This window comes from Rouxiella sp. Mn2063 (genome assembly GCF_049319665.1).
GTDB lineage: Bacteria > Pseudomonadota > Gammaproteobacteria > Enterobacterales > Enterobacteriaceae > JBMOUD01.
Genome location: NZ_JBMOUD010000015.1, coordinates 1 through 115,343, shown reverse-complemented (window position 1 = coordinate 115,343; position 115,343 = coordinate 1). Strand labels below are relative to the sequence as shown.

Annotated in this window: 90 protein-coding genes, 1 tRNA gene and 2 pseudogenes (1 of these 93 running past the window's edge); 35 read left to right on the top strand and 58 right to left on the bottom strand. The window is 47.9% G+C overall.

The features are described 5' to 3' along the window. The 4 genes from ACL9RG_RS18785 to ACL9RG_RS18770 form a co-directional block, all read right to left on the bottom strand. Positions 1–209, bottom strand: partial view of an Imm63 family immunity protein gene (locus tag ACL9RG_RS18785; protein ID WP_422794158.1) — the beginning only. It extends 214 nt beyond the left edge of the window; only the first 209 of its 423 coding nucleotides appear in the window; its start codon is at positions 207–209; its stop codon lies off the left edge, out of view. 60 nt (positions 210–269) lie between these two features. Beyond that, positions 270–1,256 carry a glycohydrolase toxin TNT-related protein gene (locus ACL9RG_RS18780; protein WP_422794157.1) on the bottom strand — a complete coding sequence of 329 codons (987 nt, stop codon included), beginning with the start codon at positions 1,254–1,256 and terminating at the stop codon, positions 270–272. Positions 1,257–1,710: 454 nt separating this feature from the next. After that, entirely contained in the window at positions 1,711–2,016 is a 306-nt protein-coding gene (locus ACL9RG_RS18775) for a hypothetical protein (protein WP_422794156.1), read from the bottom strand. 211 nt (positions 2,017–2,227) lie between these two features. Then, complete coding sequence (locus ACL9RG_RS18770; RefSeq protein ID WP_422794155.1) at positions 2,228–2,713, bottom strand: hypothetical protein; 486 nt, start codon at positions 2,711–2,713, stop codon at positions 2,228–2,230. Between ACL9RG_RS18770 and ACL9RG_RS18765 the strand changes: the two genes are divergently transcribed. Both ACL9RG_RS18765 and ACL9RG_RS18760 read left to right on the top strand, forming a co-directional pair. Next, positions 2,702–2,962, top strand: a complete 261-nt coding sequence (locus tag ACL9RG_RS18765) for a hypothetical protein (RefSeq protein ID WP_422794154.1) — start codon at positions 2,702–2,704, stop codon at positions 2,960–2,962. The genes ACL9RG_RS18770 and ACL9RG_RS18765 overlap by 12 nt on opposite strands. A gap of 73 nt (positions 2,963–3,035) precedes the next feature. Beyond that, positions 3,036–3,374, top strand: a complete 339-nt coding sequence (locus tag ACL9RG_RS18760) for a SymE family type I addiction module toxin (protein WP_422794153.1) — start codon at positions 3,036–3,038, stop codon at positions 3,372–3,374. Positions 3,375–3,426: 52 nt separating this feature from the next. On the opposite strand, the gene ACL9RG_RS18755 is transcribed toward ACL9RG_RS18760, so the two are convergent. From ACL9RG_RS18755 to ACL9RG_RS18745, 3 genes are read right to left on the bottom strand one after another with little or no spacing between them, the layout of a single operon-like run. Then, positions 3,427–3,801, bottom strand: a complete 375-nt coding sequence (locus tag ACL9RG_RS18755; RefSeq protein ID WP_422794152.1) for a hypothetical protein — start codon at positions 3,799–3,801, stop codon at positions 3,427–3,429. 5 nt (positions 3,802–3,806) lie between these two features. Next, positions 3,807–21,311: a hemagglutinin repeat-containing protein gene (locus ACL9RG_RS18750; RefSeq protein WP_422794151.1), complete on the bottom strand. Its 17,505-nt coding sequence runs from the start codon at positions 21,309–21,311 to the stop codon at positions 3,807–3,809. Positions 21,312–21,330: 19 nt separating this feature from the next. After that, positions 21,331–22,959, bottom strand: a complete 1,629-nt coding sequence (locus ACL9RG_RS18745; RefSeq protein ID WP_422794150.1) for a ShlB/FhaC/HecB family hemolysin secretion/activation protein — start codon at positions 22,957–22,959, stop codon at positions 21,331–21,333. Positions 22,960–23,549: 590 nt separating this feature from the next. Here ACL9RG_RS18745 and ACL9RG_RS18740 point away from each other — a divergent pair. From ACL9RG_RS18740 to ACL9RG_RS18730, 3 genes are all read left to right on the top strand, one after another. Further along, positions 23,550–25,307: an ABC-F family ATP-binding cassette domain-containing protein gene (locus tag ACL9RG_RS18740; RefSeq protein WP_422794149.1), complete on the top strand. Its 1,758-nt coding sequence runs from the start codon at positions 23,550–23,552 to the stop codon at positions 25,305–25,307. 158 nt (positions 25,308–25,465) lie between these two features. After that, complete coding sequence (locus ACL9RG_RS18735; protein WP_422794148.1) at positions 25,466–26,050, top strand: RBBP9/YdeN family alpha/beta hydrolase; 585 nt, start codon at positions 25,466–25,468, stop codon at positions 26,048–26,050. Between the two features lie 5 nt (positions 26,051–26,055). Further along, on the top strand, positions 26,056–26,784 hold the full coding sequence (locus tag ACL9RG_RS18730) for a 2-phosphosulfolactate phosphatase (RefSeq protein ID WP_422794147.1): 729 nt from the start codon (positions 26,056–26,058) through the stop codon (positions 26,782–26,784). On the opposite strand, the gene arsH is transcribed toward ACL9RG_RS18730, so the two are convergent. From arsH to ACL9RG_RS18705, 5 genes are all read right to left on the bottom strand, one after another. Then, a complete protein-coding gene (gene arsH / locus ACL9RG_RS18725; RefSeq protein WP_422794146.1) occupies positions 26,781–27,503 on the bottom strand; it encodes an arsenical resistance protein ArsH in 723 nt (240 codons plus the stop codon). The genes ACL9RG_RS18730 and arsH overlap by 4 nt on opposite strands. Continuing rightward, positions 27,504–27,947, bottom strand: coding sequence for an arsenate reductase (glutaredoxin) (gene arsC / locus ACL9RG_RS18720; RefSeq protein WP_422794145.1), 444 nt, complete (start codon positions 27,945–27,947; stop codon positions 27,504–27,506). A 25-nt stretch (positions 27,948–27,972) separates the two neighbouring features. After that, the gene (locus ACL9RG_RS18715) at positions 27,973–29,256 is read right to left on the bottom strand and encodes an arsenic transporter (protein WP_422794144.1); all 1,284 of its coding nucleotides are present in this window, start codon (positions 29,254–29,256) and stop codon (positions 27,973–27,975) included. A 52-nt stretch (positions 29,257–29,308) separates the two neighbouring features. Further along, the gene (locus ACL9RG_RS18710; RefSeq protein ID WP_422794143.1) at positions 29,309–29,662 is read right to left on the bottom strand and encodes a metalloregulator ArsR/SmtB family transcription factor; all 354 of its coding nucleotides are present in this window, start codon (positions 29,660–29,662) and stop codon (positions 29,309–29,311) included. A gap of 151 nt (positions 29,663–29,813) precedes the next feature. Then, positions 29,814–30,284, bottom strand: coding sequence for a GNAT family N-acetyltransferase (locus ACL9RG_RS18705; protein WP_422794178.1), 471 nt, complete (start codon positions 30,282–30,284; stop codon positions 29,814–29,816). On the opposite strand from ACL9RG_RS18705, the pseudogene ACL9RG_RS18700 reads away from it, so the two are divergent. Next, positions 30,273–30,525, top strand: a pseudogene (locus tag ACL9RG_RS18700) (IS1 family transposase); the annotation flags it as partial. The gene ACL9RG_RS18705 and the pseudogene ACL9RG_RS18700 overlap by 12 nt on opposite strands. A gap of 156 nt (positions 30,526–30,681) precedes the next feature. Here the strand turns inward: ACL9RG_RS18700 and ACL9RG_RS18695 are convergent. Next, on the bottom strand, positions 30,682–32,526 hold the full coding sequence (locus ACL9RG_RS18695) for a polyurethanase (RefSeq protein ID WP_422794142.1): 1,845 nt from the start codon (positions 32,524–32,526) through the stop codon (positions 30,682–30,684). A gap of 402 nt (positions 32,527–32,928) precedes the next feature. Here ACL9RG_RS18695 and ACL9RG_RS18690 point away from each other — a divergent pair. The 4 genes and pseudogenes from ACL9RG_RS18690 to ACL9RG_RS18675 all read left to right on the top strand — a co-directional run. Next, positions 32,929–33,042: pseudogene (locus tag ACL9RG_RS18690) on the top strand (IS1 family transposase); the annotation flags it as partial. A 508-nt stretch (positions 33,043–33,550) separates the two neighbouring features. Then, a complete protein-coding gene (locus ACL9RG_RS18685; RefSeq protein ID WP_422794141.1) occupies positions 33,551–34,267 on the top strand; it encodes a gluconate 2-dehydrogenase subunit 3 family protein in 717 nt (238 codons plus the stop codon). Then, a complete protein-coding gene (locus ACL9RG_RS18680; RefSeq protein ID WP_422794140.1) occupies positions 34,267–36,045 on the top strand; it encodes a GMC family oxidoreductase in 1,779 nt (592 codons plus the stop codon). Before ACL9RG_RS18685 ends, ACL9RG_RS18680 begins: the two co-directional genes overlap by 1 nt. A 66-nt stretch (positions 36,046–36,111) precedes the next feature. Beyond that, positions 36,112–37,413, top strand: coding sequence for a c-type cytochrome (locus ACL9RG_RS18675; RefSeq protein ID WP_422794177.1), 1,302 nt, complete (start codon positions 36,112–36,114; stop codon positions 37,411–37,413). Between the two features lie 122 nt (positions 37,414–37,535). Here the strand turns inward: ACL9RG_RS18675 and ACL9RG_RS18670 are convergent, their stop codons facing one another. From ACL9RG_RS18670 to prpB, 3 genes are all read right to left on the bottom strand, one after another. Beyond that, positions 37,536–38,990 carry a bifunctional 2-methylcitrate dehydratase/aconitate hydratase gene (locus ACL9RG_RS18670; RefSeq protein ID WP_422794139.1) on the bottom strand — a complete coding sequence of 485 codons (1,455 nt, stop codon included), beginning with the start codon at positions 38,988–38,990 and terminating at the stop codon, positions 37,536–37,538. Positions 38,991–39,065: 75 nt separating this feature from the next. Continuing rightward, a complete protein-coding gene (gene prpC / locus ACL9RG_RS18665; RefSeq protein ID WP_422794138.1) occupies positions 39,066–40,229 on the bottom strand; it encodes a bifunctional 2-methylcitrate synthase/citrate synthase in 1,164 nt (387 codons plus the stop codon). Positions 40,230–40,299: 70 nt separating this feature from the next. Next, the gene (gene prpB, locus ACL9RG_RS18660) at positions 40,300–41,184 is read right to left on the bottom strand and encodes a methylisocitrate lyase (RefSeq protein WP_422794137.1); all 885 of its coding nucleotides are present in this window, start codon (positions 41,182–41,184) and stop codon (positions 40,300–40,302) included. A 301-nt stretch (positions 41,185–41,485) separates the two neighbouring features. Here prpB and prpR point away from each other — a divergent pair, with 301 nt between their 5' ends. From prpR to ACL9RG_RS18645, 3 genes are all read left to right on the top strand, one after another. Then, positions 41,486–43,135: a propionate catabolism operon regulatory protein PrpR gene (prpR, locus tag ACL9RG_RS18655; protein ID WP_422794176.1), complete on the top strand. Its 1,650-nt coding sequence runs from the start codon at positions 41,486–41,488 to the stop codon at positions 43,133–43,135. A 128-nt stretch (positions 43,136–43,263) separates the two neighbouring features. After that, positions 43,264–44,334 carry a bifunctional transcriptional activator/DNA repair enzyme AdaA gene (locus ACL9RG_RS18650; protein WP_422794136.1) on the top strand — a complete coding sequence of 357 codons (1,071 nt, stop codon included), beginning with the start codon at positions 43,264–43,266 and terminating at the stop codon, positions 44,332–44,334. A 214-nt stretch (positions 44,335–44,548) separates the two neighbouring features. Continuing rightward, positions 44,549–45,145: a cytochrome b gene (locus ACL9RG_RS18645; protein ID WP_422794135.1), complete on the top strand. Its 597-nt coding sequence runs from the start codon at positions 44,549–44,551 to the stop codon at positions 45,143–45,145. 71 nt (positions 45,146–45,216) lie between these two features. On the opposite strand, the gene potE is transcribed toward ACL9RG_RS18645, so the two are convergent. After that, positions 45,217–46,545, bottom strand: coding sequence for a putrescine-ornithine antiporter (gene potE, locus ACL9RG_RS18640; protein ID WP_422794134.1), 1,329 nt, complete (start codon positions 46,543–46,545; stop codon positions 45,217–45,219). Positions 46,546–47,193: 648 nt separating this feature from the next. Here potE and adiA point away from each other — a divergent pair. The 5 genes from adiA to ACL9RG_RS18615 all read left to right on the top strand — a co-directional run bounded on the left by adiA (position 47,194) and on the right by ACL9RG_RS18615 (position 54,309). Beyond that, entirely contained in the window at positions 47,194–49,476 is a 2,283-nt protein-coding gene (adiA, locus tag ACL9RG_RS18635) for an arginine decarboxylase (RefSeq protein ID WP_422794133.1), read from the top strand. Between the two features lie 425 nt (positions 49,477–49,901). Then, positions 49,902–50,369 carry a transcriptional regulator ArgR gene (gene argR / locus ACL9RG_RS18630; RefSeq protein ID WP_422794132.1) on the top strand — a complete coding sequence of 156 codons (468 nt, stop codon included), beginning with the start codon at positions 49,902–49,904 and terminating at the stop codon, positions 50,367–50,369. A 106-nt stretch (positions 50,370–50,475) separates the two neighbouring features. Continuing rightward, positions 50,476–52,212, top strand: coding sequence for an arginine--tRNA ligase (gene argS / locus ACL9RG_RS18625; protein WP_422794131.1), 1,737 nt, complete (start codon positions 50,476–50,478; stop codon positions 52,210–52,212). Between the two features lie 170 nt (positions 52,213–52,382). Then, positions 52,383–53,321 carry a LysR family transcriptional regulator gene (locus ACL9RG_RS18620; protein ID WP_422794130.1) on the top strand — a complete coding sequence of 313 codons (939 nt, stop codon included), beginning with the start codon at positions 52,383–52,385 and terminating at the stop codon, positions 53,319–53,321. A gap of 145 nt (positions 53,322–53,466) precedes the next feature. Beyond that, positions 53,467–54,309 (top strand): oxidoreductase, encoded by an 843-nt coding sequence (locus tag ACL9RG_RS18615; RefSeq protein WP_422794129.1) that lies wholly within the window; start codon positions 53,467–53,469, stop codon positions 54,307–54,309. Between the two features lie 111 nt (positions 54,310–54,420). Here the strand turns inward: ACL9RG_RS18615 and ACL9RG_RS18610 are convergent, their stop codons facing one another. The 9 genes from ACL9RG_RS18610 to ACL9RG_RS18570 form a co-directional block, all read right to left on the bottom strand. Further along, positions 54,421–55,164, bottom strand: coding sequence for a hypothetical protein (locus ACL9RG_RS18610; RefSeq protein ID WP_422794128.1), 744 nt, complete (start codon positions 55,162–55,164; stop codon positions 54,421–54,423). A 1-nt stretch (position 55,165) separates the two neighbouring features. Continuing rightward, positions 55,166–55,714: a fimbrial protein gene (locus ACL9RG_RS18605; protein WP_422794127.1), complete on the bottom strand. Its 549-nt coding sequence runs from the start codon at positions 55,712–55,714 to the stop codon at positions 55,166–55,168. Further along, a complete protein-coding gene (locus ACL9RG_RS18600) occupies positions 55,711–56,196 on the bottom strand; it encodes a fimbrial protein (protein ID WP_422794126.1) in 486 nt (161 codons plus the stop codon). Before ACL9RG_RS18600 ends, ACL9RG_RS18605 begins: the two co-directional genes overlap by 4 nt. A gap of 13 nt (positions 56,197–56,209) precedes the next feature. Next, entirely contained in the window at positions 56,210–56,746 is a 537-nt protein-coding gene (locus tag ACL9RG_RS18595; RefSeq protein ID WP_422794125.1) for a fimbrial protein, read from the bottom strand. A 10-nt stretch (positions 56,747–56,756) separates the two neighbouring features. Further along, positions 56,757–57,338: a fimbrial protein gene (locus ACL9RG_RS18590; RefSeq protein WP_422794124.1), complete on the bottom strand. Its 582-nt coding sequence runs from the start codon at positions 57,336–57,338 to the stop codon at positions 56,757–56,759. A 96-nt stretch (positions 57,339–57,434) separates the two neighbouring features. Further along, positions 57,435–58,172: a fimbria/pilus periplasmic chaperone gene (locus ACL9RG_RS18585; RefSeq protein WP_422794123.1), complete on the bottom strand. Its 738-nt coding sequence runs from the start codon at positions 58,170–58,172 to the stop codon at positions 57,435–57,437. Between the two features lie 120 nt (positions 58,173–58,292). Continuing rightward, positions 58,293–60,866 carry an outer membrane usher protein gene (locus ACL9RG_RS18580; RefSeq protein ID WP_422794122.1) on the bottom strand — a complete coding sequence of 858 codons (2,574 nt, stop codon included), beginning with the start codon at positions 60,864–60,866 and terminating at the stop codon, positions 58,293–58,295. 134 nt (positions 60,867–61,000) lie between these two features. Further along, positions 61,001–61,540 (bottom strand): fimbrial protein, encoded by a 540-nt coding sequence (locus tag ACL9RG_RS18575; protein ID WP_422794121.1) that lies wholly within the window; start codon positions 61,538–61,540, stop codon positions 61,001–61,003. A 76-nt stretch (positions 61,541–61,616) separates the two neighbouring features. After that, positions 61,617–62,234, bottom strand: a complete 618-nt coding sequence (locus ACL9RG_RS18570) for a fimbrial protein (RefSeq protein ID WP_422794120.1) — start codon at positions 62,232–62,234, stop codon at positions 61,617–61,619. A 438-nt stretch (positions 62,235–62,672) separates the two neighbouring features. On the opposite strand from ACL9RG_RS18570, the gene ACL9RG_RS18565 reads away from it, so the two are divergent. The 3 genes from ACL9RG_RS18565 to ACL9RG_RS18555 all read left to right on the top strand — a co-directional run bounded on the left by ACL9RG_RS18565 (position 62,673) and on the right by ACL9RG_RS18555 (position 66,671). Then, positions 62,673–63,494 (top strand): winged helix-turn-helix domain-containing protein, encoded by an 822-nt coding sequence (locus tag ACL9RG_RS18565; RefSeq protein ID WP_422794119.1) that lies wholly within the window; start codon positions 62,673–62,675, stop codon positions 63,492–63,494. 460 nt (positions 63,495–63,954) lie between these two features. Then, positions 63,955–65,172, top strand: coding sequence for a ribokinase (gene rbsK, locus ACL9RG_RS18560; RefSeq protein WP_422794118.1), 1,218 nt, complete (start codon positions 63,955–63,957; stop codon positions 65,170–65,172). A 2-nt stretch (positions 65,173–65,174) separates the two neighbouring features. After that, on the top strand, positions 65,175–66,671 hold the full coding sequence (locus tag ACL9RG_RS18555; RefSeq protein ID WP_422794117.1) for a purine-cytosine permease family protein: 1,497 nt from the start codon (positions 65,175–65,177) through the stop codon (positions 66,669–66,671). Between the two features lie 178 nt (positions 66,672–66,849). On the opposite strand, the gene ACL9RG_RS18550 is transcribed toward ACL9RG_RS18555, so the two are convergent. The 5 genes from ACL9RG_RS18550 to cysI form a co-directional block, all read right to left on the bottom strand. Beyond that, positions 66,850–67,293 carry a hypothetical protein gene (locus ACL9RG_RS18550; protein WP_422794116.1) on the bottom strand — a complete coding sequence of 148 codons (444 nt, stop codon included), beginning with the start codon at positions 67,291–67,293 and terminating at the stop codon, positions 66,850–66,852. Continuing rightward, complete coding sequence (locus ACL9RG_RS18545) at positions 67,290–67,709, bottom strand: tlde1 domain-containing protein (protein ID WP_422794115.1); 420 nt, start codon at positions 67,707–67,709, stop codon at positions 67,290–67,292. The genes ACL9RG_RS18550 and ACL9RG_RS18545 overlap by 4 nt, the downstream gene beginning before the upstream one ends. 18 nt (positions 67,710–67,727) lie before the next feature. Next, a complete protein-coding gene (locus tag ACL9RG_RS18540) occupies positions 67,728–68,207 on the bottom strand; it encodes an Hcp family type VI secretion system effector (protein WP_422794114.1) in 480 nt (159 codons plus the stop codon). Positions 68,208–68,406: 199 nt separating this feature from the next. Then, positions 68,407–69,576 carry an MFS transporter gene (locus ACL9RG_RS18535; RefSeq protein ID WP_422794113.1) on the bottom strand — a complete coding sequence of 390 codons (1,170 nt, stop codon included), beginning with the start codon at positions 69,574–69,576 and terminating at the stop codon, positions 68,407–68,409. Between the two features lie 367 nt (positions 69,577–69,943). Continuing rightward, on the bottom strand, positions 69,944–71,650 hold the full coding sequence (gene cysI, locus ACL9RG_RS18530; RefSeq protein ID WP_422794112.1) for an assimilatory sulfite reductase (NADPH) hemoprotein subunit: 1,707 nt from the start codon (positions 71,648–71,650) through the stop codon (positions 69,944–69,946). Between the two features lie 795 nt (positions 71,651–72,445). On the opposite strand from cysI, the gene ACL9RG_RS18525 reads away from it, so the two are divergent. Together ACL9RG_RS18525 and ACL9RG_RS18520 are read left to right on the top strand one after the other, a co-directional pair. Continuing rightward, positions 72,446–72,895, top strand: coding sequence for a hypothetical protein (locus ACL9RG_RS18525; protein ID WP_422794111.1), 450 nt, complete (start codon positions 72,446–72,448; stop codon positions 72,893–72,895). A gap of 410 nt (positions 72,896–73,305) precedes the next feature. Continuing rightward, the gene (locus tag ACL9RG_RS18520) at positions 73,306–74,991 is read left to right on the top strand and encodes a methyl-accepting chemotaxis protein (RefSeq protein WP_422794110.1); all 1,686 of its coding nucleotides are present in this window, start codon (positions 73,306–73,308) and stop codon (positions 74,989–74,991) included. A 113-nt stretch (positions 74,992–75,104) separates the two neighbouring features. On the opposite strand, the gene ACL9RG_RS18515 is transcribed toward ACL9RG_RS18520, so the two are convergent. The 7 genes from ACL9RG_RS18515 to ivy all read right to left on the bottom strand — a co-directional run bounded on the left by ACL9RG_RS18515 (position 75,105) and on the right by ivy (position 81,593). Then, positions 75,105–76,127, bottom strand: coding sequence for a sensor domain-containing diguanylate cyclase (locus ACL9RG_RS18515; RefSeq protein ID WP_422794109.1), 1,023 nt, complete (start codon positions 76,125–76,127; stop codon positions 75,105–75,107). Between the two features lie 228 nt (positions 76,128–76,355). Next, positions 76,356–77,378: a porphobilinogen synthase gene (gene hemB, locus ACL9RG_RS18510; protein WP_422794108.1), complete on the bottom strand. Its 1,023-nt coding sequence runs from the start codon at positions 77,376–77,378 to the stop codon at positions 76,356–76,358. Between the two features lie 70 nt (positions 77,379–77,448). Continuing rightward, positions 77,449–78,792: a dihydroorotase gene (locus ACL9RG_RS18505; RefSeq protein ID WP_422794107.1), complete on the bottom strand. Its 1,344-nt coding sequence runs from the start codon at positions 78,790–78,792 to the stop codon at positions 77,449–77,451. A gap of 75 nt (positions 78,793–78,867) precedes the next feature. Further along, complete coding sequence (locus tag ACL9RG_RS18500) at positions 78,868–79,428, bottom strand: carbonate dehydratase (RefSeq protein ID WP_422794106.1); 561 nt, start codon at positions 79,426–79,428, stop codon at positions 78,868–78,870. Further along, a complete protein-coding gene (gene folE2, locus ACL9RG_RS18495; RefSeq protein ID WP_422794105.1) occupies positions 79,418–80,347 on the bottom strand; it encodes a GTP cyclohydrolase FolE2 in 930 nt (309 codons plus the stop codon). Before folE2 ends, ACL9RG_RS18500 begins: the two co-directional genes overlap by 11 nt. A gap of 153 nt (positions 80,348–80,500) precedes the next feature. Continuing rightward, positions 80,501–80,827, bottom strand: coding sequence for a cupin domain-containing protein (locus tag ACL9RG_RS18490; protein WP_422794104.1), 327 nt, complete (start codon positions 80,825–80,827; stop codon positions 80,501–80,503). A gap of 319 nt (positions 80,828–81,146) precedes the next feature. Continuing rightward, complete coding sequence (ivy, locus tag ACL9RG_RS18485) at positions 81,147–81,593, bottom strand: Ivy family C-type lysozyme inhibitor (RefSeq protein ID WP_422794103.1); 447 nt, start codon at positions 81,591–81,593, stop codon at positions 81,147–81,149. A 508-nt stretch (positions 81,594–82,101) separates the two neighbouring features. Here ivy and ACL9RG_RS18480 point away from each other — a divergent pair. The 6 genes from ACL9RG_RS18480 (at position 82,102) to ACL9RG_RS18455 (ending at position 90,172) form a co-directional block, all read left to right on the top strand. Beyond that, entirely contained in the window at positions 82,102–82,803 is a 702-nt protein-coding gene (locus tag ACL9RG_RS18480) for an HpcH/HpaI aldolase family protein (protein WP_422794102.1), read from the top strand. A 186-nt stretch (positions 82,804–82,989) separates the two neighbouring features. After that, positions 82,990–84,153 (top strand): siderophore biosynthesis protein PvsA, encoded by a 1,164-nt coding sequence (locus ACL9RG_RS18475; protein WP_422794101.1) that lies wholly within the window; start codon positions 82,990–82,992, stop codon positions 84,151–84,153. Continuing rightward, positions 84,153–85,862 carry an IucA/IucC family protein gene (locus ACL9RG_RS18470; protein ID WP_422794100.1) on the top strand — a complete coding sequence of 570 codons (1,710 nt, stop codon included), beginning with the start codon at positions 84,153–84,155 and terminating at the stop codon, positions 85,860–85,862. The genes ACL9RG_RS18475 and ACL9RG_RS18470 overlap by 1 nt, the downstream gene beginning before the upstream one ends. A 103-nt stretch (positions 85,863–85,965) precedes the next feature. After that, a complete protein-coding gene (locus ACL9RG_RS18465) occupies positions 85,966–87,741 on the top strand; it encodes an IucA/IucC family protein (protein WP_422794099.1) in 1,776 nt (591 codons plus the stop codon). Further along, on the top strand, positions 87,738–88,916 hold the full coding sequence (locus ACL9RG_RS18460; RefSeq protein WP_422794098.1) for a type III PLP-dependent enzyme: 1,179 nt from the start codon (positions 87,738–87,740) through the stop codon (positions 88,914–88,916). Before ACL9RG_RS18465 ends, ACL9RG_RS18460 begins: the two co-directional genes overlap by 4 nt. A 131-nt stretch (positions 88,917–89,047) precedes the next feature. Next, on the top strand, positions 89,048–90,172 hold the full coding sequence (locus ACL9RG_RS18455; protein ID WP_422794097.1) for an ABC transporter substrate-binding protein: 1,125 nt from the start codon (positions 89,048–89,050) through the stop codon (positions 90,170–90,172). 503 nt (positions 90,173–90,675) lie between these two features. Here ACL9RG_RS18455 and ACL9RG_RS18450 read toward each other — a convergent pair. The 11 genes from ACL9RG_RS18450 to ACL9RG_RS18400 all read right to left on the bottom strand — a co-directional run bounded on the left by ACL9RG_RS18450 (position 90,676) and on the right by ACL9RG_RS18400 (position 101,483). After that, on the bottom strand, positions 90,676–92,742 hold the full coding sequence (locus tag ACL9RG_RS18450) for a TonB-dependent receptor family protein (protein WP_422794096.1): 2,067 nt from the start codon (positions 92,740–92,742) through the stop codon (positions 90,676–90,678). Between the two features lie 359 nt (positions 92,743–93,101). Continuing rightward, entirely contained in the window at positions 93,102–93,668 is a 567-nt protein-coding gene (locus ACL9RG_RS18445; protein ID WP_422794095.1) for a hypothetical protein, read from the bottom strand. Positions 93,669–94,094: 426 nt separating this feature from the next. Continuing rightward, on the bottom strand, positions 94,095–94,424 hold the full coding sequence (locus ACL9RG_RS18440) for a hypothetical protein (RefSeq protein WP_422794175.1): 330 nt from the start codon (positions 94,422–94,424) through the stop codon (positions 94,095–94,097). 323 nt (positions 94,425–94,747) lie between these two features. Beyond that, positions 94,748–95,257, bottom strand: coding sequence for an HPP family protein (locus tag ACL9RG_RS18435; protein ID WP_422794094.1), 510 nt, complete (start codon positions 95,255–95,257; stop codon positions 94,748–94,750). A 184-nt stretch (positions 95,258–95,441) separates the two neighbouring features. Beyond that, entirely contained in the window at positions 95,442–96,602 is a 1,161-nt protein-coding gene (locus ACL9RG_RS18430; RefSeq protein WP_422794093.1) for an NAD-dependent formate dehydrogenase, read from the bottom strand. Positions 96,603–96,725: 123 nt separating this feature from the next. Then, entirely contained in the window at positions 96,726–97,652 is a 927-nt protein-coding gene (locus ACL9RG_RS18425) for a LysR substrate-binding domain-containing protein (RefSeq protein ID WP_422794092.1), read from the bottom strand. A gap of 165 nt (positions 97,653–97,817) precedes the next feature. After that, the gene (locus tag ACL9RG_RS18420; RefSeq protein WP_422794091.1) at positions 97,818–98,513 is read right to left on the bottom strand and encodes a glutathione S-transferase family protein; all 696 of its coding nucleotides are present in this window, start codon (positions 98,511–98,513) and stop codon (positions 97,818–97,820) included. Between the two features lie 114 nt (positions 98,514–98,627). After that, positions 98,628–99,089 (bottom strand): DUF417 family protein, encoded by a 462-nt coding sequence (locus ACL9RG_RS18415; protein ID WP_422794174.1) that lies wholly within the window; start codon positions 99,087–99,089, stop codon positions 98,628–98,630. Between the two features lie 131 nt (positions 99,090–99,220). Beyond that, a complete protein-coding gene (locus ACL9RG_RS18410; RefSeq protein WP_422794090.1) occupies positions 99,221–99,847 on the bottom strand; it encodes a TetR/AcrR family transcriptional regulator in 627 nt (208 codons plus the stop codon). 46 nt (positions 99,848–99,893) lie between these two features. After that, a complete protein-coding gene (locus tag ACL9RG_RS18405; protein ID WP_422794089.1) occupies positions 99,894–100,160 on the bottom strand; it encodes a YdgH/BhsA/McbA-like domain containing protein in 267 nt (88 codons plus the stop codon). Between the two features lie 186 nt (positions 100,161–100,346). Further along, a complete protein-coding gene (locus ACL9RG_RS18400; protein WP_422794088.1) occupies positions 100,347–101,483 on the bottom strand; it encodes an asparaginase in 1,137 nt (378 codons plus the stop codon). A gap of 488 nt (positions 101,484–101,971) precedes the next feature. Here ACL9RG_RS18400 and ACL9RG_RS18395 point away from each other — a divergent pair, with 488 nt between their 5' ends. Both ACL9RG_RS18395 and ACL9RG_RS18390 read left to right on the top strand, forming a co-directional pair. Then, a complete protein-coding gene (locus ACL9RG_RS18395) occupies positions 101,972–102,322 on the top strand; it encodes a DUF1304 domain-containing protein (protein ID WP_422794087.1) in 351 nt (116 codons plus the stop codon). A 310-nt stretch (positions 102,323–102,632) separates the two neighbouring features. Continuing rightward, on the top strand, positions 102,633–102,818 hold the full coding sequence (locus tag ACL9RG_RS18390) for a hypothetical protein (protein ID WP_422794086.1): 186 nt from the start codon (positions 102,633–102,635) through the stop codon (positions 102,816–102,818). A 41-nt stretch (positions 102,819–102,859) separates the two neighbouring features. Here ACL9RG_RS18390 and ACL9RG_RS18385 read toward each other — a convergent pair whose 3' ends face one another. Both ACL9RG_RS18385 and ACL9RG_RS18380 read right to left on the bottom strand, forming a co-directional pair. Then, positions 102,860–103,999 carry a hypothetical protein gene (locus tag ACL9RG_RS18385; protein ID WP_422794085.1) on the bottom strand — a complete coding sequence of 380 codons (1,140 nt, stop codon included), beginning with the start codon at positions 103,997–103,999 and terminating at the stop codon, positions 102,860–102,862. Between the two features lie 257 nt (positions 104,000–104,256). After that, positions 104,257–104,330, bottom strand: a tRNA-Gly gene (locus ACL9RG_RS18380). A gap of 335 nt (positions 104,331–104,665) precedes the next feature. Between ACL9RG_RS18380 and ACL9RG_RS18375 the strand changes: the two genes are divergently transcribed. Genes ACL9RG_RS18375 through ACL9RG_RS18365 form a run of 3 tightly spaced genes read left to right on the top strand, consistent with a single transcriptional unit; the run spans position 104,666 to position 106,953 of the window. Beyond that, positions 104,666–105,433, top strand: coding sequence for a basic amino acid ABC transporter substrate-binding protein (locus ACL9RG_RS18375; protein WP_422794084.1), 768 nt, complete (start codon positions 104,666–104,668; stop codon positions 105,431–105,433). Positions 105,434–105,479: 46 nt separating this feature from the next. After that, positions 105,480–106,244, top strand: coding sequence for an amino acid ABC transporter permease (locus ACL9RG_RS18370; RefSeq protein WP_422794083.1), 765 nt, complete (start codon positions 105,480–105,482; stop codon positions 106,242–106,244). Continuing rightward, positions 106,231–106,953: an amino acid ABC transporter ATP-binding protein gene (locus ACL9RG_RS18365; protein WP_422794173.1), complete on the top strand. Its 723-nt coding sequence runs from the start codon at positions 106,231–106,233 to the stop codon at positions 106,951–106,953. Before ACL9RG_RS18370 ends, ACL9RG_RS18365 begins: the two co-directional genes overlap by 14 nt. Before the next feature lie 99 nt (positions 106,954–107,052). Here the strand turns inward: ACL9RG_RS18365 and lysS are convergent, their stop codons facing one another. The 5 genes from lysS to xerD form a co-directional block, all read right to left on the bottom strand. Beyond that, on the bottom strand, positions 107,053–108,585 hold the full coding sequence (lysS, locus tag ACL9RG_RS18360; protein ID WP_422794082.1) for a lysine--tRNA ligase: 1,533 nt from the start codon (positions 108,583–108,585) through the stop codon (positions 107,053–107,055). 9 nt (positions 108,586–108,594) lie between these two features. Beyond that, positions 108,595–109,693, bottom strand: a protein-coding gene (gene prfB / locus ACL9RG_RS18355; protein WP_422794081.1) for a peptide chain release factor 2 whose coding sequence is annotated in 2 segments (ribosomal slippage) — positions 108,595–109,617 and positions 109,619–109,693 — 1,098 coding nt in all. Because the reading frame shifts where the segments join, the coding sequence is not laid out codon by codon here. Positions 109,694–109,929: 236 nt separating this feature from the next. Further along, a complete protein-coding gene (recJ, locus tag ACL9RG_RS18350) occupies positions 109,930–111,663 on the bottom strand; it encodes a single-stranded-DNA-specific exonuclease RecJ (RefSeq protein WP_422794080.1) in 1,734 nt (577 codons plus the stop codon). Between the two features lie 6 nt (positions 111,664–111,669). Then, entirely contained in the window at positions 111,670–112,389 is a 720-nt protein-coding gene (gene dsbC, locus ACL9RG_RS18345; protein WP_422794172.1) for a bifunctional protein-disulfide isomerase/oxidoreductase DsbC, read from the bottom strand. Between the two features lie 23 nt (positions 112,390–112,412). Continuing rightward, complete coding sequence (gene xerD / locus ACL9RG_RS18340) at positions 112,413–113,321, bottom strand: site-specific tyrosine recombinase XerD (protein WP_422794079.1); 909 nt, start codon at positions 113,319–113,321, stop codon at positions 112,413–112,415. 129 nt (positions 113,322–113,450) lie between these two features. Between xerD and fldB the strand changes: the two genes are divergently transcribed. Continuing rightward, on the top strand, positions 113,451–113,969 hold the full coding sequence (fldB, locus tag ACL9RG_RS18335) for a flavodoxin FldB (RefSeq protein ID WP_422794078.1): 519 nt from the start codon (positions 113,451–113,453) through the stop codon (positions 113,967–113,969). A 31-nt stretch (positions 113,970–114,000) separates the two neighbouring features. Here fldB and ACL9RG_RS18330 read toward each other — a convergent pair whose 3' ends face one another. Next, on the bottom strand, positions 114,001–114,468 hold the full coding sequence (locus ACL9RG_RS18330; protein ID WP_422794077.1) for a protein YgfX: 468 nt from the start codon (positions 114,466–114,468) through the stop codon (positions 114,001–114,003). Next, on the bottom strand, positions 114,449–114,730 hold the full coding sequence (gene sdhE, locus ACL9RG_RS18325; protein ID WP_422794076.1) for an FAD assembly factor SdhE: 282 nt from the start codon (positions 114,728–114,730) through the stop codon (positions 114,449–114,451). The genes ACL9RG_RS18330 and sdhE overlap by 20 nt, the downstream gene beginning before the upstream one ends. Positions 114,731–115,343 lie beyond the last annotated feature (613 nt).

The following is a 115,343-nucleotide window of genomic DNA, read 5'->3' as shown; positions in this document are numbered from 1 at the left end:
AGGAGTTCATCAATTGATTTTGTGATCTTTCTTGAGAATTCGTATCCTCTTTCCGAGGAAACATAGTTATACATTTCATTTTCAAACGAAATATAAGGAGTACCATCATTAGTCGGAGCGGAAAAAACATTTATAGAATGAGGTGGATAACCAATTTTTAAAACTAGCTTATCAACTTCTTTCTGAATTTCGTTAATGCTAAGCAACATATTAATGAACCTCTCGGATATATTCGTTTTTAATAAGCCAATCTACATTTACCCTTTCTTTCATATTGGGCAATATCTGAATACCCCCCCAGGCTCACCAAAAGCAGGGGCTATTTTTCCCTGCATCACAGGCAATGGCTTCAAAACTTCGTGTTCGTAATATTTCTCAGCTTTTGCACCTGGAGCCAGTACTCTTTCTCCATAAGGTGTTCCTTTGGGAGCCAAGAATGACCCACCAGGCTCACCATATCTATCCAAACGGGTTCCTACAGGAAGAATTGTCTTAATCGGCTCTTCCGCAAAACCTAATTTTTCCGGCCAGTTCCAATTGTATTGATCCTTACGATACTTATCGTATTGTGACCAGACTCCAGCCTCTTCATCACCAGCAAGATTTCCCGGTGCCGGTGCTGGTGATCTTCCAGATGTAGCAGATTCTTTAATTGCATCATTACCAACTGGTTTAGACGGTGCCGCGCCGGGTTCCTGAACCCCCTTCATCCCATAAACTGCACCACCAATCGCCGCAGCAGTATGTATTCCGGCCATTGTAGTATACAACTTGTCTGCCGTTTCCCGGCTTACTCCCCAGTTTTCTGCGAGCCTTGTGACGTTTGCTTCACGCTCCGCTTTCGCATCCGCTGTAGCATATTGCCACATCTGAGCATCAACCTGCTTTGCACCATCTTGATAGACACTGCGCATGTTACCAATATATTGACCGTCAAGCTGTTTTTCGTAGCTCTTCGCCATGGACGCCAGTTCCTGACGCATTCCATTGCATGCCGCAGATGACAGATTCTGGCAGGCTGCGCCCAGTGCAACATCAAACGCTCTGCTCTTCTCGTCTAGTTCAGCTACCAGTTTCTTTGCATCTTCTTTTTTCTTCCCTTCCAGGTACGGTAGAGACCACTTCGCATCCTGACGTTGTTTCTCGCCTTGAGAATTCAGCGCGTTATTCTCCACCGCCACCTTGCCAGCAACAACCCCTGAGCCAATAGCATTACTGGAGTTTCCGGCTACACCACCGGCCAAACCTACGGCCATGGTGCTGAGCGCACTGATATTGCCTTTTTGTTCGCTGGTTAACTCATCAATTTTTTTGCCGGGATAGAGTTCGGCGGCGATGATATTGGCGGCGGCTTCGCTTGCTGCCGCACACCGCTGGCACCGGCGATGGCAGAGCCAATTCGGCTAGTAAAGTGTCAGACATCCTCGTTTCCCTAAAAAGCGGCTGGCTTGAAGACCGAGGTTTGATACCGGTACGCCAGTTAACGTTCAGGTGCTGCAAGGCTGTTTGATTATCACCGTGCAAGAGACGAAACAGGAACCCGAGGTGATGCAGACACTGCTCAAGGTCTGCAAGCTTTCAACTCGCAAGCAGCGGTAGATCACCGAGTTTATATAGGTGGTGGCGACGCCGCAGAAGCGGGCTGAGAAGAAGGGATAACTGGCTGGTTACTAAAGTAAGATCCCGGCGAAGTTGCCGGGTTCTTTGTTATCAGAAAGGTGAAAATAATATGCTTTTATTGTTGCTTTCAGCATGAAAATTCAAATCAATCACCGATGATAAATAATCATAGATGCTTTGGTCTAATGACTGTTCTTCCATCAAGCTTTCAATTTCTCCACGGAGACTCGCTAGTTGTCTGTCACTAAAAAGCTCCATATCACAGTTAGATAACTCTGATAGTAATGGATATTTATAGCTATCACTTGTAATTAAAAAATTCTCATTCCCCGTAAAATCTTTTAATGAAGTAATGCTCTCGCCTCTATCTTTATCCCATAAATATATAATAAACATAAAGTTATCTCACCACAGTTTTACCAGGGTAATGTATTGACTAAGTTACCTTTTTTATCAGTAATAACTGTCATTATTGATGTTGAAGTATTGCTATTCATTGCATCAACACCGATATTTTTCCCCATATCTACAGTACGAATATAGTTACCTGTCGAAGGGGAATACTGTACAGATGTCTTAACAACAGTATCTGACTGTAAAATAGTTTTTAGTTCATCCTTAGTGACAGTAAAATGAGATTTATTAGATCCCACTCACCGCCATGTTTTTTCCAAGCATATTCCAGTCCAGTACCTGTTGACCCATCACCGTTTCTGAGATTAACCCTTGATTGAACGACTGAACCTTTCCAGACAGGATTACTAGCCGCCACAGACTCGGCCTTCGCAGCCGCCGCTTCTGCCGCTGTTTTACCAATACCTATCGCTCCTCCAGCTCCAACACCACCGGGTACGATAACTTCTGATGACTGGAGCCCAATATTATTGACACATACCGCTACGTTACCAGTACAAACGTTTAATCCTGCTTTCAGCATCGCCGCTATTTCTGGCGTCGCAGCAGCAAGAAAACCACCGCCAAGGCCTGCCGGTATCGTTACCGTTAACGCATCCTGCATCGCCTGACCATGATGACAAGACTCCGAATCAGGGTCCGTCGAGCAGGACAACACATCCTTACCATGCTCTTGCACAAATTTCGTCTGAGTATCTTCAGTTCCACCCAGAAGATTATTCTCCACGTCACCTCTGATTTTTTACTGTTTGAACCCGGAGAACGTGAACCGGAAGATGATATGAAGCTGCGTTTTGAGGCAGTGGCCGCCATGCCGGAAGAGGATCGCGAAGTCGCTAAAGCGGTACTAGATGCGATGATTGTCAAGAGTCAGGTCACGCAGGCTGTAGAGCAGGTCGGTAAAACGACAGCTAAAGAGAAGGGATAATTTATTTAACGCGGGGCTGAGGTGTTACGAGCATCCCAACCCCGCTAACCACAACCAACGCAAGGAGTTGATTATGGCTGAACACGATACTAAGCCAGAAGTTGTTACAACTGAAGCCCCGGCACTAAAAACCCGTCGCTACACCGTGGGATATATCCGCGACTGGAAGACCCATAACAAAGCCACCGCCATCACCCTGAAGGGCGGCTGGCTGAACGATGCGGGATTTGAGACCGGGGCGGCGCTGAAGGTGCGGGTGATGCCGGGCTGTCTGGTGCTGACCGCGCAGGAGCCAGAGCCGGAACTGATAGAGGCCCTGAAGAAGGTCTGTAAGCTCTCCACCCGCAAGCAGCGCCAGGTCACGGAGCTGATCGAGGTGATCAGTAAGCCGCAGAAGCAGAACGGTAACTGACTGGTATATAAAGTAAAATCCCGGCTCGACGGCCGAGATCTTACTTTTCAGTTTACTCGTATATTCCTACACGGAATATATCAGTAGGGAATAAAGGCTGCATTATCAACTTGTCATTAAAAATAAATATTTTTGGTGATAGGGCTGTAACATCATAAATATTCTCAACAATTAAGCTTAATTTTGACTTAAAAATTGGAATGCTTGCATCATCTGCAAAAACAAATACATAATCATTCCTCATTGTATTTATGCTCAATAGAGCATCGATATTCTCATAATCTAAATGCTTAATTTCTGACCAGGTAACACTCCCTTTCGTGAACGGATATTTATTTAAAATATCCATAGCTTCCTGTTTACTCTGTCCCTCAACTATATCAAAATCAGCACTCAGTGCTTCTCGACACTCATCGAACAAAGTCATTTTCTCTACCTGTTTAGCTGTTTTAATATCGTTTCAAAGGATTTCTCATTACCTTCAAAAGGTATAACTTGCTTAATTGCTTTCCCTGGGCCTTTTCCTTGAGAATAATCCCATATATTGATATGGGTACCCTTTTCAGGATCATAGTCAACGCGCCAACCAACTTTACCATCACCGGATTGTCGTCCTATTACTTTTCCATTTCCTGCACTCACCTCTAACCGGCCAATGACAGGCTTAGAATCAGCGCCCAAGTTACCCACAATATCTAATGCTTTATTTCTCGCACTTTCCCAATTTTTTTCAGGCTTAAGGGTTGTTTCAATACGATTTCCCGATTGTGTATAAGCCAAGTCATCCTTGCTCGGCCCGTCCGGGATCGGCGTTACCGTGCTATTTCCGCCTGTATCCGGCGCACTGCTGGTATTCCCGGTATGGCTGGCTCCATTCCGATCATGCTGATCCGGCGTCTCCAGCGTTGTTCCCTTGCTCTGATCATGAGCCGGAGTGACCAACTTACCACCCGTCAGATCTCTGTCCGGCTGCGGGAAGATGGTGATTAAACCTTTCTGATCCTGCCCTACCATATAGTCATAGGCAGCACGTTGCTCTGGTGTCAGTTTCTCTATCAGATCGGCCTTACCAGACATCGCCACACTAAAGACGTAATCCCGTTCAGTCGACGAGATATTATCCAGTGCCGTTTTCGCTGCTCCGATACCCAGCAGTGCACCCAGACCCTTCTCAACCAGTGCGTTACGGCAGGCGGCTACTTCAGCACAGCCCTGCACCGCCAGCCTCCCACCCTGAACAATGGCATTCAGCGCATTATTCTCAACCGCAACCTTGCCAGCAACAGCTCCTGAGCCAATAGCATTACTGGAGTTTCCGGCTACACCACCGGCCAGTGCGCCAGCCAGCGTGCTGAGTGCGCTGATATTGGCTTTTTGCTCGCTGGTCAGGCTATCTACGGTGCTGTTTGGATAAAGCTCGGCCATGATAGCGTGAGCGGCCAGCTCACCGCCAGCAGCTCCTACTGCGCCTCCGGCAACTGAACCGCCTTGCAGATAGGCAACCACGGCTCCCGCCAATGCATGACCTGCGATATTGGCTGGCATGTTGACATTATTATTTTCGTCAGTCGTGGCTTTTTTCACCGCCAGCGCAAGGTATGGCGCTAATCCACCGGCTAACATTTGACTTGTGTTGCCACCAGCCAGTCCAGCTAAAGCACCGGAGATTGCTGTGCCCGCCGTCCAGAATGGGCTGCCGATAGCGAATGATTTTTGTGCCTTGATATAATCAGGATCGGCATTAATCATTCTTGCCTGTTCCTCCGCCGAGGCCTTGAGGAATTGCTCATTTCCAGCAAGTTTATTGTAGGCATCTTCCCGGGCATTGAGCTGCATCTGTTGACCAATGTTATTGATCGTCTGTATCGCAGCATCGCCAAGCGCCTGAGAAAATGCCTGATCTTGTTCTATTTTATCCTTGTCGAAAATTTTACTGATATGACCATTAGCATTCTCGGTATCGTGACTTAATGTACTGATGTCCTGAGCCTGCTGTTCTTGATTACGTACGGTCAACGTACCATCAGCAATCGCTGAATACGTGGTACCCGATGCACTGCCACTGCGGTTAATCGAGACGGGTAACGCGCCTCCAGCATGAGTTGCCTCTTTGTTATCGTCCTGCCCTTTAGCGTAACCGCCGCTTATGCCGACTGTGTTGGATTTATAATCCGCTTTATTTTCAATATCACGCCAGCCCAGCGTGCCGGTCGACAAGCTATTGTTGGCCGCCTCCGCCGTTGAGGCGATCACCGCGCCGTTAAGCTGGGTGTGGTTGCCTACATTGATGTCAAAGCCCTGATTACCGGCGAACAAGCCGCTTTGGTCGCCGACGCTGGCGTATTCACTGCTGGCTTTCGATTTACTGACGCTAAGCGATGCCGAGCCGGTCATTGAACCAATGGTCAGGCTGGCTCCGCCGCTGGCACTCATCTGCTGGCTCTTATAGTTGTCGAGATCCTGCAGGCTAGTGATGGTCAGGTCATGCCCAACATTGGCGACAATTTTATCGCCGATGGCCTGAGCGCCAGACAGCACGGTGTCGTTGCCACTGTTGAGGGTCAGAAGGTCTTTGCCGTTAATACGCGAGTTCACGTAATCGGTAGTATTACCGTCTGACGAACCTTTCGACAGATAACCGCTGGCTTGTACACCGAAACCAGTGTCTTTCCCAACCGAGAAATGTACGCCGCCGCTCCAGCCGCTGGCGCTATTACTTGAATGTTGAGAACTGTTATTAGCAGCAGCCTGCAACAGCAGATCGTTTTGTGCGGCTAAAGTAACGCTATTACCGGTGATACCGCTGCCAGTCACGGTAATATCACCGCTCTGGCCGTTATTGCCGGTCGCAACGATAGCGACATTGTGCCCGCCACTTAGCGTGCTGCCGGTCACCTGATTTTGGGTCAGTTCTGAAGTGGAAGTACTCTTGCTCGATCCGAGGTTAATCTGCACCTGCACTAAATTAGCATCGGCTTTACCTTGTAGCAGTTGCCCTGCCTGAGTCGCAGTGCCATTCATCGAAAACATCCACGCCAGGTTAGCGACTTGCACCCCAGCCAAGGCTTTCATGCGATCATCGCCCGTTTGTGAGGCTTGTTGAGCGATATCATTTAGCGCAACTAATGCATCAGTTACCGGGCTGGAAATGGATACGGTCAACCCGCTCTTTTTCTGCTCGTAGATCTGCTTACGCGTCAGCATATCGTTGCCCGGATCAATGGTGACGGCACCACCGACAACATTCAGATCGTTTTTGGCGATAGTATCGGAACCACCAATATGGAGCTTATCGCCGGCAATCAGGTTAACGTTGCCACCGGTACTGCCCACGGTGCTGGCACTCTGGCTTTGTGTGGTGCCATCTTGATTAATCTGCTGGCGTGATGAGGTACTGCCAATGGTGATACCCAAGCCACCGCCGCTGAACATGCCGGATTTTTTCTTTTCATCCAGACGATAGCTAGACTGCTCCTCGGTTGCCGCCGTAATGTCGAGGTTGCCCCCTGCTTTCAGCGTGACATTGCCATCGCCAACAACGGACGAGCCTTTGACCGCGATATCCTGACCGGCAACCATCGACACATTGTCACCGCTAAGCTGCGTGCCTTTCTCGGTGGTCGCATAGTCCTCTTTCACCGTATGCGTGGTGGTTTTAGACAAGAAGCCTTTTTTGGTTTTGGTCTCTTCGTCGTAACTATATTGGCTCTCTTGAGCCGTGGTAAGGTTGATATCATGACCGGCGTTTAATGCCAGATCGCCTTTGGCTTCAACCTGCGCGGCCTGAGCAGTGATATCTCGCCCCGCCACAATACTGGTGCTGCCGCCGCTGGCGATATCAGTGCCTTGCTGGCCGATATTTTCACGGATACTGACGCTGTTATTGCCGTGGTTTTCGCTGTACGTGCTGCTCTGCTGCGCAGCCAGATTGACGTCGCGCCCCGCGCCGAGTGACATATTAAGATCTGAGGTCAACTGCGCGGCTAACGAATTAAGATCGCGCCCGGCATTAATCGTCAGGTTGCCGCCGCTGCTTACCGCGCTGCGAGTCGCATTGTTATCATCAGTGCGGTTATTACCGTTACTTTGATGGCTGCTCTTGTCCATCGTCGTAAAGTTGATGTCGTTGATAGCGGCAAGCATCGCGTCGCCTTTTGCGGCGATGGCGCTGCCAGCAACATTGAGATCATGTCCGGCGTTAGCCTTCAGCGCACCGCCCGCACTGACATCACTAGTCTGGCTGGCAATGCTCTGCCAACTGCTATTTCGGGTCGTTTTGTCGTCGGTAAGAACATTGCCTTTGATATTGATATCGTTAAGCGCCACCAATTGCAGGTCGCCACCTGCCGCCAGTTTGGCACCGATGTTATTAATGTCGTTATTGGCGGTCAGCGACAGCCCTTTGCTGGCCGAAATACTCGCCACATCACCAAGCAACGTGGAGCTAAAGGTCAGTTGCGTATTGTTACCCAAGCCAATACCCGGCGCAGCCGTCCACTGCTGTGCCTGAGTCAGGTTATTGATGCTGCCGCCAATCGAGGTCAATGCCACCGTTTGGCCGCTAATCGACGAGCCAATATTGTTGATATCGCCCAGCGCGCTCAGTTGCAGGTTGCCGTTAGAGGAGATCAAACCGGCATTCAGGTTATCCAATGTGCTGCGGCTGTTAGCGGTCAACAGGGTTTCAGCCTGGATAGTGCTGCCTGCGTTGAGGATATGTCCGGCATCCAGATTCACCGTGCTGCCGGAGATCACGCTACCGGTAACTGCATGAGTATCGTTAGCAGAAAGATAGAGCTTTGGCGCAAGCACCGTCTGGCCGTTGATATCGGTTTTTTCCCACCAGACGATACTTTTGGTCAATGCTGCAACTTGTTCCGGCGTCAGGCTAACGCCCAATTGCAGACCCAACCCGGCCTGTTGCGCCGCAGCGTTGTCGATTAAGTACTGCATCTGTTGCAGGTCAGATCCCGTGCCGCCGACATAACGCTGGCCGGTGCGGTTAAGCACCGCATTGCTGACATAGCGAGTATCAAAAGCCGCATCGCCAAGGAATTTATAGTCGTAGTCCGGTTTAAGGTTCAAGCGGTCCATAAAGTAGGCCGAACCGATAAATTTACTCTCATCGGTATACACTGCCGCCGTTTCAATCCGTGGGCTAGGCGGTGTGCCCGGCTGTACCACCGGATTGACCACCAAGCCCTGTGCAGGAACGGTGCTGGCAGCGGGGATAGCAGTAACAGTCTGGTTCTGCGCCTGAGTGGTTACTGAAACCAAGGTTGGCAGTGAACCATGGTCTGGAGAGACAGGCAGCGTTGGATGTGAACCACTATCTGGTGATGCAGGTAATACTGCTTGCGATCCCGTGTTTGCCGATGCCGGTAATGTTGGCGGTGAACCTGTATTTGATGATGTTGGCAATACGGGTTGCGCCGCTACGGTTACTGGTGCAGGTAATGTTGGCAACGCCTCCTCAGTTGAGGCGACTGGCTGTGTAGCAAGAATAGGTGTAGAAGGTAAGACCGGTGTCGTCCCTGCATTTGGTGACGAAGGCGACGCTCGCTGTACATCAAGAGCAGGGGCTGCCGACCACGTTGGCTGCGCACCTGAGGTGATTGCTGATGACAGCGTTGGCAACGAATCAAGGTGAGAGGCTGAGGCAGAAGTCGATAACATATCCAGCGCCGTTGCCGACGTCAGCGTTGGCAGTGCGCCAATACCTGGCGCTGAAGACCACGCAGGTAATGAACCAAGGCTAGGTGCACTGGATAAACCGGGCAGCGAGCCTTGGGTTGGGATATTGACAAAGTTCGGGCCGCCGCGATTCTGTGTTGCCTGTTGATTAATACCTGAAACAGCTGCCGCTGGACGTGAAAGGAAATCATTTAGTCCATTAAACAGCGAAGCGTCAGTTTTTCCGATTTCACCCAACTGCGGGTTGGTAGTGATCAGATACGGACTGGACGGATCTTTGCTGGCAACAAACAGACCATTATTACCGGTAGGTAACGGGTAATCGGTCAGCGATGCGCCCTGATTACCGATTTGTTTTAACGCATTGTTGATCGAATCATTCCACTGCACCGATCCAACTTGCAGATTTTTACCGCCTGCCAGCTGCTGGTTCTGCGTTCCGCTAACCGGTTGCAGGCCTATCGTGCCGTTTAGCGATGGAGCGCTAATAGCATGAGAGAGACCGCCTGCATTGGCCGTCGTATTGGTATTACTGATGTTATTGCTAAAGCTGGCGTTAACGGCACCGCCCGCTTGGATGACGGAGCGAAGGCCATCGCCAGTACTGATATTTTCGTAAGTTGGCGCACCAACCAACTTATAAGTGAGTTTTGAGTCTAAATCTGTATAAAAATTGCGTGCCCAAACATGGCTTTTTCTTAATCCAGAAACAAAATTAGGATCTTTATCTAATACTCCCGTAACTCCAGTGTATTGATAAGTGAGATATTCATTCTGAACGCTATTTTCATAAGACTGATTATTAAGGCTTGAGCCAGAAAGGACAATGTTACTTCCGGCAAGCAGCGTACTTGCAATATTATCCAACGTACCGCTAGATACGACGAGATTACGATTCGCTACAATACGACCAGCCCCTCCGCTTGCGTTTGCGGTAACTGTTGATGTCCCAATTAAAAATTGTCTTTGTGAAGCGGTTTTTGTTGGAGCTAGTCCCGTAACCTGAATATCGGTACTTCCGCCATTACCTTTGCCGCGGCTTCCACCTGTTTGTTTCGTGATTGTCGTAGTGTAAAGGCCAATTTCATCGTCATTTAAATCACCTAACAGAACCTGAATTGAAGTTGCACCACTCGAAGCCGCACTATTCGCCGCCTGATACGAACTCGAAGTACTCAACCCATCGCGCTGATTCAACAAATGGCCGGTATTAATGGTGATATCACCATTGGTGGTTTCAATATTGCCGGAAGTATTAACAACCTGGCTATTGGCCGCCCCGCTGCCGTCACGCATCATCCACAGGCTGTTGCCTGCCAGAATATCGCCGCGATTATTCATGATGCTGTCGGCGAACAATTGCAGGTTGTTACCGGCGTACAGCAACGCGCTGTTAGCCAGTTGACCAGCCGCCGACAACAAGACATTGCCCGCCCCGCCGACAAAGCCGCTGTTGTTGATCAACCCACGGCTAATGAGATTGATATTCCCGCCGGACTGTACGCTGCCGTTGCCATTAAGCGTGATATTGCCAGCATTAACGCCCACCGTTGCGCCACCGCCGCGCAATTGGCCGTTATTGACAAAGTTACCGGCGGCATTCAGTTGGATACCCTGGCCTTGGATCGTGCCCTGCACATTCAGGTCGCCCTGAGTACTCAGATTAAGGTTTTGCCCTGCCGCCAGCGTGCCGGTCTGGGTGAAGCCCGAGCCGAGTTGCAGGTTCATATCGCCGAGCGCCAGCAGGCTCCCCGCCTGATTAAGCCACGGCGTGGACAGCGTCAGATTACCGGCGCTGTAAAGTTTACCGCCCGCCTGATTATCGGCGCTTTGTACATTCAGCCCGAGTGTCTGGCCGCCAAATACCATGCCGCTGTTATGCAACGCACTGCCGTTGAGTTGTAGCCTGTCGCCCTGGAGTTGTCCCCAGTTAGTAACCTGATCGACATTCAGCGTGCTGTCGCCTTGTCCGGTTAAGGTTCCGCCATTGTTAAGAGCCGAGCCGCTCAATGTTAAGCCCTGTGCTTGCAGCACGCCGCTGTTGGCAACAGTCGGTGCTGAGAGCGTTAATCGGCCGCCGGTCAGCAATGCGCCTTGGTTATTCAGGCTATTTGATAGCGTCAGAGAACTGACGCCATCGCCTTGTAGGTAGCCTTGGTTAAGTAAAGTTTGAGCAGCAAGATCTAATCCACCTTGGCTACGCAAGGTCGCGCCGCTGAGGTTAGTGATATCGTTCTGAACCCGGCCTTGCAGACTTTGTTGGCCTTGCAACTGCCCGCCATTGGCAAGCGAGTTAGTTTTGAGAATCAGGTTATTGGCCTGAATACTACCGCTGTTAGCAATAGTGCCAGCATTAAGCGTACTGGTGCCGCCGCTAAGCAGTGAACCGCCCTGCTGGACTTGTAGTTGACCGCCAAGAGCGGTCGCTAATTGAGTGACGCCGCTAACCGTACCGCTGTTAGCAAGATTGCCGCCCTGTAAGGTCAGGTTAGATGCCAGCCAGTTACCCTGATTATTCAGGCTAGCGGCTTGAAGTACTGCCAGCCCAGAAGAGACGACTTTGCCCCGTGCCTGAGTGTTCAGCGCACCGCTCAGGTTAAGGTTGGCGCGAGAAGCGCTTTGGATAGCCCCGTTAAGATCTAATTGATTAGCATGTAAATCAGTGCTGTCAGCCTGCCAGTTACCGTTGTTGGTGACATGAGCCGCGGTGACTGCCAATGCGCCTTGCGTCAGCAGATTACCGGAAGTCGCATTGTTCAAGTCCTGTTGCAACTGCACTGTCAGTTGCTTAAGGCCAATCAGGTTGCCGCCGTTATCTGCGCTGTTGGCATTCACGGCCAGCGTATTGCCTTGAATTTGCCCCTGATTATTAAGATAAGTTGCCTTGATTGCGGCATCTTGGCCGCTGAGCAACTGGCCGCTGTTCGCCAGCGTGGCGGCATTTATCGTCGCCGCCCCTTGCGTTAGCATATCGCCGCTATTGTTCAGGCCAGCCGTTATCTGTGCGTTCAAGCCATTGCTGCCCAGTAGCGTGCCGTTGTTGGTCAGGCTGTTACCCGCCAGGCTCAGGCTGCTCCCTTGCAAACGCCCCTGATTTTGGGTGTCGCCAAGATGTAAATCGAGCACGCCACCCGAGAGCACGCGCCCTTGCGTGCCGTTAGCTAAGGAATCTGCGGTCAGCGTGGCGCTAGCATTACCCTGTACGACGCCATTGTTGCTGATGCGACTTGCGGTAAGCCCAAAGATTTTTGCCGCCAGCGTGCCATCGTTGGCTAATGTTGGCGCGCTAATATTCAAGCCGTTAGCCGCGGCAATCACCCCAGATGCTTGGTTAGACAGGCTGGTGCTGGCGTTAATGCCGACATCACCTGCACTGATCCTCCCCTGATTGACGAGTGTTTTACCCGCTACGCTCAACTGATTTTGTGCCGTAATACTGCCTAGTTGCTGCAAGGCATCGGCCTGCAGATAAAGGCTGTCATTGGCCACAATCGCCCCGCCGTTAGCCAAGGTTGTGGCGTTGATAGCCACCGTGTTAGCGCCCAGCGCAGCGATGTTATTCAAGGTAGCAGCCTGAATATTTAGCGCACCCAGCGTGACCAGTTTCCCGGCTAAATCAGCTTGTGTAGACGCACCGATCCCCAGCGCATTTTTACCCTGAGTTTGTGAGCCCGCGCCAGTAGCCAGTTGCTGAGTCGCCAGCGCCAGATTACCGTCGGCAGAGAGGAAGCCGTTAAGCTTTGCGGTATCGGCATTCAGGCTGATATTACCCTGACTGGTTTGCACCGATCCCGCACGGCTGGTTAGCGTGCTGGCGTTAAGATCCGCGCCCTGCTTGCCGGTCAGCGTACCGCCCAAATCCGCCTGAGCAGCGCGCAACGTTAGCTGGCCACTGGATAACAGTGTACTGGTATCGCCAGTAGTCAAGCCGCCTAGTACATTCAGCGCTAAATCGCCAACCGCGCCGGTAATGCCCTGATTATTAAATTGGTTCAGAGCCAGGCTCTGGCTGCTGCCAGATTGTGAAGTGCCGACGTTATTGAACGTGTCGCCGGTCAGATTTTGCGCAGCCAATGATTGCAATAACCCGTAGTTGCTCAATGTCTTGAATGTAAACTGTCCGTTGCGATTCGCCGCCAGCGTGCCGCCATTGACGACATCACCCGCCGTCAGGCTCAGGTCTCTACCGGCTATTAAGCTGCCGAGCCACTGTTGACTAGCGCCAATTTTGGCCTGCACATCATTCTGAGCAGAGATTTTGCCGCTAGCGGCCGCATTTAAGCTATCAGCATTGATGTTCAGGTTGCTGCCAGCACCGATCGTGCCATCAAGCTGCTGTCCGGCGGCAGATAACAACATATCGCCCTGAGAGGTAAGCGTGCCACCGCCAACGACCTGAAGCTGACCGCCGCTCACGGCCAGCGTCTGTCCATCCAACGAGCCGGCAAGCACGGCGCTGTTGTTAGCGGCAATCGATAAGGCTTTATCGCTGTGAAGATAACCCGGTGTACCGACGGCAAGATTATTGGCGCTTAGTCCTACGTTACCCGCGGTAGAAAGCTGACCGTTCAGCGTCTGTTGTGCGGCATTCAGCGTAATATCGCCAAGGCTGGTCAGCAGAGAAGTCTGGCCGGTACTTAACGCCCCGACGTTCAACGTCACCCCATTCTTACCGGTCAGCACGCCATCAAAGGCCATCTGCCCGCCGCCAATATTGAGCATATCTCCGGCAAACAGCGAGGCGTGTTCACTGAGCGTTGCTTTGGTAGCAACTTGCAGCCCCAACGCCTGTTGCGAGCCGATCAATCCCTGATTATCAAGAATATCGGCGTTGATCTGCTGCGCGCTACCAGACTGTAACTTGCCGCTATTACTCAGTTGGGCAGTCGTGAAGGTTTGTTTGCCCTGCGCCTGAATCAATCCGGCATTAAGCAATTTTTGGATAACAATCAGCGTATCGCCAGCGGCGGCCAACGTGCCGTTATTAGTCATATTGTTGGCGTTTAAGCCCAGCTTGCCACCTGCGGCCAGGCTGCCATTCCACTGGCTATTATCCCCGGCATTGGCCTGAATATTGCCTACGGCGAAGAGCTGAGCTTGGTTGCCAGAACTCAGTGAACCGCTAGCCAGTTGTAGATTAAGACCTGCTCGTAATTTGCCGTTGAGCATCGCGCTGTCGCGTGCCTGGATATCACTATCGGCACCCGACTGGATTTGCGAGTCTTCTGTAGTAGCCAGTTGACTGAAGCGTCCGGTAAGCTGCTTATCAGTAGAAAGCAAACCCGCAAGCTGTGCGTTATCGGCATTGAGCGTCAAGTCGCCAACGCTGCTGATAGTGGAGTGACTTGCCGTAGTGAGCGAGCCAAAACTTAATTTGCTGCCCTGTTGTCCGCTAATATCTCCAGCAAGCTGGGCCTGCCCCGCGGTAATATCGAGCGCAGCATTAGCATCGATGCTGCCGTTTTCACTCTGATTCAGCGTCTGTGCTGCGCTAAGTTGTAATGCGCCTTGTGCGCTTATTTCGCCATTATTATTTAGGCTATCGGCCTTGATACCTTGCGCACCTTTAGCCTGTATTTTTCCACTATTGTCTAAGGCTGCCACCTGTAGGGCCTGATCCCCCTGCGCCTGTAAGATCCCCGTATTACTCAGGTGCTGAGCGGTCAAATGCAGAGAACCGTTGCCTGCCAGCAACCCGGCGAGGCTAATATCGCCGCCGGTAAATTGAATATCGCCCAGACTGGAGATTTGTGAATTCAGCCCGGCGTTTACTGTGCCACCGTTTAGCGTCAATCCGTTATGGCCGCTTAATACACCGTTGAGAATCTGTCGATTAGCGTCAATATTTAATAGATTGCCAGCAAACAAGGTGCCTTTATCACCGAGTGTCAGCGTGTCGGCAATGTTGACATCCATCGACTGTTGCGACCCCATCATTCCCTGATTATCCAGCACATCGGCCTGAATATGTTGCGCCCCGCCAGACTGGAGTTTTCCGCTGTTATCCAGCGCCTTGAGTTTCAGCGTCTGCTCGCCCTGTGCCTGCAACGTGCCGATATTATTCAGATGCTGAGCCGTCAGTTGGACATTGCCAGTCGTGGTCAGCAAACCGGTATGTTTAATATCATCGCCGGTCACTTGAATATCGCCAACGCTGGAGATTAACGAATTATCACCGGTGCTGACCGTACTACCGTTTAGCGTCACGCCATTTTGGCCGCTCAACACGCCATCCAGCGTCAGTTGGTTGCCGTCAATATTCAGCCGGTCGCCCGCAAACAAGGTGCCTTGTTCACCAAGGTTTAGGGTATTGGCGCTCTTCACGTCTATTGACTGTTGTGAGCCGATGGTTCCCTGGTTATCGAGCGCATCAGCCTGAATATGTTGCGCACCAGCAGACTGAAGTTTTCCGCTATTTTCCAGTGCCTTGACCTGTAGCGTTTGCACTCCCTGCGCTTGCAAAGTACCGGTATTAGATAAATGCTGCGCCGTCAGGGAAATATCCCCTTTGGCCGTCATCAAACCAGCAGAGTGAATATCACCGCCGGTAAATTGAATATCACCGAGGCTGGAGAGCAGCGAGTTCTTGCCGCTATCGACCGTACCCGCATTCAGCATGAGGCCATTTTGGCCGCTTAGCACACCGTTTAAGGTTAACTGATTACCGTCAATATTCAGCCGATCGCCGGCAAACAGCGTACCCTGTTCGCCAATATTCATCGTATCAACAGTCTTCAATGTCAGTGACTGTTGTGAACCGATCGCCCCCTGATTATCGAGCGAATCAGCTTGAATATGTTGCACGCCGCCGGACTGTAATTTTCCGCTGTTATCCAATTCAGTGGCGACCAGCGTTTGTTGTCCCTGTGCTTGAATCACTCCGCCGTTGTTCAGTTTTTGCGTCGTGAGTTGAGTATCACCTTCAGCGGCCAGCGTGCCGTTATTAGTAATATCGCCAGCATTGAGTTCCAGATTGCCGCCTGCCGTCAGGCTGCCATTCCATAGGCTGTTATCACCCGCATTTGCCAGGATATCGCCAACGGCATAAATCTGAGCGCCACTGGCTGTGCTCAGCGAGCCGCTGCCCAATTGCAAGTTTTGGCCAGCACGTAAATTACCGCCCAATATGGCGCTATCGCCTGCTTGAATATCGGCATTCAGACCAGACTGAATTTTTGACCCCGCCAGCGTCGCCAGTTGCCCAAAACGTCCTTTTAGCTGCTTATCGCCGGCTATCAGACCGCCAAGCCGGGCGTTGTCAGCTTCTAGAGATAAATCACCGAGGCTGATAAGCGTTGCATCGGCGCTGGTAGTCAGGGAACCGACATTGAGTTGAGTATTCTGTTGGCCGTTAATTTTCCCGGCCAGTTGCGCTTGGGCGGCCGAAAGACCAAGTACACCATTCGCGGTGATACTGCCTTTCGCACTCTGGTTAAGCGTCTGTTTTACTGCGAGTTGTAACGCATCTTCTGTGCTTATCACGCCATTATTATTCAAGCTATCAGCCTGAATAGACTGCACGCCTTTGGCCTGTAGTTTTCCGTTGTTGATAAGATCGGACGCCGCCAATACTTGTTGGCCTTGCGCCAGGATCACCCCGCCGTTGGTCAGTTTTTGCAAGGCAATCTGCGCGTCGCCCGCGGTAGCTAACGTGCCGTCATTGGTCATATTGTCGGCATTCAATTGCAGATTACCGACCGCATAAACCAGCGCACCACTGGCCGTATTTAGGTAATCACTGCGCAATTGCAAGTTTTGTCCGGCGCGCAGGTTGCCGCCCAAGGCTGCGCTATCGCGCGCCTGAATATCAGCATCCAGACCAGACTGGATTTGTGAACCCGCCAGCGTAGCCAGTTGCCCGAAATGTCCTTTCAGCTGCTTGCCACTAGAAAGCAGGCCGCCAAGCTGCGCGCTATCAGCCTCAACAGACAAGTCACCAAGGCTAGCCAACATAGAATCAGCCGTCGTATTCAGCGTGCCAATATTGAGTTGTGCGCCTTGTAACCCGCTGACATGACCGGCAAGTTGCGCCTCGGCAGAGGTGATATCCAGCGTATCATTGGCCGTTATCGTGCCGTTCTCGCCTTGCTTAATGGTCTGTTTTATCGCCAGTTGCAGGCCATTTTCGCTGATTATTGCGCCATTATTATTCAGGCTATCAGCCTGCAGAGACTGGCTACCTTTGGCCTGCAGTTTTCCACTGTTATCAAGCTCAGTGGCAGCAATCGTTTGTTGGCCCTGTGCCTGAAGTATTCCACCGTTAGTCAGTTTTTGTGCGGTGAATTGCGTATCGCCACCGGCAGCCAACGTGCCGTTGTTAGTGATATTGGCAACGTTCATCCATAGAGTAGCGACAGCATAAACCTGTGCATCATTAGCAGCATTCAGTGAACGACTGTTTACATGAAGGTCTTGTCCAGCGCGTAAATTACCGCCCAATAGCGTGCTACCGCTGACCTGAATATCCGCATTTATACCCGACTGGGTTTGTGAACCCGCCAGCGTGGTCAGTTGCCCGAAATGCCCACTCAATTGCTTATCGGTAGAAAGCAAGCCGCCGAGTTGTGCGCTGTCGGTAGCAATAGATAAATCGCCCAGGCTGGTCAGCTCAGAATCCGCGGTGGTACTCAGGTTAACGATGTTGAATTGCGTGTCCTGTTGACCGGTGATTTTACCGGCCAGTTGAGCCTGAGCGGCAGTAATAGCCAATGCACCATTAGCGAGAATGCTGCCGTTCGCCCCCTGACTCAGCGTCTTTTTAACACCAAGTTGTAACGCGTCTTCTGTATTTATTGCGCCATTATTATTCAGACTATCGGCCTGAATAGATTGCGCCCCTTTAGCCAACAGTTTTCCGCTATTGGTCAGCTCAGTGGAGGTTAAGGTTTGTTTACCCTGGGTTAGGATCACCCCGCCGTTAGCCAGCGTCTGCGAGGTAAATTGCGTATCACCCGAGGCGGCTAACGTCCCGTTATTAGTGATATTGGCAACATTCAGCCATAGATTATCCACGCTATAGACCAGCGCACCCTGCGCCGTATTCAGTGAGCCACCGCGCAATTGCAGATTTTGTCCGGCACGCAGGCTACCGCCCAAAGATGCGTTACCGCTCGCCTGAATATCAGCGTCTGCCCCAGACTGGGTTTGCGATCCGCCCAGCGTGGTCAGTTGCCCAAAATGTCCGCTCAGATGCTTGTCAGTAGAAAGCAGGCCGCCAAGCTGTGCGCTGTCAGCGTCGATAGATAAGTCACCGGCACTGCCAAGCACCGAATTACCCGATGTGCTCAAAGAACCCACGCTGAGAGTCGTGTTCTGCAGCCCGCTAATCTTACCGGCTAGCTGGGCCACGGCGGCGGCGATACTCAATACGCCATTAGCAATAACGCTGCCGCTTTCACCCTGCTTAAGGGCCTGTTTTACGCCAAGTTGTAACGTACTTTCTGTACTGATTGCACCATTATTATTGAGAGTATTAGCCTGAATAGACTGCGCACCAACGGACTGTAATTTCCCGTTGTTAGTCAAGTCTGTGGCGCTAAAGGCCTGTTTGCCTTGTGCCTGAATCACCCCGCCGTTGCTGAGCTTTTGCGTGGTGAATTGCGCGTCGCCATTGGCGGCCAATGTGCCGTTATTGCTGATGTCAGCGGCATTCAGTTGCAGGTTACCGCCCGCCGTCAGGCTGCCGTTCCACAGCCCGTTGTTGCCTGCATTGGCTAAAATATTGCCCACGGCATAGACCTGCGCACCGTTAGCAGAATTGAGCGAGCCGCTGCTTAATTGCAGGTTTTGCCCGGCACGCAGATTGCCGCCAAGCTGTGCGTTATCACGCGCCTGAATGTCGGTATCTAAACCAGACTGAATTTGTGAACCGGCCAGGGTCGAGAGTTGTGCGAAGCGTCCGGTTAGTTGCTTATTGCTGGAAAGCAGGCCGCCGAGCTGCGCGCTGTTGGCATCAACGGATAAATCGCCAATGCTGGCAAGTACTGAATCGCCGCTCGTACTCAGCGAGCCAAAATGAAGTTGTGTACCCTGCTGGCCGGTAATTTTACCGCCCAACTGAGCCTGTGCGGCGGTAATACCGAGCATACCGTTGGCAGTTATCGTGCCGTTTGCTCCCTGATTCAATGCCTGCGCCGTCGTAAGTTGCAGGACGTTTTCCGTGCTTATCGCACCGCTGTTATTTAGGGTAGTCGCTTGAATATTCTGGGCATCTTTGGCATGCAAACTTCCGCCATTATTCAGCGTGGTGATAGCCAACACTTGCTTACCCTGCGCCTGAACAAGCCCGAGGTTTGTGAGCTGCTGCGCTATTAGCTGCATATCTCCATTAGCAGCAAAAGTGCCATTATTGGTAATATTAGTCGCATTTAGCGCCATATTACCGCCAGCGGCCAGACTGCCGTTCCACATCCCATTATTGCCCGCATTGGCCAGAATGTTGCCAACAGCATAGACCTGCGCACCGTTTGCAGCGTTCAGCGAGCCGCTGCTCAGTTGCAGATGTTGCCCAATAAACAGATTACCGCCCAACGAGGCATAATCACGAGCCTGAATATCGCTATCCAGTCCGGATTGAGTCAGTGAACCTGCTAATGTGTTGAGTTGCCCAAAACGTCCCGTCAACAACGTATCGCCGACCACTTTGCCGCCCAGCTGCGCTCTTTCGGCAGTAAGCGATAAATTACCGTGGCTGGTCAGAGTCGAATCTACGATTGTATTCAATGAGCCAAAATTGAGTTGCGTGGCTTGTTGCCCGGTAATTTTACCTGCCAACTGCGCCTGAGCGGCCGAGATAGCCAATGTGCCGTTAGCGTTAATCGTGCCGTTTACGCCTTGGTTAAGCGCTTGGTTGGCTGCCAGTTGCAACGCACCTTCAGCGCTGAGCGTTCCATTATTATTTACGCTGTCAGCCTGAATACGTTGGGTTCCTTTCGCCTGTAGTTTGCCGCTGTTATTTAACGCGGCGGCCTGAATGTTTTGCTCACCTTGCGCCTGCACGCTACCGGCGTTAGTCAGGTTTCGAGTCGTCAGGTTGGCATTGCCGCTGGTGGCAATTTGCCCGCTGTTAGTAAAATCGCCTGCGTTGAGTTGGAGATTTTTTCCAGCAGTCAGGCTGCCCTGCCATTGTCCGCCGCTGCTAGCAGTAGCGTTGATGTTCCCTGCAGAAGATACCTGCGCCGGGCTTTCTGATGTTAATTGATTGGCAACTAAGGCCACATCACCACCACTGGTGACATGGCTGCTCTGTACCGCCAGTTTTCCTTGGCTATTGAGCGTCATGTCACTGCCAGACTGCTGCGTTCCCTGCAAAGCAATTTCCTGCGCGTTGGCGTTGAGTTTTCCGCTGGCCGTCACATCGCTTAAGGTTAATTTGCCGCTGGCATCAATTTGCATATCGCCAACGGAGGTTCTCAAATTGCCGAGGTTAACCCCAACGCCTTTATCGCTAGAGACCAAATGTATGCGGTTGGCGTACATCCCACCGAGGGCACCGGTATCAATCGCGATAGAAGGAGCAGAACCTGTCCCGGAAATAGGCGTGGCATTTCCCTGAGCATCAACATGATTGGCGCCGATAGTCACATTAAGATCTTTGGCATACAGCCCGGCGTTAATCTGTGCAGCACGAGAAATCAATGAGAAGGAATCACTCTGGCGCGCATCCAGTCCCTGCCCTTGCAGAGTAATAGCGCCTTGGGTCACATCCAGAGATTGCAGCGAGCCGTCAGCCCCGAGCACCGGTTTACCGGTGGTCAGCGTCGCATTGGGGGTATTGAGGAAACCGCAGCCATTACAGGTTATGCCATACGGGTTAGCAACGATAACATTCGCCGCTTTACCGGCAACTTCCATGTAGCCATTCAGTTGCGAAGGATTCGCTGACACCACTTCATTGATGATGCCCCGCGCTTCCTTACCGGCCGTCAGGTTGGGGTTGTTTTGAACTAAACCGCCCAACTGGGTTTGTGTCAGTTGTCCGGTGGCATTGTTGAGGATCAGCCCTTGCTGCCCAACGTTAAAATCATTGTATTTGTTATGAGAAATCCCCGCCTGATTCGGCGTAGCAATATTCACTACCGGGACGCCGTTTCCGGCCTGATCGACTCGAGCACCGTTACCATCCGCCACGGTGATACCGGCAGCAAAAGCGGGCATCACAGGTTGCCACATGACCCAGCCCATTAGCGCGTAGCTAAGAACTTTGCGCCATAGTGCAATAGGCTGATTGTCGAGAGATTTCATCCCTGAATTCCTTATTAAATTACAATGCAAAGCTAATGCGGTAATAGACTGTGATGTGGTCTGGTGACAGTGAATCTGGGTATTTCAGCGGCCAACCCACGGTAAACTGACTGGAAAGATGGCTATTGGCGCTGGTAAGCCCGATTGCGCTACCCCATAGCGTGCCAGAAGCGTTGATGTCCTGGTTACCGTGTTGCAGATAGCCGCCATCTAAGGCCACAACGCTGCTGATTTGCCCCAGCCCCGGCAACGTGAACAACTGGGTATCTAATTCATTACGCCAATAACCGCCGTTATCACCAGAGAGGTATTGTTCTTTAAAACCGCGCACCGAGCTTTCCCCGCCAATCGTCAGTCGTTCGCTGCCGTAGAGACGGTCATTGGTCCACTGTCCGTAAGCACTGGTTAGCCAGGTAGTTTTCGCCGTAATCGGGCGGTAATAACTGGTGGACAGCACCCACTTGGAAAACTCAGCACGAGGTGCATCAGGCGCTTTATCTCGATCGTTTTCGCCACCTAACCAAGGTACGCCGCGGCTCAATGCCGGGTTAAAGGTGGCGTAGCCGCCCCATAATTTTTGGCTGTAATTAATACCGGCAGTCCAACTGGTCAGGCTACGGATACCGCTTTCGAGCGGCGCATCGTTGAGGTAATTGCGGTTGAAGCGATGGGTGACGCCGAAGGTAGCGGCGGTTTTCATGTCGCCATTGCGCAATAACACCCGAGAGATGTTGAAGCGATGCGCCTGACTATCACCGCTGGATCGCCATTGATAGCCTTGGGACAAGATAGTGCTGAGATAATCGCTGTAGCTATAGTTGTAATCAAACAACCAGTAACCGTAAGGCAGGCTCACGCCCGCCTGCACGCTTTGTGCATCCCGACTGTTAGAAAACGCGCTGCTGCGCGCCCCGCTGACAAACCATTGGTCCGCCAGGCCAAATAAGTTATTCGCCGTCAGAGAACTATTTATCTGCCCTACTCCAGTACTTCTTTGCCCGCTATTATCAAAGCCAAGGCCAAGAGTAATAGGAAACTCTGGTTTCTCGGTTAAATTAACAATGGAATATCCCGGTTGACTGCCTGGTTGAATTTCAATCTGTACCGGTGTTTTACGCAGGCGATTAATTTGTTCCATACCTTGCTCAATATCCCGCAGATTGAGGATATTGCCGGTAAGCCGGGGAAAGGTCATCGCTAAGGTGCGAGCAGGAATATTGTCGATTTTAATTGCTTCGAGCTTGCCTTCCATCACCACTAAATTGAGGGTGCCGGTTGAGAGGTCTTGCTCGGTGAGAAATGCGCGGCTGGTAATATAGCCTTTAGCGATATACCAATCCGAGACTTGTTTGACCAAGGAATTAATCTGATTAATACCTAAACACTGTTGCAAATAAGGTTGGGTCAGTTGACGCTGAACTCGAGCATTAAGCAGAGTGGCACCAGTGAAGGTAATAGAATGGATATCAAAACAGGGGCCTTGAGAGGCAGAAGTAGGCTGCATCGGTACAATGTCTGGCCGCTGACTGCGCTGTAACTCTTCACGCTGCTGTTGGTTTTGTTGCAATAATTGGCGTTGCTGTTGCTCAATACTATCGCGATCGGCCGGACTAAGCGGGGCCGCAAGGGAAATAATCGGCAAGAGCATTATCAAGGCCAATATATATCGGCCTAAAATGGCAGAAAATTGACCCCACGACGCTTTCTTCCACGCACTGAACTTTATTGTTCTATTCACTCGTATCGAACTTATGCTTTCCATCTATCAGGCACGCTCTTAACGTGCTGATGAGTCAACACATCAAATTAAAATTAATAAATTGAATTAGGATTTTATTTACACAAATTGACATATCGGCAAGGAAACATGAAAGTTTAGTGTTTTTGAAGAAAAAAATTTGGCTTAAAACCCCTCATATATAGGGGATATGTTTATGAACTTCACAAAACGCTCAATATTGAGTAGCACTTTCAAAAAAGCCGTCTAAAATCTTTGCCACCGATTCACCAACTGACTAAAAATAAGGAGGCCTACCATGATGTTTTGTGAAATTGAAATTATTAATTTTTCACATTCCTTTGGTGATGGTCGTTGCTCAAGCGTTGCCGGTATCGTGCTGCGATAACCCTGCTTGAGCGAAGCTTACTGAATAAAATCCTCTTCTCTCGGGCTTACCGGGTTGTCGTCAGCGTTTATTGACGACGGGCATTTCTATGCCTGTAAATCTGGACAAAGCAATGAGCATATCTTTTAGTTCACAAACATTACTTTCTGCACAATCCGTTTCCATTGATACGTCTTTCGGTCCGCTGCTGACTGATATCTCCTTTAATTTAAAAAAGGGCGATCGCATCGGCTTAATCGGTCATAACGGCTGTGGCAAATCAACCTTACTAAAAATCCTGAGTGGCGATATTGAGGCCTCAAGCGGCACCATTACCGCGGCTAATCAGTGTTTAATGGCCAGAATCGAGCAGCAGGTGCCGGAATCTCTCAGTGAGGTGACGTTACTTGACGCAGTGATTGCCAGATTGCCAGAGGCAGAACGTGTCGACCAAGCCTGGCAGGCGGAAATCCTGCTCAATAATTTGGGTTTTACCACCGAGCAATGGTCGTTAAACGTTGCTGCACTCAGCGGCGGTCAGCATACGCGACTGCTGTTGGCACGCGCGCTGATTCTGCAACCTGATTTATTGCTGCTTGACGAGCCGAGCAACCATTTGGATTTACCAACGTTGCTGTGGCTGGAAAACTTTCTGAAAAACTGGCGAGGCAGTTTCGTGCTGGTATCGCACGACCGCTATTTGCTCGATGCCGTGACTAACTGCACCTGGATTTTACGCGATAAAACGCTGCAATTTTTCCAACTGCCGTGTTCGCAGGCCAAGCTGGCGTTGGAGGAGAAAGACCTCGCTGATGCCCATCGCCATCGCGCTGAACAAAAGGAGATTGATCGGGTAGAGAAGAGTGCCAAACGCTTAGCCGTATGGGGCAAAGTGTATGATAACGAAGACCTGGCTCGCAAAGCCAAACAGATGGAGAAACGCGTCGATAATTTGAAGGAGGAGCAGACGCAACTGGCGGCAGCCAGCGCGTGGCGGCTAACATTACGCGGTGAAAAGCTTGATGCAGACCGGCTTTTAGCGCTCTCCAATTGCCATCTTCGCCCGGCACCACAGGCACCAGTTTTATTCCATCTGCTGGCGCAACAGGTAAAAAGCGGCGATCGCATCGCCATTATGGGCCGCAATGGCTGCGGAAAATCTTCGCTATTACGACATTTATGGCAGAATTTTCAGCAGGCAGAGAATCTGGCCGACGGCGTGGTTTTCCATCCTCGATTACACGCAGGTTACTATGATCAGAGCTTGCAGCAGCTTGATGATGACGATTCTCTCAGCGAGAGTTTATGTCATTTTGCGGCGCTGACCGAAGATCAGCGCAAAATGGCGTTAATCGGCGCAGGGTTTGCTTTCGTTCGCCATCAGCAGAAAGTCAGCAGCCTCAGTGGCGGTGAACGTTCGCGTTTACTGTTTGTTGGGCTAACCTTGGCTAGGTACTCGCTGTTGCTATTAGACGAACCTACTAACCATTTAGATATGGAAGGGAAAGAAGAACTGGCGCAAACTCTGCAACAGTTTGCAGGAGCCGTGATGTTAGTCAGTCACGACAGGATGCTAATTGAACAAAGTTGTAACAGATTCTGGTTGATTAATCAGGAAAAACTGGAAGAGTGGAACACTCTGGAACAGGTTTACGCTATTTTGGGTGATAAACCGGCTAACGAACAGACGTTAAGTACCGCAATCACTAGGAAACCCGAGGCGTTATCGCCGCTTCCTAGCGATGAAGAACGGTTACTGGCGCGGTTAGTTGAATTAGAAACGCAGTTGGAAGCAGAGTTGGCACGCAAGGCTAAGCATCAAAAGCCGGTGATTCAACAACAAATACGTCAGGAAATCGCGCTAATTAGTGATCGGTTATTCTTAGATTAACCCGACAGGCCGTCTGCGGACGGCCTGATTTATACCCACGTGACTTAAGGATATGTACCCAAGAAACGTCGAGAGCAGTCAACACCTCTGCAACTTGAAGTATGTTGGGTATCGGTAGGCGGGGTATATCGGATGATATGGTCAAAAAGGGTCAATACATGGCAGCAAAACACCGTCTTTTCATTGTTCATGGTTATCTGGCAGGTCCACATTTTCATTGGTTTAACAGTGTTAAGACACAGGCGGAAGCGTTAGGGATGGAAGTTGTGGTTCCAGCAATGCCAACGCCAACAAAACCCGAGCCGAACGCCTGGCTCAAGACATTAGAACACGCCGTCGGTCAGGTTGATGCACATACCTATTTTGTTGGTCATAGCCTCGGTGGCCTGACGTTATTGCAATATCTGAGCCAACAAAAAGTAACAACATGTGTGGCTGGCGCGATTCTGGTAGCAAGTTTTGATGAACCTCTGCACACCTTACCGCAGTTAGATGCCTTTAGCGCATCGCCGCTGGATCACAGCAAATTGCAGAAAACCATTCCGCGCTGCGCGGTGATCACTTCGCTCAACGATCAGATTGTGCCGCCAGAATACAGCTTGCGTTTAAGCCAGAATTTGAATGCTACTCTGCACGGTCTGCCGAATGCCGGGCATTTCCTGGAAAGCGATGGATTTAGCGAATTACCGCTGATTACAGAATTCCTCGAAGCTTTTATTGCTGACGTTGAAGCCTGTGCCTAACGCAGATGAGCTACTTCTCCCAGCAGGATTGTGACGTTCGTCTGGAATGGGGCCCCAACGCCATTGCGCAGTTAGGGCCTGAGGCAGATTGCATCATTATTATTGATGTGATGTCGTTTTCAACCTGTGTCAGTATCGCCTGCGATCGCCAGGCGGTGATTTATCCCTTTCAATGGAAAGATCACCGGGCGCTCGAATACGCGGCATCGATAGGCGTTGAAAGCGCTAATATCGACCGCCGTTTTACCGGTCAAGGCTTCTCGTTATCACCGGTATCGATATCTTCGCTGCCTACAGGGCATCGACTCGTGTTGCCCTCCCCCAACGGTTCAGCGCTGACATTTCAAGCCAAAGCGTTATCGGCTAAGGTGTTTAGCGCCAACTTGCGAAATCTGCACGCCACGGCGAAAGCCTGTGAGAATTTTCAGCGCATTTTACTGGTGCCCGCCGGGGAGAAATGGCCAGATGGCTCGCTACGCCCTGCCATTGAGGATTTGATTGCCGCCGGTGGCATTATTTCTCACTGGCAGCACAAACGCCTGTCCCCAGAAGCGCAAATAGCCCTCGCGAGCTACCAGCAATCGGCACAGCGCCAGCACCAACCGCTACGCGAATGCAGCTCAGCGGTTGAACTTATCGAACGGGGGTTCGCTGAAGATGTCCAACTGTGCTGCGAGCAAGATATTAGCTCGCTGGCCTGTTATTTACAGGGAGATTGCTTTGTTGGCATTTAAATCTTTACCTGGTTAACTCTGGCCGATAACTCAGCGGCACTCTCTTTTCTTTCACTGTATCGGTCAACGAGATAGGCTGAATTTCCACGTGTGAGTAAGGTAAATTTCATCAACTCCTCCATCACATCGACAATACGGTCGTAATAAGCCGAAGGCTTCATTCGGCCAGCATCATCAAATTCCTGCCAGGCTTTAGCAATGGAGGATTGGTTAGGGATAGTGATCATCCGCATCCAACGCCCGAGAATACGCATCTGATTAACGGCGTTAAAAGATTGCGAGCCGCCGCTCACCTGCATGATAGCTAAGGTTTTTCCTTGAGATGGCCGCACCGCACCTTCGGACAGAGGTATCCAGTCAATTTGTGTTTTCATAATGCCAGTCATTGCGCCGTGTCGTTCCGGCGAACACCACACCATTCCCTCAGACCAGCGGACTAGCTCTCTCAATTCGGCAACTTTGGGATGCGTATCAGGCGCATCGTCAGGGAGCGGTAAACCGGAAGGATTAAAGATACGCACATCGGCTCCCATCGCCGTCAGTAATCGTGCCGCCTCTTCCGTTGCCAAGCGGCTAAAAGAACGTTCACGCAGTGATCCATAAAGCATGAGTATTCTTGGCTGATGGCGAGCAGGCTCAAGATTAAAGCGTTCAATGCTGAGATTAGGTTCGAATAACGTCGTATCAACATTGGTAAGATCTTCTACAGTCGTTTTCATTTACTTATCTCCATTCCATGCAGAAACACGCTGTAAATCTGCGCCAATCACCCACTCTCCATCCTCTTTCACAAAAGGTTTTTGCGGAGGATTAGGCAGAATATCGAGCACGGCTTCCGAAGGGCGGCAAAGTTTGGTTCCCAGCGGCGTAACAACAATCGGGCGGTTAATCAGGATCGGATGAGCAAGCATGGCATCGATTAACTGCTCATCGCTAAAATGGTCTTCGGCCAGCTGTAGCTGCGCATAAGGCTCGACATTTTTGCGCAGCAATTCCCGCGCGCTAATGCCCATTTGCGTCAGCAGTGCTATCAGCTTTTCACGCGACGGTGGCGTGGCAAGATAGAGAATAATCTCTGGTTCAACACCACTATTGCGGATCAATGCCAATGTGTTGCGCGATGTACCACAGGCTGGATTGTGGTAAATGGTAATATCAGTCATGGTGATTATCTCCTGGGATTTCAGGCTAAATAGACAGTCGGATAGCCAAGGCGGCTAGCGTGACGAACAGTACCGGCACGGTCATCACAATGCCGACGCGGAAATAGTATCCCCACGAGATTTTGATATTTTTCTGCGCCAGTACATGCAACCAAAGCAAGGTCGCCAGACTGCCGATTGGCGTGATTTTGGGCCCAAGATCGCAACCGATAATATTGGCGTAGATCATCGCCTCTTTTAATAATCCCGTTGCTGAGCTGCCCTCAATCGATAAAGCACCGATCAGTACCGTTGGTAGATTGTTCATCACTGACGATAAAAATGCGGTCAGGAAACCGGTTCCCAGCGTAGTTATCCATAATCCGTGCTGGGTAAGTTGGTTAAGAATCGAGGAAAGGAAATCGGTCAACCCGGCATTGCGCAGACCATAAACCACCAGATACATCCCCAGCGAGAAGATCACTATCTGCCACGGCGCACCGCGCAGGACTTTGCCAGTATTGATGATGTTGCCTTTGCGAGCCACCACATAAAGGAGTAATGCGGCAACGGCAGAGATCAAGCTAACCGGCACGCCCAGCGGTTCTAAACCAAAGAAACCAACCAGCAATAATGCCAGCACAATCCAACCCGTTTTAAAGGTGGCCGCATCGCGAATCGCCAAGCGAGGTTGTTTAAGTTTGGCCAGATCGTAAGTGACAGGAATTTCTTTGCGGAAAAATAGATGCAGCATGACCAAGGTCGCCACAATCGCTGCGATATTGACCGGCACCATGACCGAGGCGTAATCGTTAAAGCTCAGCTTGAAGAAGTCTGCCGAGACGATATTCACCAAATTAGAAACCAGCAAAGGCAGGCTTGAAGTATCAGCAATAAATCCCGCCGCCATCACAAAAGCGAGCGTAGCGCCACGACTAAAGCCTAACGCCAGCAGCATGGCAATGACAATCGGCGTCAGAATTAAGGCTGCCCCATCGTTGGCGAATAACGCGGCAACCATCGCGCCAAGCAGCACAATCCAGGTCAAAAGCCGTTTACCCTTGCCCTGTCCCCAACGGGCAACGTGTAAGGCAGCCCATTCAAAGAAGCCCGACTCATCAAGCAATAAACTGATAATAATGATGGCAATAAACGTGGCGGTCGCATTCCAGACGATTTGCCAGACGATGGGAATATCGCCCAGATGTACAACCCCGGTCGCCAGCGCCACCAGCGCCCCAAAGACGGCGCTCCACCCTATTCCCAGTTTTTTAGGCTGCCAAATAACCAGCGCCAGCGTAGCAATAAAAATGACAACGGCAAGTAACATGATGACACCTCAAATACATATGAAAAATCATATATATTAATGTTTTTTTAAATTAAGAACATGTTGAACGAACAGCAGAGGACACTGAACTGTTGTGGATCTTTTTACTTAATTGCCTGATGTCATCGAGCTGACATTGATAGGCCTGTTCAAGAATATTGGCGATCCACACCGGGATTTGTGGAGAAAGACGATAATACACCCACTTGCCTTCTCGTCTATCGGCAAGCAACCCGCTGTTTCTGAGCATTGCGAGATGACGGGAGGTTTTAGGCTGTGACTCATCCAGCACGGCCGTGATATCACAAACACACAGCTCACCACTGTGTTTTAGCAATAGCATAATGGTCAGTCGTGTTTCATCCGACAGGTATTTGAAAAGCTGTAGTGGCGTAATTGGCAACATTCTTTCTCAGTCTTAGACGACCTAACATTGCCAGCAGTATAATCCATACATATGAAAAAACAAATATGATCTATTTTCATACGCTAAAAAGTATTTACACACCACAAAGTATTTACAGACCATAAAGTAGCGCCAATTAATGCACAGGGAGCTAAGTACGTAAATCAGGAGCCACTGCCGACCAATCACGCTGACTGAGCGTGAACAACAAGCTTGCGGGTGCCCCTGCTACGTCGTTAATTTTACCGGTCAGCTTCAGTCCTGATTTAATCAGTACATTTTGCGATGGCAGGTGATTCTCACGTACGCGAGCAGAAAGCTCACTTAAACCCAGCTTCTCAAATGCAACGGCAACTAAAGATATCGAAAACTCAGTCGCATAGCCTTTGCCCCAGGCCTGGGTTGCAAAACGATAGCCGAGGTTGTTAATCGCCTCACCTTCGAACGAGACAACGCTAATACCACCAAAACCTATCACCTGCTGCGGCTCACTCAGCTCAGAAATGGCTAGCATGCCAAAACCATATTTATCCCAATGCTCCAACCATCCAGCTAACACTTTTTGCGCGTGCTGCAAATTAGGATAAGGCCCGGCTGGATTGAAGGTATTGGTCGCCGAAATGCTCTGACATTAAAATATCTTTTGGTTTTGTTGAGTCAGTTTAATATCGCCTTCTACATGAGCGATACGTGGCCGATATACCGGACTTTGCAGGCCTAAACCAGCCATGTTGCCAGTAAAAATATCCCCGCGGATAGAGCAACATAATCTTAAATTACGACCCCATCTTAAGCGAGTTGTCCGTAAGACCATCTGTTTCCCAAAGTCAGAAGAAATTCACGATAAAATCATCGGATGGTAACTGACGATCAATCACTACCACTAAATTTGCGTCACGATCGGTTTTCAATACTACGTCTGTGATAGCGCGCCAAATTTAAATTTTCCTTATTTTTTCATGATGATAAATAATTAAACACAGATAACGGGCAGCAATCCCTGCTGCCCCCCGACTTCCTTATGCCAGCACTACCTGATCGCAGCCACATCCCTCCAGCGATACGCCCACAAGCGTGACCTGATTTTCGCCAAAGGTCAGCACCAGATCGCCATTCTGTTGCGATGCGTAGTCATGGAAATCGCCGCTGGCCCCCCCGGTGCCCATAAATACCAGCTTGTCCGTAGCCTCAAAGCCGTACAGCACGTCCTGGCCAAAGTCACCGCTGAACAGGAACGTGTTATTGCCTCCGGCGCTCTGCAGGATATCGTCACCGCTGCCACCGACATAGGTGAGATTACCGCTGTCGCGGCCAATGAGGATGTCGTTCCCGGCATTACCGAAAAGCCAGGCATCATTGACACCTGCCTGCAAAACGTCATCCGCCGCGCTACCGTTGACAGACGACGCCCAGGCCTGGAGACCGCTATCAGATTTCAGCCCTTCATCGGTGACCTGATGATCGACCTCTTTATGGAAGATGATCCACGAGGACTCCTTGCTGCGCACCGTGTCGATATTCTCTGCCAGAGTGATACCACCATGAGCATCACGTAGATAGAGCGTATCGCCGTCCCGTGCGATTTCGGTGTTTTTCAGTGCCTGGCGGGTATCGAAAGTATTGTGGCCTTCACCGCCCAGAATCACGTTGTAGCCGCCGTCGTCACGGAAAATGTCATCCCCGCTGCGTCCCTCCAGGTAGTCGTTCCCTGATCCGCCTTTAATCAGGTCGTTACCGTCGCTGCCGATGATAAACGTCGGGCCGCTGTGGGGCTCTGCGTTACGGTTCAGATCCTGGACCCAGGTATCGCTCCGGGCGGGATTTGAAAGATTCGACACGATGATGGTCGAGTTTCTGTCAGTGAGGGAGTAAAAATCAGAGTCCAGCACACGGCTCAGGCCGTCCTGATAAGGGGTTGGCAGATGCGACACCCAAGTAGGAAGATTAAGAATCGAGTAAGGGAGCAGGTTCCATCCCCCTGAAGCATAGTGGTCGTTGAAGTTAACAATGTTATTGGTTGCAGACGCGTGCGGCGCATCGTGTATCCCCAGCGAGTGCAACGTCAGCGATGTGCCATCGAGAGCTCGGAAAACCGGATCGTTTTCATAACCCACGTTGATCACTTTGTCGTCAGCCTCATACTGCGTCGGAGAAGCAAAGGCGACATAGCTGGCGTCCGTGTAAAAACCGTCCCACAGCGCGTCACTCTGTGAGGCCATGCTATTCACGGCCAGGCCACCCAGGCTATGGCCACTGACCAGAATGTCCTTACCGCTCAGGCCGTTTGCCTGTGCAAAGGCCGCTACGTCACTCAACAGGTTACCGAAGGCGTTCGGGACATACCCCTCGGAGTAGCCTCCAGGGCCGAACCCGGCCAGCAGATCGTTAATCACATCGCCGATGGTGTCGGTAATCAGAGATTCCCGTGGTCCGCTGGTACCGCGAAAGGCAATGCCAATGGCGGTGAGATTGCCTTCATCGTCATATTTACCCAACACTTCGGCCTGGGCAGAGGTGTAACCTGCATTTTCACCGAAGTAAGTACCGCGGCCGTCTGTTTTCCCCTGATAGCCAATCGCATCGGCGCCAATGACTGACCAGCCGGCCTGGTTTACCGCCTCGAGTGCCGCCTGTTCTGAATCAGGGTTCCACGGCACGCCCGGCAGAATGCCCTGTGAGTTGGTATTACCTAGGAGAGCGGTGACCAACGTCAGCGGCAGGCCGAGACCGAAACCGTTGTTGGCGTAACCCTCTGCGAATCCGTTATCAATGTTGTGGTAAGAGTAGGTTGAGATAGCTAATGCGTCGGCGAAGCGAGCCTTTGCGGTGCTTTCATCGAGATCACGATAGTTAAAGATGCTCATATCCGTTCCTTATCAGTGTGCCAATGGCCCAGCGATGGATAGTGCAGGGTGCATGCGGCGGAAAAAGAGGAAAGTGATGCAACCCGAACGACAGCTGGTCGGATGACTAGCTTCGGAAACATAATTATTGGCTATGATGGGAAATAATGCGAACAATTAGGAATGGAACATGTCGGGGAAAACGGCTAAACGTCTGCTAACGTCAGAGAAATTTAGCCAGTCCTTTACTTATCGCTTGCGGGTGCCACTCACTTCGAGCCGTGTCTCACCGCCTTAACGCCCAATAACTCCACTATCCACTTTGGTAATAACCACCGTAGAAGATCGTGGGCGTCCCTCCGCTTTTTGATCCGGCCAGTTGGAAACCGCGCGGGGATTGGCCGGATCGGTAATGTCATCACAGCCTTCTACATGACTGATGCCTGGCCGGTATAACGGGCTTTGCTGGCCTCAACTAGCCATGTTGTCAGTAAAAAATATACCCAGCGGATAGAGCGCAAAAATTTTATCACGCGAGCTGATTAGCTAGCTCTTCTGAAGTGTAGGGAGTAAGCAGATTCTTATCCGTTGTTCAACCCACAGATTGGTGAGCAGTATCACAATCATCACAAAATGAGAGAGGACCCGACACTACATATATAACGTAACAACTTCCCGATTAAAAAATAACTAACTCATATCATTAATAAAAATATATCAGAGAGTTAAGTGCAAGGCTAAAAATTCATAAACCTTACAAAAGTTTACATAGGTAAAAAATTCGTATGGGTTTTGAAAAATGTACTACATTTCAAATATACAAAAAAAGAATAAATGTAACTTAATGAAAATAACAATTAAATGAAATAACCAAGATTGAAAATTAAATAATCATTAAAAAACAATTAGTTAAATTTCAATTAAAGCACTCAATCATAAATTATTGAGAAAGAAAGTATGTTATGAGATCGTATAGCACTGAGTTTTTTTAATTATTTTATTAATAATAATTTATTAATTTTTTGTCATTTAGGAACAAGAGAGCATGTCAAAAAATACTGGAAATAACAGAAGAGATTTCATCAGAAATGTCTTTGTTGCGGCTCCAGCTATCGCCCTATTTGGTAGCCAGCCCTCTCATGTATTAGCCGCTGAAGGCAGCGCACCTCAACCAACAATGGCTGACTATACGCCCCTCTATTTTAAGAAAGAGGAGTGGGCATTTATCAGCGCAGCGGTGGATTGTTTAATTCCTCACGATGAACATGGCCCCGGCGCACTGGAAACACAAGTTCCAGTATTTATTGACCGGCAGATGTTTGGCTATTTTGGCCATGCCGCGACCTGGTATATGGAAGGGCCATTTGATCCTTCTGCCGGTGCGGATCGTGGTTATCAGTTGCCTTTAACCCCGCAGCAGCTTTATCGCATTGGTATTGCAGAAACCGATAAATATTGCCTGGATAAGTATAAAAAGGTATTTGCCGAACTGACTAACGAGCAAAAAGTCGCGGTACTTGAAGGGTTGGAAAAACACGAAATTACCTCGCCACGTTTGCCTTTAGATACCTTCTTTTCCTTCTTGTTAGACAATACCAAAGAGGGATATTTCGCCGATCCAATTCACGGCGGCAACAAAGATATGCAGTCCTGGAAGATGATCGGTTATCCGGGGGCTCGTGCGTCCTACTATGAGTGGGTCGATAAATACAATGTCCACTACCCTGTTGGACCGGTTAGCCTGAAAGGGGTAGAACTGTAATGTCCAAAATCGTTAATAAAAAAGTGGATGTGGTGCTTGTCGGTCTCGGCTGGACCAGCTCAGTAATGGCGATGGAGTTGGCTGAAACCGGGCTAGAAATGCTGGCGCTGGAACGTGGTGAAGACCGCGATACCGTGCCAGATTTCGCCTATCCAAAAATGGCCGATGAACTCAGCTACGCCGTGCGCCTGCAACTGATGCAAAATCTTTCCAGCGGTACGGTGACAGTACGCCGTAATGAGCAAGAGACCGCGCTGCCTTATCGCTCGATGGGGGCATTCCTGCCGGGTACTGGTGTAGGCGGCTCGGGGATTCACTGGGGAGCTTATACCTTCCGCCCCTTGCCCGAAGAGTTGAGATTATACAGCTACGTCAAAGAAAAATTTGGCGCGGAGACGATGCCTGCCGACATGACGATTCAGGATTATCCGGTCAGTTATGAAGAGCTGGAGCCCTATATTACTCGTTTCGAGCAGATCGTCGGGATCTCCGGTATTGCGGGCAACGTTAACGGTAAAAAAGTCGCTGGCGGTAACCCGTTTGAAGGCTACCGCTCTGCGCCTTTGCCACTGCCACCACTAAAGAAAACCTACAACGTCAGTATGTTCGAGCAAACCGTGCAGTCGATGGGTTATCATCCTTACCCAACGCCAGCCGGGATTGCTTCACAAGCTTATACCAACCCTTATGGTATGCAGCTTGGTCCCTGTAACTTCTGCGGTTTCTGCGACCATTACGGCTGCCTTAACTACTCCAAAGCCTCGCCGCAAACCTGTGTGATGGATGCCTTAAAACGCTATAAGAACTTCAAGTACAAAACCGGCTGTGAAGTGACTCGCGTTAACATGGACAGCAGCGGCAAAAAAGCTACTGGCGTTACTTATGTTGATACGCAAGGTAACGAAGTCGAGCAGCCTGCTGATTTGGTTATTCTGGGTGCCTTCCCGTTCAGCAACGTCCGCTTGTTGCTGCTCTCCGGCATTGGTAAACCTTATGAACCTGCGAAAAACAGCGGTGTAGTAGGTCGTAACTTTGCCTACCAGAGTACCGGCGGCGCGACCCTGACCTTCCCAGATAAAGCCTTCAATACCTTTATTGGCGCTGGTGCTAACTCGGTAGGGATCGATGATTTTGCCACCAGCCAAATCGACTTCAAAAAAGAAGGCTTTATTGGCGGTGCGATCATCAAAACTTCGCAGAGCGGCAGCGGCCCGATCAAAGGTACGCCGGTTCCAGCGGGTACCCCAAAATGGGGCTCGGCCTGGAAGAAAGCCGTTAAAGAGAATTATGGACATACCATGAGCATTGAAGTGCATGGAAGCAATATGTCTTATAAAAATAACTATCTGGATTTAGACCCGACCTATAAAGATCGCTGGGGCAATCCGTTATTGCGCATGAATTTTAACTGGCATGATAACGACATGAAGATGCTGGCGTTTATGAAGGCTCGCGTTGAAGAAATTGCCAAGAAAATGAACCCGGCTAGCTTCACCACCTCCTTTAAGAAAGTCGGTGAGCAATTTGACGTCAGGCCTTACCAGACCACACACGTGGTCGGCGGCGCGGTGATGGGCGATCATCCGTCAAACAGCGTAGTAAACAAGTATATGCAGAGCTGGGATGTACCTAACCTGTTTGTTATCGGCGCCAGCGCGTTCCCGCAAAACATCCAGTACAACCCAACCGGTCTGGTGGGTGCACTTGTGCTCTATTCGGCGAAGGCTATTCGTGAGCAATACCTTAAATCCCCGGCTCCGCTTGTTGAATTAGGTTGAGATGACGTCATGAAGAAAATCACCGCCCCACTCTTTTTCGCACTGGCGTCTTGTGCGGCAAGCCATATGGCTTTTGCTGATACCACGCCTGATGACAGCGCCCTGATAAAACAAGGGGAATACATTGCCAGAACCGGCGACTGTATGGCCTGCCACACCGTGGGCAATAACAAACCTTACAGCGGCGGCCTCGGCATTAAGAGCCCGTTTGGGATTATCTATTCCACCAATATTTCTCCCGACCCTAAATTCGGCATCGGCGATTACACCGAGAAAGAGTTTGCCGATGCGGTACGCAAAGGCGTGCGCAAAGATGGCTCTTACTTGTATCCAGCAATGCCTTACCCGTCTTATGCCAAGATGACGGATCAGGATATTCACGCGCTGTATGTCTATTTCATGCATGGTGTGCAGCCGGTAGCAGAACAGGCCAAACAGACCGACCTGAGTTTCCCGTTCAACCAGCGCTGGGGCATCATGTTCTGGGATAAATTATTCACCGACGACGGTGCGTTTAAACCGACCGCCAGCCGCAGTGACGAAATCAATCGCGGGGCTTATCTGGTGCAGGCAGCAGGACACTGTGGCAGTTGCCACACGCCTCGCGCTATCTCGATGCAGGAAAAAGCCTACGACGACAGCAGCGACCAATATCTGGCAGGCACCGAGCTTAACGGTTGGAATGTGCCGAGTCTGCGCGCCGGTGGCGATGGCAGCAAAGGTATTGATGGCTGGAGCGTGCAGGATATCGTTGATTATCTACAAACGGGTCGTAACGTTCATGCTGCCGTTGGCGGTGAGATGACCGCGGTTATCCAACACAGCACCAGTCATATGACTGATGCTGACGTGAAAGCTATCGCAGAATATTTGAAGACCTTGCCACAGCAGTATGCGGCCGGTGACAGCAAATCATTCTCTGAAGATGCGCGTAAGAAAACCGAGGATCAGTTAACCCAGGCCACTAATCTGACCGCCGGACAGCGCGTGTATCTGGATAACTGTGCCGCCTGCCACTTTGTTAGCGGCAAAGGCGCGCCAAATGTGTTCCCACCGCTGGCGGGTACCGCGTTAGCCAACTCCGCCAACCCGACAGGATTAGTGTCTATTATCCTCAACGGTTCGCGTCTGCCAACGACACCGAAAGCGCCGACTCAGTTGGCCATGCCAGACTTCGGATGGCGTCTTAACGACCAGCAAGTTGCAGATTTGGCGACCTTTATCCGCAGCGGCTGGGGGAATAGCCAAACGGCAGTGAGCGCCGCTGATGTGAAAAAAATCAGAGCGCAACTTCCACCACCGGCAGTCACCTCTAAACCGGGTGATTTGGATGGTGTCGAGCACTATTCCTCGCAAAAGTCACAATAAAGCGATAGTCAGTCGCTCACGCGCCCTATTTTACGGGGCGCGTTTTTTACATGCTCATCTCGGTCAAGGCAGTAAGCAAGCCCAACCAGCACAAAAGCAACGTCAAGTATGGCGGGGATCCTTTAAATCACATATAAATCCAGATATTCATTGACCGGCATTTGCACGAGTTTCTCCAGATCCAATGAAGCATCGAGGATCCGCTGCTGCTGTTTTTCTGGGAATTGGCGCGCCAGGTTGGTTTTGAATTTCTTCACTAGCAATGGGATCCCGTCCTGACGACGGCGAGCGTGGCCAATCGGGTATTCCACCAGCACTTCCTCAAATGTGCTGCCGTCGTTAAATTCCACGCTGATGCCATTGCCGATCGCCCGTTTTTGCGGGTCATGATAATCCTGAGTCAACATAGGGTCTTCAACACAGGTAATTTTCTCCCGCAGCGCATCAATGCGCTGATCGGCGGCGATGCCATCTTCATAATCTCCGGCGGTTAAGCGGCCAAATATCAGCGGGATCGCCACCATATATTGAATACAGTGATCGCGGTCGGCCGGGTTATTCAGCGGACCATGTTTATCAATGATACGGATGCAGGCTTGGTGAGTACGAATAGTAATACGCTTAATATCCTCAGCGCGTTTACCCGTCTGCTGCAATTGTTGATGGACTGTCATCGCGGCTTCAACCGCCGTCTGCGCATGGAACTCTGCCGGGAAAGAGATTTTGAACAGCACATTTTCCATCACATAGTTGCCATAAGGCCGCTGGAATTTAAAAGGTTTGCCGTTAAACAGCACATCATAGAACCCCCAGGTTTTAGCGGTGAGCGCAGAGGGATAGCCCATCTCGCCCGTTTTGGCTATCAACGCCAGGCGTACCGCCCGCGAGGTAGCATCGCCCGCCGCCCATGATTTACGTGAACCGGCGTTAGGCGCATGGCGATAGGTACGCAGCGATTGTCCGTCTATCCAGGCGTTAGATACCGCGCTTAAGATTTCGTCACGCGATAGCCCAAGCATCTCGGCAACAACGGCGGTAGAGGCTACTTTCACTAACAGTACATGGTCCAGGCCAACCTGATTAAAGGAGTTTTCCAGCGCTAAACAGCCTTGAATTTCATGGGCTTTGATCATCGCAGTCAATACATGGTGCAAAGTTAACGGTGTTTTGCCTGCCGCCACCGCCGTGCGCGATAGCCAGTCGGCTGTAGCCAGAATACCGCCGAGGTTATCAGAGGGATGGCCCCACTCTGCCGCTAACCAGGTATCATTAAAATCCAGCCAGCGGATCATCGCACCGATATTAAATGCCGCCTGTATTGGGTCGAGCTGGAATTGCGTACCGGGCACCCGCGCGCCTTGGGGTACAACGGTTCCCGGTACAATCGGTCCCATTAACTTTTTACACGCCGGGTATTCCAGCGCTTCAAGCCCGCAACCGAGCGTATCCAGCAGGCAATAATGCGCGGTTTCAAACGCCACCTTGGAAGTAATATCGTACTGCATAACATAATCGACAATATCTACCAGCACGGCATCATAGTCTGCACGAGTGGAAATATTGAGTGATGAAGACATGGGGATTCCTTAATGCCTCAATTTAATGAGGCATAATATGAGTGTTAACGTTTTAAATAATGAGCGCTTATGTAATTAACGCTTATCCAACGGAATAAAGGGCAAATCGTCGGGTCCGATATAATTGGCCGCCGGGCGGATAATTTTATTATCCTTACGCTGTTCAATGATGTGTGCCGCCCAACCGCAGGTGCGGGCCATCACAAACAGCGGTGTAAACATCACTGTAGGAACACTCAAACGGTGATAAGCCACCGCAGAGAACCAGTCGAGATTCGGGAACATCTGTTTCTCATCCCACATCACCGTTTCCAGTCGATCGGCAATATCAAATATTTTGCTATCGCCAGCCTGCTCAGATAATTCACGTGCAACCTGTTTGATCAAGCTATGGCGCGGGTCGGCAATGGTATAAACCGGGTGACCGAAACCAATCACCACCTCTTTATTGGCGAGTCGCAGTTTGATGTCGTTTTCCGCTTCATCCGGCGTGGCGTAACGTTGCTGGATCTCCAGCGCCACTTCGTTAGCTCCGCCGTGTTTTTTCCCGCGCAATGCGCCAATAGCGCCGGTAATCGCCGAATAGATATCGGAGCCGGTGCCGGCAATCACCCGAGAGGTAAAGGTCGAAGCATTAAATTCATGCTCGGCGTATAAGATTAGCGAGGTGTGCATCGCCCTGATCGCTTGCGCGTCCGGCTTTTCACCATGCAGCAGATGCAGGAAATGCCCACCGATTGATTCATCGTCGGTTTCTACCTGAATACGGTTGCCGTGATGGCTAAAGTGATACCAATACAGCAGCATCGACCCAAGCGACGCTAGCAAGCTGTCGGCAATATCGCGCGCACCGGCAACGGAGTGATCTTCTTTTTCTGGCAGAGTACAACCGAGCGCCGATACGCCGGTTCGCATGACATCCATCGGGTGTGAGGCCGCGGGTAAAGCTTCTAATACGGCTTTGACTGAAGCGGGCAATCCGCGGCGTGAGCGTAACTTTTGCTTATAGGCCGCTAATTCTGCACTGGTCGGCAACGCGCCGTAGATTAGCAGATACGCCACTTCTTCAAATTTACAATATTGTGCTAAATCAACAATATCGTAACCAAGATAATGCAGATCGTTGCCGCTGCGTCCCACGGTACATAAAGCGGTATTCCCCGCAACAACGCCGGACAGGGCAACAGATTTTTTAGGTGTGAAGGTGGTAGGTTGTGAGTCGATATTCTCTTTGCTCATAATCATTCCCTCGTTCTGTAACGATATAAATAGTCAGAGATGGATGACGCCTTTTCTGTAAGGCAAGCCGTTAAACTTTTTTAGCAAATAACCGATCGAGCTTTTGTTCGTATTCGTAGTAGTTAATACATTGATAAAGTTCTGCGCGAGTTTGCATGGTATCGACCAGATGCTTTTGGGTACCCGCCTGACGTAACCCACGATAGAGATTTTCTGCCGCTTTATTCATCGCGCGGAAGGCTGAAAGCGGGTAAAGCGCCATGGCGACTCCCACCGTTCTTAGCTCATCTAAGGTAAACAGCGGCGTGACGCCAAATTCGGTGAGGTTAGCTAAAATAGGTGCGCCAGAGGTTTTCGCAAATACCGAATACATATTTAGCTCAGTGACCGCTTCCGGGAATACCATATCGGCACCGGCCTCAACATAGGCGTGAACGCGTGCCAGCGCGGCTTCAAGGCCTTCTGCCGCCAGCGCATCGGTACGCGCCATGATGACAAAGTTCTCATCGGTGCGAGCATCGACCGCCGCTTTGATGCGGTCGACCATCTCTTGTGTGCTGACGATCTCTTTATTAGGGCGGTGCCCACAGCGTTTAGCGCCTATCTGATCCTCGATATGCAGTGCTGCCGCCCCTGCTTTACCTAGCGATTTTACGGTGCGAGCGATATTGAAAGCCGAGGAGCCAAACCCTGTATCAGCATCGACCAATAACGGTAAATCGCACACGTCGGTAATGCGGCGAACATCAGTCAATACATCATCGAGCGTAGAAATACCTAAATCTGGCAAGCCAAGAGACCCCGCCGCTACCCCGCCGCCGGACAGATAAATAGCCTGATAGCCCGCCTGTTTAGCCAGCAAAGCATGATTAGCATTGATGGTACCTACAATCTGTAATGGCGATTCTTGAGTCAGGGCAGCGCGAAATACGCTACCAGGTGAAGATAAAGTCATAATTACCTGCCTGTTAATCTGCTGTTGAATGCGTTATTCGCTTTCTTTATTCACGCCCTCTATTAAACATAGCAAGGGGGGTGCCAACTGCTATGCACCGACCTCTCAATTCACAAACAAAAATAAATAACACCAATTTATCAAACAGTTATAAAAATAATGAGATTAAACAAAGACATTGGGCTGCTGATATTGTTATCTACTACGTTTCAAGTTATGTTCCATTTTTCGTTTCATTTTTTCTTAATGAAACAATAAAGAAACAAGTATGAAATCAGAACAGCGTTCAACGAGGAACAAGATGGCGAACTCTTCACTATTTAGCAGCGAAGCCGGAGATAAACCGGTGATCTGGACAGTATCTATTTCGCGATTGGCAGATCTTTTCCGCGATATCAGTCTGGAGTTCGATGACCGCGCGACTATCACGCCGATCCCGCACGGTTTTGAAAAAGCCGTGCAATTCATCAGAAAAAAACTGGCAACTGAACGCTGTGATGTGATTATTTCTTCCGGCTCAAACGGCGCTTACCTAAAAAGCCGTGTTTCGGTACCGGTGATTACCGCCAGAGCCAGCGGTTTTGATGTGATGCAAGCGTTGGCTAAAGCGCGAAAAATTAGTGAGAAAATCGGCATCATTACTTATCAGCAAACCCTGCCCCAGTTGGCCGAGTTTCAGCAGGCGTTTGATTTACCGATTGAACAACGCAGCTACGCCACGGAAGAAGACGCCCGTGCACAGATAAATGAGCTGAAAGCCAAAGGGACTGAGGTGATTATTGGGCAGGGAATGGTCACTGATTTAACGATGGAAGCCGGGCTGACTGGCATTTTTGTCTATTCTGCCAATTCGGTACGTCAGGCATTTAATGACGCGATAGATTTGTCTCGTTTAACCCGTGCCGGTGTCAATCAGAACCACACCTATGCTTCACCTAACGCATTACGTCCACGCCATAATATCAGTGATTTACAGGGTGAATCTCCGGCGATGGAACAAGTTCGCCAATCTATTTTGCTTTATGCCCGTTCCCCCGCCGCCGTATTGATCCAAGGCGAAACTGGCACCGGTAAAGAACTGGTGGCACAAGCGCTGCATCGTGAATATGTGGCCAGGCAGCCCAATCGCCATGATAAGAAAAGTGCACCTTTTGTCGCGCTAAATTGTGGCGCAATCACCGAGTCACTACTCGAAGCTGAATTATTTGGTTATGAGGATGGCGCATTTACCGGTTCTCGCCGCGGTGGACGAGCGGGATTATTTGAAGCGGCAAACGGCGGGACGCTATTTCTCGATGAGATAGGCGAGATGCCATTGTCGATGCAAACTCGCTTATTACGGGTATTGGAGGAACGCAGCGTGGTGCGAGTCGGCGGCCATCGCCCTATTAACGTCAATGTGCGGATCATCAGTGCTACCCATTGTGATCTTGATAGCTGGCAGCAACAAGGACGCTTTCGTGCCGATCTTTTCTATCGCCTGAGCGTATTGCGTTTACAGTTGCCCGCACTACGGGAACGCCAGCAAGATGTGCTGACGTTAGCACAGTGGTATTTACGCCAGTCATTGACCGCGCTGAATGCCCCACCACCAGAGAATATGCTTAACGCTTTTGATCATTGCCGCGAGCTGTTGCTCAACTATCGCTGGCCGGGAAATATTCGTGAGTTGCGTAACCTAATGGAGCGCGTTGCGCTGTTTCTCAGCGCCGAGCCGCAGCGGCCTTTGGATGCTACTTTTATCCTAAGGCTGTTACCTGAGTTAGCACACTCAGAACTCAATGCATCCGACTCATTTCAAAACACAGAAACATTTTCGACACCGCCTCCCCCGGTACTTTCAGCACAACAAGCGTTGGAGAAATTTGCCGGTAATCATCAGGCAACGGCTGACTATTTAGGGATTAGCCGCACCACACTATGGCGCAGGCTGCGCCAGGAACGCGGATAAATCAGAGAGAGAATAAAAATGGTCGTCCGGTTTTCGGTTGTGAGTCTTCCCTGCTGGCGGATAATCTGGCGCTATCACAGCAAGGATGTTATCAGCGTCCGGCGGCTTAACTCTGAGGATATTTCAGCATGCAAATTACAGATGCCAGACAAATCGACCGTTATTATCAAGCGTTGTTAGCCCGCGAATCAGAGTATGTCGGTATTTTCTTTGTCGGGGTAAAAACCACCGGCGTGTTTTGCATCGCCACCTGCCGGGCGCGTAAACCAAAGTTTGAAAATGTCGATTTTTATTCAGATTTTAAAGATGCGCTGGATGCAGGATTTCGACCTTGTAAGATATGTCGTCCGACAGAAAATGCTCATGCGGCGCCTGAATCTGTGATGCAAGCCATCGAGTTAGTACGTAAAAATCCTAAAGAACGGATCAGCGACTGGCAGCTAAAACAGCACAATATTAGCCCTGAAACGACCCGCCGCTGGTTTATTAAACATTACGGTATGACCTTCCAAGCTTTTCAGCGCATGTTACGAATAAATACCGCGTTACAAGAGCTTCAAGGCGGAAGGCGCACCACCGATGTCGCACTAGATAGTGGCTATGATTCGCTGAGTGGCTTTGGTTATATCTGTAAGAAACTCACGGGTAATGCGCCATCAGAAGCAACACGCGTTATTCAATTGCATCGCTTTACGACACCAATCGGCCCGATGTTTGTTTGCGCTACCGATCGAGGTGTTTGCCTACTAGAATTTGTCGACCGGAGAATGTTAGAAACCGAATTCGAGGATCTACAACGTCGTCTTAAAGCCCGTATCATCAGCGGAGAGAATGACCATACTCGGCAAGCAGAACGAGAAATTGGTGAATATTTTGCCGGCCAGCGCCAACAGTTTGACGTTAAACTGGATGCGCCAGGCAGTGAATTTCAGCGCTCGGTCTGGTCTGCGTTGCAAAGTATTACTTACGGCAGCACGGCAAGTTATCAGCATCAGGCTGAAATCATCGGTAATCCTCATGCCGTTCGTGCCGTTGCTTCTGCTAACGGCGCTAATCGCATTGCCATTATTATTCCTTGTCATCGCGTGATTGGTAAAAACGGGGCATTAGTCGGATACGGCGGTGGCTTGGCAAGAAAACAGTGGTTAATAGAACATGAGCAACGGCATAGTGAAAATAAAGTCAAAAATAAGAAATAGCTTAGATTTATGTCTTATTTAAATTATAAATAAGACGTATTATCAACTATTATCGCTATTGATAAATTAGTGTTCAAAAATTAAAGATAACCTGTAAAAAAATTTACATATCTTGCACTTTATTTTCCATTTTTCATGCAGGTTGCTTATCTACTCTTTTATATAGTCATGCTATAACGTTTGAATCATTTATCATTTTATTAGGTGATTCATTGTGAGCCCATCCTCTAAAACCGCTCCTCGTGAGAGCTATACTCCCGTTGCTAAACTGCTTCATTGGGTAATGGCTATTATCTGGCTAACTGCCTGGGTTCTCGGTTATCTGGCAGTAAATTGGAGTGATTTACTTAATCCAAATTTTGATATCGTTGATGCTCATAAAGCACTAGCCAGTACGATTATATTCCTTGTTGTTATCCGCGTTTTTTGGCGGTTAAGTCACCCCGCCCCAGCCCTACCCAACAGCATCAGTCCATTGCTGCAACGTGTTGCACATTGGGGGCATTTTATTCTTTATGCATTTGCACTGATTGCCTTACCGCTTTCTGGTTGGATGTGGAGTTCTATTGTCGGCAGACCAATTATGATGCTGTGGATTTTCCATCTGCCGCCTTTGGTTGCGCCGCATCCTGAATATGCGCATTTAGCAAAAACTGTGCATCTCACTATTGCCTGGAGCATGGGAGCGTTAGTGCTTGTGCATATTTTGGCGGCATTAAAACACTATTTCATCGATCGGGATGGCGTCCTGGAAAGCATGGTTCCGCATGGACATTCGCGAGCATTGAAGAACACCGAAAAAAAATCGTGATAAAAGATAAGTAAAATAAAAAACCGCCAGCTCACAAGTTGGCGGTTTTTTTATTCTGAAGAGAAATCCGTTTAGTTCAGCTGTTTCTTCATAGAAAGATCGGTATCTCGTCCCGCCAGGAAACCGTAGAAGATATAGCCGACCAAAGTAATAATAGAACCGCCGAATACGGCGTCCACACCGCAGGCATAGACGCCATAAATACTATAGATAACTGCCGCAGTACCGACTGTTGATGAAATATAGTATTGCGATTTAGAAACATGGTTCTTACGCAACATAACTTGCAAGCCGGTCATCGATAGAACGTATGGCACCATATTAATAAAGACAGCCAGATTCAGCAGAGTATTGAACTGCTTGAGCAAGTTTGGCGAAATTGTCATACAGGCCAGCAATAGCTCCAGAGCCAGCATAATTAACATACCGGCAATCGGTGCATCATCTTTGCTTATTTTGCTAAAAATAGCCGGGAATAGACGATCGTCCGCTGCCGCTTTTGATACCTGAGCATTGGTAAACTGCCAGCCTAACAATGAACCGATACAGGCAATAACGGCAAGTGCAGTCACAATTTTCCCGACCATCGGCGTAAACATCATTGAGAATACTAACCCAAATGGCGCATCAGAAGTCACTAATTGGTCATTTGGAATAATACCTTGAATCACCGATGTTGACGCAATGTAGACGATAGCGGCAAAGCCGGTACCGAACAAACAAGCCAGCGGAACATTACGTTCAGGGTTTTCTACCGCATCAGAGTTTGCCCCTGCGGATTCAACACCAAGGAAGGCCCACAAAGTTAGAGAGATACCAGAAGAAATAGCCCCGCCCGTTGACATATCATGGGGGTTCCAAGACGCGGCGAACAATGCCGGGTCGAACCAGAACCAGCCGATGATCGCTAAGCCCGCGACAGGAATAATAATCCCCCAGATGGTGACGCTGGAAATGCGTTCAGTGATCTTAGGCCCTTTGAAGTTCGCGACCATCGTTAGCACTAAAATGGCGATAACCGTCAGAAAGGTATGAATTGGGGACGTTTTTATCCAAGGTAAGAATGGTGCCAGATAGCCCGCAGCAGAAACGGCTATTGCCACACAGCTGATAACCAGACAAACATAGTAAGTGTATGAAGCAATAAAGAACGATGATTTACCATGTGCTTCGGCGGCATATGCCGACATCCCGCCAGATCGCTTACAGAATGCTCCGCATTTAGCGAAGGTATAGGCAATACACATGGCCCCCGCAATGGTGACTAACCATGACAATATCGAGATTGAGCCAGTTTCAGCCAGGCTAGCTGGCAGCATAATAATTCCCGATCCCATCATATTCACTGCGACTAATATGGTTAGGCCAACAACCCCCATTTTCTTAGATTTTGTAGCCATTTACATTCTCCTGCTTATGGTTTTCATATGACAATCCCTTTATTTAACCTGGATTTAAATTCACTAATTCTCAATATAAATACCAATTATTTAACTGCGTAATTTTCAAAACGAAGTTATTTCCCAATAAAATATATTTATCTTATATTTTCGGATGATTATTCACATCAAGAATAAATCTTGAGGCAATATTATTTCTACTAAATATAAAGTCAAACAATTAACAACCAAAACATATCCTCGATCAATTTAATGCATAAACGAATTTAAAATAAAAAACAAAAGACAAAAGACAAAAGACAAAAGACAAAAGACAAAAGACAAAAGACAAAAGACAAAAGACAAAAGACAAAAGACAAAATAATTCAAACAAAAACAAAAAGATACGCGAGAGATTCGACAACAAAAAATAAGAATTCATTATTTATAAATTATTATCTTTTCATTTATTTTTTAAATTTAATTATAGAAAATTATTTCTTTTTAGTTTATCGTTTTTCCAACTTGAATCGAGCAGCAAAAGCTAACAAGGCAATTTATTTTTATTCAAAATAAAAATACGTCCCGTTAGCAAGCAATGCCATTAAAAAAATTCAATATCTAATGAATATTAAAAACTATTCAAAATAGCGCCATTGCGAGGTCATTATGTGTGATAAGAAGTATTTAGTCGTTGTTGATAAAGCAATAAGTAAAAACGCATCGCTAACACCCGTTGAAGAAACTATCGATCATATTGCAACGTCATTAGTGGCTAAAGGCGAGCATATAAAATTTGCGCCGAGCTACTCTGAGGCAGCCGCTTATGTAAGCTCAACCGCACCGGTTGATTGTGTGATGGTCGAATGGGTTCCCGAGCAAAAAGAGTGCATTATCAGCTTCTTGAAACAGCTTCGACTGCGCCACGAAAAAGCACCGGTCTTCCTGCTGGTAAATTCACATGCCGACAATAGCAGCGTGACGCCAGAAGTGATGGGGGAAGTAACTGAAACCTTCTTGTTGCTTGATGATACGACTGACTTTATCGTCGGGCGCTTGCAGGCCGCTGTTGCCCGTTACGAGAAAGCCATTATGCCTCCTCTGATGGCAGCAATGATGAAATACGCCAAAGAGAAAGAATACTCCTGGTCCGCACCGGGACACCAAGGCGGTATTGGTTTTTGCAAAACACCGGTGGGTCGTAAATTCTTTGATTTTTATGGTGAAAATATTTTCCGTACCGATATGGGGATTGAGCGTGCCTGCCTAGGTTCAATGCTCGATCACACCGGTGCATTTGGCGAAAGTGAAAAATATATCGCCGGCGTTTTTGGTGCAGACCGCTCTTATTCTTTGGTTGTCGGAACCTCCGGTGCCAACAGAACCATTATGCAAGCCTGCTGTACTGACAATGATATTGCTATCTGCGATCGCAATAGCCATAAATCCATTGAACAGGGGTTGATGTTAACAGGGGTGAGTCCGGTCTACATGACACCAACCCGCAACGCTTATGGCATCATCGGCCCAATTCCTAAAAATCAGATGAAGCCAGAGGCCATTAAGGCCAAGATCAAAGAAAGTCATTTTGCCAGCGAAGCCAGCAACCAACGCCCGGTTTATAGTGTCGTCACTAACTGTACTTACGATGGTTTGATTTATAACGGCGATACGATTCAAGAGTTGTTAGGTCAAAGCTGCGACCGTATTCACTATGATGAAGCCTGGTTCGGTTATTCACGTTTCAACCCGATTTATAAGAGCTTCCACGCAATGCGTGGCGATAAGTCAGCGCATACAAAAGACCAACCGACTATTTTCGCCACCCACTCAACACACAAGTTGCTGAATGCATTGTCCCAAGCCTCTTATATTCATATTCGCGAAGGTAAAGGCAATATCAAAGAGGCCCAATTCAGCCAAGCTTATATGATGCATGCGACAACCTCGCCACTGTATTCTATCGCCGCTTCAAACGATGTGGCAGCGGCAATGATGGATGGCAAACAAGGGATTAATTTAACCACTGAAGTGATTGAAGAGGCCGTTGAGTTCCGCCAGGCAGTCGCTAATGCGTTCCATGAAGCGCAAAAAAACAACGACTGGTTCTTCAAACCATGGAATGCCGAGGTGGTCACTGACCCGGCGACAGGTAAAAGTTATCCATTTAAAGACGCGCCATTATCCGTGTTGACGACTGAACAGTCTTGCTGGAAATTGCAGCCTAGTGATGAATGGCACGGCTTCAAAGATTTAGATGAAGATTGGGTGATGCTTGATCCTGTGAAGGTAAGCCTGTTAACACCAGGACTAAATCAGGATGGATCGTTGCAGGCCAAAGGCGTGCCAGCGGCATTAGTCACCGCTTATCTGTCTAATTTGGGGATTGTGCCCACCCGCACTACCGATTTCCAGGTGATGTTCCTGTTCTCCATGGGCGTGACTAAAGGTAAATGGGCAACGCTGATGAATAGCCTGATGTCCTTTAAGAAGCATTATGATGCAGACGCATCGTTATCCGAAGTCCTACCACATCTGGTAGAGACCGCACCGGAATTGTATGGCGATATGACCATGCAGCAACTGGGTAACATGATGATCGACTTCTTGAAAACACATAATCCGAGTGAGCAATTGAACAAGGCTTATTCTAGCTTGCCGCAAATCGATATGTTGCCGCGCGCCGCCTATACGCAACTGGTTTATGACAATGTTGAGCTAGTTTCAATCTTTGAATTGGCAGGGCGAACAGCGGCAAACTCCGTTATCCCTTACCCACCAGGCATTCCTATGTTGATGTCAGGTGAAAACTTTGGTGACCAAGCCAGCCCGCAAATTGCTTATCTACAGGCCCTGCAAGCATGGGATGAAACCTTCCCAGGTTTCGAGCATGAAACTGAAGGCGCTGAGATGGAAAATGGGGTTTACCACGTAATGTGTATTAAGCAATAATAGGAAGAGTAAGCCCACCGTTTAAGCGGTGGGTTTACATTTTGAAGGATTTTTATTATTTACTCGTAATAATCCTAATCCTTTGATTGAAAAACAGACTATAATTGAAAAACTAACCCACCTTGATGTAAATACATATTTACGCTTACATTTACACTTCGAGAAAATTACCGCCCTTGACAATAAACATTACAATTAATATTTAATTTTAATAAATAAAAATTCAAATCATCGATATATTTTAAAATTAACAACAAAAAACCAGCAAGAAAATGCACATCACAAAAGACTATTATATGACGCAGATCAACACTAATTAAATAAGCAACGCCAGAAAGAGAATTAACGCCAATATACCTAGCTCACTTGTTTGACCTCTGTTGTGATGCATAATTAGGCCACATTTAAATTGATGCGAATAAAATATGACAAGTAAAAAAAACCAAGCAGAGTTAGAAAATATATTTAAAGATATGCTGAAAAACGAGAGCATTGGCTCACAATCAGAAATCGTTGATTTTTTGCTAAGTAAAGGTTTTAAAAACATTAATCAATCAAAAGTTTCTCGGATATTAGCAAACTGTGGTGCAGTACGTACGCGTAATGCCAAAATGGAGATGGTTTATTGCCTTCCAGCAGAACAAGGCGTTCCAACAGCCAAGACTACGCTAAAAGGATCAATCATTGATATTGAATCTAACGATAATATGGTAGTAACTCACACCGTTCCAGGTGCGGCGCCATTAATTGCCAGATTACTTGACTCTTGTGGTAAATCAGAAGGAATTTTAGGTACCGTTGCCGGTGATGACACAATATTTATCGTGCCGATTGCCGGTGTTACATCTGAACAACTCCACCATTCTGTTTTAGACATTCTTGACGCAGATTAATATAAGGTTATTTACCTCCAGACCAACACCAGAATGTGCTAATTCGAAAAAACAATCATAATCAATCCAATATAATATGTTTTGTATTTAAAGAGGAATTAACCATATGGACATAAGAAAGGTATTAATAGAAAAGGTAAAAAACGCACTTAATGCGCTAGACATAAATACAACACAACCTATCTCAGTCCGTCCATCAAGCAGACCTCAATTTGGTGACTATCAAGTTAATAGCATCATGAGTATGGCGAAAGAATTAGGTAAACCACCGTTAGCCATCGCCCAACGTGTTGCCCAACAACTAGAAGCTTCAGAAAACAAAGATAAATTAATCGATAAGCTTGATGTTGTTGCCCCTGGTTTTATCAATATCTCTCTCAACACGCATTGGCTCTCTAATCAGTTAGAAAACGTCTCGCATGATGATGCTCTGGGTCTTACAAAAACGACGCCACAAACTATTGTCATTGATTATTCATCACCTAACATTGCCAAAGAGATGCATGTAGGTCATTTGCGTTCGACGATTATTGGTGATGCCTCCGTCCGTACCTTAGAATTGTTAGGACACCATGTCATCCGCGTTAACCATGTCGGAGACTGGGGTACGCAATTTGGCATGCTGATTGCGTATTTAGAAAAAGTACAAAACGATAATCATATTGCACTTTCAGACCTTGAAACCTTCTATCGCTCGGCCAAGAAGCGCTATGACGAAGATGAAGAGTTTGCGAAGAACGCCAGAAATTATGTGGTGAAACTGCAAAGCGGCGATGAATACTGCCGAGATATGTGGCGCAAACTGGTCGATATCTCGATGAAACAGAACCAAAAGAATTACGACCGCCTTAACGTCACCTTAAATCCCAGCCACATCATGGGCGAAAGCCGTTATAACGATATGCTACCCACCATCATTGATGACCTACTTTCCCGTGGCATTGCCACCAGAGAGGACGAAACGGTGATGGTTTATCTGGATAAGTACGAGAATAAAAAAGGCGAACCTATGGGCGTCATTATCCAGAAAGGTGATGGTGGTTATTTATATACCACCACAGATATCGCCTGTGCCAAGTATCGTTATGAACAGCTTCATGCCGACCGTGTGCTTTATTATATTGATGCCCGCCAGCACCAACATTTAATGATGGCATGGGAAATTGTGCATAAAGCGGGTTACGTTCCGTCATCAGTTAGCCTTGAGCATCATATGTTCGGCATGATGCTCGATAAGGAAGGTAAACCTTTCAAAACCCGCGAAGGCGGTACAGTGAGGCTCTCGGAATTACTCGATGAAGCAGTCATCCGTGCACGTGCGCTAATCAGTGAAAAATCGCCCGATTTGCCTCACGACGAGCTCGATGAACTGGCGGAAGTTATCGGTATCGGCGCAGTCAAATATGCCGACTTGTCGAAACACCGTATTACCGACTATGTCTTTGACTGGGATAGCATGCTGAGCTTTGAAGGTAATACAGCCCCTTATATTCAATATGCCTATGCGCGTATTGCTTCGATTTTCCGTCGTTCGGGTATTAATGAGCAGCAATTGCAGGGAGAAATTACGCTAAACAGCCCAGCAGAAAAAAATCTGGCAGTTCGCTTGCTACAATTTGAGGAATATTTGTTGGTGGTCGCCCGAGATGGCACGCCACATGTCATGTGCTCATATCTGTATGATCTAGCGGGTCTGTTCTCTACCTTCTATGCCTCTTGCCCGATTCTTAATAGCGAGGATCCTGCTCAGCAAGCGAGTCGCCTAAAATTGGCCGCCTTAACCGCGCGTACGCTAAAAACAGGTCTGGATACGCTGGGGATCAAAACGGTAGAAAAAATGTAGTCACCGTCTTAAGTAGCGTTTCCTTTACTGAATTGGGAAACGCTATATCCAACTATATTCCCTCCATATTGCCCGCTACCTGTGCCACTACAACCCAACGTTTTAATGCCAGCTTGTGTATAGTGCAATCTAGGTCGTAAGCATCTGGGCAAGAGTATGGAAGAGAAATCATGCGACAAAATCAGTTAGACGGAATAGTTACTTTTATTGTTGTGGCGGAGGAGCGTAGTTTCTCGGCCGCAGCGGTTCGTCTTGGGATCTCCCCTTCTGCTGTCAGCCAATCAGTACGCACACTAGAGCAACGTTTAGGTGTAACGTTATTCAGCAGGACAACTCGCAGTGTCTCACTGACCGAAGCGGGTACACAGTTTATGGAACGAACCTTACCTTGTGTTCAGGAACTAATATCGGCCAGTGAAGAAGCAGGACAAGATGGCGATACCCCAACAGGACTACTACGTATCAATATTCCACGTAGCGCACATTTGATCTTATTGCAGCCACTTTTACGCCATTTTCTTGATGCCTGGCCGGGTATAACGCTGGAAGTCATGGTCGACAATGCGTTAGTCGATATCGTCGGGCGCGCATTTGACGCCGGAATTCGCTTCGGAGAAATGATTGATAAAGACATGGTGTCAGTACCACTTAGTCCCCCGGTAAATACCTATCTTGTCGCCTCCCCTGATTATGTCGAGCGCCACGGTATTCCTCTGCATCCAACAGAATTGTTGCATCACGATTGCATCGTATTTCGCCATAATAGTAGCGGACAACGAGAACGTTGGAATCTGAGTAAGGACGGCGAGAACATCGTTTTACCCGTCACCGGACGGTTTATTATCAATGACTCACTGGCAATGATGCAGGCTGCTCTCGATGGCGTGGGTATTACCTGGATGATCGGTGGCTATGTAGAAAAGTTGATTGAAGAAGGAAGGCTACTATCAATTTTGCCAGAATGGTGTCCGCAGGTACCTGGATATTGCTTGTATTATCCCGACCGCCGTCAGGTATCACTTAAATTGCGAGTATTCATCGACTTCTTGAAACAACAGTTAGAAAACGGGATTACGCCCGATATCAAAGATACTTTCTCCTATCAGTGAAAACTTAGATTATTAAGTTTTACTTCATAACTCGACAACTAATATGCATATTATCAGCGCACTGCTGCTGCGTTAATTTATCTGTCGCTACCGTCCTCCCGCTGTCCGGGAGTCATGGTTCATCTCGCAGATAAAAGGTCGCACAATGGCACATTCATATTCTACAAAAAATATTCTGATCACCGGTGTATCCAGCGGTTTTGGGCGAGCGCTGGCAGAAGAAGCATTACAAGCAGGTCATCGTGTTATCGGTACGGTGCGTAATGAGCAAGATAAACAAGCCTTTGATGCGCTGTCATCAGGCCATTCCTTTGGTTATGTGCTTGATGTGACGCACAGTAATGAAATTCCGACCACCATTGCAGCAATTGAAGCTGATGTTGGTGCAATTGATGTATTAGTCAATAATGCGGGATATGGCTTGGAAGGCATCGTTGAGGAAGTTTCACTGGAACAAATTCGCCAGCAGTTTGAGGTCAATGTGTTCGGTGCAATCTCGATGATCCAAGGCGTATTACCGTTTATGCGCCAACGTCGTGCTGGCCATATCCTGAATATTACCTCTATGGGCGGCATCATTACGATGGCAGGTCTTGGGATTTACCACGGCAGTAAATTTGCACTGGAAGGTATTTCAGAAAGCCTGGCAAAAGAGGTTAAAGGCTTAGGTATTCACGTTACAGCGGTTGAACCCGGTGGATTCCGTACCGATTGGGCTGGACGCTCAATGACTCGTGCTGAACGCCGCATCGGAGATTACGACGAAGTATTTGAGCCGCTACGTAAACGCCGCCAAGAAGCCAGTGGCAAACAGCTTGGCGATCCAATAAAAGCAGCACAGGCAATGTTAAAACTGATCGCTTGCGATAATCCCCCAATGCATCTGCTATTGGGCAGTGACGCCATTAAATTAGTCAGCGATAAATTGGCTTTGTTGCGACAAGAGTTTTCTGAGTGGGATGACGTTTCTCGTTCGACGGATTTTTGATTAATATTACGTCATATTAAAACTCATGGCCCCTGTAATAGCCGGGGTCATGAAAATATAATCAAAACAACATGTAACCAATTCCATGTAAGCGCTCAATTTATTATCTCGTTATGGAATTTCAGACACCAACAATACATAACCTTTTTTAACTCCAGGGGTATTGCCTGTATCAGTCAAAGTAAAAGTCAAATTGGCCGTAGAGACTTTCCCTTCTTCTATATCATAATCTTTTGTCTGAGTATCACCGTCAACACCAAGTTTTATCACAGTATCAGACAGAGTCAGTAAATTTGTTTTATTATCACCTTCTAAAGTCAGCCTCACTTTTGTTTCTTTATCACATTTAATAGTAACCTGTTTCTCGATAACCTTATTATTATCATCAATCGTCACCGTTCCGAAATTTATGTCTAAAGGCGCATTAACTTGACACGAAGGCGAGTTTGGCGCTATTGGCTTTCCGATATAGCTATTGAATTTCCATCTAGTCCCTTCGTCAATTGCACATGTAATCATGATGGTTTTATCTTTATTGTTTGAGAAGTTTTTATATAACATCACAGCAAATGATAATTCTTTATTTATCAATTGTGTAGCAAGATCAATATTACGTGGGCATGTTACATTAAAATTAATATAGGTCGCAGCCCTGTCCCACTCAGGAGAATTATACCAAATAAAAACCCCCGGCCAAGGCCTAACACCAGTTTCCAATACTATATCTGTTTTATTAAGGCTTCCTCTAATAATATAAGAATTAGCATCTTGCTTTACCACACTCATAAAAAAAGCATAAGACGAATTCATAGAAGCAAAAAAAAATAAAAAACAAATAACTACAAACTTAAACATATCATTCATATTCCAGGCTAAATCTTGCAACCGCATTGAATGGGCCACGCTCTATAGTATGGTTTTTTATAGCGTCTGGCTCGCCTTGTAAATAAGCAGCCATATTGATGGCATTACTTCCATTTTCGAGCACATACTTTTCGCTGAGTTTGTTAATAGGTAATAGTTTTCCTTTTTCACTTTCTATCCCGATGGCAATACCTGAAGCTTGACTGCTGGGATCTATTGCTAGCAATCCCTCTATTTTTGTATTTTCCACGCCATTGAACATTATCTTTACGGTTTTCCCGATACTGAGATCACATTCGCTAAGATGTACAGTAAAAGGTAACCCGTTTGTGCGAGTATTATTGTAGAGTTCTTTATCTATTACCGTACCAAAGTCCAAGGGTATGATGGCATCCTGAGCCGAAATCATACACGGCTCATCAACTAAAGTACCATGAAAGTACATATTATCTTCAGCATGAATGGCAAGGCTTAATGTCAAAAAAATAATGCCAGATATTATTGCGTAATAATATTGGCAGTACAGAAAGTTGCTTTTCATTGGTACACCGCCAATAATGTAGCTGTTGCGCTAAATGGTTTCGGTTCCAGATTAAATCCAGGTTTCTTAACTGGCACCGCTTTCAAGATGACCGGCTTATCTGCGCTAATAGAAATCGGCTTATTCAATTCAAACGGTTTATCATTCTCTAAAATACGAATACCTAAATAAGTGACATCGGTCTTAATCGCGGCTACATCATAATCTGTTGCAGTAGCGATAATTTCTAATGTCATATCCCAAGTCGTACTCGCATTCGATTCACAGTGTAATTCATAATCGATAGTCATTAGATTATTCACACCATCGACTTTTCTGATACCCATCGTCTTAAAATCCACATCAATTTTGTTGCCATGGTTAATTGTGCAAATAGGTGGTTCAATTAATGTTCCAGAAAACTTCATATTATCTGCCGCATGGCTCTGGATAAATGGCATAGCCGTAGACAGAGCAAAAAGGAATCCTTGGAAGCGCGTCATATTTACATTCCTTTTATTGATACTCTACTTTCATGGTTGCACTAGCCGAAAAAATCATGCCAACCAACGTAGAGCCTTGCCGTTTTATCGGGGCAGCAAAAAGTTTAGGTGTGTTTGGATAGGTAAATTTCAGAGGGGTATTAATTGGAAAAATTTGCCCATCTTCCTTCATTATTTTTATCGCGAGATGTTTATTATCTGTTTTTAGCAGTTGCCCATCGAATATCGGCGCATCGCCAGAAATTGTCATTTTTAGAGCAGACGAACCCTTACAGCCTGTAATTGTATAATTGATGGGGATCTTTTTATAAGGAGCAGCAACACTGCTCACATCCACCTTAGTGGTCATCACATCATTACCAAAATCTATAGATATGATCTGGCCATCATTAATTTTGCAGGGCTTGGCAACGATGGTGACTGAGACAGCAATTTTATTACCTTGAACGGCATAGAGTTGTTGGGGGACTAAGCCAATAGCGACAGAAACAAAAACAGTCACCCAAGTGCATATTTTTGAGCGTGTTGGACAGAGTAAATTATTTGCCATATTACATATCTTATTCATAATTCAGCCTAAAATTCACTAAGGCAGAATAAGTACCGGCACGTAATGGTGCACGAGTACGCTCTGGAATAATATGATAAGTCAGTGCATCCTGCCCAGGAATCAACAGTAACGGCTCTCCACGGCTTCCCAAACGCACATCTCGACCGTATTTATCCGTGAGACGTAGTGCTAAACCAGAACTCCCCTTAACCTGTATCAATTGGGGATTATCGACATCTGCTACCGCGGTAAAACTCACCGATACGGCCGGCTGATAAGCCGCCCACACGAAGTTACCAGTACGTTCATCGTACTGGCCCCCGGTACGCTGGCAATCGCGCAAATAGAGTTGCACAACAACAGGATAACCTTGATCGCCAATATGTGCTAAGCGCGCCGTTCCGATCTCACCAAGGTTAATATCCTGCCATTCTGAAGCCATGTTTAAACGGCAAGCGCTTTCCATTAATGCGCCATGAACATGTAATACGCCACTATTGCTATCATCTTCAATATGATTAGCCGCATAGGAACAAGGGAATATGCTATAAATAGTGCAAATCAACGCTGCTATTATTGGCCTACAAACCATGAAAAGCTTCCGCCAATGTCTATTAGCACGGAGACTAATGTTATTTTCTCCGCTATTTTTCAGTTGCATATCCCACTCCCTTCCTTATCACAGATATCAATTTGCTTTAATTGGTGTGGCCTTACAGTTCGAGCCATTGCAGGTAAACTGCAACTGTGGACGACCACCAAAGTCATTGATATAGGTAAGCACTGGTGCTGTTCCCAAAACGCTGGCCCCTTCATTTAATAATTTACTGCCTTTCGGAGAAATCATAATGGGTTCGAAGTGATTATCTCCAGCCCGATCTTTTTTGCTACTAGCATCAATAATTGTCACATAATAACCAGTTGGGTTATTAACTTGGTATTTCTCACCTATTTTTGACAATGTAATCTGCTCTTGAAAAGGTTTCATATCACTCGTCACCACTAATGCTTTCGGGCGGAAGAACAGCTTAATGCGAGTTTGTAAGGCTAATTGCAATGTATTTGGCTTATTGCTCTTCGGTGGAATTTCACGCAGATTAAAATAAAATAGCGTCTCGTGATCCTGAGGCAATGTATCTACCTGAGGAGAGCTTTGAATCTTGACCTGACTTTTACTTCCGGCCTCCAAACGCTGTAATGGTGGAACAACCATCAGAGGGCTGGTCACTTTATTACCCTGTTCATCTTCGAGCCATCCCTGGGCAAGATAAGGCAATGATTTATTTTCATTACTTACATTTAAGCTCACAGACTTTTCCGCTCCATTAAATACGACCCTGGTACGATCTAATGCAATCGCTGCTTGAGCCTGCTGCACAGAAAAGACAGATAGCAACAGGCTGCCTAACAATGTAAATAGTTTCATTTTTATTACCTTCATCATATACCGTTAATTATCTTGAATATGTCTAAATTAAAAATTAGAAATACGAAGCCACTGATTTTCAGCAAAAATAAAATATTGTTATCTCTCATCTAAGAAAACTTACTCACTCGCCCCTTCTTTTGATGACAAGCGGCAAGGTAGCAATAAGTTAGTTGTACTGCTTTTAGGTATTTTCTCCGGTAATGTCAAAGTACATTGCACTCTATTAGCCCAATGTACTTCCATTATCTCTTTTGGGTTAATTCCGGTCAGATAGGTACTCCCGTCGTCCCCCACCAGGCCTACACTCTGTTTCTTCATATTAAATACTGTGGCGCCGAAAGGTGGAGAACTCCCATCGGCCAACTTAATCACCGCCATCGCCTTTTCGCCAGCAATAACAGAAAATTTACGATAACCGATTGCACCTTCAGTCAGTGTTGCCTGTACTACTGATTTAACCGCTTCCGCATCATCAGGTAACTTATTAACATCAATACTTATTTTGTTTCGATAGTAATTGCTAACATCCGTTAATATTGCCTTACCAAAGTAATTACTATGAATCGACGTTCCATAGCCAGCAATAGGTACATTAGCAACGCCATCAGTATCTAATAGCATCCTGGTACCGCCGATTATTCCTCCCCGGTGTAATGCCGCACCTTGCATTGTTGCCGTTGCCCCGCCGCGTAACGTTATGCCAAGAGAAGAGTAACGCCCATCCTCGTAGCTAGCATCCGCATCCACCTGAGCAATATCGCCCTCATGGGTATAATAACCGCTGGTCATGGCACCACTCCGCGTTACCCCTGTACTCACACGATAGCTATCGCCATTTTCCAATCGGTTGTAATAGCCTACTTTCTGGCTATTATCGTCACGGCTATAACTACCGTCATAGGTGAGTGACCCGTTATTTCCCCAAGGCACGGATAAGGACATATACATACCGTCATCATTGGTTTCGTCATATTTATTTCGATACGCCGTTAGCGACAAGCTTAAATTACGGAAACGCCACAAATCGAAATTACGCGATATCGTCAAGCTGTACCTATTACTGGTTGGACGATTCCAGTAAGTCTGATGGCTATAGTTGAGATAGGCGCTGATCCCTAAATCAGTAAACTGCTGGTTGAAGGTCAAGGTATACATCTCCTTGCTACTTCCACTGCGTTCACCACCGGAACGAGACTCGAGATACTCATTCATCGACATATAATCTTTCTCAAAGAAACGGTAGCCAGCAAAGGTGACCTGGCTATCTGTCTCATCAAAACGCTTAGAGTAACTCAAGCGATATGACGTCCCGGACAAGGTGCCTTCCTGCGGTAAACGCGCCCTCGATTCAGTAATATCAAATGACAATGCCCCCAACACCATCAAATCACGCCCGACACCAATAGCTAGCGAGTTATAATCGCCGCCACCAATCCCACCGCCGTACAGCGACCACCCGTTATTTACCCCCCATGAAAACTCCCCAGTGGCAAAAAAATCGCCATTGGTATGGTGCTTCCAATCTGATGGACGCCCCATGGCAACTTTGTAGCGAATTTGTCCAGGCCTGGTCAGATAAGGGATGCTTGCAGTATCCATTTTAAATGTCTGAACCGTGCCATCCTGCTCTTCAACGCGAACATCTAATTGGCCTGAAACCGCATCATTGATGTCCTGGATGCGAAATGGACCTGCGGCGACCTGAGTTTCATACAACACTCGCCCTTGCTGGCTAATCACTACCTTGGCATTGGTACGAGCAACGCCTGTCACCTCTGGCGCATAACCCCGCAAATTTGGCGGTAGCATATTGTCATCGCTGATCAGGCTCAAACCCGTAAAACGCACGCTGTCAAAAATATCTGAATAAAGCGAGTTTTCACCAACGCTTAATTTTGCGCCCCATTTTGGAATAGCGCGATAAGCGTAATAGCGGCTCCAATCCCAACTCGTTGTCGTTTCTTGACCATTACCTTGGTGATCAACTCGAGTTTGCCAATCCGCACGCAATCGCCATGCCCCTAAATTGGCTCCTGCAGTACCATTACCGCTTACATTGTAACTTTGCGTTCCACGCTGCTGTTCATGCTGAGTCGTCGCATTAAAATAGTAATCCAGCAAGAGGCCTGGTATGCCATTTTCCCAGCGTGATGGTGGATCCCAATTATCCGCAGAATATTCAAGATAAGCCTGTGGAACGCTTACCGTTAAACTCGCACTCCCTAAATCTGGGCGCGCGGTTGCCCCCGGTAAACTTCCTAGCATTAGACAATGCCCTTGGTGCCACCAAGACAGCTTTTTAGTCATGGCTTCTTTAAGAGCAAATTTCTTCACCATATCCGGTGAGATGCAGGCTTCACTGCCTTTCGGATCATTGTCAGGGGCATAAAACGAAACAGATTGCTCGGGCAACTCTTGTTTATTAATTCGTATTAGCATCATATAATCCCCTGGCATAATGTAACCGCCACGAGAGAACTGCTCCAAATCAATATTCCCCCTATCTTTAACATCTAAAACATCAATGTTAAACTCAACATCGACTGGGGAATTATTTTGCATGTCATTGTCATCAGAATTAGATTGCATTTCTTCAGCACTGGCGTAACAAGTGATACTTCCTAACGCGCAGGCCAAACACACCGCTAATAATCGCGGCCGAAATGATGGTAAAATCCAATCCGGAGTCATAGTGCAATCAATCCTTTCATGCAAACCGCATCAATGCGAACTAATCACTCATCTTAATTCCCATCCAAGAAAAAAAGAGAGAGCAAGATATTATTCATTTTATGATTTATAAATAATTTATTTTAGAATATTAGTTAGTAATAATTCATTTTAAAACGAATCGTCGAATTATAATGCCCCGGACGTATCGTTTGCTGGTTTCCAACTAAACGCAGCGAATAATCCAATTTTCTATTTCCCTGCATCATAGCGATACTCGGCAAAGGGTTCCCTGGTATTGCGACATTCCCTTCAGCGTCAGCTATCTGCAAGGCTATACCGCGTGCCTGGCCATCCACGCCAAAAAAACCATGATCTTCAAGACCATCAAATGTTATTTGGAACCGTTGCCAATCGGGTAAATTAGGATTAACTCTTCCAAGCACACAATTTATTAAGTTAATACTGAACAGTTTGTGGCTACTCGCTTCACTTTGTAGCAACGAATTGATGGGAAAAATAGACATCTCAATCGTCTGATCGCGGCTTGAAGTATCAATCGCACAAGCAGCCTCAGTTACCGCACCTTGCATTTTGACCCGTCCAGAACCTGCATCTGTTGCACAAACACTCTCAATAGAGAATAAAAAAAACATCAGAAAAAAAAACAAATACCTAACTGAATTAATATTCATCTCTATCGGTTCTTCCTTTCTATCTAGAATGCATGCGAGTTTTCCTCGCATGCACGGTACCCGATAATAATAAAGATTAATTATAACTCAGGGTAAAGTTTGCGGTGCTATTGAAGCTACCAGGGACGATATCAACGCCCTTATCAGTATCTTTACCCTCTGCATCCTTACCCATATCACCTTTCAGGTAAGCACTGAACACCAAATCAGCGCTTTGTGCACCAGCACTTAATTGTTGGCCCGCAGTCGGTTTACCCAGTTCAATGATATTACTGTTACCATCGGTAAGCACAATGCTGGCACCTTTAGCGGTACCGGTCATGCCCAAATTACCGCTAGCACTCTTCGCGCCATCGAAAGTTGTTTTAACAGTTTTAGCCGTCTTTATGCTGCAGTTTTCTAAAGAGATAGTAAATTGCTGTGGAGCCGAAGTACCACCATTTTCCAACGACGCGTTAGAGATAGAACCGAGGTCAACAGTCTGCACTCCATCTTTATCCCCGACCGGTTTAATAGAACAAGGCGCATCAATAATAGAACCGGTAAAGTTGATTTTACCGTGACCTTGGTCTGCCAAGCCTGCACCTGGTGTAGCTGGCACTTCAGGTGTTGAGCCTTCTTCACCGTCAGCATAAGCCGTTGAAACTGCGCTACATGACAAAGCTAATACCAGCAAAATTTTATTCATTTTCATTCGACAAATTCCTTTAGTGTAATAAATCCTATCGTTCTCTCGTATTGGTACGAGTTACTGCTTTCTATAGCCCCACACATATAGATAAATACGCCAAGCAACATAATATGGCGTCCTAAACATGCTATCCGGCAACGGGAGAAAGAATACCTTCGCAAAACAAAACCAGCAAATTAATCTGCAAAATCAACAAAAATTAGACTTTTATAAAAAATTAAGCAAAATATTAGAATTTAAACCCATAAAATGAATTTTCATTATAACAGCGGAGAACAGTACACTAATTAAATATCAGTTTAATCCTAATCAAAAAAAAGAGTAAACTTGCTCAATTGACATAAAATGAGATGTCAAATCAGATTTTAATAAGGAATGGTAAAATTCTATTGAAGAATAGAATTAAACACCTAATATAAATACCAGGAAGGTAACTAAAATATGAAATATATTATTAATTTCACCGTTGTTTTTGATTCAAAAAATCGCACCTTAGCTTTAGCAAATGAAAAACAAACAGAAATAGAATTAACGAAACCCGCAACAAGAGTTTTTAACGAGTTAATAAAAAGTAATGGCGATAACCTCCCGCGCGATGTAATTTTGAAAAAGGCTTGGGAGGATTTAGGATATCCGGCATCCAACCCTAGTCTTAACAATTGCATCAGTGAACTAAGGAAATCATTCGAGCTTTTAGGCTTAGATAAAAAACTTATTGTTACAATACCGAGGATTGGATTTAAAATTGAAGCCAATATTCAATCATACCCAATCATTGTTCATAACGATGTGGAAGAGAGTGAAACGACTAACGATATCATGTTATCAGAAGATAGCCATTTAGTGGAAATTGGAAGTAAATCCATTTCATTAATTACATCAATAAACAAACCAAAAAAAATCATAAAAAAAATAAAAATTGTGTATTTTCTTTTGTCAATTTCGATTCTTACTATTATCTACCTTCTCTTTAACCGTGGACAATCGTCGTTACCAAAAGAATCCGCCCCTCAACTGATTGGCATTTATAAAAACTGCACGATTTACACACTTCATAGAATGCCAGCAACACCAAATTTAATGTCAAAGGCGACTAAAATGCTGGAGTCTGAAAATGTAGATTGTAACCAAGGAAAGCAGGATATTTTTTACTATGAGGAAAAAATAAGTAATGAACCTATGAAAGTTACATTTTTCGCCTCTTGTAAGAAAACAGAAACAGGAGACAATAAATTTTGTATAAAATACAAAACAATAGAATAAAAAATTAAAATCATAGCGTTAAAAAAATAGTATTAAAACCATCGTTAGCAATTATAACCCCTCACCTTTAACCCATAAATATAGATATATCGACGGAATCAATTAACTCTCTAAAAAATAATATCAGCTGATGATTTTTGATGAAAAATATCAGCTGATATTATCCTGCGGTCAGATACGGTCTTGTAGCTTCCACCGATTCTACAATCAAAGCATGGCCACATCGCTTGTTACACTTGTTTTTATCGATGCTTATCGCCACGTATTTTTTACCTTTCCATTAAAACAACCTTCCCCCCGCAAAATCCAACCATATGATAAACAAATAAAATAGTTGTTTTTCTTTTGTTTACTTCCGTTTGCTTGTTGAATTTGTGAAAGCTATCAATATTTATCCTTTATTTATCATTTATAACATTATCGCAATTCTGGCGTTACAGTTGAGAATAAAAGGTAGAGCATGTTTACAGAAAAACGCAGGCGCTTGATCTTAGAGCTGCTGTATAAAAATGAGAGTGTGTATGTAAACGATTTAGCTCCACTTTTTAACGTTAGCAAGGAAACTATTAGGAACGATTTGAATTTCCTGACACAAAAAGGGGTGATTAAGCGTTGTCACGGCGGTGCCATGATAGAAAATAAGACCCTTAACGCCGAAGCGATAAATAAATTTGACGCTACAATTATCGATTTTTTTAAAAAGATAAAAACCTACAAAGAAAATACCCCCGAAAAGAAACGCAAAAAAATGAGCGGAAAAGTCTGCATTTTAGGCTCATTTAACGTTGATATTATTGCCAATGTTGGTCGTTTCCCGAAAGGCGGCGAATCCATATTATCGACCGATAGTATCATCGGTCCCGGCGGAAAAGGCGCTAACCAAGCACTCGCTGCCAGCAAATCATTAGCCGATGTTCATTTTGTCGCCAAGGTAGGTAAAGATCAGTTTAGCCAGTTTGCCTATGACCATCTTTCCTCTTCTTGCATCAAAAGCATGACGCTGTACCAACATGAAGAAGCTAAAACCGGCAGCGCACTGATCTATGTTTCTCAACAAGATGGAGAGAACATGATCGCTATCTACCCAGGTGCCAACCAGTGCATCACTGATGAAGAAGTTTTTGCTATTACCCCTGAGCTAGCCAACGCTGATATCTTTTTGACTCAACTGGAAAATAATTTTTCTGCCACGCTAAACGCGATAACTATCGCGCATAAATTGGGAGTCAACGTCATTCTTAATCCGGCTCCCTACTCTCCTGATGCCCTGCAATGCCTGCATATGGTGGATTTTATTACGCCTAATGAAACAGAAGCATCATTACTTTCTGGCATCGAAGTTAACAATCTGGAGAGTGCGAAACGGGCCGCCGAGTGTATTAAAGAACAGGGAGCAGGGTGCGTCATTATTACAATGGGTTCCAAAGGCGCACTGATTTTTGATGGTAAAAAACATGAATATATCCAAGCATTTAAAGCAATGAGTGTCGATACCACGGGTGCGGGAGATGCCTTTAACGGCGCTTTCGCCGCGGCGATTGCCAAAGGAGAATCTGTCGTACAAGCGGCTCGATTTGCCTCGGCGTTTGCTTCCCTTGCGGTAGAGAAAATCGGCGCTTCTAACATGCCGGATCATGACAGCGCACTATCCCGCCTTTCCCAATACAACGGAAAATAATAATGAGTGAAAAAAACAATTTTAGCGAACCAGCAGGCAACACCGGGAAGATTGAAACCAATGGCGTTAATCCAGTCACCGAGCAAGAACGCTATGGCACACCGGCCGGATTGTTCCCTATTTGGTTTTCATGGAACGTCTCCATCCTAGGAATTACTTATGGCATTTATGTTTACTCTTTGGGGTTAAATGCCTGGCAATCGATTACCTCAGGGATTTTAGGCTATATCGTCTCGAGTTTATTGGTGGGTATTTTAGCCACTGGCGGGCCGAAAACCGGACTACCGACACTCACGCAAACTCGTTTCGCTTTTGGTTATCACGGCAACAAAATACCGACCCTATTTGCCTATATATCTAACATGGGCTGGAAAATCACCATCATCACACTCTCCGCCACTACCGGGGCTGCGCTGTTTGCCAAACTTTGGCCATCAATTTTTGCCAATGCCAGCGGCAGTGCCACTTTAGCCTGCACTTTGGGTTGGTTTATCGTGACCTTATTTGCCACCATGTCGATTGCTATCTACGGACATCAGTTGATTATGAAAGTGGAAAAGCTTATCGCCTGGCTTACCGGCGGTATGAGCATCATATTCATCATCATGATCCTGCCGCACATCCATTGGGCTCAGGTCGGCCATGAACCTGCTGGCAATCTGATTACCTATTTTGGCGGTGTCGTACTGGCAATGACTATGGTCGGACTAGGTTTTCTGAACTATGGCGGCGACTTTGCTCGCTATTTACCGAAAACAGCATCTGCTAAAAAAGTGATCTTCTGGACAACGGGCGGCATCTCATTCCCCGTCGTAGTATTGCTAGTACTCGGCGTGCTGCTGGCCAGCAGCAACCCAGAACTGAGTAAAGCCGCTTCCTCACAGCCGATCGCCGCGTTAACCGATCTGTTGCCGTTCTGGTTCTACGTTCCTTTCTCTATCGTGATTATTATTTCACTGCTCTCCGCAGCGATTACTGGCGTCTACAGTTCTGGATTAGCATTATTAGCAATGGGTGTGCCAGCCAGCCGCGCCACTACCACCGCTTTTAACGCCCTGTTGATCGCCTTCGGCGCGTTTTATCTGCTGTTTATCTCCAGCTCATTCTTAGCAACCTTCCAGTCATTCCTGGCATCAATTTCAGTAGTACTGGGATCTATGGGCGCAATCCAGCTGATTGACTTTATCCGTCAACGTCGCTTGGGCTGGAATGTTGATATGGCACAACCGGCAGGTCTTGGTGGTCGCAATGGTCGCTGGACCGCACTCGTCTCATTGCTATTAGCCACCATTGTCGGTGCAGGAACTATTACCTCATCAGATCCTTATATTGCGCATCTGGTCGGTTTTTTACTGACCGATGAGACCAAGCATAGCGTTTTCGCTACGGCCAATATCGGCGTTATTGTTGCCATGATACTGGGCGCGGCTTGCTACGCGTTCCTGACTTTTGTGTGCAAGCTGGACGTACCACCGATTTATTCCAAACAGCGTAAGTAATTCACAATATTATTGGTGGCCGATCGGAAGGAGCGTTATGAATCATGATGCACTAAGAAGACGCCATCTGCTTTAAAAGTAAGATCCCCCGCCAACCCGGTGACAAGATGTCTTTCATTGCCGGGTTGGTGCGGTTGTCTCCAGAGATGTAAAAAAATTATTACCACTGGGAATAGTGCTAAAATTCGCGTTTAATTATAATGTAACCGTTAAATCTAATAGAACATTCATCGTCGTTAACAATAGATGAAGCTAGAAATATATTGTGTTTTCTTTCTTTATTCTCATAGCTGACTTTGACAATCAGATTCCTAGGGTTTCCCTCACGATAAATTCCTCTATATTCCTCTAATGAAACAAAATTATCTGTGTCTTTAACTTTATCCTCTTTCGCCATAAAATCAGAGAAAGCACTATCAACCTTGACATTATCGATAAGCTCCATTTTTGTTTTATTTTCAACAATTGTAGATCGGGAGATCTTAAAGTCATTAAGCATTGCATCGGTCATACTAATACCAACGGATGATGCTGGAATGGCACACGGATTTTTCTCAACTGCTTCGACGATTGTTGATAGAAAAATGTGGAAGAAAAAAAATAATCTAATGATAGTATTCATTTTACTATAAGCTCCTTATCGTTGCTCTCATAAATGCGGTGTCTAAATCTTGGGTCCAGAACAATACAACCATTTGAGGCAGTGCCAGGATGTTGAATACTATCACCATGAATTAAAAAACCATCTCGGCCAAACATATTATTAGAAGGGTACTGACTTAATCTCAAGGTATACCTGCCAGCACGACGATGCGTAAATGGTACACCTACAATTTTATATCTACCGCGAGGTAATGGTCCTTTATCTTGCAGGCTCTCAAATTGAGGATCGTTTTTATATCCAATAGCACCTGCGTACCTAGCAGTAAACTCTAATTTACCATTGTGAGTGAAGGTTCTTTTTCTTACATCATAAACCCATGTCATCGCCTTTCTCCTTGAAACTCTCTCCATGCGATATGGCGTATCACGCGCCATATCAACTCCTACACGCCTTTATGCCTTTTCCCTCCACGTATCACTATGCTGAATATTCCCATCACAGTATTTCCACGTAATACGCTCATAACGCAAACATACTGATTCCAAATGATTCATATTCTCAACCGATTTAATGTTGTGCATTATTGGATTTACACCGACAAGCTTTACGTTTTCGAGTAACATATTAAAGTATTCTTGTTCCTGCCCCGCATCATTAATTTTGTACCATTTCAATTCTGCTGATTTTAATGTTTGCCCCGTTGAGACAGCTTTGTAGAGATAAGGACTCGAAGAATCGAACTCTTTTTCAATTTCCATCGCACTATGAATACGGGTTCCGGTTAATTTTCCCGTGTGATCGTCGGTAGGAATATTAAGGCCATGCATAAAGCTGACAACTTCAATACTGCCTTCTCTACCCTGTACATCTACCGAACCTTTAATATCTGCGCCACCATCATCTTTTAACCATAAATAGGCAGGAATAGCCATCGTGTCATCTCCTTTGATTAACACCTGCTTAATAGCATATCATCCATAATTAATTGTTAATTAATTAACACTCGATAAAAGTAAAATATAACGAAATGGACTTTACGGTGATTATTTAAATTTAACTGGGTGGCTAATCACATAACATAAAATAACCTTCCCCATACAGAGAAGGTTAATATGCTCACTACTAATATAATTACGCTTCCTCACTAAACCGTCGCGTTTCAACACGACGCGTTTGTGCCAGCACTAACAGCAATCCGGCCAGCGCAATAACTGCGCCCATTGCAGGGACGTAGCTGTAGCCTAAACCGGACGAGATCACTGCGCCACCCGCTCCCGCACCGATAGCATTCCCCAGATTAAAAGCACCAATATTAACCGAAGAGGCCAGGCCTGGTGCTTCACTGGCGACGCGCATCACCTTCATTTGTAGCGGCGGAACCACGGCAAAGGTGGCGGTGCCCCAGATAACCATACTGACAGCAGCGCCGATGCCGGTTGTGGCAGTGAAAGGGATCGCTAGCATAATGAGGATTAACAGTAACAAGAAACCTTTCAGCGCGCCGTTAACCGAATAGTCAGCAAAACGCCCACCTAAGTAGTTACCCAGCGTAAAGCCCAAGCCAATCAGTACTAACATCGCGGTAATAAAAGCAGGCGTTGCCGACGTGATGCTGCTTAATACCGGCGCAATATAGGTATAGAGAGTAAACATTGCCCCGGCCCCGAGCGCGGTAGTCAACAAAGCGGTTAATACCTGTGGACGAATCAATACCGACAGCTCCTGACGCACATTAGGGCGGCGCCCCGCTTCCCCTTTCGGCAGCGAAAGTAACAGACTTAACATCGCTAGCAACCCCAACCCGGCAGTAGAAAGGAAGGCCATCCGCCAGCCAATCACTTGGCCTAACCACGTGGCGGCCGGTACGCCGCCGACATTAGCAATAGTTAGCCCCATAAACATGGTTGCGACCGCGCTGGCCTGTTTATTTTTTGGCACCAGGCTGGCGGCAACAACCGATCCCAGCCCAAAGAAGGCACCATGGTTAAGGCTGGTGACTAAACGAGAGAGTAACAAGGTCGTATAATCTGGCGACATGGCGGACAAAATGTTGCCCAGCGTAAAAATGCTCATCAGAAAAACCAGCGCGCTGCGCGGGGAGCGACGTGAGAGCAGTAAAGTCATCAGCGGCGCGCCAACCATCACGCCAACGGCATAAGCACTGATCAACATACCTGCCGTTGGGATCGAGACGTTGACCCCCTGCGCAATCACTGGCAGCAGGCCCATCGGAAAGAACTCGGTCGTACCGATACCAAAGGCGCCGATAGCCAAAGCAAGTAAAGGAAAATTAATTTTCATAGCGATCCTGTGATGTCATTGCTCGTGACTCAACGTTGAGCAATATGATGAACGATGCCGACATCATGTCAGGTGGCTATTGATGGAGAAATGACGCTATTTTCCAAAGATAATTGCATTAGATGCAATAAAAGGAAGGTATTAAGCCTGTCTCGCACATCGGGATACCAAAACAGAGTCCGCGAACGGACACGCCTGCGGACAAATTCATTACGCCGAAAACGATGCTCCTTCTAAAAGTGAGCGACGTTGAGCATCGGAAACTCTGAATATTCTCCGATGCTTATTCGCACGTTTATACCCGCAGCACTGTGAACAAAGCACAACTTAAGAGGGAACTCGCTAAATAGCTCAACATCACAATAACTTAAACGATTTCCTTATCCTGCTGATGGAAGTCAATCGAGGAGTTCAATACCGGCTTCACGACGTTATGACGAATAACGAAATCGCCAAAATCTTCCGCAGGCAGACGATAAGCAGACCAATCAGCAATCAGTGCTTCCAGCAGCGTTAAGATTGCCGCCAGCGGTAAATTATCGCGATACAAGCGTGGAATACGTGTCCCTTGTTTGTTGCCGCCAAGGTATAACGCATAACGTCCTACCGCGCGCCCCACTAAGCCGATTTCCGCCAGCATCGCACGTCCACAGCCGTTCGGGCAGCCGGTCACCCGGAAGATAATGGCATCGTCGCTCAAATGGTGACGCGTAAGAATAGTATCCAACGCATCGATAATACCGGGAAGCACCCGCTCCGCTTCAGCCATCGCCAGCGGGCACGTCGGGAAAGACACGCAGGCCATTGAGTTTTTCCGCTGCGCGGAAACTTCATCATCAATCAAAGCATATTGACGGGCGATCGCGTCTATTTCCGCTTTCTGCTCTGAGCTGACCCCGGCAATAATCAGGTTTTGGTTTGGCGTCAGGCGAAAATCTCCCTGATGGATACGGGCGATAGCGGCAACGCCGCTTTTTAGCGGTTTGCCCGGCGAATCGATCAAACGTCCGCTGGGAATAAACAGCGTCAAATGGTGTTTGCCATCTATGCCGCTAAGCCAACCGATGTGATCCCCTCTTCCGCTAAAGTGATAAGGCCTAATCGCTTGAAATGATAGCCTTGCCCGGCGTTCAACTTCGGCTTTAAAGGTATCAACGCCAACGCGATCGAGAGTATATTTGGTCTTAGCATTACGTCGATTAGAACGGTTTCCCCAGTCGCGCTGCGTCGAGACTACCGCTTCCGCCACGGCTAACGTTGATTCCAACGAGATGTAACCAAATTCACTGGCCAGCCGCGGATAGGTGCTGTCATCGCCGTGGGTCATCGCCAATCCGCCACCGACTAATACGTTGAAACCAATAAGTTCACCCTGTTCCTCTACGGCAACAAAATTGAGGTCATTTGCATGAAGATCAACATCGTTCTGCGGCGGGATAACGACGGCGGTTTTAAATTTCCTCGGCAGATAACTATTCCCCAGAATAGCTTCATTCTCGGGCTGCTGCACTTTTTCACCGTCTAACCACACTTCGGCATAAGCATTGGTTTTCGGCAGCAGATGCTCGGAGATTTTTTTAGCCCATTCATAAGCCTGCTGATGCAGCGCAGATTCAACCGGGTTAGAGGTGCATAATACATTGCGATTGACATCGCCTGCCGTCGCGCGCGAATCCAGACCCAAGTGATGCAGCAATTGATGAACCGGCTTGATATTTTTTTTCAGCACACCGTGCAGCTGTAATGCCTGACGGTTGGTAATACGGATGCTGCCGTATTGTGTATGTTCAGAGGCAAATACATCAATGCCGAGCCACTGTTTGGGGGTAATAATCCCACCGGGCAAACGCACCCGCAACATCACCGTGTGCAATGGCTCGAGCATTTGTGCCGCGCGCTCTGCTCGAATATCCCGGTCATCTTGCTGGTACATTCCGTGGAAACGAATGAGCTGAAAATTATCACCAAGGAATCCCCCCGTCAGATCATCCGTTAAATCCTCCGTTATGGTACCCCGTAGTAATTGACTCTGAGATTTCAAACGCTCGTTATCAGATAATTTATCGTCTTTCATGGGTAAGCAGACTCGTTTATAAAGGAAATAAAATATCCCTATAAACTAATCAATTGGCCTGCAGGCAAAACAGATACAGTTTTGCGAATCACGGCTATAACAGCCGTTTTTTAATACAAAAACAACATATGATATGACTGTTAGTGAGCGATTCACGCAGTTGGAGGGTAATGTACCCAGCGGCAAGTCACCCAGTTCATGAGCTGCTGGTCACCCGGCCCTAAGAACCAGAGAGATAATCGTTAAGTAATGACAGGCCACCAGCAAAGCATTAGCTTTCCATAAACTAAATTTAATTAGGTAATAACTGAATTTATCTTATTTCACTATGAATCATATGTTTTTGACGAATAAAAACGCATATATAGGTCAATTAATTAATATAATTCTTAAGACTATTAATTTACGGATTAATTCTTTTTTTGCATTTATATTTAATTTATTAATTAAAAAACTTGCAGAGAGTGATATTGACGTAACTATTCATCTCTGGTGTACTATCTAAGCATTTGGTTTAGTCAACTGGTTATTTATTAACCTCAAAACGCCCAATTGCAATTAACACTGAATTTCATAAAAAAATAACACAATATCTCTGATGAGCTATCGAATCGTTTGATTCAATTATTCGGTGATTTTACGCAATAAACCTCAAGATGCAGGCATACAGTAATCCTAAAAACTTAGATAACTAAGTATCCAGGATTATTGATGGTTACCTACGCCTATACAATTTGATGAGTGTTGAGTTTATTCACCTAAAGACTACGGGCTGCTATTAACTCTGGAATTACTATGAAAAAGATAACACAACTTATGCTGGCATCCGCCGGCTTACTTATTTCTGTCATGGGCCACGCTGAAGAAGCGAAGAAAGATCAGACTGAACACCGTATTCCTGCAGTAGAACTTATTAATACTCCAGATAATCATTCAGCCTTTATCAGAGGTTCTATTCCTTCTCTGGCAAAACTCTCTTCACAAAATCTCTATTTTAGTAATAGCTTTGAAGAGTGGCAGAAAGGCGTGCATCCAGCCCCGAAAAAACAGTATGTAGTGACCCTGAAAGGCAAGCTAAAATTTAAGGTCAGCGATGGCTCAACCTTCATCATCGAGCCAGGCACAGTGCTACTTGCAGCCGATACCAAGGGTGAAGGCCACAGTTGGGATATCATTGACGGTAAAGAGTGGGAGCGTGTTTACATCCCAATCGACGGAGACGATCACTTCATCGCAAACAAATAATTTTTTAAAGTTAATCCCAAGCCCTGATATCAACAAAATATTCGGGGCTTATCGCTTCGGAAATAGCCATTCAATTTCGCTTAAATATCTACAGCATTGCCTTACATATAAGCTCCTCCTTCCCCCCCCTCTAATAAAAACTCATAAATAACACTAAAGAAATCATGACGAATGCCGATAAGAGGTTTTTATAAAATAAAATGATATATACCCAATAAACTTCAAGATGCAGACAGGCAGAAATCGAGAACCCCCGGAGCTTGGATAACTAAGTGGCTGGAGTGAACGAGAACAGCCCTGCAACTTAAAGTATGACGGCTATATCATCATAGTTGTACTCTTTGCTGTTATTTCTTTCGATTACGTTCTTTTCTTTCCGGTGATATAACAACAAAAACTCTGGGTGTTTTATGAACAAACTAAAAAACATGCGACTCAGTACCATGCTTGGTGCTGGTTTCGCATTAGTTATCGCTATTGGATTTTTCGTCGCACTATTTGCCAGAGTGCAGTTGGTTTCTATTGGAAATAACCTAAATTACACAGCTAATACTCGACTGGTGAATTTGTTAATCGTGATGAAGATTAAGGATAATATCACCGACAATGCTCATGACATTCGTGATATGGCGCTATTCACCACACTGCCACATAGTGAGGAACAGAGCCGGGAATACATTAGAAAAACCAACCAAACTCTCGAAAAACGTATCGCCGACAATAATGTGTTACTGCAACAGCTCGATAAGGCGCTGGTACTAAAACACTCCCGCGAGATGTTTAATAACCTAAATACACTCCGCCCTGCTTATTCCCAAGCACTACGCAAAGTGATGAAGGTCAGTGCTGAAGGCAAGTATGACACAGCAAGAGAACTGGTTATCAATGAGGTAACAGGCCCTCAAGCGCTGGTGCTGGATGCGCTCAGTAAAATGATCGATTCACACTCCCAATCGACAGTTAAAATGGCTCGCAATTATGTTGAGGACGCTCATTTCTCTGGCAATCTATTGTTGCTGATAACGATTATTAGCGCACTGATTGGCGCAGCGATCTCCTGGCTTATTGCTCGCGCAGTTAAAGGCAAACTTGGTGGAGAACCGGCTTATGCGGCATGGGTAGCGCAACAGGTTTCTGAAGGCCAACTGGATACGGCAGTAGCGTTGAAAAGCGACGATAGCCATAGCTTGCTCGCGGCAATGGATAGTATGCGCGCTCGCTTGTTAAGCATTGTTCGCGAAGTCCGTGATAGCAGCCATTCTATTTCAACAGGCGCCAGTGAAATTTCTGCCGGCAGTACCGATCTCAGTCAACGCACCGAACAGCAGGCTGCCAGCCTGCAAGAAACTGCCGCATCGATGGAACAAATGAGTCACACCATCGAGCAAAATGCCGCAACCGTACGTACGGCAACACAACTGGCAAACTCAGCGAGCGATACAGCAACACAAAGTGGCCACGCCGTAAATAATCTCGTGCTGACAATGCAGGAAATCACCGGCAGTTCGCAAAAAATTGGCGACATTATCAGTGTTATCGACGGTATTGCTTTCCAGACCAATATACTGGCACTAAATGCAGCGGTGGAAGCGGCACGGGCGGGTGAATCAGGCCGTGGTTTTGCAGTCGTTGCAGGCGAGGTTCGTTCACTAGCACAACGCTCAGCCTCTGCGGCTAGTGAAATTAAAGTGTTGATTGAAGAAAGTATGCGCACCGTAACCAAAGGCTCGGATATGGTGAGCTCCGCAAGTGAAACCATCGATGATTTAGTTCAGCAATCCCATCGCGTCGCAGGCCTGATCTCAGAGATTGGTGTCACGACCGAAGAGCAAGGCCAAGGAATACACCAAATTAATGTCGCTATTACGCAGCTAGACCAGGTCACTCAGCAAAACGCAACACTGGTAGAAGAATCCGCCAGCGCTGCTGACAGCCTGAGCGACCAAGCGGCTAAACTGGTGCAATTAATGAGCGTGTTTAATATCGGGCAGTCATTGACGCCAGCCACCGGGCGTCAGTTTCAGTCCAATCCAGTAAAAATAACGCGCCGACCAGCATTAGCGGCCGTCAGTTCTGGTGATTGGGAACAGTTCTAGAATTGACGCTTGTGTTCATCGCTGTGGCGGTAATAGAAAAGACCTGTTTTAAATAAAAAAGGCCTACGTTTTACGTAGGCCCCATAAATCAGGTAATAACATCGACAACAAAATCAGCAAACCTTTTTCACACTGCGACGGCGACTCTTCTCTTTATACATTTCCGCATCCGCTTCACGCAGCGCCATATCTGGCGTGGTAACTGCAGGATTGATAGCAATAGCGCCAATACTTGGCCCAGCGTAATCAATCAGGCAAGAGTGCAATTGGTACTGGCCGGTAAGCAACTCACTTAATCTGGCTTTAAATGCCTGCGCCGCTTGCAGTGCTTCGTCATATTCTTCAGGGCCAACACCGGCCACGATAAATTCATCCCCCCCGACTCGGCCAAGGACTTCGTCAACACGCACGCCTTTTTTCAGTCTTTCTCCCACTGCGACTAAAAAATCATCGCCGACTTCATGCCCATGAATATCATTAATCTGTTTGAATTCGTCCAGATCGGTAAAGGCAATCAACACATAGCGGGCATCCCTATTGGCACGGGAAAAGAGTGGCGGCAACTGCTCAAAAACAGAACGGCGGTTGGCAAGCCCCGTCAAATCGTCAGTGTAACTGGCGGTCGTCAAGGCAGCGTTTGCTTGCTGCAACTGCCTCATTAACTGTTCATTCTGAATTTGCTGGGCAATAAGATTGGCAAACAGATGCAGGACTTGCTCGCTACGTTCGGAAAGTTGGTGACTCTCAGAGCTTGCCGCACACAAGGTACCGTAGAGAGAACCATCGGCCAACATCACCGGCGTGCTAACGTAGGTGGTAATATTTAATGCTTTTGCCGCTTCAGAGTCCCCCCATACACTGGCAACATCACAGGTGTAGCGCATTCCTTCGTCAAGAGCCCGCTTACAAAGCGTATCTGCCCAAGGCACCGATAGTCCTTCTGGGATCTGCATTTTTTTGCTGTTGCGGGCAAATAAAACGTGCTGCAAGCTGCCATCTGGCTCAATACGCGTCAGATAGGTCGACTCCATATTGGTCACCAGCTCGAGCATTTCTAGCAACTGGCGGACGAGCCCTTCAAACGTATGTTCCGAATGCAGTGCGGTGGAAATGCGTTCGATAAGATTGTCAGTCATTGGTCAGAAAACTCTTGTTGAATTGGCAGTGCAGGTCATAACCTGTTGAGCGTTACGTTTTAACATATTTGCAATGTAACGTCCTCTCTCCGGGTCAAATCTTTACGAAAAACATACTCAATATTAGGTATATTTCTGGCAGGAAACGTTGACGCAAATGCTCAATATCAACAAAGAACCGCGCGATGTATAAATAAACTCTTATCGAAAACGACAAGGGACTAGGTATTAACGCTGCATCTTGCTCTCTTCAATCCATTGCGCCGTTTCTTTGGCGAAGTAAGTTAATATCCCATCCGCGCCCGCGCGTTTAAAACACAATAAAGATTCCAGAACCGTAGTTTTTTTATCAAGCCAGCGGTGCTGAAATGCTGACATATGCATCGCATACTCGCCTGATACTTGATAGGCAAAGGTCGGAATAGCAAAGGTGTTTTTTACCTCACGAATCACATCCAGATAAGGCATTCCAGGCTTGACCATCACCATATCGGCTCCTTCCTGAATATCTTGAGCCACTTCTTGCAAGGCTTCCAGCCGATTTGCCGGGTCCATCTGATAAGTCTGTTTGCTGTTTTTTCCCAGAGTAGATGCCGATCCAATAGCATCGCGGAATGGACCATAATAACTGGACGCATATTTTGCCGAGTAGGCCATAATTTGGGTATGCAAATACCCGGCTTTTTCTAAACTTTGCCTAATCGCGCCAATACGGCCGTCCATCATGTCACTGGGTGCCACAATATCGACACCAGCGCTGGCATGCGCCATCGCTTGCTGCACCAAAATATCGTTAGTGACATCGTTGAGCACTTCACCGTTCTCATCGACAATCCCATCCTGGCCGTGAGAGGTATAAGGATCGAGGGCAATATCCGTTAATATTCCCAACTGTGGAAATTCCCTTTTTAAACACCGAATAGCTCTGGGGATCAATCCTTTATAGTTAAAGGCCTCTTTGGCATGTAATGATTTTGCCGATGCTTCGATACAGGGAAATAACGCTAATACAGCAATACCGAGCTTTGCCACCTCTTGCGCCTCTTGCAGCAATACATCAAGGCTCATTCGATAAACGCCAGGCATCGAGTCCACCGCCTGTCGTTGGTGAGTCCCTTCAACGATAAATACCGGGTAAATAAGGTCATCGACGCTCAACTGATGTTCCGCCACCAAACGGCGGCTAAAGGAGCGTGAACGACACCGGCGCAAACGGCGCGCGGGAAAAGTGGCAGGAATAATAATACTCACCGGGATCTTCTCTTTTTTGAACAATGAGAACCGCAGAGCGTGTTCTGCGGCTTGGACGATGTGTTTTCTGTTATCTGCTGAATACCAGCTTATGGCCATTGGGCGTGGGCAAAATCTTTCCTTGATGATAGGCACAGTGCCCATTCACCCAGGTTGTTGTGATACTGCCACCGTAAAAGGTGTCATCAATGAAAGGCGTCCAACCGCATCGATAAAAGAGTTCATTGCTACGAACGTGGTAAGGCTTGTTTGGGTCGATAAGGACCAGGTCGGCCCAATAGCCTTCACGTAAATATCCACGCTCTTTTATTTGATAACGCTCGGCAACAGCATGACTGGTTTTCTGCACCATCAGCTCCGGCGTCATCACGCCACGCTGACACAAATCCAATAATGCCGGGATTGCATGCTGGACTAACGGCAGCCCGGAAGGCGCACTGAAATAATGTCCTTGCTTCTCCTCCCAGGTGTGCGGCGCGTGATCGGTGGCAATAACATCAATCACACCGTCGTTTAACGCCTGCCACAACGCAACCTGATGCGAGGGCGCTTTTACTGACGGATTGCATTTCATCAAGTGCCCTAAGCGAGGATAATCAAGCTGATTGAAAAACAGATGATGCACACAAGCCTCTGCGGTGATCTGTTTTTTCCGCAGTTGAGCAAGCGTCGGTGCCGCGTCAAATAGCGCCAATTCTTCAGCAGTGGTGATATGTAGAACGTGCAGACGTGAACCATATTTTTTCGCCAACGATACCGCCAATGACGACGAACGATAACAGGTTTCAACGCTACGGATTTCCGCATGTTTATGCGCCGGAATATCATTGCCATATTTGAGGCGATAAACGGCTTCCTGCGCTTTAATCAGCTGCGAATCTTCACAGTGAGTGGCGATGAGTACCGGGGAGTCAGAAAATATCTGGGCCAGCGTTTCTTCGTTATCGACCAGCATATTGCCCGTTGATGCGCCCATGAAAATTTTCACCCCGCAGGCTTCATCAGGGCGCAAACGGCGAATTTCATCGAGATTGTTATTGGTCGCCCCCAAATAGAAGCTGTAATTGGCGACAGAAACCTGCGCAGCACGAGTAAATTTATCCTGTAATGCGGCTCTATCTGTGGTTTGCGGCACCACGTTAGGCATTTCCATATAACTGGTGATTCCCCCGGCAACTGCAGCCCGCGACTCGCTAGCAATCGTGCCTTTCGTCGGCATTCCCGGTTCACGAAAATGTACTTGGTCGTCAATCATCCCAGGAATGAGCCACTGCCCTTTGGCATCAACGACGGTCATTTGCGCAGTCGCGCTAATATCAGCGGCGATATATTCAATGCGTCCCTCACGAATAAGCACATCCGCAGATTGCCGCATCCCTTCATTAATCAGCGTCGCGTTTTTAATTAATGTCATGTTCATGGCGTTGCCTTTCGTCTTGCTATTCGCGTCATTGGCGGCGCGTGATATGCGCCGCTTCTAATCAAATAATTAAAACTCGTTGCGTAAGCGGCGGTAGCCTTCAACTAACTGCACGTTAGTTGCGGCGACATCTTCGGAAAATTGCAAGGAAGGCAAATCGACTTGATTAAACAAGCTCAAATCGCTCTGTGGCCCAACATGCTCACACGAGGGGATATAAAGCGCAGGCGGAAGCGTCAAGCCATCGACCACCGCGTTATAGCGGATCACACAGCCCTCGCCGATAACACAGTTAAACAACACGCTGTTGAAACCGATAAATACGCGTCCGGCAATCTCACAAGGCCCGTGCACAATGGCTCGATGGGCGATAGAAGTATGGGAGCCAATCGAGACACCGGCACCACTTTTAGAATGGATAACGACTCCGTCTTGAATATTGGAATGTGAACCGATAATAATCGGTGACATTTCGCCCTTCTCATTAAGCTCATCTGCCCGGATAACCGCATAAGGCCCGACATAGACATAATCTTCGATGACAACCTTGCCACAGATAATGGCTGTGGGGTCAACATAGGCTTTTTCGGAAACGATAGGAGAATGACCCGATGGATTTTTACGCAGCATGAGAACCTCTTTTCCAGACAGCGAGTGCGACGGCATTGTGAGCGTGAAGGCTTTCTTGATGTTCGACGCGAATCGCCACTTGATCAAAATGACATTGATTATTTAGCGCGCGATAAAGTCTTCTCGCCGCATCCTCACAAAACATTAAGTTTTGCCCGTTAGCGATAGCAAACGCCTGTTCATCGCTACGTTTAACCGCCGTTTGCACCGGAGTAGACAGTGCCGTTTCGATACGATTGATTAATTCAGTGACAGGAAATTGCGCGGCATCCTGACCCAACGTCACCGTCACCCACGCCCAACTGCGCTGGCTATGTGGCGTGGCAGGTAAGCCACGTTTATCAAACCAATCAGAAACCTGCTGCACAGAGATAGCGTCAGGTTGATGGTCAAAATCGAGGCTGAATTGCTGCTGGGCGACTTGTACGCTTAACGCCGCAGAGCTTGGGCAGGTTGATGAATATGGCACGCCAATTTTTAGCGTCAGCATCCATTGGTGATCCAGCCTGGCATCAATCTCGAAGGGATACGCCTTCCAGCCTCGCATTTCTGAGAGCAAAGACGGACGAGAAAGTAGGATATCGCCACTGAAATGAAGATGGGCACAAGAGGCTTGCCCTTGATGAGAAATAATAAACTGTGTCAGCGTGCTTTTAATCAAAGCGGGCGTCAGTTCACTCTGCGTCAACTCATCCAACGCCTGATAAAGGCGCGACATGTGTATACCTTTTTGGCCGTTCTCTATTGCCAGCAAATCAATACCGGCATTCACCGTCGCACTTACCGGCCTTCCGGCTATTTCAATCGGTAAAGCAATGCCTTCCATGCCAACCCAATCAAGTCCAATACTGCTTGCCACCTCATTCATTGCCTGCGCATCAGCCAGCGGCGCATTCGGTGTTTCAATTGTTACGCTCATGCATCCTCAGTCTTTCTCTATTCAACACCACACACTAGTTATGTTATAACATAACAATATTGCGGTTTCCGTAATTTTATAAAGAAAAATGGAGAGCGGTTAAAGCGTGAGCGGAAAGCGATAAGAACAACGAGTGGGGGGAGATTAAAAGCGTCAGAAAGGGGCTGAGTGAGGGGGAGAATCAACATCAACCAACAGTAACGTACCGTAGCTTCCCGGTAGTACCCGGTGAACACTGCCTTGAGAAACTAGAAAATATTCGCCCTCTTGCAGAGAGAATGTTTCATTATCAACAACAAGCTGCATATAGCCTTGGATAACGACTAAGAGTTCATCAAAATCTGGGTGTACTTCATCCGGGATCCCTTCTCCCCCCATTTTAATAACTTTAATATTCGCGCCACCTATTTTACCGATCGCTAAAGATATCCATTCGTCGGCAAGGCTGGCAGCGATACTGGTGAGTTGTCCGGTTTTCAATAGTCATCTCCAGATAATAAACAGAGATTATATATACTCAATTTAACCGCACGCCCAAACTCATAAATATGATAAGAAATGCCAAAAAATATCCTCTGGCAATGCCATGCTGTTTTGGCCGACAATAATTCGGCCAATCTCTGACCCGCTCGAATATCAAAGTCAGTGAACAACACCACAGGTTTAATAGTGCGTTCGCACGACTCAGTACTTGAGCGATGGCAAAAGCAGATATTGTGGAAGACAGGGCGTATAGCGATAAACTCACCTGTAAATACGGCAACTAATCTGCCCGCCGTATTAACAGGTGGAGAAGAAATTATTTATAGTTGAAACTGTCAGGATGGTTTTCCAGGCTACCGGTTAACGAAGCATAAAGAATGGTTTTGCCATCAATAGATAATTCATCTGGAACACTCAGCCAGAGTAACTTTTGACTCGCATTTTTTTCTTCCACACTGGAGAAAACACCGCTCATTTTATGTGTTGATGGCGAGTACAACACCGCGATTTGTTGGCTCGAACAATCATGGGGTTTGCAGGCATTCAACACCAGAAATTGGCTACCGGCTATTTCCACCGTTTTATTCTGTGAGTTGGTTCCTCCTTGCGCCACCCACTTAGGCAATGTTTGTTTACCTAACATTTGCTTAAATGCAGCTTTGGTATCTTTATTCGCCGCCAGAGAACTGATATTCAGGTTATCTTCTGCCTGTACAGATAACGCTGTTAAAGAAAATAATACTGCAATTAGTGACTTTTTCATTAATCAATCTCCTTGAAAATACTCCAATTATCAGCCTTAAAAATAGTTGAGATGCTCGAGATCGGCAAATAACACGCTATGGCTGAGGTTAACACCACGACAGAATAAATTGGTATAACTTATGCTAAAGAACGTCATGACGCTTAGGTAAATTGGTTGGACAACTTTAGGAATCATCTCACTAAGTAGGCGGGATCTTATTTATCAAAATTGGGTTAATTTTTAATTTTTCAAAGACATAAAATATAAATCTTATTCAACATTCCCTCCCATTTCTTAGTAATAAGAAAAACACGTTGTTGCAACACCACGCAAAAATATCCCCTCAACCGCAACCTGAAACATTTGATCATAAATAAATACAAAATCACAACACTTGCAATGCTAGCGTTAATGATAATTATAATCATTAGTCTTTACATAAATCATGCTTACATTGCACATAAGTCAGGATGAATTACAGTCAGAATCCCAAACAAAGAGGCCTTTGTTTGGGATCCTCAACTCCGTGACACACCCCACTATCGTTGAAATGATCGCCTGCGCCGGGTATGACTTTGTCATCCTCGACATGGAACATCTGCCACACAGCGAACCCCTTCTTGCTCAGTGTATTCAGATAGCCCAATCCAATGGCTGTGCGCCGCTGGTGCGAATCGCCGAAGGCGATATTGCCAAAGTGGGACGCGTTCTGGACATGGGGGCACATGGCATTGTGCTGTCTCGCACTGAAACACCAGAACAGGTAAACGCGCTACGAGATGCGATGTACTTTCCACCGAACGGCAAACGCGGCATCACCGGTGGCACAGTCACCGGTTTTGGCACCCTCGCGCTCGGCGATTATATCCAACGGGCCAATAGCGGGTTGCTGCTAATCCCGATGATTGAATCGCAACGAGGCATTGACAATATTGATGCCATTTTGGCCACTGGCGGCGTCAGCTTGGTGATGGAGGGCGCGCTTGATCTAGCGATGGATTTACAGCTTGGCCCTGTTCCCCATCATCCCGATGTGGAACGTCGTATTCAACATCTGGCCGCACGTTGCAAACTGGCCGCCGTCCCCTTCTGTGCCAATCCTCGCACACCCGAACAACAACACAACTGGCAACAGGCTGGCGTTCATCTTTGGCTGTGCGGTGAAGATCGCGGCTTTCTATTTCGCACCCTGCGACAACGACTTCAGGACATTCAAACTGCCTGCTGAGTCGAATGTTATTCGGACGCGTTTTATTGAGGATCAGGTTTATTAAGGATGACGCTTATTAAGAGCCGTGGTGATAAAGGCTCGATTTTATCAAGGCTATTAAGGCCTATTTTTTAGCACGTATTTTTTATTATTTTTATTGCTCACATCAGGACTACTTTTCATAAAACAAAAGGTGTCAATAAGTTGCGTAAAAATCCTTATGTCATAGTCAGTCATGTGGTGAATGCTGCCGTTATAGAAGGTTTTATTCCGGCTGCACAGAAACTCGGCTACCCGGTGGTATTGCTGACCGATCAGTATATGGCGCATAACCAGGTGCTCGATGGCAGCATCGAGATTGTGGAATGTGATGTGTTTAACCCACTGGCTATGTTGGATGTACTTACCGAACGCGGCATCACTCCCACCGCTTGTTTTACCAATAGCGACCATTTACAAACCGCTACCGCTATTGTGGCTAACGCGCTGGGGTTACCCGGAAAAGAGTGGAAAATCTGTTATGCCGCAAAAGAGAAATGGCGGATGCGCCAACGTCTTGCCGCGCTTGAATTACCGTCAACCTGGTCAACGCAATTGTTACCCGATGACCAACCTGATGCGGGTTGGCCTTGGCCGCTGGTACTAAAACCGAGCCAAGGTGTCGCCTCGATGGATGTGAGTTTGGCTGAGGATGTTCAAGCCCTAAACCACCAGCTCGATGCCCTGCCTGTTCGACAGACATTGCTACTTGAACAGTTTTTACAAGGTCCACTATTTACGCTGGAAACACTGGGCGACGGTAACGAATTAGTCGCCTTAGGCGGTTTTGATGTTGAGCTATCCGCCCCGCCACACTTTGTCGAAATGCAGGCCCGCTGGCAGGGAGAGCATAGTGTGCGCTGGCGTGAACAGGCGCTGGAGCAGTTGCGGCGCTTTGGCGTTGGGTTTGGCGTCTGCCACAGTGAGTTTATCGCAACCGTTAATGGTCCGGTATTGGTCGAAATCAATTATCGCAGCATCGGCGATGGGCGCGAATTCCTGCTCGACCGTTTGCTGCCAGCAGGCTGGTTCACGCCTATCTTACAACTGCATCTTGGCCAACCTTTGCCCGTCATTGAGCCAGCCAGTGGTCAGGCATTGATTCATTACTTGGTTGCTGAACAAAACGGCGTCTTACGGCAAGCTCCGCAGCCTCTCAATGCAGCTGGTGTGCGCTATCGCCCGCTGAAAAGTCAGGGTGAACGCATTGCTTTGAGCCATTCCAATAAAGATTACCTTGGTGTGTTGTATCTCGAAGCGCCCGACAGCGCTGCATTAGATGAACTCACCCATCGCGCACAAGCTAGCTTGAGCTGGGAGATTATCTGATGAATCAACATGACTATATTGCTTTGCGTATTATCAATACCTGCTTGCGCGAGAATGTATCCGGCGTGCTGACTCAAGGTGACATCCGTCAAGAGCATGGCAGCCATTGGCTTTACAACTCACATCTGAACCACCCAATGCGTATTGAGGTGGCAGCCAGTGATTATATGCAGTCCTGGATTGCTATCGCACCTCGCTGGCAGATTCAGCAAGGCGATAACTGGCTGTCACAAGAAGGCTACCAAAACTGGCTAGCCTTATTAATGCCAGACAAACAGGAAGAGACTCTGCAACTGTACGCCAATTACAAAGAAGAGGCAGATGCCGCCTGTGAACAAGGCGAACTGTGCCAGAGTGCCTTTGTGCAGTTAAGTGAAAGTTTGGCCCGTCAACCGGGAAATATGTCGTGGGGCGAACGGTTGCTGCACGCCGATCAGATAGCCAGTTATCTGGACCATCCTTATTATCCAACGGCGCGTGCCAAATTTGGCTTCGATATCGCGCAGTTGCGCCGCTACGCCCCGGAGTTTTGCCAGCCGTTTGCGCTACGTTGGCTGGCGGTACCGAAAGAGGCATTAACCCTCACCCGCCCGTCAAACCGTCCGGCGTGGTGGCCATCCTATGAGCAAGTGGGACTGGACGACACGCTGAGTCAAAGCCATGAATTGATCCCGGTACATCCGTTAACCTGGAGTCAACTATCCACGCTTCCTGAAGGTGCTATTGCCGCGCCTCTGGCGTGGTTAGACGTGCGCCCTACGCTATCGGTACGCACGGTACAACTGGAAAGCGATCCGGCCACACATCTAAAGATCCCATTAGCGATGCGCACCTTAGGGCAAAAGAACATTCGCCTGATTAAGCCATCAACGCTATATGACGGTCAGTGGTTTGCCGAAATATTACCGGCGTTAGCGCAAAACGATCCGCTGTTACAAGGGCGTTATCGCCACGTCGATGAATCCTTCTGTGGTCATTTGGGTGAAGAGAAGTTATTCGCCTTCCTGGTGCGTCGTTATCCTGCACCACAAGAACAAGAAACGCTTGCGCCTGTGGCGGCGCTCGGTGGCAGCCTGCCTGATGGTCAATCCTATTTGGAATATATGCTGGCACAACCGGGGATGCCGGATATTGTCAGTTGGTGGCAGGAATACTGTCAGCTGATGGCCGATGTCCATCTTACGCTGTGGCTGCGCTACGGCATTGCGCTGGAATCTAACCAGCAAAATGCCATTTTGAGTTTTACCCCAGGCAAACCGCTGTCATTAATGATGAAAGATAATGATGCCGCCCGCCTGTGGGCCCCACGCTTTAATGCTGCACGCCCGGATCTCGCCCATCACCTAGATGCACTTCGCGATGAACGTATCTGCGTTGAGGATGAGCAGGCGCTGGCACAAATGTTTATCACCATTACCTTACAACTCGATTTAGCGGCGGTGCTGGAAAATCTGGCGGCTCGCGGTGCACTGCCGCGTCAGCAGGGGTATCAAATACTGCGCGATGCGTTGCTACGCACCATTGAGCAGCTCGAACATGCCGGTTGTGATACCGCGCTGGCCCGGCAGGTGCTCTTTGCAGAGGACTACCAACCGGTGAAATATCTGCTGCTGAGCGGCAGCTTATTAAGCAAGCAGGCTTCAGGCGCGGCGGATATCAATAAATACTATGGACAAAGCGGGCCGAACTTCCTCAAAGGGTCGGCGTAATGCGTATCACCAGCTCAGAAACCTCTGCTCAGTGCAATCTGTTCAGAACACTCTGTTCAGTAAAGCTGACCTGTGAATTTTTAGCCTCGAAAGGAATTACGCTATGTTAACGTCGTCGACTATTGATAAACACCCGTCCCATCATGCCGCCTTATCAACGCCCGCCAGAGATGCGGCTGAATATGCTGGCCTGACTGCCCTGCTTAATTGCTATATCCGCGAGTTTGCTCAGCCGCAAGGTGATGTGCGTCTTGCTACGCACGGTAATATTCCACAGGCATTGACCAGCAAAATGATCCCCGGTGATGTGGTGCTAATTACACTCGCCGCCAGTGAGAAAATGCTGGCAATAAAAGCCGAACGCTGGAGTTTATTAGGGCGCGGTTTCTATAGCAGTGCTCCCTTTATTAAACAGTTTGGTAAACCCTGGCGCGCCGCCAGCTGTAGCGATGTTATCTCATTACTGTTAAGCGAAATGGCGGCCACGGTTGGGGAAGCAATCAATGCTGAACTCGCCGAGCAGATTGAAAATAGTATCGGCATCACCCGCGCTTTCGTTGAACATTCGCCTGTGCGCAGCAGTAAAGCGAGCTATATCCATAGCGAGCAAAGCCTGCTTTGGGGGCATCCAATGCACCCAAGCCCAAAAAGCCGCAGCGGCGTGGAGCATAATGCCTTACTGGCTTGTTCACCTGAAGTCGGTGCCAGCTTCCCGCTGGTGTGGTTCCGTGTCGACCCGTCTTTATGGCAATGCAGCGGCGATGCGCGCGTTGTCGCGATGCTGGCCTCACTCGGTGGAGAAGAAAACTGCTATCCCTGCCACCCGTGGGAAGTCGAACACATCGTCAATTCTCCACTTTATCAGCGCGCTGAGGCACAAGGATTAATTAGTCTGCTTGGTGAAGGCGGAATGGAGCTGTTCCCGACGTCATCAGTACGCACACTTTATGGTGAAGGATTACCGTGGTATCTGAAATGTTCTATTCACGTGCGTCTGACTAACTGTGTGCGCAAAAATGCCTGGTATGAACTCGAAAGCGCCGTTGCCCTCAGCGAGCGTTTGGCCTCACAACTCACCGCACTGGAAATCCGCACGCCGGGCTTTCGTATTATGCGCGAACCGGCAGCCACCAGCCTGGATTTCAGCCAGTTAACTGCCGGGGATGAACTGGCGGAAGTACGCCATCTGCAAGAGTGCTTTGGCATTCTCTATCGCGAAAATCTATCGGCGGAAGAGTTGGCACAGTATCAACCGCAAATGGCGGCGGCGCTGTTTGCCTATGACCGCGCAGGTATCAGCCAGATTCAGGATGTGATTGCCCGCCTGTCGCTGGCTCGTCATCTTCATCATCGCGATGCCTGCCTGCTGTGGCTGGGAAGTTATCTGGATATCTTGCTGACCGGCGTGATGGACGCCTTCTTTAATGAAGGCATCGTCTTTGAGCCACATATGCAAAACGTATTAGTCGGTATGGAAGACTATCTGCCCGCCCGAGTCTGGGTGCGCGACCTTGAAGGCACCAAGCTGACCAGCGAGCGTTGGAGCAGCGAGGACTTGGCTGATATGTCAGAACAAGCAAGGCAATCAGTGTGGTATTCCCGTGAGAAAGGCTGGAATCGTATCGCTTACTGTCTGCTGATTAACCATCTTTCCGAGGCGTTGTTCCATCTGGCCGATGGCAACCGCGAACTCGAGCAACAGTTGTGGGATCTGTTGGCTTCCCGCTTGGCAGACTGGCAGCAACAACCCGAAATCGCCGCCATGCTCAACGGCGGGCCGATTCCGTCGAAAAACAATCTGCGTACCCGCTTATTGCAACGTGCCGATAAATTTGCCGACTACACGCAGATGGCGCACCCAATGAGGATTACCCAATGACTCCGAGTGTTTATCACACCCTCAGTACGCTACAACAGTCGCGAACAGAGCCATTCTGCGCTTACGTTTATGACTTGCCGGCGTTGCATCAGCATATTTCGGCCATGCGTGCTGCGTTGCCAGCAGGCTGTGAGCTGTTCTATGCCGCCAAAGCCAACCCGGAACAGCCGATATTACATACCTTATTAGATCAGGTTGACGGTTTTGAGGCTGCATCCGGCGGAGAGTTGAGCTGGCTGCATGAGCAAGTACCGGGCAAACCGCTGATTTTCGGCGGGCCGGGTAAGCTCACCTCCGAACTGGCGCAGGCGCTGGAATATGATATCGATGTGATTCACGTCGAAAGCATCAGCGAATTGCAGCGTTTGGACAGCCTGGCGCAGCAGGCAGGCAAACCCGTGCGAGTATTGCTGAGAATGAACATCGCGCTAGAAGGAATTAGCGGCACACGGCTGATGATGGGCGGTAAACCTACGCCGTTTGGGCTAGATAGCAGCGAGTTGTCTCACGCGATTAGTCTGGTTAAAGCCTCATCGTGGCTAAAGCTGCGCGGCTTCCATTTCCATCTAATGTCGCATCAGCTCGATGTCGATAACCATCTGGCGCTGATGCGTCTGTACCTGAATCAGGTGAAAGAGTGGTGTACTCAGTACGATATTGAGGTTGATTTGGTTAACGTCGGCGGCGGGATAGGTATTAACTATCAACAGCCGGACAACCATTTTGACTGGTCAGCTTTTTGCGCACGGTTGCCGCAGGTGATTGATGAATGTGATGCTAAGGCACTCACGCTGCGTTTTGAATGCGGACGCTTCATCACCGCCGCCTGTGGTTATTACGTGATGGAAGTGCTGGATATTAAGAAAAACCTCGGCGAATGGTTTGCCATTGGTCGTGGTGGTACTCACCACTTTCGGACGCCGGCAGCACAATCGCATAACCATCCCTTTAGCGTACTAAGGCGCGAACATCTCCCGGCGCAAATAGAAAATGAGCCGGTCACGCTGGTTGGTCAATTATGCACGCCAAAAGATGTGCTAGCCCGTCAACAGCCGGTGGCAGCTCTGGCGAGCGGCGACTGGTTGGTGTTTAGCCTGGCCGGAGCATATGCCTGGAATATTTCACATCAACATTTCCTGATGCACAGCCCGCCTGAGGTTATTTGGCTGCGCTAAGGTTCTAGTGTTAAGACAGCATAAAAGCAAAATGGCAGATAAAGGAATATCTGTCATTTTTGCTTGCTTGCAATTGTACGCAACAGTTTTTACATTTCTGCTACAAGAGTTGTTTCTGATACGAGAGAATTATGATTCGAACGCTTCGTTTTCTGCTGTCGTTTTTAGCCTTTGCGCTCCCCGTTTACAGCCTCGCCGCGCCGCTGACGGTAGTCGATATGGCCGGGCGCAGCGTCACGGTCAATGCGCCGGTATCGCGCGTGATGCTCGGTGACAGCCGTATGTTGCTGGCAGTGAATATTCTGCACCCGACCGACCCGTTAAAAAGCATTGTCGCATGGGATGATTCACTGATTCGTCGTGCACCGGATATGGCTCGCCATTATCAACAGCGTTATCCTACACTGAGTAAAATCGCAGTATTTGACAACCCATATCGCAGCTATTTCAGCGTTGAAAACGCCTTAACGCTGCACCCGGATTTAATCATTTTTGATACCGGAATTTTGCCGAAAATGCGCGACAGCGGCACCTTAGCCCTGTTAGAAAAGAGCGGCATTCCGGTGATCTTTATCGATTTTCGCAACCAACCGCTGACCAATAGCCTAGGCAGCATCCGTCTGCTCGGGCAGGTATTTGCAGAACAGCAAAACGCCGAACGTTTTATTACTCGCTATCAGCAGTTGCTGGAGCGTGTACGCCAACGCATCGCCAACATACCCAAAGCGCAGTGGCCAGGCGTGATATTCGAGAATCATGCTGGGATGGCCGGTGATATGTGTTGCGCTGTTTTTGGTCGTAACAGCTTTGGGCAGTTCGTCACCGAAGCCGGCGGCAATAATCTATTGGCAGATAAAATCCCGGCGCAAGGGGCTGATATTAATCAGGAGCAGTTGATCACCTCCAACCCAGATTACTACCTGCTAAGCGGTGCCGATTGGAGCCAGCGCGGCGGCCACTCTCTTGCCGTACCGCTAGGGTATGATGCAACCCGTGACACTGCGCTACCCCGCCTGCAAAACTTAATGAAGCGTAACGGATTCTCAGTGCTGAAAGCCGTGCAACAGCAGCATGTGATGGCGGTATATCACCAGTTTTATGACAGCCCGTTTAATGTGATCGCGATTGAAGCTATGGCGAAATTCTTCCATCCACAAGCATTTGCCGATGTTGATCCTCAGGCGGATCTCGAGGCGCTGTATAAGGATTTTACGGGCGTGGATTATAGTGGGTTGTTCTTTTTGCAATTGAAATAAATGGGCAGCGATGCCCAGAGCTAATCGGTGGATGATTTATGTTGGTGCGGTGCAGGTTCAGTCGCTAATCACTGCACAGTAATATGCATATTCTGCCGAACGCGACCGGCAAGGGCCTTGAGGCGAAGGCCCTTGCATCCCGCGCCTGCGCTTAGCTTGTCGGGTCGCTGCGCGACTGCCCGCGCTTACTGCTTCGGCCGGACGGGTCGGCTGAGACGGGCGTCCTGCCCGGCTCAACCTAAATCGGCCGGTCCATGGCCGATTTCCCCTGGCCTCATTCGTGCGCTTGGCCGACAAGATGCGCTATTAAAGGTCAAGGAATTTAAAGTCAAGGGCTGGTCGTTAATTTGATGACAACGTTGTCTTTGATATCGAGATACTCGGGTCTAGTAATGCTAGGGGCGCTCCGGCGAGCAAGCTCGCTACGACCCCAACGCTTTACTTCCCCTAATAACTGGCTTTGCTTGTATTCTGACGACCAGCCAACAGGCTGGTCGTGTTGGTTAGAACTTGTAGGTTAGGCCTGCGGTGACGGAACGGCCCGGCGCGGGTTGGCGTCCCCATGGGCTGGTATCGATGCCGCGGAACCAGTATTCCTCGTTGAACAGGTTGTTCACCCCAACGTAGCCGCTGAGTTTGTTACGTCCTGATGCCCACAAATCACGGCTAACCTGCGCATTCCATACCCAGTAAGCAGGCATTTGGCCGGCAGATTGCGTGGCGTTATCATGCACGGTGTTGGCCGCATCCGAGTAGGAGTTGCTGAAGTAGTAGCCTGCCAATGTAAAGGTGGTGTCACGCCATTCGTAGCTGCTATCCAGCGTCACTTGTTGGCGAGAAGCGTAAGGCACTTGGTTGCCTTTGTACTGGCCGTTCATCTGCTCAGCATCCAGATACGCGTAACCGGCGTGCAATTTCAGGCCAGATACCGCCGCCGGACTCCAATAGCCTTCCAGCTCAATCCCTTGATGACGAGTTTTACCAATATTCTCGTAACTGTCGTTCAGGCTGTTATAACTAATTTGGTCGTCATAATCGATGCGATACAAGCCTGCACTCAAGCTGACATTTTTATTTGGCGTGAAACGCACTCCGCTTTCATAGTTCCACGACAGTTCAGAAGTCACGTCGCCGCCTTTGACAATCTGCGTGACCTGCGCAGGCCTTACGCTTTTTTGTGCGTTGGCATACAAGAACCATGCTGGCGACAACTGGTAGCCAACGGTCAGACCCGGTAACCACTGCTGATCTGGCGCTGAGCTTCTAAAGCCCGTGACCGCATCGCTATATTTTTCACTGATGTGCTCATAACGCACACCAGGGGTAATGGTCAGGCTGTCATCAAAGAGCTTGACGGCGTTGCTGATATAACCGGCCCAGGCTTTATCATCGAAATCCCAGTTACGGGTGGTGGTGGTGACATCAGTAGCCAGTGAGCGCTGCTTCACCTGATAGCCAATATCTTCACTGATAAAGCGCCCGCCAACAATCCATTGCTGGTTAACCTTATCACCATTAATGTCCATACTCAGACGAGGTTCAGTGCCCCAAACTTTGAAGTTACGCGGCGAGTTCTGCACCGTATTAGCAGGCAAAGACGGGTTCCAGGTTTGGCCCGGCACGGTGCTCATTCCAACGTGGAAATCACGATCTGACTCCTGATCGAAGAACATCCAGTTAAATTCTGCGCCGTCGATAAAGCCTAATGAGCCGAGTTGCTGGTTATAAACCGCACTATAACGCTTGGTACGGCCGTTATAATTATCCCACGGACGCGTACTTTGATTGCGGTTAGCTTTATAAGCGGAGTCACTGAGCGCACCGGCAAGATCAGCACGCGCATCATAATATTGATAGGAAAGATTCAGGCTGGTGCTGTCATTGATATTCCACAGCCCACGCAGGCGGAAGTTCTCAACTTTGCTGTCACTGTGATCGCGGAAAGAGTTGCCCTTCACCTGATTAGCTTCAACCTGCAAACCGAAGTTGTCATTGAGCATACCGCCGGTACGCAGGTAGGTATCCCAGAGATTACGGCCACGCCCATAGAAGGTAGCGCGTTGGGTAATTTCGTTTTCCCAATTTACCGGAATCGGTTTACTGATAAGGTTGATGACCCCGCCGACATTATTCGGGCCGTACTGCACAGCAGCACCGCCGCGTACCACATCAATGCGGTCAATCGTAGAAAAACTGACAGGGAAAAGCGACATCCCTTCTTGCCCGTAAGGGGCCAGCGCCAGAGGAATACCATCTTGCAAGATCTGAGTACGGCCGCTGCGGCTATCGTATAAACCACGAACCGAGATCTGCGGTAATACGCCAGTACCCGTTTCATCCTGGATTTTTACTCCCGGCACGCGCTGAAGTGCATCATCTAGCGTGCGGTTAGCACCATTATGTAACTGATCTTGTGTAATCACCGTACGGTTGCCGGGCCAGGTTTTCACTTGCTCGGCTCGCGAATCCCCCAGAATATCGCCGTTAACCGTAATGGTATCATCTTTCGCCAATGCAATATTGCTTAATAAAATCAATGCAATAGCGCTGGCAATACGAGAGTATTGCATCAGTCTTTCCTTGTTAATGTTAATGATTCTCATAATCATATTTCTAATCATTACCAAATTAGAAGCATTTATTAACAAGTCTTTACAAAGTAGCTACTTATTTATAAATAAGTAAGAAAAATCCAAGGGGGATTTTTGAGTCGAATCAAACAAACAGCGCAGTAATAAAAAATCATGAAAACCAGGAATTACAGTGTATTAAACACAGTCACCCTCAATTTTTTCGTAAAAGAAATGGTGTTAAGAACTGGCAAAGCGAGAGTGTAAAAAGCCTTAAGAAATAAAAAGCATAAAGCCATGGGGAAGTTTTAAAAGTTGTGGCTATTGGCGGCAAACTTTATGCATGCTATGTGCGATCATTAGCTTATCTTTTTCCAGATGATGACATCACTAGAAGTGGCTATAACCAAAAAGATGCCATCCCAAGAAAAACCTACGGTACAGAGATTTTCAGAAAAAATACGGCAACACCCTTGCTGTAAATCAGCAATCAGTGCTGATTTTCCTGGAGGACAAAATATCACATCTTCAATCGGCCAATCGGGAGCAACCACTTCTATTGATTCCCCAAAGCGATTAATTTTGGGTAACCCTCCGCCACAGAGTCCAGATATAGCAATAAGCTCACCTGAAATCGAACCAATACCGCGACATTGCATATTAGCGGGATCATACCAATTCCCGTCAGTATCATAGTCTCTAGACACTTTTCTACCAGAATAGCAATCTACAACACTTCGGCCTGACGAAGAGACAATCAGTAATAAATTGGTTGATTTGGAAAAACCGACTTCGGTTAATCCCCCAACAGCTAACTCGGTGACTTTATCCCATCCCAATGGTGATGCATCATTGACTCTTTTTATGGTTTCGATAACTCGCGTTCGATTATCTTTGCCAGAACGAAATAAATTGAAAAATGACATACGATTTCCTGCATGCTACATCATAAATTATCGTCAATTTATACTGTGATCGATTCTCAATATCTCATCTAAAGATAATGTTCTCCATTGCCCTTCGTTTATACCAAAATCGGTATAGGAATAATGTAACGCCTCTCCAAGAGAGGACCACAGGTGATCTCCTTCAATAATGTTTTTATTGTAATCGATGTACCTTATCTCTAAATAAACGATATCCCCATCGGCGCATGTCATACCAAACAAAACGATAGACGATACACTAGGGTGGGATTGATTCGATTGTTGGCATTCGCTGAACAAGTACATCGGTATGCTTGATTTCATTCGGCTCATCCTTTTCTACTGATGAATATTGCCAACCAAGCCAATAAAAATCAAAAAAAAAGGCCGGATATCCGGCCTTAGATTTGAACAAGAGTGAATAAATTATTCAGTAACTTTGTTCTTCAGGTCTTCTGCGCCTTGCTTGGTTTTGTCCCAGGCCTTCTCGGAACCTTCTTTAGTTTTGTGCCAGGCTTTTTGTGTACCTTCTGACACTTTGCTGCCGGTGCTATCTTTCTTACCTTCAGCTGCATGTTTAGCCTTGAGTTTCAGCTCATCGCCTTTATTCTCAGCCTTGTGCAATTTTTCTTTAGCGGTATCTGCGCCTTCGTGCGCTTTGGCAACGGCTTCGTCACTCACGTGGGTCGTTGTGTCAGCAGCAAATACAGGTGATGCCAGTAAAATAGCAGATAAGGCAAAAATTGCTTTTTTCATCATAGTCCCTCATTGGTCAGATACATTCGATATAACTAACAACAGCATGGCATAAATTTCTAGCCGAACGATTTAAGAATAGACTTAAAACAATGAGTCGTTAGAAAATATTTTTCTTTTGCTTGCCCTTTTATAGCTTACCCACCAGATTAATCTGGTTATATAGGGAAAGTAGAACAATGGGAGGGAATTTATAGTACTGAGTACAGAAACAGACTCAAACTTATTAAATAAAATCGTTGATGACTCAATACTATTTTATCGAAAACCACTGTTCTATTTTGGTAAGGCTTGGCCATGTTCAATGATGGATATATACGACACTACCAACGCTTAGGCCAGTTATGATCGGAAGTCAGATTATTGAAGCACAGAGCAGTAAACAGCAGGATTAATGTGCCGCCGAGTATTGGTGTGAGCAGGAAACTCCAATGTACCTGACCGACCAGCATAATCAGCACCGGATTAGCACCGGCGGGTGGATGCAATGTCGAGGTCAATTGCATCAACGCAATAGCTAAACCTACCGCTAACCCTGTCTGCCAGAAACCATCTCCCAGTAGCCATAAGATCAACAAGCCGATGGCGGCACAAAGCAGATGGCCGAAAACCAGGTTGCGCGGTTGTGCTAAGGGACTTTCCGGCAGGGCAAACAGTAAAACACTAGACGCGCCAAAAGGTGCGATAAGCAGGAGTTGATGCGTCTCTTTTGCCAGCAGGCCTAACAAAGTGATAGCAATCCCTCCCCCAACGAATCCAAAGAATGCATTTCTAAGGCGTGTGTTGCGTATCGCACTGACAGTGATAGAGGGCAAGGCTGAATGGTTACTCATTTAAGCTCCCAAGTAGTAACTTTACTCGCATGGCGGTATGTAGGGCGCCAATCAGAGATGAGATCTCCACTGCCAGAAGAGCGAGCTTCAACCATCTCCCATGGCGTGACAATAATGTTGGAGAAAACAACTAAGCAGTGAGAAAGTTGCGGCGACGAGCGCCGCCGCAACGTACGCTTACGGATCAACTCAGTTTGTAAGAATTAGCACCAGTACCAGCCAGGTTACCCGCGTCAACAATCAGGTATTCAGGACGAATTGGCTTACCATCGAAGAAGTTTTGCAGAATTTCCAGAGTACCCGCCGCGTAACGTGCCTGGGCAGATAAAGAAGAACCAGAAATATGTGGTGTCATGCCTTGGTTCGGCATACGACGCCATGGATGGTCAATCGGCGCAGGTTGTGGGAACCAGACATCACCACCGTAACCGGCTAGTTGGCCAGATTCCAGTGCACGAACAATCGCATCACGGTCACACAGTGCACCGCGAGCGGTGTTAACCAGATAAGAACCACGTTTAAACTTGGCCAAGAAAGCATCGTTTACGAAACCGGTGGTAGAAGGATACAGCGGGGTTTGCAGGTTAACGATATCGCTCACTTTAACCAGCGACTCAGGGGTCGAATGGTAGGTCAGGCCCAGTTCTTTCTCAAGGTCAGCCGACAGACGATGTGGATCATAGTAATGCAGTTTCAGGTCGAAAGGTTTCAGGCGGCGCAATATTGCCAAACCGATGCGTCCAGCGCCCAGGGTACCAAATGTCATCCCTTCAATGTCATAGCTGCGAGCCACACAATCAGCGATATTCCAGCCGCCATTGTTAGCAAACTGGTGCGAAGGCAGGTAGTTACGAACTAATGCCAGCGCGGTCATTACGGCATGTTCGGCAACGCTAATCGAGTTGGAGAAAGTCACTTCAGCCACGGTGATACCGCGTTCGGCCGCCGCTTTCAGGTCAACGTGGTCTGAACCGATACCCGCAGTCAGTGCAAGTTTCAGCTTTTTCGCTTTCGCAATACGCTCAGGCGTTAAATAAGCCGGCCAGAAAGGCTGAGAAATGACGACATCGGCATCAGGCAGATGGCGGTCAAACATCGAGTCGGCACCATCTTTGTCACTGGTCACGATAAGTTCATGACCTTGGCTCTCTAAATATTTACGCAGACCCAGTTCACCAGACACGCTACCGATCAATTCACCCGGTTTGAAACCAAGTTCACCTTCTGGGGTAGGCGCTGTCTGCCCGTTCGGATAGACGCTAATTTCAGGGACGTCATCACGAGCATAAACTGGAGGAAAACCGCTAACTGGATCTGGATAAAGAACGCAAAGAATCTTGGACATAGTGAGTACCTTTTGATCTGAATTTGATAAACAATAATTTCATCTATGTAAATCACTTGTTGCAGACACAGTGTCCAAGTTTCACTACTTTCGATCCAATTGATTGATAATATCTACTGATAGTCAATGCCTATAAGCGCCTTCCGCCAGTGCATCGTCGAGTTGTTCTTGCAGGTCAATGGTCTCGGCCATTCCCCAGGCAGCATTGAGTAATGATGAGGCGTTTTCCTGATGCAAGCGCAGCAGATATATCGGCGAGCCAAATTGCTGACTCATCGGATTCATGCAAATTCCCTGATGCAAAAAATAGCCAGGCACGGCGCTAACAGGCGCAATACTGTAAAGCTCTCCCGTGCTGACAAGATCGAGAAATACAGAAGCGGTATTGGTTTCAATCACTACATTGGGCACGACGCCAGCCTTGGCGAAAGCTTCGTTGATGATGCGGCGGTTGTTCATATCTGGGCTAAACAAACACAGCGGCAAATGGGCAACATCCTCCCAACGCAACGTTGCACCGGGTTTCATCTCCGCATCAGGACCAGAAAGCAAGACAAAGCGTTCGTGATACAACGGGATATGCTCAAACGGCCCTTCGCTGACCGATTCGCTGTAGGCCATGCCTAAATGCAATTGATGCTGTTTCAAGCGCTGGTGGATTTCTGAGGTACTTAGTGAGCAAATTTCGATAGTCAGATTAGGGATAATTTTGCGGTAGGTTTTAACCAGTAATGTGGCGGCAAATAACGCTGAAGGCACGGCACCTATCGCTAAATGCCCCCCCGCGTTATTACGGGCAAAAGCGGCATCCTGACGCAAACTGTCCAATGATGCGACGGTTTTACGGGCCCAGGCCAGCACCTGCTCGCCTTCTTTGGTAAAGCCAATAAAGCGCCGGGCGCGCTGGATGATGGTGATACCGAGTTCATCTTCGAGCTGTCGAATCGCCACGGAGAGAGAAGGCTGAGAAACGTGACAACTATCGGCAGCGCGTGCAAAATGTCGATGTTTGTCCAGTGCAATCAAATAGCTAAGTTGTCTTATAAACATTCCGATTTCCGCTTGGATTGATGAGATCATCAAAAAGCAGAGACTATAACTGGAAATGCTCACTTCAAAGAATCCACTACAATCCCATTTTTAGGTAGTTGCAGTGGATTGTGTCAATTTCATCATCTCACTAACAGTCGATTGGCAAGGAGCGAGAGTTTTGGATTAGCGATAGTTTGAAGGAAACAATGCCCGTTTTGTTTCTTCATCACTCACCTGTTTAAAAGTGATATCGCTTCCGACTAATCGAGCCTTCGCCACTGCTGGACGCGCTTCTATACGGTTAAATAACGCCTCAATATTCGGGTAATCCGCCAAGGGATTTTCAACACCCTTCATCACCCGCTTCGCGCGGTCTATCCATCCCCAGGCAGAAATATCTGCGATGGTATAACTCTCGCCGACAATATATTCCCGGCCGGCTAAATGCGTATCTAAAACCTGATAATGTCGTTCTATTTCACGTCGATAGCGATTGACCGCATAATCTAAGCCTTCTGGTGCCGCATATTGAAAATGTACCGCCTGACCGGAGAATGGCCCCAAACCGCTGGCAATAAATAATAGCCAGGATAATAGCTCTGCCCTATCTTCCGGCTGGCCGAGGAAACGCCCTTCTTTCTCAGCCAGATATAACAAAATTGCCGTTGAATCAAACACCCGCCTTGTCTGACCATTTGCACCTTGGGTATCCACTATCGCGGGAACTTTGCCATTAGGATTGATACTGCGAAAAGCAGGCGTATGTTGCTCTCCTTTACTGGTATCGATAGGGATCACTTGATAAGGCAAATCCAGCTCTTCGAGTAGCAGCGCAACTTTCATCGGATTAGGCGTTGGGTGGAAATAAAATTCGATCATAATATCCTCTTAATACTGATTGAATGAAAGTGAATGGGGTAATTCTTAATCTTTAATGCATTGATTTAAATTCGTTTTTAATTCAAACGCGGCAAGATTTAGCAGCGCAAAAGGCTAGTTGCGATTGCCTATTGAGCGTTTTTTCAGTCGTACCAGATCATGTCTTAATAACACCATTCCAGCACCAATCAGTAGAATATCCTTAATAATAAAGCTATCTATTTTTCCCAACTGCGGGAGCAGGCTCAAGGTGGTCAGGCCGGTAATAATCACCAATACCGAGCCCGCCGCGCCGATAGCCGGGCGGAAAAAACCGATGAATAAAGCGATAAAGGTGATGTTTTCCATCACGCCAAGGAAGTAACTGCCGCCCTTAATACCAAACAGGGTATACAACACCTGCAACCAGGTTACGGAAAGCAATGGTTTAAGCGAGTTAATTTCAAAGCTAAACCATTTATAAGTACCGAATAAGGCAAAGATAAGAATCACCGAAAGGCGCAAGGCGGCCATATCTAGGCCTGACAGAAAGTTAATCGCACGATCCAAGCGATTCTGTTGAGGTGTAGCAATCATCATGGTTTCCTTTAACAATAAAACTACCTACTAGAAGATAGATATAAAGGGTGAAAAATTACGATAAAAACAATCTTGTTGCTTTATCGGTGAGTTAAAAGTGCTTTAGGGCAATGGTTTTAATCCAGGACTCAGGCAGCATCCAGCATTTGCGAAAGCGCCTGCACGGTATGCGCATAACTTTCATTGGACTGCGAACAATTGAGCATCAACGCACCTTTCAGCGCATTACAGACAATCACTGCCATATCCGTAGAAGCAATGTGGTACTTCAGCTTGCCGGCCTGAGCACCTCTTTGCAGAATATCGTTCAGTATACGTAATTCAGTTTGCGCCAGTTTGGTGACAGCCTGCTGTAATTCTTCTGGGAACAGATTGTAGTCAGAGAGCATAGCGTACACGCCACACATTTCGCCGCGTTCAGCACAGCCGGAAAACGCCTCAAGATAAGCTAACAGCTGCGCACGTCCTACAGGTTGGGACAGAATAAAACTTTCCAGATTTTGAAAACCGATGTTTTTCTTATCGCAATAAGCCACCCCAAGATCGGACTTGGCAGGAAAATGATGATGGATGCTGGCTTTGCGGATCCCTAAACGTTCAGCTAAATCGGCATAGCTAAAACCCGCGTAGCCATTCTTCTGAATCAGGGTATCAGCCTGCTCCAATAACTTGTCATAAGTGGACATCATTATGCTCCCGATCAACTCGTACCAACGCAGCAAAATAGCATCGTGCCAATGCGATGCGCTCAACATGCCCCGATATTCTGTTATCCAGGCAGCCGCAGAGAATAGCCTAAATTTAGCGATACAGGATAGCGGTACCGTGCAGCAAGTTATTGCCGCTTGCAGATATAATGCGATAAGAGCTGGCGTTAACCGCATCCGCTTTCATCGCCAGTTTGCTATTCAATTCATCTAGCGTGTGCGCTTCTCCGGCTGAAACAACGCCAACTTCCATCAATTGACTTGATGCAACACGTGAGACTTCCTGACTTGCCGTCGCGTAATTTGCCATGCTAAAAGCGAGAGCGGCCAAGGTGAGACGAATAATATTACTTACTTTCATAGTGGGTATCCTAAAAATAATTTAACGGTTTGTCGTGAGTGACGACAAAAAATCCACCAACTGATAGGTAGATTGGCAAGATGTAATTATCACATCGAGTAAAAAAACTCAGGACTCCAGCAGCCTCCTCAAGGAAGCTGCTGAATTTTATCGCAATATTATTTTTGCTCCGCAGTACCCGGCTTATTATTTAAGGTGAGCCACCTGATTAAATGCCGCTTGTACTTCTGTGGCGGAAGATTTTCCGTTGGCTAACAGCAATTGCGTCAGGATCCTGGCTTTTGCAGGATTCAGCCCCGGCGAAACCACAAAGCCGAATTTATCATCATCGACTTCAACATTACGTTTTACCGCGCCGGTATAGGCACGAGATGCTCGTACGACTACAACGCCTTGCTTGCGTGCATCGGCAAGCGCGACCAGCGCCGGTGCTGACGTATTGCCATCCCCTACTCCGGCCAACACAATACCTTTTGCACCGTCGCGAATGGCATTGCGGATCTGCACATCGTCCATATTGCTATGCGCATAAATGATTTCGACCCGTGGCAGAGTATGTGAGGCTGGTAGTGATAGTTTCAGGCTATCAGCATTAACGGCAGGGGAAAGATACTGAACCCCGGCGGCATCAACATAACCAACAGGCCCGCTGAATGGTGACTGGAAAGTTGCCAACCCGGTCGTATCCGACTTAGTGGCCCACACCGGCGACTGAATAGTATCGTTCATCACCATCAGCACGCCGCGCTCGCGTGATTGCTTATCGGTGGCAACATGCACCGCTTCAAGCACATTCGCCGGGCCATCAGCACCCACAGCAGACGCCGGTCGCATCGCGCCGGTAATAATCACCGGCTGTGGATGATGAATAACCAAACTGAGGAAAAACGCCGTTTCCTCCATGGTATCTGTGCCGTGCGTGATAATGACCGCATCCGTACTGCCAGCGCTCAACAGAGCATTAATTTTGTCAGCCAGGTTAAACCAAATGCTGTCATTCATATCCTGCGATCCAACCGATGCCACCTGCTCACCGCGGATAGTCGCCAATTTATCAATACCAGGCACAGCGGCAATTAACGCTTCCGGCCCGAATGTTCCCGACTTATATCCCAGAGAGCGCGCACTATCACCGGTACTTTGTCCGGCAATCGTCCCGCCGGTCGCCAAAATAGTAATAGTAGGTTTAACGCTAGATTTCTCCGCCGCCTGCTCAGCGGAGGGGGCTGTCGATGTTGGCGCAGCTAGCGTATATCCGGGAAGCGCTGTAGCAACAGAAAGTGCCAAAGCGATGACTGAACGACGCCATGTTATCGTGACCATATTTGTTCCCTCATTATCGACGCTAAATAAAAAACTCTGCCGGGCAGATGTCTTTTCATTAGTAAGCAAGAAGTTAGCTATAGCGGCCGATCTCAATATCGCCGCCGCAAGTAATATCGGCCGTTTACGCGCTTAGTTCATTTTTTCTTGCTGGTGAGGGAGGTATCTAGTCTTGCTTGGTCATCATCAGACAACCTTCCATCATCCCAATACAACCATCGTGTTGATAGTAAATCCCGCATCTGCCAGCCATTGAGCTTTAATTTTTAACTGAAGGTAATAATTGAAATTAATAATCACGACATACCTTTAAATTAATTAAGTAATGGCTTACTCACTTATTATAAAAATAATAACGTTCATTCTAATATCGAGTGCAAAGGGTAAGATCCTATATAAAATTTTCATTTTGCCATCCGAGCTCTCTTTTACACCTGGCAGAATTATCTATACTTCACCTCACTTGTCCTCATTCAGTAAGGCCACTCATGTTAGGAAGCATCCTTGTTGCTGTTGTTGCCGTCATACATATCTACATTCTTGTTCTCGAAATTTTTTTATGGGATACGAAAACAGGCCGAAAAGCATTTAACCTCAGCCCTGACTTTGCTCGTCAGACCCGCGTACTGGCCGCCAACCAAGGGCTATATAACGGCTTTCTGGCAGCAGGGCTACTTTGGGGATTATGGTTAGGTGAACGCGGATTCCAGGTCACGATTTTTTTCCTGGTCTGCGTACTCATTGCCGGGATTTTCGGTGCAATAACGGCCAGTCGAAAAATACTCTACGTACAAGCATTGCCAGCGCTACTCGCATTGATTGCGCTGCTGGTTGGTTAGTTTTTGCAAGCGTCTGAGCTGGTTGTTTTCTGGCATGCTGTAGGTGATTTGAGCGGTTTTTTATATGTAGGGAAGTTGCGGTGTAGATTTTTGGAAACATAGGCTTGGAGCAGGTGAAGGGAGTAGACCAAATGCTACTAAACCCAGCAAAACTAGGAATCCACTATGTTTGATTTTTCCACCTATACACATTAGTTCTCGCTTGGCCACCATTGGCCGGTATTTCAACCAATAACTTTATGTTGCTAGTGGCTTATAAAATAAACCAATATCGCACTGGATAACGCAAGCAATTTAACAATGAATCAGCATGGACAGTTACGGGTGGCTGGTGGTGATAAGCCGGATATTATCCCCATATCCATACAATCAGGCTACAGTGGTAGAAGTCGTTGCTCAACTGTCTGGGAGTGGCGGGATAATGGACGCATTTTACACGCTGCGTGCCTTAGCGCTATCTACTGCCAGCGTTCCGCTCGACAATATTTCAAATTAAAAACCCTGCATAAGCAGGGTTGCACATTAAACTTTTTGCTTTTATAGGGAGCCTTTTTTCGCCCCTTCGATCTCTTTTTTGCAAATATCGCTATTACTAAAATCGTACTGGAGGAAAACATATCCCTGACTCGAACCATTTGCCCTGACTTCCACAGATACGGAACGTAAATTGTTTTTCAGTGGCGCTTCTTTTGTTCCTTTCCATTCTGCTGATAGGAATCGCTCTTTTTTATTCAATGCCATCATCCAGTCTTGAGGCTCTTTCCAGATTGAACCAGACAGCAAGAAATCATTTTTCTCAGCTTTGCCGTAAATGGAGGATAGTGAGTCGCTGAGTTCTTCATATTTCGATTTTAGAGCAATGCCATAACTATCTGTATCAACATTTTTACCAATAGCCCTGATTTGGCATAAGCCGGCCTTCGGAGAAATAAGAAGTCCGTAAGCCTCGAAATCAGCGTTCTGCTTCGGTAACGACTCAGATGTATAAAGGTTTGCGCTATTTTCTACTGGCTTGAGATCTCCGCCGGTCATATCTTCAATATTCTTTTTAGATAAGCCAGCCTCTAAACCAAACGGCCCATCACCTGGTGGAAGCAACGGTGCGTTTGTGGCTACTGGCACTGGTTGTGCGGGTTGTTTTGCAGTAACAGTTGCACTAGCCTGTTCGCTGGGTACCTTAACATCAGCTAATCCATACAACGCCGAAAGATACCGTTGTTGTAGCATGGCCATTGTCTGTTCCTGAGTCGCAACAGTAGACAGTTTCAAAGCTTGGATCAGACCACCGCTGTATAGGCTCGCTTCCTTTTTTGCTTCGATGATTTGGACAGCAAGATTATCAATTTCAGTTTTTAAAGCTGTTGCTGCCTCTGGGTTTGGTTTAACACCGCTAATGGCTAAATCAATCTTTGCACCCGACTCTATAGCGTTAATACGCTGCTCTAAAAGAGCCTTATTCGTTCCCAGCACTTCAAGCCTAGCAGTAGTGAGATTTTTGATTAACCCACCTGTAAATTGCTCCTGCAGCTCTGTTGCTTCGGCTATTTCTTTTTCCGTCTGCGAAAGCTCGCTCTTGAGGCTGACCACTTCTTGTTTCTGCTCAGGAGTTAATTCCTTTGGCCCGCACCCTGTCAAAAGAGTGGCGGCAATAATGCACGCTAAAAGTTTTTTTTTCATATCCCTATTCCCATTAGTAATGTTCGGATTAATCCTAGCATGTAGCTAATTAGTCGTCAGTTATCTAACAGCAAATGCGTCTTCAGTCGGCTTATACTTACCGTCAAAAGCTTTTGTACGTAATCACGCTTTTTACGGGCTTCAGCTAAAGATATCTTTGGGGTAAGTCAGGTTGAATTGAGTTGACGTGAAAAACGCTAAAAATGTAGTTAAATCAGTAGGTAGTTGACTTCAGTGGAGTTCGGGAGAGTTGAAAATGGAGCGGGTGAAGGGAATCGAACCCTCGTATGCAGCTTGGGAAGCTACCGTTCTACCATTGAACTACACCCGCTTAGGTGTGCGTTTGGCATTATAACCCCTTACGCGAGGTGAGCAAGGAGAGAGTGCGGATAAGCGCTGGTAATTTAAGCGGTTAGGCCATAAAAAACCAATAATGGATGACTATCTAAATAACTAACGAATCGCAGACCACCCACTTTGGGTTAAGCAGGTTCATCTAACCGGCTCACATAGGCTTTTACTTCTTTTCACGCATCCGCTAATTTCTCTACACACCCCGCCACACTTATTGCACTAGACTTATTCATTTTTAGTTGAATCAAACTGCTTAACTGTGTATTTTTATGCAAATTAAGTGCATAAAATAAGAATCATATAGGGGTTATTATGTTTAAGTCTTTGATTATCGCCGGGTGTCTGCTTACTTCCATCGCTACATCGGCTTTCGCCGCACAGCAAACCTATGTTGTTGGTTCAGGCGGTACTTACCGTCCTTTCGAGTATGAAAACGATAAGCAACAGCTGGAAGGCTTTGATATCGATATCATTAAAGCTATCGCTAAGGCGGAAGACTTTAATATCAAGCTGGTGAATACACCGTGGGAAGGCATTTTCGCCACGCTGAACTCTGGCGATCGTGACATTATTATCTCTGGGATCACCATTACTGATAAACGTCAGCAGATGGTCGATTTCTCAAATCCTTACTTCCCTGCTGAACAATCTATCGTTGTGCCTGCCGGTTCAAAAGTCGATTCTGTTGCTGCGCTGAAAGGCCAGAAAGTGGGCGTAGTAAACTCCAGCACCGGTGACATCGTAGTGTCGAATGAGCTGGGCAAAAACAGCACCGATATCAAACGCTTCGACAATACTCCTTTGATGCTGCAAGAGCTGTCTGAAGAAGGGATTGGCGCCGCGGTTGGCGATGTCGGCGTGGTGAAATACTACATCAAATCCCATCCACAAAAAGCGCTGAAACTAGTGCCAGACAGCAAGTTTGAGCGCCAATACTTCGGTATCGCAGTTGCTAAAGGCAACACCGAGCTGCTGGGTAAAATCAATGCGGGTCTGAAAACCATCATCGCCGATGGTACTTACGCCAAGATTTACACCAACTGGTTCGACGCTAACGTCCCTACCCTGCCATCTAAGTAATCACGTTTAATCAGGGGATCGTCTCGATCCCCAGTCAAGGAAAGGTATGACTGGATTCCGTTGGGATATCATCTCCGACTACGCCCCGCTATTTGTGCAAGGCGCGGTGATGACCATCAAATGCACCATTATTTGTGTCATTTTGGGCACGTCTTGGGGCTTGCTACTGGGCTTAGGTCGTATGGCACGCGCCGACGACGGTCCATGGAAACATATTTTACGTTTTGCCGTGCAGTGGCCGGTACGTATTTATGTCAGTGCGTTCCGCGGTACGCCGCTGTTTGTACAAATCATGGTGGTTCACTTTGCGCTAGTGCCACTGTTTATTAACCCGCGCGACGGTATTTTAGTGAGCCACGGGTTGATGTCTGGCGATTTCGCGCGTGCGCTGCGTTCAGACTACGGCGCGTTCTTGTCTTGCGTGGTGGCGATTACGCTGAACGCCGGTGCCTATGTCTCCGAGATTTTCCGTGCCGGTATTCAGTCTATCGATAACGGCCAGATGGAAGCCTCACGGGCATTAGGAATGGGCTGGGGCAAAACCATGCGCAAAGTCATTTTGCCGCAGGCGTTTCGTCGCATTCTGCCGCCGCTGGGCAATAACGCCATTGCTATCGTGAAAGATTCCTCGCTGGCGTCGGCTATCGGTCTGGCTGATTTAGCCTATGCCGCGCGTACCGTCTCCGGCGCTTATGCCACCTACTGGGAACCCTACCTGACTATTTCCGTGGTCTATTGGGTACTGACGTTCCTGATGTCGCTGTTGGTTCAACACATGGAAAAGAGGTTTGGCAAAAGTGATTCACGTTAAGGATTTACAGAAACAGTTCGGTGAAACACACGTCTTACGCGGTATTTCCTGTGATATCGCCGAAAAAGAAGTGGTATGTGTCATCGGGCCATCAGGTTCCGGTAAGAGCACCTTCCTGCGCTGTTTGAACGCGTTGGAAAAGCCGAACGGTGGCGAAGTGGTGGTGAATGGCTTTGCGGTACATGACCCGAAAACCAATCTGAATACGCTGCGTTCTGGCGTCGGTATGGTGTTCCAACGTTTTAATCTGTTCCCGCATATGACGGTGCTGGAAAACCTGATCATGGCACCGATGTCGTTAAAAGGCTTAACGAAAGCAGAAGCGATTTCCCGTGCGGAAAAGCTGCTGCAAAAAGTCGGCCTTATCGACAAAATCGATGCCTGGCCATCGAGCCTGTCCGGTGGACAGCAGCAGCGCGTGGCGATTGCTCGTGCGCTGGCAATGGAACCCTCATTGATTCTGTTTGACGAGCCGACGTCTGCGCTTGACCCAGAGCTGGTTGGTGAAGTGCTGGCGGTAATGAAACAGTTGGCACATGAAGGCATGACGATGGTGATTGTGACCCACGAAATGGGCTTTGCCCGCGAAGTGGCAGACCGCGTGGTGTTTATCGATCAGGGCGTGATTCAAGAGCAAGGTACGCCGGAGCAGCTGTTTAGCAATCCGACCAATCCACGTACCAAAGAGTTTTTAAGCAAAGTGCTCTAATCAGAGCTGAAACGCTAGCAAAGAAAAGGCCACCTCACTTGGGGTGGCCTTTTGCTTATCTGCTTGCCTCCACGTTTATGACGGAGGCAAGAGTAGAGATTACTTCTGCGGACGCATTGCCGGGAACAGGATAACGTCGCGAATGGTGTGGCTGTTAGTGAACAGCATAACCATGCGGTCGATACCAATACCCAAGCCAGCCGTTGGCGGCAGGCCGTGTTCCAATGCAGTCACGAAGTCTTCGTCATAGAACATTGCTTCGTCATCACCAGCATCTTTCGCGGCAACCTGGTCAGCGAAACGCTGCGCCTGATCTTCTGCGTCATTAAGCTCAGAGAAGCCGTTACCGATTTCACGTCCGCCGATGAAGAACTCGAAGCGGTCAGTGATGAACGGATTATCGTTATTACGACGCGCCAGCGGAGAAACTTCTGCCGGGTATTCGGTAATAAAGGTTGGCTGGATCAGTTGACTCTCTGCGGTCTCTTCGAAGATTTCGCAGACGATACGGCCCAGGCCCCAGCTCTTCTCGATTTTGATACCGATAGATTCTGCAATCGCCGTCGCTTTAGCCAGGTCAGCCAGGTCGGCGACGTTGGTTTCAGGACGGTATTTGCAGATCGCTTCGATCATGGTCATTTTGGTGAAAGGCTTGCCGAAATCGAAGGTCTGATCGCCATACTGCACCACGCTGTTACCGAGTACGGTTTCAGTCAGAGTGCGGAACAGGGATTCAGTCAATACGATCAGGTCTTTGTAATCCGCATACGCCATATAGAGTTCCATCATGGTGAACTCTGGGTTGTGACGCGGAGAAACGCCTTCGTTACGGAAGTTACGGTTGATCTCGAATACGCGATCAAAGCCGCCCACCACCAAACGCTTCAGATACAGCTCTGGCGCGATACGCAGGTACATATCGATGTCCAGCGCATTGTGATGAGTGATAAACGGACGTGCAGATGCGCCGCCAGGAATCACCTGCATCATTGGGGTTTCAACTTCCATGAAGCCGTTTTCAACCATGAAGCTACGGATACCGGCCATGATCTGCGAACGGATCTTGAAGGTATTGCGAGAGTCTTCGTTGGCAATCAGGTCGAGGTAACGCTGACGATAACGAGTTTCCTGATCCGCCAGACCGTGGAATTTATCCGGCAACGGACGCAGTGCTTTGGTCAGCAAACGCAGCTCGGTACAGTGGATAGACAGCTCACCGGTCTGAGTTTTGAACAGCTTACCGCGCGCGCCCAAGATATCGCCCAGGTCCCACTTTTTGAACTCTTCGTTATACTGGCCTTCAGCCAAATCATCACGGGCAACGTAAAGCTGAATGCGACCGCCAACATCTTGCAATGTCACGAAAGAAGCTTTACCCATGATGCGACGGGTCATCATACGACCACCGACAGAAACTTCGATATTCAGCGCTTCCAGCTCTTCTTTGGTCTTCTCGTCATATTTGGCGTGCAGATCTTCAGAAATGCTGTCACGACGGAAGTCGTTCGGGAAAGGAATACCTTTCTCGCGCAACAGCGCCAGCTTCTCACGACGAGATTTCATCTCGTTGTTAAGTTCCTGCGCGTGTTCTGCGCCTTGAGCCTGTTGCTCAGAAGGTTGTTGTTCAGACATTTCAGTTCCTTATAACCCGGCTTTCAAACTAGCTTCAATGAATTTGTCCAGGTCGCCATCTAATACGGCCTGAGTATTTCGCGTTTCAACACTGGTGCGCAGATCTTTAATACGGGAGTCATCCAGTACATAAGAACGAATTTGGCTACCCCAGCCGATGTCTGACTTATTGTCTTCCATCTGCTGTTTATCAGCATTTTTCTTCTGCATTTCATACTCATAAAGCTTAGCTTTCAGCTGCTTCATGGCCTGATCTTTGTTTTTATGCTGGGAGCGGTCGTTCTGACACTGCACCACAATGTTGGTTGGCATGTGGGTAATACGTACAGCAGATTCAGTTTTGTTTACGTGCTGACCACCGGCACCGGAGGCACGATAAACGTCAATACGCAGGTCTGCCGGGTTGATTTCGATATCAATATCGTCATCCACTTCCGGGTAGATAAATACTGAGCTGAATGACGTGTGGCGGCGGCCGCCGGAGTCAAACGGGCTTTTACGCACTAAACGGTGTACGCCGGTTTCGGTACGCAACCAACCAAAGGCGTAATCACCGATGATTTTAATGGTCGCTGATTTCAAACCGGCAACGTCGCCGTCAGATTCTTCGATAACTTCGGTTTTAAAGCCTTTCGCTTCGGCCCAACGCAGGTACATACGCAGCAACATGCTGGCCCAGTCCTGCGCTTCGGTGCCGCCTGATCCCGCCTGGATATCCAGGTAGCAATCAGCGCTGTCATATTCACCGGAGAACATGCGGCGGAACTCGAGTAGTTCCAGCTTGGTGGTTAATACATCAAGCTCGGCAATGGTTTCTTCGAAGGTTTCTTCGTCGTCGGCTTCGACAGCAAGCTCCAGCAGACCGGTCACATCGTCACGGCCTTGAGTGAGTTGGTCGATAGTTTCAACAACGGCTTCCAGCGCAGAACGTTCTTTACCCAGCGCCTGTGCGCGTTCAGGTTCGTTCCACACATCCGGCTGTTCCAGCTCGGCGTTAACTTCTTCTAGGCGTTCTTTCTTGGCATCATAGTCAAAGATACCCCCTAAGAACGGCTGTCCTTTCAGACAGGTCCTGAATGCGGTTTTTTACAGGATTAATTTCAAACATGGTTTATTTGCGTCTTAACGTTAAGTCGAAGTGAAAGAATGCTGCTATAACCGGCTATTCTAACGGATCTACGCGCCACTTTATAGCAGTCAGTCTACTTTTATACCGGCCCGGCCCCTATAGATTTCAAGTTGCAGGTAGGCGGCAAGCGAACGCATCCCAAGGAGCTTAGATAACTAAGTGACTAGGGTAAGTGAGCGTAGCCAACACCCCTGCAACTTGAAAGATGACGGGGCCTAGCGCGGCCATAGATGTTGGATCATTAACTGCACGCTGCGATTGCCGCGAAACTCGTTAATATCCAGCTTATAGGCCAGTTGCACCTCGCGCACGCTGCTGTCTGGCCACAGTTTTGGATCGATATTAAACGCGATACCATCGAGCAGCGGGCCGCCGCCAAGCGGTTCAATCATCACTTTTAAGTGGCGTTCTTTGAGCAGTTTTTGCTGCAAAATACGGAAAGTGCCATCGAAAGTCGGTTCTGGGAAGGCTTGCCCCCAAGGACCGCCGTCACGCAGCATCTCAGCGGTTTCCAGCGACATCTGTTGTCCTGAGAGCTCACCGTCGGACCATATCACCCCTTCAAGATAGGAAGGGTCCAGCCATTCGCCTACCAGCTCGGCAAAACATTGACGAAACTGCTCAAATTTCTCGGCTTCCAGCGATAAACCCGCCGCCATGGCGTGACCACCGAATTTCATCATCAGACCAGGGTTCAACGTGTCGATACGCTCTAGTGCATCGCGCAGATGCAAGCCATTAATAGAGCGGCCAGAACCTTTTAATATGCCATCCCCAGCCGGTGCAAAAGCAATCACCGGACGGTTGAAACGTTCTTTCAGCCGTGAAGCAAGAATGCCGACTACGCCCTGATGCCATTCCGGATGATACATCGCCAGCCCAATCGGCAGCGCATCGCTGCTAGTTTCCAGCTTGTCACACAGCGCCAGCGCTTCAACTTGCATTTCCTGCTCGATTTCACGACGCGTCAGGTTCAGCGCATCCAGATCGGTGGCTAACGCGCGAGCCTGGGCAATATCTTCACTAAGCAGCAGCGCAACGCCAATCGACATATCATCCAAGCGACCGGCAGCATTAAGCCTTGGCCCCAAGGCAAAACCCAGATCGCTGGCGGTAAGCTGGCGCGCATCGCGGTTAGAAATCTCCAGCAAGGCGCGAATGCCCGGACGACATTTGCCCGCGCGAATACGGTTTAAGCCCTGATAAACCAGAATGCGGTTATTGGTATCGAGTGGCACGACGTCCGCTACTGTCCCTAACGCCACCAAATCCAGCCATTCGGCCAGATTCGGTATTGCCAGCGCCTGTTGCTCGAACCAGCCGCTGTCTCGTAATGCGCTGCGCAGCGCCAGCATCAAATAAAATGCCACGCCAACGCCAGCCAGTGATTTCGACGGGAAAGCACAGCCGCGTAAGTTCGGGTTAATAATCGCTTCGGCATCGGGCAGCGTATCGCCCGGCAAGTGGTGATCGGTGATCAGCACCTGAATACCTTTGTGATGCGCCAGCTCGACGCCCGCATGCGACGAAATGCCATTATCAACAGTCAGAATCAACTGAGCGCCGCGGGCGGCAGCCTGTTCGACCACCTCAGGGCTTAGGCCATATCCATCGTCAAAACGGTTCGGCACCAGATACTTTACGGTGTTGCATCCCATGCTGCGCAACGACAACACCGTTAACGCCGTGCTGGTTGCACCATCGGCATCAAAATCGCCGACAATCATGATTTGTAGCCGCTCAGCCAATGCCTTTTGTAACAGTTTTACGGCGCTATCTATGCCATCAAGCAGTTGCCAATCCAGCAGGCCACGTACGCTACGTTCGAGATCCTGCGACTGTTTCACCCCACGCGCGGCGTAAAGCTGGCGCAATAATGGGGCAAGGTCGGCCGGAAGATCCGCGCCATCTACCGCCTCACGGCGGCGCAGTTGAGTCTTAAAGCTCACGAAAAATCAACCACCTGTTTTTGGAGTAGGATCGATCTGATCCAGCATCGCAGCCATCTCTTTTGGCGGCTGATAGCCTGGGATCAATGTGCCGTTTTGCAGCACGATCGCTGGCGTTCCGGTGACACCGAATTTCACGCCAAGATTAAAGTGTTCAGCAATATCACTGGTCTTACAGGTTGCCGCAGAGATATCGTCACCGCGCATCGCCGCATCAAACGACTGCTTACGATTGCCGGTACACCAGATAGATTGCATGTCTTTAGCGGTTTTAGAATTCATACCCGAGCGAGGGAAAGCTAAATAGCGCACGGTAATGCCTAAATCATTATAGTTTTTCATCTGCTCATGCAGTTTATGGCAGTAGCCGCAGGTGATATCGGTAAAGACGGTAATAACATGTTTCTCTTGCGCCGCTTTGTACACAATCATCTGGCTTTCTAAGGCGTTCAGTTTGCTCATTAACGCCTGGTTGCTCATATTAACCGGATGCGGCCCACTCACATCGTACATTGGCCCTTCGAGAATATAGCGACCATCATCGGTAATATAGATCACACCACTTTCAGTCATGACTGATTTCACCCCAGCAACGGGCGAAGGTTTTATTTCTGCCGGATGCATCCCCAATCTTTTTATCGTTCCTTGGATCGCGGCATCATCGGCATGTGCAACGCTGGTGATAGAGGCGGTTAAAAGAGTCAGCAGCAGTAAACCTTTTTTCATCATGTCGTCCTTTTGTCCTCGGTTTATGCCCGAGGATGATGTTGTTGATGTAGCTGTTTGAGTCGTTCTGTCGCTACATGGGTATAAATTTGGGTAGTAGAAAGATCGCTATGCCCCAATAGCATCTGCACCACGCGCAAGTCCGCGCCGTGATTAAGCAGATGTGTCGCAAAGGCATGGCGTAATACGTGGGGAGATAAGCGCTCGGCATCAATGCCCGCAAGGATCGCATAGTGTTTAATACGATGCCAGAAAGTCTGGCGCGTCATTTTCTGGCTGCGATTGCTGGGGAAAACAATATCTAGCGATTGTCCATTCAGCAACCAAGGCCGGCCATGTTCGAGATAATTCTCAATCCAATACACCGCTTCTTCTCCGAGCGGCACCAGACGTTCTTTATCACCTTTACCCAGCACACGCACCACGCCTTGACGCAGGCTGATGTCGCTTAAGGTTAGCCCAACCAACTCCGACACGCGCAGCCCGGTAGCATAGAGCAGCTCTAACATAGCCTTATCACGCAGCTCTAGCGGGATATCCACGCTAGGTGCCGCCAATAGTGCGTCAACTTGCGCCTCGCTGAGATCTTTGGGTAAACGCTGGGGCAATTTAGGGGAAGCCAGCAACGCCGTTGGGTCATCTTCGCGCAGGGATTCACGGTTCATGTACTGAAACAATCGACGCATCGCACTGAGTAAACGCGCCGAGCTGGAAGCCTTATAGCCACCATCGACACGTTCAGCCAAAAAGGATTGCAGATCAATAGCCTGAACGTTGAATAGATCTTGTTCATGGTGCGCCAGCCACGCCTGTAAGGATTGCAAATCCAATCGATAAGACGCCAGCGTATTCTCGGCAAGATTGCGCTCAAGCCATAATGTATCGAGAAATTGTTCGATCAATTCCTGACTACTATCCTGTTTCTTGACCACGTCTTTCCCCTATTGCTGGGCACCCCCAAAGCGGCTGACTTACTTGCACAGCTGTTCATTATGCCTGAAATAGCCCTAAATCTGATACACTCACCGCCATTCAGTATTTAACCTTGTTTGGCTACATGTATGAAGATTGGTCTGTTTTACGGTTCAACCACCTGCTATACCGAAATGGCTGCCGAGAAAATCCGTGAAATTCTCGGTGAAGATCTTGTCGATCTGCATAACCTTAAAGATGTCGATCCTAGCATGATGGAAAGCTACGACATTTTGATCCTGGGTATTCCTACCTGGGATTTCGGCGAGATCCAAGAAGATTGGGAAGCGTTGTGGGATAAATTGCCAACGCTCAATTTACGCGGGAAAATCGTCGCCATGTACGGCATGGGTGACCAACTCGGTTATGGCGAATGGTTCCTCGACGCGCTGGGTATGTTACACGACCAGCTCAAACCTCTTGGCGTACAGTTCATCGGTTTCTGGCCGATTGAAGGCTTTGAGTTCACCAGCCCTAAACCGCTGTCTGCAGATGGCAAACATTTTGTTGGCCTGGCTCTCGATGAAGTTAATCAGTACGACCTGAGTGAAGAACGCCTGCAACAATGGTGCGATCAGATCCTGATTGAAATGGACAGCCTGCTATAAACAGCCCGGACTGACGCATCATTCCGACGTCCTATATGTCGTCGCGATGATGGACTTTTTTATCCTGCCGCTTACCGCTGAGTAGTATCTGCCGTAAGTGGCGCCACTCCTCCAGCCCCATGCTATCGCTTGCCAACCACAGTTTGGCTTTATTACCGAAAAAACGCTTACGCTTCGATGCGCCAAGCGCTTTATCACGTCTTAGTGATAACAATATTCCGCTATCGAGCATCAAAACAGGCTGTTTGATTATCCACTCTTGATTACGCCAGAGCATTCTATCCGGCTCAATCAGGCTTATCTCACCGTGGCGAGCACTGATACGCCGTTGGCTACGAATAGATTCAATCACCACCAGCAAGACCAGCAGCAACCAGGTTGCCCACCAACCATTAGGCCAGGGAGCAAGTAAGATCAGCAGAATCAGAGTGCCATGTACCGCCAGTGAAAAAAGCTGGCTGCGCCATGACACCCTTAAATCACATTGCCACAGGGCCACGGGCTTTATTTCGCGTTTGGATGAGCGTTACCATGCGTTGCAATTCGAGGTCTTTAGGCTCACCGTAATTCATCAACCAGTTGAATAAATCTGGGTCATCGCAGGTCAACAAACGGGCAAACAGCTGTTTATCTGTATCGTTCAAGCCATCATATTCATATTCAAAAAAAGGCAAGATGGCGATATCCAACTCGCGCATGCCGCGTCGACAGGCCCATTGGATACGAGATCGGTTGTTTATATCTAGTGTGCTGATACCCATTTAGCTACCCTTTATTTGATAAGTTGTTGCTATGTTACCGGTGCGCAGTTATCGGTCAGGCGCGATTCTAACAGCCATGTGCTCTTGGCGTAACTCTTGAATGGGGGAGATTTGCAGAACTTCACAATCGCTCCAAGAATGCCGGTAACTGATAATAAAGGTTAAACATTCAATGCGAAGTATCTCTCAGCGGCCAGGCTGAGGGGCTGGCGCTGAGCGGCTTTCACAGCAATATTTATGTTCGCACCGAGCAGGTTCGGCCGCTTATCAATATTCTGCAATATGCCAGCGCCGCCGAAGCGACCGGCAAGGGCCTTAGGGCGAAGGCCCTTGCATCCCGCGCCTGCGCTTAGCTTATCGGGTCGCTGCGCGACTGCCCGCGCTTACTGCTTCGGCCGGTCGGGTCGGCAGAGACGGGCGTCCTGCCCGGCTCTGCCTAAAGCAGACGTCCCTGTCTGCTTTACCCTGGCCTCATTCGTTCGCTTGGCCGATAAGATTCGCTATTTAAGGTCAAGGGATTACGGTCAAAGGATGTAGGTCAAAGGATGTAGGTCAAAGGATGTAGGTCAAAGGATGTAGGTCAAAGGATGTAGGTCAAAGGATGTAGGTCAAA

Excerpts from the sequence above, each read along its gene's own strand:
- ACL9RG_RS18585 (WP_422794123.1), bottom strand. The coding sequence starts at position 58,172 with ATGAAACTATTTACATTGTTAGGCAGCCTGTTGCTATCTGTCTTTTCT.
- ACL9RG_RS18515 (WP_422794109.1), bottom strand. The coding sequence starts at position 76,127 with ATGACTGACAATCTTATCGAACGCATTTCCACCGCACTGCATTCGGAA.
- ACL9RG_RS18610 (WP_422794128.1), bottom strand. The coding sequence starts at position 55,164 with ATGTTTAAGTTTGTAGTTATTTGTTTTTTATTTTTTTTTGCTTCTATG.
- ACL9RG_RS18730 (WP_422794147.1), top strand. The coding sequence starts at position 26,056 with ATGAGCTACTTCTCCCAGCAGGATTGTGACGTTCGTCTGGAATGGGGC.
- prpB (WP_422794137.1), bottom strand. The coding sequence starts at position 41,184 with ATGACTTTATCTTCACCTGGTAGCGTATTTCGCGCTGCCCTGACTCAA.
- ACL9RG_RS18775 (WP_422794156.1), bottom strand. The coding sequence starts at position 2,016 with ATGTTTATTATATATTTATGGGATAAAGATAGAGGCGAGAGCATTACT.
- ACL9RG_RS18780 (WP_422794157.1), bottom strand. The coding sequence starts at position 1,256 with ATGGCCGTAGGTTTGGCCGGTGGTGTAGCCGGAAACTCCAGTAATGCT.
- ACL9RG_RS18455 (WP_422794097.1), top strand. The coding sequence starts at position 89,048 with ATGATTCGAACGCTTCGTTTTCTGCTGTCGTTTTTAGCCTTTGCGCTC.
- ACL9RG_RS18470 (WP_422794100.1), top strand. The coding sequence starts at position 84,153 with ATGAATCAACATGACTATATTGCTTTGCGTATTATCAATACCTGCTTG.
- ACL9RG_RS18590 (WP_422794124.1), bottom strand. The coding sequence starts at position 57,338 with ATGGTTTGTAGGCCAATAATAGCAGCGTTGATTTGCACTATTTATAGC.
- ACL9RG_RS18580 (WP_422794122.1), bottom strand. The coding sequence starts at position 60,866 with ATGACTCCGGATTGGATTTTACCATCATTTCGGCCGCGATTATTAGCG.
- ACL9RG_RS18450 (WP_422794096.1), bottom strand. The coding sequence starts at position 92,742 with ATGCAATACTCTCGTATTGCCAGCGCTATTGCATTGATTTTATTAAGC.
- prpR (WP_422794176.1), top strand. The coding sequence starts at position 41,486 with ATGGCGAACTCTTCACTATTTAGCAGCGAAGCCGGAGATAAACCGGTG.
- ACL9RG_RS18670 (WP_422794139.1), bottom strand. The coding sequence starts at position 38,990 with ATGTCTTCATCACTCAATATTTCCACTCGTGCAGACTATGATGCCGTG.
- ACL9RG_RS18710 (WP_422794143.1), bottom strand. The coding sequence starts at position 29,662 with ATGTTGCCAATTACGCCACTACAGCTTTTCAAATACCTGTCGGATGAA.
- ACL9RG_RS18390 (WP_422794086.1), top strand. The coding sequence starts at position 102,633 with ATGGACAGTTACGGGTGGCTGGTGGTGATAAGCCGGATATTATCCCCA.
- adiA (WP_422794133.1), top strand. The coding sequence starts at position 47,194 with ATGTGTGATAAGAAGTATTTAGTCGTTGTTGATAAAGCAATAAGTAAA.
- sdhE (WP_422794076.1), bottom strand. The coding sequence starts at position 114,730 with ATGGGTATCAGCACACTAGATATAAACAACCGATCTCGTATCCAATGG.
- rbsK (WP_422794118.1), top strand. The coding sequence starts at position 63,955 with ATGTTTACAGAAAAACGCAGGCGCTTGATCTTAGAGCTGCTGTATAAA.
- ACL9RG_RS18735 (WP_422794148.1), top strand. The coding sequence starts at position 25,466 with ATGGCAGCAAAACACCGTCTTTTCATTGTTCATGGTTATCTGGCAGGT.
- ACL9RG_RS18650 (WP_422794136.1), top strand. The coding sequence starts at position 43,264 with ATGCAAATTACAGATGCCAGACAAATCGACCGTTATTATCAAGCGTTG.
- ACL9RG_RS18760 (WP_422794153.1), top strand. The coding sequence starts at position 3,036 with ATGGCTGAACACGATACTAAGCCAGAAGTTGTTACAACTGAAGCCCCG.
- prpC (WP_422794138.1), bottom strand. The coding sequence starts at position 40,229 with ATGAGCAAAGAGAATATCGACTCACAACCTACCACCTTCACACCTAAA.
- ACL9RG_RS18570 (WP_422794120.1), bottom strand. The coding sequence starts at position 62,234 with ATGAAAATGAATAAAATTTTGCTGGTATTAGCTTTGTCATGTAGCGCA.
- ACL9RG_RS18550 (WP_422794116.1), bottom strand. The coding sequence starts at position 67,293 with ATGAATACTATCATTAGATTATTTTTTTTCTTCCACATTTTTCTATCA.
- ACL9RG_RS18540 (WP_422794114.1), bottom strand. The coding sequence starts at position 68,207 with ATGGCTATTCCTGCCTATTTATGGTTAAAAGATGATGGTGGCGCAGAT.
- ACL9RG_RS18615 (WP_422794129.1), top strand. The coding sequence starts at position 53,467 with ATGGCACATTCATATTCTACAAAAAATATTCTGATCACCGGTGTATCC.
- ACL9RG_RS18535 (WP_422794113.1), bottom strand. The coding sequence starts at position 69,576 with ATGAAAATTAATTTTCCTTTACTTGCTTTGGCTATCGGCGCCTTTGGT.
- ACL9RG_RS18370 (WP_422794083.1), top strand. The coding sequence starts at position 105,480 with ATGACTGGATTCCGTTGGGATATCATCTCCGACTACGCCCCGCTATTT.
- ACL9RG_RS18465 (WP_422794099.1), top strand. The coding sequence starts at position 85,966 with ATGTTAACGTCGTCGACTATTGATAAACACCCGTCCCATCATGCCGCC.
- arsC (WP_422794145.1), bottom strand. The coding sequence starts at position 27,947 with ATGACTGATATTACCATTTACCACAATCCAGCCTGTGGTACATCGCGC.
- ACL9RG_RS18425 (WP_422794092.1), bottom strand. The coding sequence starts at position 97,652 with ATGTTTATAAGACAACTTAGCTATTTGATTGCACTGGACAAACATCGA.
- ACL9RG_RS18385 (WP_422794085.1), bottom strand. The coding sequence starts at position 103,999 with ATGAAAAAAAAACTTTTAGCGTGCATTATTGCCGCCACTCTTTTGACA.
- ACL9RG_RS18680 (WP_422794140.1), top strand. The coding sequence starts at position 34,267 with ATGTCCAAAATCGTTAATAAAAAAGTGGATGTGGTGCTTGTCGGTCTC.
- ACL9RG_RS18595 (WP_422794125.1), bottom strand. The coding sequence starts at position 56,746 with ATGGCAAATAATTTACTCTGTCCAACACGCTCAAAAATATGCACTTGG.
- ACL9RG_RS18430 (WP_422794093.1), bottom strand. The coding sequence starts at position 96,602 with ATGTCCAAGATTCTTTGCGTTCTTTATCCAGATCCAGTTAGCGGTTTT.
- ACL9RG_RS18605 (WP_422794127.1), bottom strand. The coding sequence starts at position 55,714 with ATGAAAAGCAACTTTCTGTACTGCCAATATTATTACGCAATAATATCT.
- ACL9RG_RS18685 (WP_422794141.1), top strand. The coding sequence starts at position 33,551 with ATGTCAAAAAATACTGGAAATAACAGAAGAGATTTCATCAGAAATGTC.
- arsH (WP_422794146.1), bottom strand. The coding sequence starts at position 27,503 with ATGAAAACGACTGTAGAAGATCTTACCAATGTTGATACGACGTTATTC.
- ACL9RG_RS18415 (WP_422794174.1), bottom strand. The coding sequence starts at position 99,089 with ATGATTGCTACACCTCAACAGAATCGCTTGGATCGTGCGATTAACTTT.
- ACL9RG_RS18505 (WP_422794107.1), bottom strand. The coding sequence starts at position 78,792 with ATGACATTAATTAAAAACGCGACGCTGATTAATGAAGGGATGCGGCAA.
- dsbC (WP_422794172.1), bottom strand. The coding sequence starts at position 112,389 with ATGAAAAAAGGTTTACTGCTGCTGACTCTTTTAACCGCCTCTATCACC.
- ACL9RG_RS18695 (WP_422794142.1), bottom strand. The coding sequence starts at position 32,526 with ATGAGCATCTTTAACTATCGTGATCTCGATGAAAGCACCGCAAAGGCT.
- ACL9RG_RS18620 (WP_422794130.1), top strand. The coding sequence starts at position 52,383 with ATGCGACAAAATCAGTTAGACGGAATAGTTACTTTTATTGTTGTGGCG.
- ACL9RG_RS18575 (WP_422794121.1), bottom strand. The coding sequence starts at position 61,540 with ATGAATATTAATTCAGTTAGGTATTTGTTTTTTTTTCTGATGTTTTTT.
- ACL9RG_RS18520 (WP_422794110.1), top strand. The coding sequence starts at position 73,306 with ATGAACAAACTAAAAAACATGCGACTCAGTACCATGCTTGGTGCTGGT.
- ACL9RG_RS18545 (WP_422794115.1), bottom strand. The coding sequence starts at position 67,709 with ATGGCGCGTGATACGCCATATCGCATGGAGAGAGTTTCAAGGAGAAAG.
- lysS (WP_422794082.1), bottom strand. The coding sequence starts at position 108,585 with ATGTCTGAACAACAACCTTCTGAGCAACAGGCTCAAGGCGCAGAACAC.
- ACL9RG_RS18675 (WP_422794177.1), top strand. The coding sequence starts at position 36,112 with ATGGCTTTTGCTGATACCACGCCTGATGACAGCGCCCTGATAAAACAA.
- ACL9RG_RS18525 (WP_422794111.1), top strand. The coding sequence starts at position 72,446 with ATGAAAAAGATAACACAACTTATGCTGGCATCCGCCGGCTTACTTATT.
- ACL9RG_RS18765 (WP_422794154.1), top strand. The coding sequence starts at position 2,702 with ATGCTCTTGCACAAATTTCGTCTGAGTATCTTCAGTTCCACCCAGAAG.
- ACL9RG_RS18400 (WP_422794088.1), bottom strand. The coding sequence starts at position 101,483 with ATGGTCACGATAACATGGCGTCGTTCAGTCATCGCTTTGGCACTTTCT.
- ACL9RG_RS18745 (WP_422794150.1), bottom strand. The coding sequence starts at position 22,959 with ATGCTCTTGCCGATTATTTCCCTTGCGGCCCCGCTTAGTCCGGCCGAT.
- ACL9RG_RS18405 (WP_422794089.1), bottom strand. The coding sequence starts at position 100,160 with ATGAAAGTAAGTAATATTATTCGTCTCACCTTGGCCGCTCTCGCTTTT.
- ACL9RG_RS18555 (WP_422794117.1), top strand. The coding sequence starts at position 65,175 with ATGAGTGAAAAAAACAATTTTAGCGAACCAGCAGGCAACACCGGGAAG.
- ivy (WP_422794103.1), bottom strand. The coding sequence starts at position 81,593 with ATGAAAAAGTCACTAATTGCAGTATTATTTTCTTTAACAGCGTTATCT.
- ACL9RG_RS18395 (WP_422794087.1), top strand. The coding sequence starts at position 101,972 with ATGTTAGGAAGCATCCTTGTTGCTGTTGTTGCCGTCATACATATCTAC.
- ACL9RG_RS18600 (WP_422794126.1), bottom strand. The coding sequence starts at position 56,196 with ATGACGCGCTTCCAAGGATTCCTTTTTGCTCTGTCTACGGCTATGCCA.
- ACL9RG_RS18565 (WP_422794119.1), top strand. The coding sequence starts at position 62,673 with ATGAAATATATTATTAATTTCACCGTTGTTTTTGATTCAAAAAATCGC.
- ACL9RG_RS18410 (WP_422794090.1), bottom strand. The coding sequence starts at position 99,847 with ATGTTGAGCGCATCGCATTGGCACGATGCTATTTTGCTGCGTTGGTAC.
- ACL9RG_RS18500 (WP_422794106.1), bottom strand. The coding sequence starts at position 79,428 with ATGCTGCGTAAAAATCCATCGGGTCATTCTCCTATCGTTTCCGAAAAA.
- potE (WP_422794134.1), bottom strand. The coding sequence starts at position 46,545 with ATGGCTACAAAATCTAAGAAAATGGGGGTTGTTGGCCTAACCATATTA.
- ACL9RG_RS18440 (WP_422794175.1), bottom strand. The coding sequence starts at position 94,424 with ATGAAAAAAGCAATTTTTGCCTTATCTGCTATTTTACTGGCATCACCT.
- ACL9RG_RS18740 (WP_422794149.1), top strand. The coding sequence starts at position 23,550 with ATGAGCATATCTTTTAGTTCACAAACATTACTTTCTGCACAATCCGTT.
- argR (WP_422794132.1), top strand. The coding sequence starts at position 49,902 with ATGACAAGTAAAAAAAACCAAGCAGAGTTAGAAAATATATTTAAAGAT.
- ACL9RG_RS18435 (WP_422794094.1), bottom strand. The coding sequence starts at position 95,257 with ATGAGTAACCATTCAGCCTTGCCCTCTATCACTGTCAGTGCGATACGC.
- fldB (WP_422794078.1), top strand. The coding sequence starts at position 113,451 with ATGAAGATTGGTCTGTTTTACGGTTCAACCACCTGCTATACCGAAATG.
- ACL9RG_RS18445 (WP_422794095.1), bottom strand. The coding sequence starts at position 93,668 with ATGTCATTTTTCAATTTATTTCGTTCTGGCAAAGATAATCGAACGCGA.
- folE2 (WP_422794105.1), bottom strand. The coding sequence starts at position 80,347 with ATGAGCGTAACAATTGAAACACCGAATGCGCCGCTGGCTGATGCGCAG.
- argS (WP_422794131.1), top strand. The coding sequence starts at position 50,476 with ATGGACATAAGAAAGGTATTAATAGAAAAGGTAAAAAACGCACTTAAT.
- ACL9RG_RS18755 (WP_422794152.1), bottom strand. The coding sequence starts at position 3,801 with ATGACTTTGTTCGATGAGTGTCGAGAAGCACTGAGTGCTGATTTTGAT.
- ACL9RG_RS18375 (WP_422794084.1), top strand. The coding sequence starts at position 104,666 with ATGTTTAAGTCTTTGATTATCGCCGGGTGTCTGCTTACTTCCATCGCT.
- ACL9RG_RS18460 (WP_422794098.1), top strand. The coding sequence starts at position 87,738 with ATGACTCCGAGTGTTTATCACACCCTCAGTACGCTACAACAGTCGCGA.
- cysI (WP_422794112.1), bottom strand. The coding sequence starts at position 71,650 with ATGAAAGACGATAAATTATCTGATAACGAGCGTTTGAAATCTCAGAGT.
- ACL9RG_RS18750 (WP_422794151.1), bottom strand. The coding sequence starts at position 21,311 with ATGAAATCTCTCGACAATCAGCCTATTGCACTATGGCGCAAAGTTCTT.
- ACL9RG_RS18715 (WP_422794144.1), bottom strand. The coding sequence starts at position 29,256 with ATGTTACTTGCCGTTGTCATTTTTATTGCTACGCTGGCGCTGGTTATT.
- ACL9RG_RS18420 (WP_422794091.1), bottom strand. The coding sequence starts at position 98,513 with ATGATCGAATTTTATTTCCACCCAACGCCTAATCCGATGAAAGTTGCG.